Here is a 115,343-nt window from a genome sequence, read left to right on the forward strand (position 1 = left end):
GTTGAGGATATCCTCAGGAGGGCTGAGGAGATCGGCCTTGATGTGATCGCGATCACCGATCATGATACCGTTACCGGTGCCAGATATGCGCTTGAACTGAAGACGAATGTATTGATCATACCTGGAATTGAGGTCTCGACAAAAGAGGGGCATCTTCTCGTCCTCGGGGTGATGGATCCGATTCCTGCCGGATTATCTGTCAGGCAGACGATTGCGATCGCAGGGCAGATGGGCGGAGTGACGATCCTGCCCCATCCGTTCCATATGTGGCGGCATGGTGTCGGGCTGAAGCTGAAAGATGCTCTTGCCCTTGTTGATGCTGTGGAGGCATTCAACTCCCGGTATATCGTCGGTGCAGCAAACCAGAAAGCGGCACGGCTTGCCAAAAGGTTTGGGAAGCCCTGTATCGGGGGGAGTGATGCCCACCACTGGCGGTATGTCGGGTACGGCTCGACGCTTATTGAAGCAGAGCCAACAGTGGATTCGATCCTACACGCCATCTGCCAGGGGAAGACCATCGCCTCCTGCCGGATGACGCCGCTTCGCACCTATACCCACCAGTCCCTCAAAAGCACATGGAGGAGGTTGCAACGGCGGATACCGAACCTTCGCCGGTGAGAATCGCTCTTCGGATCAGCTATCCCGGGCGGCGATTCTCAGGTTCACAGCAGCAGCCTGATACCAGAACTGTTGAGGGGGTGCTCATCGACACCTGCCTCCGCCTCCACCTTTTTGAAGATTTCCGTTCTGCGGGATTTGTCTCTGCCGGGAGGACCGATGCGGGTGTCTCAGCACGGGGGCAGGTGGTCGCCTTCACAACACCTTATCCTGAGCGTATCGTCTCTTCTTTAAACCGGATGCTCCCCTATGACTGCCAGGCAACCGGCTGGGCGGAGGTTCCTGATGATTTCAATCCCCGGTACCAGGCAAAAAGCCGGACATACCGGTACCTCTTCACACACGAGGGTCTTGATCCACATCTGATGGAGGAGGCTGCATCCCGTTTTGTCGGGCTCCATGATTTCCGAAGAATTGCACGGGTGGAGGAGGGGCGGGATCCGATGCGGCGTATCCTCTCAGCACGGATCTTCAGAGAGGATGGCCTGATCGTCTTTGAGGTGACTGGAGAGAGTTTCCTCTGGAATATGGTCCGGGGGATGGCAACCCTTCTCCTTGCAGCGGGTGCAGGTGTAATCCCTTCGGAGCGGATCAGCACGCTTCTCACTGAAGAAGGGGATCGGATCCCGGCAGCCCCTCCTGATCCACTGATCCTCTGGGACGTGGACTCTGGCCTTCTGTTTTATCCTCTCACCAGATCAGAAAAGGCAGATCAGAAGCTCAGGAATGAGGCCGACCGGTTTAGGATCGGAGAAAAAATGGTTGGGTGGTTAGGCGGGGACCGCCTGGATATCCTTCGGAAGGAGGAGATTCACGATAAATTGCGGCACCTGTTCTGATGTCTTCACTGCAAGGAAGAAGTTTGCCGTTTCCTGGTCAGAGAGTCCGCGATAGGTGAGGTATATCTGGAAGTTCGTGTCGACGACGGTGATACCAAGCGTCTTCACAACCGCACGCCTCACAGATATCAGCTTATCCTCTCCCACATCCAGTTTTTCGGTCTGCCCGTCAACTGCGATCAACATCTCATCCTGGGTGGAGAGGGCGACCATATCGATCCCGCCGACATTCACGGTCTTTCCAAGCGGGAACCAGACATCATAGGTGGTGGTATAGGGGTATGTCTGCCCCTCCACCGGAGCATACATCGTCACGTTCAGCGTGGCGAAGACGGCGACCGCACCGATGAGGAGGATCAGGATGAGCACCCCGATGATCTTCAGTTTGCTGCTCTTCTTCTTCTCAGGTTTATCCATGTACCGGATCTCGTGGATCGTCTCCTTCTCATGGCTGACCGTTGGTTCCGGAGCGGGTTTTGGTTTTTCTTCCGGAGCGGGTGCCGGGGTGCTGGCCGGAGCAGTCAGGGGATCCTGTGTCACCTTCGGTTCTTCTTTCTTCATTTCATCATCTGTCATAGTGTATCACACACATGTGAAAAGATGCGATCAAAATATTTAAGTTCTATGTGTTGGAGGCAGGTATCCTCTCACAAATGGGACAAGTGCAAACACCAAATGTAAAATCGATCGTACCCTGATTCGTATCCTGATCTTCGCCGACCATCCTGCATATGCAAAATCCGGGGTAACATTGAGGTGAATCCGGGTTGTCCGGAGTGCTCCCCGGAGGGCAGCAGCCCAACCATAGAGCTTCCCTGTCTCACCGGCATCGCCGGTTCCGAACCTGCCGCTGATTGTAACCGAGTCGATTGATATTGGAAGCTTCAACAGGGCAGAGAGGGGAAAACCGGTCTCTTCCTCTGCCTTCTTCAGAATGTCACTGCCTTCATCTTCTTCCTCATCTACTGCACGTTCCTCCTCTTCCGGGATGATATACGTGTACACGAGCCTCTCAAAGAGCCAAAGCTCAAGAGTCCGTTTTGGGAGAAGGAGGAGGGTGATTGGGCCGAGACCCCCCCCGGCAGACCATCCTTTGGGGCTTATAGATCCGATCAGGGTGAGACAGAACGATACCAGGACGACTGTTGCTCCCCCCCCAAGGCATGCGAATGCGAGGAGTATGGGGTAGAAATCCATTCACTCTTTCTTGGATCCCCGGATCGCCTCGATCACCGAGGGGAGGGATTCTGCGGCAGTCGAGATCGCCTGTGCGACCTCACCCTTCTTTCCCAGAGTAAAGATCTGGATCCCCTCGGGTCCCGGAATGTTCTGGTGAATGACCATCACCGCAACCGGGGTGACACCCGCTCCGGCACCACCGCCGGTACCTGCACCATCTGCGGCTTTTCCCTCCCCTCCGCCAAATCCAAATCCAACTGAAGAGATGGTGAAGATCGATCTATCTCCTGATACAATCGGATTTGAGACCAGGATATCTGAAGAGACCATTGTCCTGAGGTGCTCCAGAATTCCGTCAAAGACATTTCTCTCTGTCATGGTAGTGAAGTATAACCAGGTGATTATTAAGATGTGTGTCAGTCTATTGGACAAATATGATCAACAATGTATAAATATATACAGAACTTACCAGAGTATATGCAAACAGAAGTACACAAAACGGTGATGCCATCGGACTGGCACCCGCCGCACCCGGATTATTCCTCCCGATAAAGGGAGCAGATCCGGTTGCGGTCTACCGGGCGCTTGCTGAAGGCCCCGGTTATATTCTCGAATTCCCCGGCCTTCCGGTAATGGTCGGGATTGGATCTGAAGTACTGGATTGTCCGGGTGATCCTTATGATGCTCTCAGGGCACTGGCAGCCGATCCCCCCTTCTCCCCTGCCGGATATCTCAGGTACGAAGGCGGGGGCAGGTTCCTCTCATGCCGTGATGCCGTCTCCATCGATCGAAACGGGATCACGCTCTTCTCACGTGAGATGGATGAAGAGGCAAAAAGCCGGATCCAGATGATGGCCGCAGTCCTCCTATCGCGTGATCTCTCACTTTCTCCACCACCAACAGGTGATCTACCAACAGATTCGAGCACCACGATGGAGCGCCCACTCTTTACTGATGGCGTCAGGCAGCTCAAATCCCATATCGTTGATGGCGACTGCTATCAGGCAGTCCTCTCCAGGAAGATACAGCTCCCGTTCACCGGCGATCCCCTCAGGATCTATTCCGCTCTCCGGTCACAGAACCCCACCTGTTATGGATATTTCCTCGATTTCGGTGACGAACAGGTGGCAGGAGAGAGCCCGGAGATGCTGGTTGCAGCCAGTGGGAGCACCCTTACCACCGTCCCGATTGCAGGCACACGGCCGCGGGGCTGCAACCCGGATGAGGATGAAGCGCTCGCAGCAGATCTGCTTGCCGATAAAAAAGAGCGGTCAGAACACCTGATGCTTGTTGACCTTGCACGGAACGATATCGGGAGGGTCGCAGCGTTTGGATCTGTCTCGGTTCCCCGGTATGCGGAGGTGGCGAAGTACCCAAAAGTCCAGCATATCGTATCAACGGTGACGGCAGAGGCAGCTTTCGGAGCTGATGGCTATGATGCGCTCCGATCCTGTTTTCCCGCAGGCACTGTAACGGGAGCCCCGAAGAAGCGTGCAATGGAGCTGATCGCAGAACTGGAGCAGGAACCCCGTGGGATCTATGCCGGTGCAGTCGGGTATGCCGGGAGATCGGCATTCGCATTTGCAATTGCAATCAGGACCGTTGTTGTCAGGGATGGTGTTGCATCGGTGCAGGCGGGGGCCGGGATCGTCGCGGGATCAGATCCTGACCGCGAATTCGATGAGACCGCCATTAAGGCGGAAGCCTGTCTCCGTGCCATCGACTCAGCCGGGAAGGAATCAGCATGAAGGTCGTAATCGTGGACTGTTTTGACAGCTTCAGCTATAACCTCCTCCAGCTTGTGGGGAGCCTCGGAGCCGATCCGGTGGTGATCCCCGCAGACCGCTCATGTGAGGCTGTGGAGAAGGAGGAGCCTGATCGGATCATCCTCTCACCGGGACCCGGAAAACCCGGGGATATGGCACTCCCGATGGAAATCCTTGCCACCCTCTCAAAGACGGTCCCGACACTCGGCGTCTGCCTCGGGCACCAGGCGATCTGCTCTGCTACCGGCGGGCGGATCATCCATGCCCCACGCCCGGTGCATGGGGAGGTCTCGGAGATCTCCCATAATGGCTCCGGGATCTACTCCGGTCTTCAGAATCCGTTTCCGGCTGTCCGGTACCATTCTCTTGTTCTTGATGAAGGTTCTCTCCCGGAGGATCTGATGATCACCGCATACTCCCTTGACGACCACCTTCCGATGGGTGTCCGCCACCGCCGCTTTCCGATCGAAGGGGTGCAGTTCCATCCCGAGAGTCTCCTCACCGGGATGGGAAACCGCCTCATCGCCGCATTCCTTGATGGAGGGATCGCATGATCCAGGAAGTCTGCGTTGCGATGGCAGAGGATGCCCCCCTGCCGCAGGGAGGACTCGGCCTTGCCTTTGACGATCTCATATCGGGGTCAGCAACACCTGCACAGGCAGGAGCGTTCCTCTATGCACTGAGGAACCGCACCCTGACAGGAGAGGATCTCGCCACCTGTGCATCGGTGCTCCTCTCCCATGCAAGAACGATTGTGATCCCCGGATCAGATCGTGCGGTTGATACCTGCGGAACTGGCGGCGACCACTCGATGACGTTTAATATCAGCACCGCCGCCGCATTTGTCGCGGCTGGTGCAGGAATTCCTGTCATAAAGCACGGGAACCGTGCGCAGACAGGCAGGTCGGGTTCTGCGGATCTCCTCACCGCACTCGGTGTCTCTATCGATGCTTCTGAAGAACAGGTGATCCGATCCTTTCAGGAAGCAAATATTGCCTTTCTCTCTGCCCCGACGTACCATCCTGCCTTAAAGACCCTTTCGGGGTTGCGTTCAGAGCTTGGATTCAGGACGATCCTCAATATCTCAGGCCCCCTCTGCAATCCGGCAGGCCCGATCAACCGGATCATTGGTGTCGCCGATCCCGCCCTCCTCGGTCCGATGGCAGAGGCGCTCCAGGCACTCGGGGTTAAGAAGGCGCTGGTCGTCTCGGGGGATCAGCTGGATGAGCTCTCCCTTACAGGGGAGAACCGGATCTGCGAGCTCTCTTCAGGTCAGATCGATTATTATACGCTGAATGCAGCTGATCTCGGCCTTGCTGAAGCGCCACGCGAGCTGCTGGTTGCAGGAAGCCCGGAAGAGAGTGCTGCGATCATCAGCCGGGTGCTTCACGGCGGCGAGGGGCCTGCCCGTGATATCGTCCTCCTGAATGCTGCGGGGGCGATTCTCGCCGGGGAAGGATCAGCAACCTTCTCCTCTGCCCTGAAAATGGCAGAAGATGCAATCGATTCGGGAAGGGCTCTTGAATCACTCAGGCTTCTTGCGGAGATCAACGGGGGTGCCTGAATGATCCTGGATGCACTTATCGCGTCATCACATCAGCGGGCTGCCAAACTACCGGATACGTTTCCGCGGGATTTCTTCTCCGTCCGAAGCCTGAAGCGGGCGCTCCTCTCCCGGTCGCCTGCGGTGATCGGTGAGGTGAAGTACGCCTCGCCGGGGGGGCCGACCGGTGCAACCCTGCCTCCGGGACGGCTTGCGGCTGCAATGGCGGCGGGTGGTGCGGTTGCGATCTCGGTTCTGACCGAGCCGACGGTCTTTGCCGGCGATCCCTCCTTCATAGGAGAGGTGCGGAGGCATGTGAGCCTCCCCCTCCTCAGAAAGGATATCCTGGTACACCCGCGCCAGATCCGGGAGAGCCGGGCCCTTGGTGCGGATGCGGTTCTCCTGATCGCTTCTGTCCTCGGGGACGATCTCCCTGCATCTGTCGATTACGCGATCGAATGCGGTCTTGAGCCGCTTGTCGAGGTCTTCTCCGCCGGTGAAGCAGAAGATGCCATTGCCACACGGGCCTCACTCATCGGGATCAATAACCGCAATCTCAGGACACTTCAGATCGATCCCGGCACTTCTGCCCGGATCGCCCCGGCAATCAGGGCAGCAGGCAAAATCCCGATTGCGATGAGCGGGATCTCGACTCCGGCCGAGGTGGAGGAGGCGATGAAGACCTGTATGGGTGTATTAATCGGGACCTCGATCGCGTCAGCTGCGGATCCGAGGGAGGCGACGGAGGCGTTTGCATGTACGTGAAGATCTGCGGGATCACCTCTCCCGCCGATGCCAGGCTTGCGGTATCTGCCGGAGCAGATGCGATCGGCATCATCCTCTATACCGATTCACAACGATCAGTTACCACGCGGAGGGCTGAGGCAATTCTTAAGGCGATTGCCGGAAGGGTGGAGACGGTCTGCGTCACCACCACAAGGTCACCTGCCTATCTGCGGGAGATCTGCCGCCTCTCACCGGATGCGATCCAGACCTATCATCCGCTGAATGTACCGGACCGGTTCATCTCTGTCTCGGGCTGGGATGGGATCAGCCTGCCTCCAGAAGATGCCGACCGCCTCCTCCTTGATCTCTCGCATGGCAGGGGAGTTATGCTTGACACTGTGGTGGCAGAAGCTGCGATTGAAGAAGCAACGGTTCCTGTGTTGGTATCAGGCGGGCTCACGCATTCATCTGTTGCGGGCGTGATCCAATCGCTCCATCCAGCCGGTGTCGATGTCTCAAGCGGCGTTGAATCATCTCCGGGCGTGAAGGATATGCACCGGGTGCAGGCTTTTGTTGCTGCCTGTCGGGGGTGCTTGCTATGAGGTTTGGGGAGTACGGGGGGAGGTATGCTCCTGAGATTTTGATCGAACCTCTCAGGGAGCTTGCTGAATCATATGCCATCTTCAGGGAGGATTCCGATGCACAGGCAGAGCTTACAGCACTCCTCACCCGCTATGCCGGGAGAGAGACACCGCTCTACCTCTGCAGGAACCTCGGGAGAGAGACGGGGGTTGGAATCTGCCTGAAACGGGAGGATCTGCTTCATGGCGGTGCCCATAAGATCAACAACACACTTGGACAGGCGCTCCTTGCGAAGCGTTCCGGAAAAGAACGGCTGATCGCAGAGACCGGGGCAGGCCAGCACGGGGTGGCAACCGCCATGGCGGGAGCAGTCCTCGGCCTCCCGGTCGAGGTCTTCATGGGTGCAGTCGATATGGAGCGGCAGGCGCTGAATGTTGCACGGATGGAGCTTCTTGGTGCCACTGTCACCCCGGTATCAGGCGGATCTGCCACCCTCTCCGATGCCGTCGATTGCGCGCTCCGGGACTGGGCTGCCACCGCAGAGACCTCGCATTACCTGATCGGATCCTGTGTCGGGCCTGACCCGTTCCCGAGACTGGTGCGTGATTTCCAGTCTGTCATCGGCAGGGAGCTGTATCATCAGTCGCTTGCACTGGAAGGAAGGCTCCCTGATGCGGCTGTCGCCTGTGTCGGCGGGGGATCAAATGCGATCGGGACCTTCTTCCCGCTCCTTGATACCACGGTACGGTTGATCGGGGCAGAGGCGGGGGGGCGGAGCCTCAGCCCAGGCGATCATGGCGCCTCCCTCTCCTGTGGAACCCGGGGGGTGCTCCATGGAGCCTTCACCTCGGTCCTCCAGGATGCAGAAGGACGGATCTCCCCGACGCACAGCATCTCGGCCGGGCTCGATTATCCGGGCGTCGGGCCCGAACATGCCCATCTCCGTGATATCGGCAGGGCAGAATATGTGACGGTTACCGACAACGAAGCCCTCGCTGCATTCCGGCTCCTCTCAAGGAAAGAGGGGATCATCCCGGCACTTGAGTCTGCACACGCGGTTGCTGCGGCACTCCGACTTGCAGAAGAGATGGACCGGGGCAGCCTGATTGCAGTCACCCTCTCGGGCCGCGGGGACAAGGATCTTGGCACTGTCCCCGGAGGCGGGGCATGACCCGGATCGAAGAGGCGTTTCATCAGGGGAACTCTCCCCTCCTGATCGCCTGCACCGTGGCCGGTGATCCGACCCCGGAACTCTCGCTTGAGGTTATTCTGTCGATGATCGAATCCGGTGCCGATATGATCGAGCTGATCATTCCAAACACAAACCCGGTTGCCGACGGTCCCGTGATCTCGCGTGCCCATGAACGGGCTATCCGGGGTGGGATTGGCATCGAAGGTGTCTTCCAGCTCATTCGGGCGCTGAGGAGAGAGAGCGATATCCCGATCTGCCTGATGACCTATGCTAACCCGGCAATTGTCAGGGGTGAGGCAAAATTCCTCTCTGATGCCGCGGCTGCGGGAGCAGACGGGATACTGATTGTGGATATGCCGCCTGAGGAAGGAGGATTACTCCTCTCTCAGAAGAAGATCGATCCGATCTATATCATCGCCCCGAACACACCGCCGGAACGGAGAGCGATGATCGGGGGGGTCGGCCGGGGATTCCTCTATCTCGTCTCGGCACCCGGTGTCACCGGAACACGGCAGCATCTCCCGGATGATCTGGGGGATCGGGTCTTGGAGGTGAAGAAGAGTACTATGCTTCCGGTTGCAGTCGGGTTTGGGATCGGATCCGCCGACACAGCCTATGAAGCAGCAGCAGCCGGAGCAGATGCCGTGATTGCCGGATCGGTGATCTCCGGGGCGATCGAGAGGAACCCGGATGATCCTGCCCTCTTTGTGGGAGAGGCTGTGCGGGAGATCAGGTCCGGAATTGCCCGCCACCGATCCTCTCGATCCGCCGGGCAATGATGTTCGCAGCATCAATGACGGTATCGGGATGCGGTTTCAGAATAGCGACCGGAATATCGACGATCTTCTCGATGATGGAGGCGATGATCGGGGCACAGATGATCCCTGAGGCCCCATCCTTCTTCGCTTCGACCGCTGCCATCATGCACTCGTCGATCGAATTTGCGGCATATCCTTTCATGATCACCTCTTTTCCTCCGATTGATACCCGTGCTCCCTCGATCTCGTCGAGCAGGAACTTTGCCGCAACAACGGCGATGAATGTTCCTTCATGCGGCTCAAGGGCGGCAACGATCCGCCGGACAGTCGAGAGCCGGGGATCCCGTTCCCCTGAAGCGATCTTATAGAGTGTTGCGGGGGGAATACCGGTCTTCTCCGAGAGTTCACGGATCGTCATATCCCTCCTCTTCAGCTCCTCGTCAAGCGCTTCTGCAAAATCAGTCTCAAAGATCCGGCGTGAGAACATAACAAGTAGGATCTCTTCTCCGGGAGATAATAAGGATGCATCCTGACATTTTATGTGGAGAACCATCTCATCATGACGAGGCCGTCTTCGCCATCCTTGTAATAGCTGTCATAGCAGAAGATCTCCTGGTATCCGAGCCTTTTGTAGAAGGCGATCGCATTCTGGTTTGAGATCCTCACCTCGAGCTGGATGGCTGCGGCTCCTTTCTGGCGGAGGTCATCCTCGATCCAGCGGAGCAGTTCCCGGCCAACCCCCCTGTGGCGGTACTCGTCTGCCACGGCGAGGGTGCAGAGATGCCCATAGATCACATCCCCTGTATCCTCGATCCCGCCCCCGCAGAAGCCGATGATCGTCCCGTGAGCAACTGCCACAAAGAATGAGGAGAGGTACATCTCCATAGCTTCACGAATACCGCTCTCTCCCCAGGGATCAGTGAATGCCTTCACTTCAAGGGGGACGATCGCGGGGATGTCGCCTGGATTTGCCCTCCGGATCAGAAAGGTGATCCCATGTTCCGGATGAAAACCTGCAGTCACCATCTTTCAATAGAGTATAGCACCTACACCTACGTGGAGTTTTCCATGGTTTCCATCTATCCGTTCAGAGCCCTCCGTCCGGCAGCGGAGGAGTCTGCCGCTATTGCATCCGTTCCCTACGATGTTGTCAGTAGGGACGAGGCGGCGGCATGTATTTTTGAAAACAATAAGAGTTTTCTCCGGGTGATCCGATCCGATGCAGAACTCCCAGATCTCAATCCCTATGATGATGCGGTCTATGCCCGTGCCCGCGCGGTCTTTGATGAGATGCAGGCAGAGGGCCTCCTCAGGCAGGATTCTGCAGAGAGCTACTCGGTGTACCAGGTGGAGGATGAGGGCCGGGTTTTTACCGGCCTTGTTGCATGCATCGGGGTCTCCGAGTACCAGAATAAGGTCGTGAAACGGCATGAGCTTACCCGGTACGATAAGGAGGAGGATCGGACACGGCATATCGATACTGTCGGTGCGAATACGGGGCAGGTCTTCCTCCTCTACCGTGATACAAAAGGTATCCACGATCTCATCGCCTCGCAGGCAAACGGAGAGCCGGTCGCAGAGACGAGGACGAAGTCGGGTGCGGTGCACCGGATCTATCCGATCACCGATCCCGATCTGATCAAAAAGATCACCGGAACCTTTGCAGATGTGCCATCCCTCTATATTGCGGATGGCCATCACCGGGCAAAGAGTGCTGTCAATGTCTATGAGCGCCGGAGTGAACGCGGGGACGCTAATCCGGAAGCCAGCCGTTTCATGGGCATCCTCTTTGCCCATGATTCCGTCCTGATTCATGGGTATTCCCGACTCGTCCGTGATTTAGCCGGGATGACAGAGGATACTTTCCTCCAGAGGCTCGGGGAGATCTTTTCGATCCGGGAACTGGACTCTGTGGATACGCTGGCCTCTTCCATTCCTCCGGCTTTCGATTTGGCGGATCACCATATCATGCACCTCTTTATCGGGGGCCGGTTCTATGAGCTGACGAGACCATTTGATCCCTCGGCAGATGCGATTGCCCGGCTCGATGTCTCGATCCTCCAGGAGAAGGTCCTCTCCCCGATGCTTGGGATCACCGATCCACGAGGCGATGAGCGGCTTGCGTTTATGGGTGGCGCCCTTCCGATTGCTGATCTGATCAGTGGGGTTGATTCGGGCGAGTATGCGTTTGCGATCCTGATGCAGCCGATTGGCGTTGATTCGATCTGCGATATTGCAGACAATGATATGATTATGCCGCCCAAATCGACCTGGTTTGAACCAAAACTTCTCTCAGGTCTTGTTATTCATATGATTGACGAATAGGGAGCACGGGTGGTTCCCTTCATATTTTTTCCCAAAAGCTCTTACCATTTGAATGAGATGAATCTCTTGTGCTCCGGCTGTACCTTCTGACCCTTGCGATACTCCTGATCTCTGCCACCGGCTGTGTCATGGCTCCCGGAGGAGACGCTCCGTCTGATCAAATGGTTTATGAAGCGCCTCCCTCCTTCCAGATGCGGATCAGCCTTGACGAAGCCCTCACCTATGCAGAGCCGCCGATATACCTGATCATCGGCCGGGATCTCCTCCCCGATGGCATGGCCGCCTCCTGGATCATTCTTGCAACCGACCCCGAGGGAGGCTTCCTCTTCCTCTTTGTAACAGCGGACGGGGTACGTTCTTCGATATGGGAAGGGACGGTCCCCGGCGCCCCAATCAATCCGGAGGAGTTTCCGTTTCCGGATCAACCGGTGCCCCTTGTGATCTTTTCGGAGGGAGCGGAATGAAGGATGATGCGGTTGCAACCTTTGATTTTCTTATTGGTTTCACCATCTTCATCATCGCATTCATCTTTGTTGCAGCGATGATCCCCCATACACTCTTCTCGGTCCAGTCGAGCAGGATCGATTATGATGCGGTCGCCTACCGGACCGGGGTGATCCTGGTCGAAGATCCCGGAATGGCCGCCTCGCCTTCATCCCCTGTCTGGGAGCTGAAGGCAGATCCGGGTGATGTGATAAGGATGGGGCTCTCGGTTGAACCGGGGTCTGCCCATATCCTCTCGAAAGGAAAGGTGGAACGTTTTTTTAATAAGAGTTTTTTCACCTATCCGGATGATTATCGCCGTGCACTGCTCTTTGGTGATTATCCGTACTCGTTCAATATCACCCTGACGATGCGTGATGAAGATCAGATCTTCCGCCCTGAATACTCGATCGGCCTAAACCCTCCGGATCTCTACGGATCGGTGCGGAGGGTGGTGGTGGTGAAGGAGCCGTCCAGGCTGGTGGTTGATGGTTATTTCAATCAGACGTTTAATTATACCGGAAATGAAACCCCGCCCCAGCGGTTCTCGGTTGATCTACAGATGAATCAGCTCGTGGATCCATCGGTTGATCCGCTCTTCAGGATCGATCCGAGGACTGATCCAATCCAGATTGAGATCCTGAATTTTTCTAAATACGTAAATGGATCGGCCAAATCTGAATCGGACAAAGCAAACCTGAGTCGGGTCATCATCTTCCGTAATGATGTCCCGATCACCTTTCCGGCATATGATATCTGGCTTGATGGCTTCAAGACAACCCTCCCGGCCACTTTGAATACATCCCTCAATTTCACGCTCAATCCGGTTCCGGAAACGCCCTGGAGGCTGTCTGATACGATCACTATCACCTTCGACTTTGCTGATGATGTTAACCACCCGCCGACGCTGATCATGGGGACTCATGTCTATGATTACCGGAATGCAACATTCCCCGATCCAAAACAGGGTATTCTCGAGGTGGCGGTATGGTAGTGAATGATAATGGATCCCTCTATACCATTGAGGGGCTGGCAGCAGGGCTCCTGATGATTGCAACCGCAGCAATCGTGCTCCAGTCCGTCTCCGTCTATACGCCGGGGGATACCCACATCGATGATATGCTCCTTGAGCAGCTCGGTGCCGATGCACTGGCAGTGCTGGATATGCCGGTTGAGCCGGGTGGGGAGACACAGCTTGAGCTTCTGCTCAACAGCGGGGATGGCGGAGCGGGTTTCCATAATGCCTTCTATCCGCTTCTCAGGGAACGATCGTTTGCCCCGGATGATCCGGTGCAGTATAATGCGACCATCTCATACCGGGTTGTTGCTGATGATAGGGTGAAACAGCTGGCTTTTACCAGTTCTGCAGATCATACGGCTAGTGCCCCCTACACAGGCTATGATCCGGCAATCCGGGTGACTAGATGGGTGCATCTGGATTCCATGCATCCTTTTCACCCTCCGGTTCCTAAGAGAGAGCAGATGGTACTTCTGGAGGTGATCCTGTGGCGGGGATGAACGATGACGGGCAGTGGATCGTCCTTATGGGATTTCTGATCAGCATCGCCCTCCTCTTCCTGATGGTGATCATCAGCCAGGCGACACTGGTCGGGCAGACAACGGCAGAAGGGGTGCTTGAGTTCCCAAAACATGAGATCCGGGATCTCAGGGGAGAAGTGTTCCGATCAGCAGAGCTGGATGAAGGTGCCTGGGATCTTATTCGTGAAGATATACGACGTATATCATTGGAAAAGAATCATGCTATCGTTGATCTCTCGCGATCCCCGATCATGGTTGGTGTTCAGCCTGCCATGATGGTGACGATACGGTTCAATAATGGAGTATGTGAGTATGAAGAGACATTCCTCGTCTGATGCGGTTGCAAACCTGATCGGCTACATCATCATCACCGGCGTTTTGATGGTGCTGCTCGTCTCGGTGATGATCCTGGTAAACGATTCTCTGATGGTCAAGCCCGCCGAGCGGTTTACCTATCATAGTTATGTCGATATCGGGAACGGGATGTCTGTTCGGATCGTTGATATCTATACGATTGCACCGGTGAATGGATCAATTGTCTCGGATATTGATATCCCCTATGATGTCCTTGGAGAAGGGTATATCATCACGGTCCGGCGTCAGGGGGTGGATCAGGAGATTCTCGTGAAAGGCGATCGGACAGAGACGGTGATCTCGCTTGCCGGGATCGGGGCGACACGGGCTGTCCGGGGAACGACGACCGGCGGGGGGCTGAACCGGGTGATCTATGATTCAGGGGGTGTCTGATTGATGAAGAATGATGAGGGGGTCTCTGAGGCGATCGGATTCATCCTGATCTTCTCGATAGTTGTGCTTGGGATTGCAATTGTTGTCCTCTATGGCTTCCCACTTCTTGTTACCGGACAGGGGAGTGCTGATATGAGGAATATGGAGCAGACGATGATCGTGCTCCAGAACGATCTGAAATCGATCAGCTACAAGATGGTTCCTTACAAGGAGACGGCATTACAGGTGCAGGGAGGAGTGCTCTTTGTGACGGAGGCATCAGGCACATTTGAGGTGCTGATCGACGGCGATTCGAAGTATAACGGTCAAGTAGGGCAGATCCGGTATGTCTCGGATCTCGATCGTACCAGGATCACCATCGAGAACGGCGCCGTCCTCACCCGCCCCGAGCTTGGCAGCGGATCGGCGATGATCACCGAGCCACGCTGGTATTATGACAACTCATCAAATACCCTGATCCTCTCCTTTATCGAGATAGAAACAGAGAGGGAGCGAGCGCTTGCCGGTGTCGGGAGGATCGAGATGAAGGTTACTGATATCGAGACGACGGAAATCAAGTATCCCCCGGAGATTAATGTGACTGTCAATGTCCGGTACTCCCCCGATCCCGGAGATGACTACTCAGTTGCATGGGGTAACTACATGACCGGGAGGCTTGAGATGACTTCAGATGGAGCGGGCGGCTATCTCCGTTCGAATGTTAAGAGGCTCGTCATAAAGAGAACCGTTATTACCATAACAGGTTTTTAGGTTCAAAAAAGGAGTTCAGAGGTAGTTATGTGCCCTGAGCCAGTCTACCTGGGGTTTGGTGTAGCGATAGATGATGTCGGCCTTTTCATCCTGGAATGACCATGGGATGACGATTAGGATATCACCTTCGCGGATCCAGACACGCTTCTTGATCTTGCCTTTGATCCTGCCCATCCGGGTGACGCCATCGCCACACCTGACACGGATATGGTTTGACCCAAGCATCAGGTCTGCAATAGCAAACTGTTCTTTCAGGCGTCTGTTCGGAATTCGTACACGTACAACCCCTTCTGGTTCTCCGGTTCGTTTATTGTTATCAGTCAGAAAATCTACCTCTTTATCCCCCACGTTGGAATATCATAATGGTGGCCACCAGGCATCCGGCACGCGAGTATCTGCTAAAGTATGGAATCCAGATTTACTTAAAGTATTGCCTTAGTAGGGAGGGGGTGGGGGTTTTGATCTTTTGTTATCAGGAGAAGGATAACCGGTTTGGTATGTAGCATGGTAGCAGTTGATCCGGTACCTGACAGTGATGCAGGTGTCTGAACTCTTTGAAAGGTTGTCTTGGTTTTGCCATCAACCGCAGTTGTTTCCAGAATGGAAATAACTGAATCTTTATCCAATTCACCGGCGATCGGTGTTCGGAGAGAGTGACAATAGCCCAGGTTCGTTCAATCCAGCGCCTGGCGGTTGAAACAAAACTGTTCAAAACCACAAGTTTTCTAATCCCATCGAATTCGATGGGTTTGAAATCCGGGTTGTTGGAGTGCTCCCAGATGTCGAGGAATTCGAGAGTGTTCCGTTTCCGCGATCTCCGGGTGGTGCAGGCTTCCAAAAAAAAAACCCAAACCCTCCATCACCAGTAATCCTCAATGAACCTCTCCGGGTAGACCGGATCCCGGAACCTGACCTTCGCCGGATCGAACTCCTCGGGATCGAATGGCCCTCCCCACCATTCCTTGTAGGATTTGTGCTCTTTATGCCGGGGATTTGCCATGGCACGGAGAAACTCTGCATATCCGCTTACACCCCCGACATCCTCAGGCGGGCAATGGCACCTCCCGTCGATGCACCGGGGATACATACCGTCTCCCTGTCGTGGAAGCTCCTCCTCAAAGATGACCCTGTGATGCCAGTCATCTCCGAAATCATATTCATACAGGGCCGTCCTGCCGGGCTTCCGGAAATACCACCTGATCTTCTCCTTCCGTTCATCGTAACAGACCACCTGGCCTTCCGGCAATTCGTTTGTCATATCGGTGATCAGCTTTTCTTCTCCGCTATATGGATCCCTGATAAGGAAATCATGGAGGTGATAATCCTCCCATCCAAACGAATCGACGATGGCATAGTGGAGATCACGGAAACTGCTGGTTGAGGCGATCTGCACCCTCCGCCAGATGGATGGCTTGATCTCAAGGAGTTCGATTTTGAACTGGTAAACCGTTGAAAAGACTCTTCTCATGACGTACCCTCTCTCTGTTCTATGATTCTTCTTTGCGATGATGAATATGGCTGATTCGGTTATTGAATAGATAACTATTTGGCTTTTCTTCCTCAATCTCTCAATCAGAAAGATTGGGATTATTGATTCTAAGAGTTATTCCATCGGAATCGATTATTGTGAGTGGGGGATTTGATATGAGTGGACAATTACTTGATATTTTGAATGATCTCATGAATCTTCCCTCCGAAACCGAATGGGTTGAGTTCAAGGAAGCAAAAACAGATTACGACTCCGATAAGTTAGGTCGGTATTTCTCTGCATTGAGCAATGAGGCGAATCTCAATAATAAAGAGTCAGGCTGGCTTGTCTTTGGGATAACCGACTCCCTGCCACGAAGAGTTGTTGGAACGAACTATCGAAGTACCCCACCTGGTCTTGAGAGGCTGAAAACAGAAATTCAAAAGGGAACAAACCATCTGTTAACCTTTACCGCAATTCATGAACTGAATCACCCGGATGGTCGGGTGATCCTGTTTGAGATTCCACCGGCCCCCCGAGGTATTCCCACCATGTGGAGGGGTCGAACATTTGGTCGTACTCATGAATCCATTGACCTTCTTTCGATTGCTGAGATCGATAGGATTCGGAATAACAAACCCATTGACTGGTCTGCTGAGGTTATTGAGAATGCCACATTCGACGATCTTGATCAGGAGGCGATTGCATTTGCCCGTGATGAATACAGGAACAAGCACTCCCAATTATCTAATGAGATAGATCGATGGTCTGACAGGGAGTTCCTGAATCGAATCGGGCTTATTTTTAATGGAGGGATCACTAATGCAGCGATCATTCTCCTTGGCAGGAGTGAATCAACGCATCATCTCTCTCCTCTGGTTGCTCAGATCACCTGGATATTAAAGGATGCAGCCGGTATCGAGAAAGATTATGCCCATTTTGGTCCTCCGTTTATCCTCGCAGTTGATCAGGTCTTTGCCAGGATCCGAAACCTCACCTATCGGTATATGACCGATGAGACCCTTTTTCCCATCGAATTGTCGCAATATGATCCCTGGGTGATGAGGGAGACGCTCCATAATTGTATTGCACATCAGGATTATCTTCAGGCGGCACGGGTTTCAGTTGTTGAAGGTGAAGATTACCTGCTTTTTACCAATCGAGGCACGTTCATCCCCGGCTCTATTGAATCTCTCATCACAGGAGATAGACCACCCGACTATTATCGAAACCAGCTCCTCGTAGAAGCGATGGTGAAACTGAACATGATTGATACGGTCGGAAGTGGCATCAAACGGATGTTCCGGTCACAGAGAGAGCGCAACTTCCCGCTTCCTGACTACGATCTGACCGATCCCACAAGAGTCAGTGTGCGTATCACTGGTAAGGTAATTGATCCTAGATATACCCGGATGCTGATTCGGCATAAAGATCTTGATATGCTGGATGTCATTGCCCTTGATAAAGTTCAGAAGGGATATCGTCTCTCGGATTCAGAGGTAAAATCCCTTAGATCAAAGAAACTGATTGAAGGGCGACGCCCGAATCTTTATGTTTCAGAAAAGGTCGCTGTTGAAACTGATACAAAGGAGGATTACATCAGGAAACGCTCCTTTGATAAACAGTATTTCAAAGATATGGTTATTGAATATCTGAAAAAGTACGGAGAAGCGGATCGAAGAACAATTGAAAAACTATTGCTGGGTAAAGTATCGGATGCATTAACTGAAGAACAGAAGCGTCAGTATATCAAAGATCTCCTTAAGGATATGCGCAAAAGGGGGATTATAGAGACGATTGGAAAAACCCGTGGTTCACGTTGGATTCTCGCATCAGAATATCGATTATGATTATGGGGAATCCATTTCTCATTATCTTCTTATCATTGGGAGTATTGGGGGTTAATTGGGGAAATTTAAAACATATTTTGGGCTAATATCCAGAAAATAATCCGAATAAACCGCATTTTTTAACTATTCGCCCTAGTGTAATTGGGGAAATATACGATGATTGTGAAGTTATTTTGGTTCTCAATTTGCCACCCCGCTCCCCCAAAAGATCCCCCCCCTCCCCAAGTATCTTCTCTCATGAACGCCCCATCTTTTCCCATGGCAGTTAAGGTGTTTTTCGTCTCTTCCGAGGCGGGATGTTGTGGCGAGAGCCTCCAGGCAAAGTGCCTGCGGCTCCTTGATGAGGCAGGGTTGAATGAGAAAATCCCCGAGCAGGGGCTTGTTGCCGTGAAGACCCATTTTGGTGAAGAGGGGTGCGACAGCTTCGTCTCGCCCCTCTATATCAGGCAGGTTGTTTCGAAGGTGAAGGAGGCGGGCGGGGTGCCGTTTGTGACCGATACAAACACCCTCTACCGGGGGATGAGGCATGATGCTGTTTATCACCTGGCGCTTGCGATCAGGCACGGATTTGGGTCTGAGGTGATCGGCGCCCCGGTCTTCATCGCAGATGGCCTGCGGTCAAAGAACGATATCGTGGTGGAGATTCCTGGCGTGCACCTGAAGGAGACCCGGATTGCTGCTGGGATTGCTGATGCGGATGCTCTGATCGTCGTCTCGCATGTGAAAGGCCATGCGGTTGCCGGGTTTGGGGGGGCGATCAAGAACCTCGCGATGGGGTGCGCCTCAGCTGAAGGGAAACGGGAACAGCACCGTGCGATGCCCGCAATCGTCAGGGAAGATGACTGCGAGGGGTGCGGGGGCTGCGTCTCGTCCTGCCCCGAAAAGGCGATCGCCTTTGAAGGTGCCGCCAGAATTGATCCCGACAACTGTATCGGGTGCGGTATCTGCGTTGAGACCTGCCCTGAATCTGCAATCTACTTTGATTACGTCCGTGATGCCGCACATCTCTCGGAACGTCTTGCCGAATATGCCCTCGGTGCCGCCTCCCTCTTCCCGGAGAAGGTGCTGTACCTGAACTTCCTCCTCAGGATTACCCCCGACTGCGACTGTGCCCCCTTCAGCGACCGGCCGATCGTCCCGGATATCGGGATACTCGCCTCAGCCGATCCGGTGGCAATCGATGCCGCAAGCCTGGATTTAATCGACGGCCAACAGGGGTTTGCCGGAACCCGGCTTGCCACGCACCATGCTCCCGGCGAGGATAAGTTTGCAGGAGTCTGGCCTGAGATCCCGATCAGGACACAGATCCGGCATGGAGAGAAGATCGGCCTTGGTACATCAGAGTACGAACTGATCCGGATCTAATCGCTTCGGGAGAGATACTCCCGCATAATCTTTATAGCGCAGTAATCGCCGCACATCGAGCAGGGGCCGGAATCAGGAACCCGTGCACTGAGCCGCTCGGGATCGATCGCCTCTTCGATCTGGCCCTTCCAGTCGAGCTCTGCCCGGCATGCCGAGAGTGCTGCATCGAGATCATCTGATCCCAGCCTGACGGTATCGCCGATATGGGCGGCAATCTTAAAGGCGATCAGCCCCTCCTTCACCTCTTCCTCTGTCGGGAGGCCGATATGCTCAGCCGGGGTGATCGCACAGAGATAATCTGCACCCGCAGAGACTGCAACGGATGCCCCGATTGATCCTGCGATCTCATCGTGGCCGACTGCCCTGTCTGTGGCAAGGGGCCCTGCAACAAAGAGGGGATAGGGAGATGCATCCTTGTAGAGCCTGACACAGACGGGGATGCGGTCTATCCTGACATGGCCGCCACAGCCTTCCACGATCACCTGGACGCCATGCTGATGGCAGCGGTCTGCAATCCCGATATTCTGCTTCCGCTCAACTGCGGCGGCGGCATCCCCGCCATCCACGATACTCCCCCCCCGCATGGTATTTCCGAGTGAGATAATGATCTCATGCTTCCTGGCAATCTCCATCACCTCGTCAAAATATTCGAGGAACGGATTTTCACGCCCCGAATGAAGCATGTATGCGGCGGTCATGGATCCGCCTTTTGAGACAACACCGAGTACCCTCTGGCTCCTTCCGAGTGCTTCGAGGGTCTTTTTGTCAGTCATGTGGAGGACACAGGAACTCACCCCTTCTGCTGCATGGCTTCTGAATGTATCAAGAATGAAATCCCCATCCAGGCAGTCTATCCCCCCGGCATCCACGACTGCCTGGTAGATAGGAACAGTTGTCAGGGGGAGTGCCGTCTCCCTCAGGATCGCGGCCCGGATCTCCCTGATATCTCCCCCCATCGAGAGATCGGTTAAGGTGTCTGCTCCATATCGTTCGGCAATTGATGCCTTCGCGAGCTCGGCCGAAAGATCCGATCGAGCTGTTGAGGTGCCGATATTGACATTCACTTTTGCAGAGAATCCCCTGCCGATCCCAACAGCCCTCTTCCCGCCAACCATAACCGTGGCACTGCCATTCGCGATATGCTGTAGGAGAGGATCCAAATCGAGCCCTTCTCTCTCTGCTGCGGCTGTGACGGCTGGAGGTATCTTTCCTTCTGTTGCATCTTCAATAATAGTCCCCATCTGATGAAACTCCGGGCTTTGCTTGTACTATGTCTGAATCCAATCAACAATGAAGGTAGCCTATCAGGATGAGCTCTTCTCTACAGGAGGAGACCAGAACACCTGCTTAGTCTTGTATCCTGTATCGCCCTTCCGGCACCCGGATCTCAAAACGTGCCCCTTTACCTGGAATTCCGGTTTCATGGATGGTGATATTGGTGATTCCGAGGATCTCGCGGGAGAAGAAAAGCCCAAAACCGGTATTCTTGCCAAAACTATGGGCAAATATCTTCTCTTTATGAGCTTCCGGAATGCCTTCCCCGTCATCTTCCCAGAGTATGACGAGATCGCCTTCCTCTCTCCTGCAATGAATTTTGATCCCGGTTGCACCCTCTGAATGCCGGATCGTGTTGTCATAGAGGTTAGAGAAGACCTTCTCTGCCATGAGATCTGCATAGATCGATATCTCCTGGCAGTCACTCCTGATTGGAATGTCGCCTTGTGGAATCTTTCTTATCAGATCATGGAGTGAAAGCCATTGCGGCTCCTTCACGCCGAGCTCCTCGTACTGGTCGGTGAAGTCGATCTGCCGCCTGATGTTCTGGGATGCTCCCATAATCCTGTCGGTATAGTATCTCTCCTCTGGATCACCCCTCTCATCCACGCTACATTGTAGTATTCCAAGGTAGCCGATGATCATGGTGATCTCGTTTAAGATATCATGGCGGGTAATACTTGAGAGGATCTGGAGCTTCCGCTGTGCGAGAGAGAGGGCTTCGGCTGCTGCCTTCTCCTCTGTGATATCCATCCCGAAGATGATGGCTCCATCGGGATCTCCGAACTCATTATAGACCGGGCAGCCCTTCAGGTGGAAGATCCTCCCGTCCGGAAGCGTGACATCACCCTCCTCGATCCTGCCTGTTTCGAATGTTCTGAGCACCGGACAGTCCCCGCACCCAGAGTCATTCTCCCGCCATATCTCCTGGCAACGGGATCCGATGAAATCATTTGGCTTCTTTTGGGCAGAGGCTGCTGCCACCCTGTTTGCGTACCTGATGGTATAATCGGAATTGATGTAGGTGAGCATCACCGGCATCGCATCAAGAATGGTCGCCTTCTCCTCCTCAGACCGCCTGAGTTTCTTCTCCATGGCATGCTTGTACAATGCCATCTCGATGGTGGTCTTCAGCTCCTGTTCCCGGACCGGTTTCAGGATATACCCGTATGGCTCGGTCTTTTTTGCCTCTCTGATATAGTCGTCATTTGAGAAGGCAGTCAGGTAAATGACGGGGATTTCACTTCTGGCTTTGATCTCAACTGCCGCGTCAATGCCGGTTCTCCTGCCTGCGAGCCTGATATCCATCAGGATCAGATCAGGCATCTCTTCCATCGCCTTTTGGACTGCGAGCTCTGCATTTGGAGCGATCCCACAGACGGAATATCCAAGATTCGTCAGATGCTTTCTGATTGCCATCGCGGTGACGGCTTCATCCTCAACGATCAATATCCTGGCAGTACTCATCAGTCTCTTCTCTCCAATGAAAACCCCTAAATGAATTTACTATTTATGATGGATCTTTTTTTATAAAAGATCTTGTGATCAGAGATCGTTGCTGGTTTTTCCAACCGAATGGTGAATAGCATTATTCATGTAATGGCCCGGAATGATAAATTCACGATCATGCTGCTCTCTCAAAACGCCCTTTCCAGACCCTGATCTCAAACCTCGCCCCCTCGCCGGGTATGCCGTTCTCGGTGATGGTGGTTCCGGTGATCCCAAGGATCTCGCGGCTGAGGAAGAGCCCAAAACCGGTATTCTTCCCAAATCCCCGCTCAAATATCTTCTCTTTCATCTCCTCAGGAACACCCGGGCCGTCATCCTCCCAGATGATCAGAAGATCCCCGTCATCTGGCTTGCAGTGTATCAAAATCCCGGTTGCTCCTTCTGCATGCCGGAGGGTGTTGTCATAGAGGTTTTCAAAGACCTTCTCAATCATCGGGTCTGCAAAGATCCGGACTTCCTGACAGTCATTCTGGATTGGGAGTTGTTGCTGAGATACTGTGTTGATCAGGCTGGTGAGCTGAAGCCATCTGGGCTCATCGATCCCGAGGTTCTCGTACTCCCGTGTGAACTCGATTGCACGCTGGATGTTTTTGGATGCAGTCTTGATACGATCGAGGTAGTGAGCCTGTGTTTCATCGACACTCATCCCTTCCGCGAACTCAAGGAAACCGAGGACGGTGGTGATATGATTGAGGATATCATGGCGGGTGATGCTCGAAAGGATCTGGAGCTTTTCGCTGGTCAGCCTGAGTGCATCCTCTGCTTCCTTCTGCCTGGTGATATCCATCCCGAACTCGATGATCCCTTCGAAGTTCCCGTCATCATCATAGACCGGGCAGCCCTTCAGATGGAAGATTCGCCCGTCCGGGATCTGCACCTCCCCCTCCTCGATCCTATTGCTCGTCAGTGAGCTGATCACCGGGCATTTCTCGCAGGCGTCTGTCCGCCCATGCCATATCTCAAAGCAGTGACGTCCGATCAGATCCTGCTGGCTCATTCCGACAGATGCGGCCGATGCCAGGTTCGCATACCGGATGGTCAGGTCGGGGTTTAAGTATGCGAGCATCACCGGCATTGAATTGAGGACGGTGGATTTCTCCTCTTCCATCTGTCTGAGCGCCTCTTCTGCGGCTTTCCGTTCGCTGATATCACGGACCACCGAGAGGATGAGGGTTTCATCCGGATGCCTGATGACGCGTGAGCTGACCTCAACCGGGAACGTTGAGCCATCTTTTCTCTTATGATCGGACTCGAATATGGAATGCCCCTGCTCCAGGAGCTCCTGCATTCTATCCGGTGCCTCGCGGATCGCCTTCTCCCCGGCGATATCGATGACGGTGAGCCCGAGCAGCTCTTCCCGTGTATAGCCGAGGCTCTCGCATGCCCGTCCGTTCACCTCGTTGAATTTTCCGGGCATGCCGTCTGCATCGATCTCATGGAGGAAGATCGCATCGCCTGCCGCCTCAAAGAGTGTGAGGTATCGGTCCTTTGTGTCAGTGATGATCTGCTGCGCTGAATACAGCTCATCGACATGGGATCTGATCTCCTCTTCAGATGCCAGCAGCTCTTCGTTTGTTGCCGTCAGCTCGTCATTTGACAGGCTGAGCTGCGTGGCAAGCTCGGCTCTCTGCATCGAGAGGTAGGTGATCACGCCTGCGATCAGGATGAATAAGAGCACCCTGATGGCCGCCCCCTGCAGAAGGGCGGGATCGGCGGTTGTTGCGGCAAAGAGGATGAAATAGAGTCCGGCAAGCAGGATGGAGAAGAGAAGCCCGCGTTTGTAATAGTAGACACACGCGATGATGATCGGGATATAGAAGAGGTTCTGGTGGATGATGAACCAGCCGATTGAGAGGGAATAGAGGGTGATGATGATACAGATCGCTGTCGTTATAGTGAGGGCGATAAAGGGTATGCTCTTTGACTGATTGCTCACCATGATACTCCGTATTTCTTATAAAACAGGGTAGGGAGCGTGTCGGCTTAATACTACGCCTGATTGCCTCGCTGCTGTGTTCATTCGTTCTGATGAGTGCACACCACACACTTTGTTAAAATTCAAAAATATTTATCACCCCTCATTCTATTCAAGACCAAATAGGTGTGTTTAAGTAAGCGTATCTCGTATCCTCATACGATGTGGTGTTATGAATAGCCGTATTCTTATTATTCTCTGTGGGGCGGTGCTTCTTTCCCTCCTTGCAGTTGCCGGATGTACGACAGATGCCCCGGCTGCCGGCTCTTCCGAATCGGAGATCACCGTCACCGATGGATTCGGGAGATCTGTTCCTGTACCATACCCGGTTGAGAGTATCCTCTGTTCGGGATCAGGCGGTCTCCGGTATGCCGTGTACCTGGAGAGCACTGACAGGATCATCGGTGTAGACAGCCAGGATAAGAATTATCGGGAGTTAGAGGGGAGGCCCTATGCTCTCATTCATCGCGATTATCTGATGACCCTCCCCCTCTTTGGGGAGCTGCGTGGAAAGGATGATCCCGAGAAGATCATTGCACTCAACCCTGATCTCGTCTTCAAGACCGGCTCAACCGGATCCTCCTATGCCACAAGCGGTCCCGAAGCAGATACGCTCCAGCAGAAGACCGGGCTGCCGGTCGTTGCGTTCCCCTATGGCTCCCTCAGAAACGATGCCGAGAAGGAAGAGATGGTAACTGCCCTCCGCCTGATGGGAACGGTTCTTGGCAGAGAGGATCGGGCTGAAGCGGTGATCGCCTATATCGAAGATACGATGGCGGATCTCGAATCACGCACCGGCGATATCCCGGTAACAGAACAGAAGCGGGTTTATATTGGCGGTGTCAGCAGTGCCGGAAACCAGGGCATCATCTCAACCGAGCCTGCATATCCCCCATTCCTCTGGGTGCATGCGGATAATGTCGCGGGTGGCCTTGGGATTGGACATGCCGATGTTGCAAAGGAGGCCCTTGTGGACTGGGATCCCGAGTATCTTTTCATCGATGTGAATACCATGACCTTGGATGATGAAGGTGCAATCGGGCAGCTGAAGCATGATCCCGCACTGAAAGGGCTCACTGCGGTGAAGGAAGGCAGGGTCTATGGAGTCCTCCCGTACAACTTTTATAATGTGAATCACGGAACTGTGCTTGCAAATGCATATTTTGTCGGGAAGGTTCTCTATCCCGACCGGTTTGAGGATATCGATCCGGCAGAAAAAGCAGATGAGATCTATTCCTTCCTGCTGGGAGAGCCGGTCTTTGAGCTCATAAACAGCCAGTATGGAAACCTCGGGTTCTCACAGATACAGATCTGATCCCCTCTCTTCTTTTTCCACTCAGGACTCTGGTCTCTCTCAGATCCGCCTGCTTATGGTTCGTGCATGAAGCCTGATCGCAACAGCGGTGAAGAGTACGGAGAACACCGCCAGTGCCGCGAAGTTGACGAACAGCGGAAAAGTCTCTGTTCCCATGATGCAGTAGCGGGCGATATCAGTGAAATAGGTGAGGGGTGAGCATACCGCAAGTACCTGCCCTGCGAATGGCAGCTGCTCCACCGGGATGAAGACGCCGCTGATGAAGATGAGCGGGAACTTCAGGAGGGAGGAGAGCATCATGATGTTTGATGGCACATTCGTCGCCGGTGTCGAGAGGAGGAGTCCGAGCGCCGAGAAGCAGATCGAGGCGAGGATGATCCCGGCTGCGAGTATGAAGGGGTGGAGAGGGATGATCCCGAAGATCACCCCGATTCCAATCGGGACTACGGTGATTCCAATCCCGAAGATAACAGAAGCAAACATATCCCCTGCGATCAGGGTCTTCATTGTCACCGGGCAGGCGATCAGCCGCTCTAAGGTCCGTGCCTGGGCTTCCCAGGGCTGGATCACAGGCGAGACAGCGGTTGCCGTGAAGAAGATCGTCATCGCTAAAAGCCCCGAGATGAGAAAAGGCATCGACAATCCCCGGTTTCCGGCTGCAAATGCCAGGAAGAGGAAGAGCGGCATGAAGAGTCCGAAGATGACAACCGGCCCTTTCGCATAGTAGATCCGGATATCCTTCTTCGCAATCGCAAAGGCCCGTTTTGCCTGTTCGGTGATGTTCTCCGGATTCATGTGGAATCAGCTCCCGTGAGCCTGAGGAAGGCTTCATCCAGTGTTGGTGCCAGCGTCCTGAGCATCTGAATCGTAACTCCCTTTTCTGCTCCGTATGTGGAAATAGCGTGGATGGTGGAATCGACATCCCCTGTCATGATCACCCATTTATCCCCCTCCCGGCGGGCGGACTCGATCCCCGGGAGAGTAGCGAGATCCTCAGCCGATCCGGCCGGATCGAAACTGACCTCGATGGTATGCAGCCGTTCTATCGCCATCTTCAGCCGCTCGGGCGAGTCGATGGCAGCTATCTGCCCCCTCCGCATGATCGCGATCCGGTTGCAGAGCTGGTTTGCTTCTCCCATGTTATGGGTCGTGAGGAAGATGGTGGTGCCGCCATCATTCAGCTCCCTGAGCATGTGTGTGATCAGGTGGGTGCTCTGGACATCAAGTCCGGAGGTCGGCTCGTCAAGGAAGAGGAGATCCGGTTCATGGAGGAGTGCCATGGCAAGGATCAGCCGCTGTTTCATCCCTTTTGAAAAGCCCTGCACCTTCTGATCGCGCCGTTCAAGCAGGCCGAGGTTTTGAAGGAGTGTTTCTGCCCGCTCCTCCGCATACCGCCGCGGGACGCCATAGAGCTCTCCCATCAGCATCAGGTTCTGCCAGGCAGAGATGTCGGTATAGGCATTTGCGGTTTCAGGCACCACCCCGCATCGCTGTTTTGCCCGGATCGGGGAAGATACGATATCGTGGCCGAAGATCACAGCAGATCCGCCGTCCGGCTGCATCACCCCGGTGAGCATCCTGACAGTCGTCGTCTTCCCTGCACCATTTTGGCCGAGGAATCCGAATATCTCTCCTCGTGCAACCGAGAACGAGATCGAGTCAACTGCGACGATATCGGAGAAGGTCTTCCTGAGATCTGTTGCGATGATCGCGTCTTCCTGATGATCTGTATCTGGCATTCGTCTCTCCACCGTATCTGCCCTTACTGTATTTCTTTTAGTGGGTGCTTGCTGATTATAGTTTTTTTCAAAATTATTTTACAATATTCAATTAATGTAACACAAAACACTATAAAATTACAAATAGGTATGTTAAAATAATCCCTATTACAATTTTCTTGTGATGTGATGTTATGAAAAATCGCATGTTTTGTATCATATCTGGAGTGCTTCTCATTGCACTCCTCGCAGTTGCGGGATGCGTCGGTGAAGCCGGCCCCTCCGCTGATCAAACGGCTGAGCAAAAAGAGATGACCCTGACCGACGGTTTCGGCCGGATCGTGACGATCCCGCAACCCGTAGAGAGCGTCCTCTGTTCAGGCTCAGGCACGCTCCGGTACCTTGTGTACCTCCAGGGTGAGGATCTGGTTGCCGGTGTCGACAGCATCGAGAAGCAGGGAAGGGAAGTTGAAGGGCGTCCCTATGCACTGGTGCACAGTAGCTGGCTGAAGGATCTCCCGCTCTTTGGTGAGTACCGTGGAAAGGATGATCCCGAGAAGATCATCGCCATCGGCCCTGATCTCGTCTTCAAAGGAGGATCAAGCGGGACTGCATATGGCACAAGTATTGCTGAAATAGATGATCTCGAGAGTAAAACCGGTGTTCCGGTGGTCGGGTTTGCCTATGGTTCGCTGAGAAACGAAGCCGAAAAAACCGAGATGTACACCGCCCTCCGGGTGATGGGCAAAACGATCGGACACGATGCCCGTGCCGAAGAGGTGATCGCATACATTGAGGCGACGATAGCTGATCTTGAGGCGCGTACCGGTGATATCTCTCCTGAAGAACGGAAGCGGGTCTATGTCGGGGGAGTAAGCTATGCAGGGGCTCAGGGTATTATCTCCACAGAACCGGCATATTCCCCATTCCTCTGGGTGCATGCAGATAATGTCGCATCCGGCCTCGGGACAGCACATGCCGATGTTGCAAAAGAGGCGATCGTGGACTGGGATCCCGACTATATCTTCATTGATGCGGGTACAACCCGGATGGATAATGAAGGCGCTGTCGGGCAGCTGAGGGATGATCCGGCTCTCAAGGGGCTCTCTGCCGTGAAAGAGGGACGGGTGTATGGAGTGCTTCCGTACAATTTCTATAACACCAACTATGAAACTGTCCTTTCAAATGCCTACTATATTGGCAAGGTGCTCTATCCCGACAGGTTTGAGGATATCGATCCTGTAGAGAAGGGTGAGGAGATCATGGCCTTCTTCGTCGGAAAACCGGTCTTTTCCGAGCTGAACAGCCAGTTCAACAACTTCGGATTCCATCCTGTATCGATCTGAGAAAAGATCTCCCTATCTCCCCTCTTTTCGTGCAATGGTGTCTTCAGTGGTTCTCTTCTTCCTTCGGATCCGATTCATCAGGGAGCGTACTGCTGTAAAAAGTGCCGCGGGCGCCCCGGTATGACCTGATCTCTTCTGCCTTCTCAAGATCACGCAGAATCTTCGCCACCTCGCCGCCGGACATGCCGGTGAGTGTAATAATATCCTCAATTGTCGAGGGCCGGCGGGAGAGCATCGCGCTGATCATCTCTTTCTCCTCCCCCAGTACGCCCGCTGATCCCGAAACCGGCGGTGAAAGGTTGATGATCTGAGTGATCTCTTCTCCAAGGAGCAACCGTATCCTGTTGAGGTCGGTTTCAGATGCCGCCTTCACCCAGCTCTCCGGGGCGGGGCGGTCGAGCGTGTTCAGCTGTACGCGATCGGGATTGATCGTTTTGATTGCGTCACTGAGCAGGGCGAGCTCTTCATCTGTCGTATTAATCCCCGGAATGATGAAGACCTCAAGCCAGATCTCACCCCGGTACTCCCGCCTGAACTCTTCCATCCCTTTGATGATTGCGTCGATCGAGAGGGATGGATGGGGGCGGTGGATCGCTTCAAATGTCTCCTGTTTTGCCGAGGTGAGTGTGGGTATCACCCGGTCTGCTGCCATCAGCTCTCCCCTCACATCCGGGCGGGTGAGGAGGCTCCCGTTTGTGAGAACACTGATAGTGTATGCAGGAAACTCCTTTTTTACCATCGCAATCACGTTTCCAAGTGAGAGTGAGAGGGTCGGCTCACCTGATCCGGCAAAAGTGACCGAGTCGAGATCCGGGCTTGTGGAGAGGAGGCTCCTGAGTTCTTCCATCACCTCGTCTTCTGGGATGAATGCGGCCCGCTGAACCGTCTGCATGGTGGTCTCCCCGCATTCGCAATAGACGCAGTTGTATGAACAGGTCTTATACGGGATGAGATCGATCCCAAGCGATCTGCCGAGCCGGTGCGATGCTACCGGGCCAAAGATATGCCGATATTTCATCTGCTCCTCCTGCCTCTGGTGACTTGGGGTTCTCCTGAGATAACTGCTTCTTTTGCTGCATGGTATGTAACGGCCTTTCGCCATTTTTTCACCAAAATATGCTAATTATTGCTTATTTTCCAGTAAATGCCGTATGTTGGTTACAGAGACATACTCGATTCATAACAAATTCAAAAAGGATATTCTTATTTAGTCCTTTATCCTACATTGATCTGAGGGAGTATAATGAATATTAAAATTCGTATTAAATTACTCCATAACCAACCAGCCGGACTCCGGGGCATCTCCGGCACAATACAGGCAGAGATCAGGGGTGGATAATCCATTGCATTTCGCAGATGGCGAGCTCCCCGAAGATTACCAGAAATATACCCGCCGGAAGGTTCTCTGGATACTTGGTGGGATTCTCGCCCTCTTCTTCATGCTCATCCTCTCGATCTCGGTCGGGGCTGTACACATTCCTCCCTCTGAGGTCTTTCTCACACTGATCGGCCAGAACCTCACCGACAAGTGGGATCGGATCATCTGGAATATCCGGCTCCCCCAGGCGCTTGCGGCGATCATCTGCGGAGCGGGGCTTGCGGTTGCCGGGGTTGCGATGCAGTCGATACTGAGAAACCCGCTTGCCTCCCCTTTTACCCTTGGTATCTCAAATGCGGGTGCGTTTGGTGCGGCGGTTGCTATCATCTTCCTTGGCACCGGCAGGATGACCTCGACGACTGCGGGTGCGGTGATCATCAATAATCCCTATGTAACAACCATCTGTGCCTTCATCTTCTGCATGCTCGCAACCGTTGCGATCATCGCGATCGCAAAGATCAAGGCTTCATCGCCGGAGGTCGTGATCCTCGCCGGTGTCGCACTCTCCTCGCTCTTTACCGCAGGGGTGATGTTCCTCCAGTATTTCTCAGATGATGCACAGCTTGCCGCGGTTGTCCACTGGACATTCGGCGATGTCGGGCGTGCCGGATGGTCTGAAGTCTACCTGATGGGGGCGGTTGTGATCGTTGCCTGTATCTACTTCATCGCAAACCGGTGGAACTACAATGCGATGGATGCCGGTGACGAGACGGCAAAGGGGCTTGGGGTGAATGTCGAGCGGCTCAGGAATGTCGGCATGATCGTTGCTGCCCTTGTCACAGCTGTCCTCGTCTCGTTCCTCGGCGTGATCGGTTTTGTCGGGCTTGTCTGCCCGCATATGGTCAGGCGGATCATAGGCGACGAGCAGCGGTACCTGATTCCGGGTTCAATTGTGATGGGTGCCCTCCTCCTCCTCGTATCTGATACCGTTGCCCGGCTGATTGTCGCACCCTATGTCCTCCCGGTTGCCATCCTGACGGCGTTCATGGGTGCTCCGGTCTTCATCTACCTGCTGCTCCGGGGGTATCACCGATGATCCTCAATGTTGATGAACTGAAGTTTATGTACCGGAACAAGGGGATCCTCGACGAGATCGCCTTCTCCATCAACGAGGGCGAGATTGTTGCGATCCTCGGCCCAAACGGCGTCGGGAAAACGACCCTCCTCAAGTGCTTAAACCGGATCCTTGTCCCGAAGCAGGGTGCAGTCTCTGTCTGCGGCGATATGATTGATTCGCTTGAACTGATGGAGATAGCACGGCGGATCGGCTATGTTCCCCAGCGGGTGGAGACCGGCAGATTAACCGGCTTTGATGCCGTCCTCCTTGGCAGGAGGCCGCATATCGGGTGGAATGTTTCTGAGAAGGATCTCCGGATCGTCGAGGCGGCATTCCGGACATTTGGGATCGAGCGGCTCCGCCTCCACTACATCGATGAGATGAGCGGAGGCGAACTCCAGATGATCGCGATTGCACGGGCGTTTGTCCAGGAGCCGAAGATCCTTCTGCTGGACGAGCCGACGAGTGCGCTTGATCTGAAGAACCAGATCGAGATTTTGCATCGGATCACCCATATCGTCACAGAGCACAACATTGCTGTCGTGATGACGATGCATGACTTAAATACGGCCCTTCGGTATGCAGATCGGTTCATCCTCTTAAAGGATCAGTCCATCCACACCTGTGGCGATAAGAATGTTATCACAGCCGACGAGATAGAGGCGGTTTACGGCGTCCCGGTGATGATCGGGGAGCTTGAAGGGGTTCCTTGTGTCATCCCCCGATGCCTCTGCAACGGAAATGGGAATGGAAAGAAAACGAAGATACCAACAGAGAAAGAAGGTAGTACTTATGTGTGAAACTCATGATCACCAGATGATGTCGTCGGGAAAATACCCGGCATTTGAAGAGTGTGTGAAATTCCATGGCCACTCATGCCCCGGCCTTGCAACCGGATACCGTGCCGCCCTTGCCGCAATGCAGGCGCTTTCTGTTGCCCGCCCCTATGATGAGGAGCTTGTAACAGTTGCCGAGACCAATGCCTGCGGTGTTGACGCAATCCAGCTTGTCACCGGCTGCACTGCCGGGAAGGGAAACCTGATCATCCATGATTATGGCAAGCATGTCTTCACCTTCTATTCCCGTGAGAAGAACAGAGCGGTGAGGATCCTGATCAAGAACCGCGATGCGCCAGACAGGGAAGAGATGGATGCCCTGCGGAAGAAGGTCTTCTCCGGCACTGCGACTGAGCCTGAAGAGAAGCGGTTCTATGAGCTGATGGCAGAGGCAACCGACGCAGTGCTCGCCATCCCGCAGGACGAGATCCTCACCGTCACCGAGGTTTCGTTCAATCCGCCCGAAAAGGCCCGAATCTTTACAACTGTCATCTGCCCGGACTGCGGGGAGCCGGTGGCGGATGCAAAGATGCAGACGGTGAATGGGAAGACTGTCTGTGCCACCTGTGCTCTGCCGAAAACAGAATAAATCACTTTTCTTCTCCCAATTTTGCAGGCCGGAATTTTGTTCGTCCATATCAAAAATACTATATCCTCTCCTGCCCTCTCTCTCCTGTGGTATGATGTTTGAGAAAACATTCATGTATGTGGGGCTTGCTGCCCTTCTGGTAATCGCCTGTTTTATGGCCGGGTGCATGGGATCTGATGGTACCGGTAAAGAGGAGACGATTGTGATCGGCGGGAAGCCGTTCAATGAGCAGTATATCCTTGCCCATATGATTGCCCTTCTCCTTGAGGAAGAGGGATATCGGACAGATATCCGGTCAGGGATGAATGATGCGACCCTTTTTGAGGGGATCAAAAGGGGGCAGGTTGATGTCTATGTCGAATATACCGGTACTGCCTACTCACAGCTGTTGAAGCTTGAGCCGCCTGAGACGTGGGAGCCGGATTTCGTCTACCAGCAGGTGAAGGACGGCCTTGCAGCAGAAGGGATTGATGTCCTCTTCAGGCTTGGCTTCAGGAACGACTATGCCATCGCAGTCAAAGAGTCATATGCTGACGAGAAGAACCTCAGAACCATCAGCGACCTGGTGCCTCATGCTGAAACCCTCGTCTTTGGATCCGATCTCGTCTTCCATGAACGCGAAGATGGTCTTCCGGGGCTGAAGGAGGTCTATGGTCTCACATTTGCGGATGTCAGACCGATGTCGCCGACCCTGATGTACGAAGCGATCGCAAACGATCAGGTGCAGGCGATCCCGCCATATACCACCGATTCACGGGTCGATCTCTATTCCCTGAGGGTGCTTCAGGATGATAAGGCGGCACTGCCACCCTATGAGACGATGCTCCTTCTGAGATCTGATCTCGCATCAGATGAACGGCTTGTCTCTGCCCTCTCTCTGCTCGATAACCGGATTGATACTGATGAGATGAGGGCATTAAATGCCGAATTTGATAATGACAAGCGTGAAGCCAGGGATATCGCCCGTGACTATCTCAGGAGAGAGGGATTAATCTCCTCCTGATTTTTATTCTGCCATACTCATTCAGGGAGCTGGTGTAATTCTGAAACGGCCGTTTGATCGTATCGATACAATCAATATCCATGGGATAACGAAGAGGTTTGGCGAGACGGTTGCAGTTGATGGGATCAGCCTTGATATCAGGGGTGGCGAACTCCTCATCCTGATCGGGGGTTCAGGGTCAGGGAAGACGACCACCCTCAGGATGATCAACCGCTTAATCGATCCCGATGAGGGGACGATCAGAATCAACGGGATTGATACCCAGACGATCGATGGGATCGTGCTGCGGAAGAATATCGGATATGTGATCCAGCAGATCGGTCTCTTCCCCCACATGACGATCCGTGAGAATATCGGTCTTCTCCCGACAATTGAGGGATGGAGCAGGGGGGAGATCGAATCACGGGTTGCAGAACTCCTCACCCTCGTCCATCTCCCCCCCGATCAGTTCATGGACCGGTATCCAAAGGAGCTCTCAGGCGGTCAGCAGCAGCGGGTCGGCCTTGCCCGTGCCCTTGTAATGAACCCTCCCCTCCTGCTGATGGATGAGCCGTTTGGAGCGCTTGATCCGCTTCTCAGGCGGCAGCTCCAGGATGAGTTCATCGGGATCAAGGAGGATATCGGCAAGACGATCGTCTTTGTGACCCATGATATCAATGAGGCGTTCCGGCTCGGTGATCGGATCGCGATCATGCATGAAGGGCGGATCGTCCAGCTCGGTACTCCGCGGGATCTCATCCTGAATCCGGCAGACGCGATGGTCTCTGATCTCGTAGGATCTGATCGCCTCTTTGGGCATATCGCGTCACTCACCGTATCGGATATGATGGTTCCTGCTTCTCCAATTGTATCAGGAGAGATGCCGGTTCAGTCGGCAATCGAGGTGATGGTACAGAGCGGATCAAAGGTCGCCGTTGTGAGGGAGAGAGCCTCCTCCTTCTCTGTTCTGCAGCTCTCCACCCTTCTCCAGAGGAGGGATGAGGTGAAAACGGTTCTGGGAGCAACAGATCCGCCATTCTTCCTCTCCATGGATGCTTCTCTCCTCTCTGCCCTTGAAGAGATGAAGGCCGCCTCAGTCTCTCTGGGTCTTGTTATGGAGGATGGGGAGCCGGCAGGGCTGCTTCTGCCGGACGATCTGATCAGCCGGCTTGTCTGATAGGGGTTGTTCTGGTGATAGATGAGATCACGGCTGTCTGGATCACCTACCACCTCACCGAACGGACAATAGAGCATCTCTGGATCTTCTCTATTGCGCTTATCGCTGCGATCGCCGTGGGTGTGGCAATCGGACTCCTCCTCTACCGGCAAAGACGGTATGCCCCTCCCGTCTTCTCTTCCCTAAATGCCATTGAGACATTCCCCGATATCGCACTCCTCGTCCTGCTCATCCCGCTTGCCGGGATCGGCACCGTCCCGACGATCATCGCCTGTGTCCTCTACTCGATCCTCCCGATCGCACGGAACACCTATACCGGCCTCATCTCTGTGAGTCCTGATCTCCTTGAGGTAGGCCGGGCAATGGGCCTCTCCGAACGATTCATCCTCCTGAAGGTCAGGTTTCCGCTGGCATTCCCGATGATCGCCGGTGGGATCAGGATCGCGATCGTCTTCACGATGGGGATCGTGACACTCGGCGGTATCTTCGGGGCAGGGGGCCTTGGTGCCCCCCTCCAGACCGGGATCAACCTGATTAGGCCGGATATCATCTTTGTCGCCGGGATCTGGGTTGGGATCCTTGCGGTGATCCTGGATGGCATCGCCGGTGGAATTGAGGCTTCGCTGAAGAGGAGGTTTGGATCATGGTGAGCGATCTCCTGCTGACCCCGATCATCCAGCATATCGTTCTTGCCTATACCGCACTCTTTGTGAGTATCGCGCTTGGTATTCCGCTTGCTATTCTCGCCCTGTACAGCAGGAATCTCCAGAAGATCGTGATGACGCTGGCAAACCTGATGCAGGCGGTACCGACTTTGGCGGTTGTGGCGATAGTGGTTCCCCTGATCGGGATCGGGTTCTGGCCGGCAATTGTTGCGATCATCCTCCGGGCACTCCTCCCAATAATTAAGAATACCTGGATCGGCCTCTCATCTGTTGATCCGGCGCTGATAGCCTCGGCTGAGGGGATCGGCCTCTCGGCATGGGATATCATCCGGTATGTCCGGCTCCCCAACGCCTATCCCGCCATCTTTGCCGGGGTGAAGTTTGCGGCGATCCTGGCAAACAGTGTCGCTATACTGACCGCGATGATCGGGAGCGGCGGACTTGGCTCGCTCGTCTTTGAAGGGCTTGCCGGGGTGAATATGATGAAGATGCTCTCCGGTGCCCTGCCTGCGATCGGAATTGCCCTCTTCCTTGATGCATCGTTTTCGTGGATGGAGAGGCGGCTTCTGCCGCGAGCTGGGGAGAAAGATTTGGAATGAATCATTCTCTCCCGGCTTTCCTCCTTTTGATGAAACCGGGCTTCTCATTGATGCGAAAAAAGTTGAAGCTTACGATGAACTTTTCATCTTCACCGCCAGATCAGATCATATGAAGTTACTTCCAATACTTGCATGCCTCTTTCTGGCAGCGTGCCTCGCGGTTGCCGGATGTGTGGGGGATCAGCAGGGCTCCCCGGATGAACGGGTTGAGCTGGCCCTTCCCGGAACAGAATGGGAACTGACCGCGATTGCGATCACCTCGGTGAACCTTGTTGAGGGAACAACGATCACCCTCGTCTTTGATGAGGAGAGCCTCGGCGGCACTGCCGGGTGCAACCTCTATTTCGGCGGCTACACCCTTGATGGGGACAGAATAGCCATTGATGGGATCGGCTCCACCCTGATGTACTGCGGGGAGGCGGGTGTGATGGAGCAGGAGCATCTCTATCTCTCGCTCCTCGGGGAAGCGGCATCGGCCCGGATTGATGGCGATACCCTGACCCTCTCTGATGCAGACGGGGAACCGAGCCTGATCTTTGCGAAGGTTCCGGAGAAGGCGTCCATTGCTCCTGCCCTGCCGGGGACAGCATGGGAGCTTGGGACGATCAGATCGAAAGATGGAACCGCCTTCTCGGTTCTGAGCGGGACCACAATCTCCCTCACCTTCGAAGAAGAAACACTCAGCGGCTCTGCCGGATGCAACCGGTACTTCGGATCCTATGACGTTTCCGGAGACAAAATTGCAATCTCCGGAATCGGATCGACGAAGATGTACTGTGGTGAAGCAGGGGTGATGGAGCAGGAGCAGCAGTACCTTGCAACACTCGGCGAGATCTCATCATATGAGATTGGATCAGAAACCCTCACCTTCTTTGATGACGAGGGAAATGCCAGGCTGGTCTTCCATCCAAAACCCAATGAAATAACCCTTGAGAGCGGAAAATGGATGCTCGAATCGATCACTGAAGATGGATCGCAGACAACCGTCCTCCAAGACCGTGCAGTGACCGCCATCTTTGATAACGGTTCTGTCGGCGGCACCGGTGGATGCAACAGCTATTCGGCAGCATACGAGGTTTCAGAAGATGGAAGACTGAAGATTGGAACACCGATCCAGACACTGGTCTACTGTATGCCGGAAGAACTGATGGAGCAGGAGAGCAGGTACTTCTCGCTCCTCGCCGATGTGGCAATGTTTAGGATTGATGGCGATACCCTGACCCTCTTTGATACAGAGGGGATAGCAACCCTCGTATTCAGGAGAGCCGCGGAATACTAACTCCCCCCCCCTCTTTCTTTTTTGGCTCATGTACTTTCACCTCCCTCTGATCGCCAATTGAAACCCTCGGGAATACCGGGTAGAGGTTTTTGGAAGAAGAGATGTTGATACACTTTTTTTATACTATGTCATCGCAGATGAGGCTATGATGAACAGAATGACGATTAACGCCGATCCGAGAGTTGATACCATAACCATGCCGGAGAATGTGCGTATCGGGCTCATGCTCCGGGAGCAGCGAAAAAAGTGTTCATTGCATGGATGCAATGAAGAGTTCTTCGGATTTGCGTTCGGCCAGTCACCTTTTCCCATACCAGAGCCGATATCTGATGCCTTAATCGCCAATGCAACGCAGGGCCACTATGTCGATGCGGCCGGCACTCCGGAGGTTCGTGAAGCGATCTCCGGTTTTTATGCACGACACTTCGGTATTGAGGCTGATGCAGACAGGGTGATCGTCGGGAATGGTTCCAAGGAACTGATGTTTCTGATCTTCTCTATGGTGAGCGGTTCAGTCATTCTCCCGTCCCCGTCATGGATCGGATATGCTCCCCAGCTGCGGTTCCTTGGGAAGCCGTACCATATACTCTCCACACGCCCGGAGAACGGCTATAAGATCGATCCACATGATCTCGATAACCTGCTTGAGAATATTGTTGATGGTCAGCATATCCTTCTCCTCAACAATCCCAACAATCCGACCGGGGCGCTCTACAATCATCAGGAGCTGAAAGAGATCACAGATATCTGCCGGAGGAGAGGATGCCTCGTGCTTGCAGATGAGATCTATGCCCTCACAACCTATGAGATCGGGAACTTCGTCTCCATGGGAGTGGTCTATCCTGAAGGCTGCTTTGTGACCGGAGGGCTCTCCAAGGATCGCTCTTCAGCCGGATACCGGTTCGGAGCATGTATCCTTCCATCTTCATGTTCAGAGAAGATGGCCATGGATTTTGCAAAACTCGCTGCAACGCTCTATACGAATATCACCACACCGGTCCAGTATGCAGCAGTGACTGCATACTCCCCAAATCCGGCTATTGAACGATATTTCAAGATGACCCGGGATATTCACCGGATGATGGGTGAATATTTTGCAGCAGCATTCTCCAACATTCCCGGAATAACCACCACCCGGCCGGAGGGTGCATTTTACTTCCTCATGGATATGAATGAGCTGAAACCAGCCCTGCAGAAGAAGGGAATCCAAACTGCCAACGATCTCCAGCATGCTCTCCTCTCGCATCCCTATCATGTGGCGACGGTGAGCGGGGATGCGATCATGATGCCGCAGGATAACTTCTCCTCCCGGATTGCATTCGTTGATTACGATGGTGCACGGGCACTGGATCTGTACCAGCAATCAAAGCCAGGGACGCAGGAGGAATGTTCACAGTTTGTCCGGAATGCAGCTCCACGAATGATCAACGGTGTTGATATGATCCGGAGGTTTGTGGAAGATCTGCATGAATAAAACAATGGAAAGGCTGCATGACCGATTATATTAAATATGCCCTTTGATACAGTGCAGACAGAGTAACACAGGGGGAGAGATGATGGACGAGACGATTCTCAATAAGCAACAGATAAAAGAGTGTGAAGAGAGCAGATGGGACTTTTCTGATCTGAAGGCGTTGTTTATCAACTGCACATTGAAGAAAACGCCGGATCTCTCTCATACAGAGGGGTTGATCAGGATATCAAAGGCGATTTTAGAGAAGAACCGTGTTGAGGTCGAGGTGATCAGGGCGGTTGATTACGATATCGCCTATGGGGTTTATCCTGATATGAAGGAGCATGGATGGGAGAAGGATGACTGGCCCGTTCTGTTCAGGAAGGTGATGGATGCGGATATCCTTCTCCTCTGTTCCCCCATTTGGCTTGGCGAAAAGAGCTCGGTCTGCCAGAAAGTGATCGAGAGGCTGTATGGCCAGTCCGGTGAGCTGAATGAGCATGGACAGTATGCATACTACGGGCGGACCGGAGGCTGTCTGATCACCGGCAATGAAGACGGAGCAAAGCATTGCGGGATGGGGATCCTCTATTCTCTCCAGCATCTTGGCTTTGTTATCCCGCCACAGGCCGATGCCGGATGGCTTGGTGAGATCGGTCCGGGGCCGTCGTACCTTGATCCCGGATCCGGCGGGCCGGAGAACGACTTTACAAACCGCAACACCACATTTATGACATGGAACCTGATGCATATGGCACGGATGCTGAAGGATATGGGGGGCATTCCGCCCCACGGCAACCAGAGGAGTGCCTGGGCGGCCGGATGCAGGTTCGATCATCCAAACCCGGAGTACAGATAGGGTGGCAGTAGCCGGATTATTTTTCAGCTACTAAAAACCCCCTCTCCTTTCTCCATGGGAGGAAAATCCTCATTATATTTCTTTTTATATCAAAAGATTCAGGGATAGATCGTCATTTTGTATCTTTTCTGCCCCCAGTCCCGGGATATATCCTCCCTTTCCGCTTTTGCTCTGTGAGTTATGATGGCATCTTCTCAGGTGCGGCTATCCTTTTCCGCGATCACCCCGCCGCATCTGAACTTTTTTCTGCATTTTATGGTATTTCCAAAGAGTGCAATCTGCCGTAATTACTCGTATTGATCGTTGAATGAAGGTGCCATCCAACGCGCAGTACCTGTTTGGTTTATATGCTGTCAAAACATGGCTTATAAGGTTTATTATTATCTTTAAATAGACCTCTAAAAAGCGATACCTCCGCGAAATGGTCTCCTCCCGATCTGATCTGCTCCCGGATGGAAAGTGCCCCTCTCCTTACGTCGCCTCTCCTGCTACTTTTGTCACATCCAGTAAAAGAGGTTAATTATGTTTAGTAAACCCGAAAATCTCCTTTAAAATTGCCTGAATGGTAAACCAACAACTTTAAGCTCTGAATCTGTCACCTCTCACATATCCGAGGTAAAACCTATGGAAATGAAGTATGTACCAACGACCTGCCCGTATTGCGGGACAGGCTGCAGCATGAACCTCGTCGTCGTTGACGGCAAGGTAACAGGCGTTGCCCCCTACCACCGCTCCCCTGTCAATGAAGGGAAGCTCTGTCCAAAGGGTGTGTATGCCCATGAATTCATCAACAGTGAAGACCGTCTGACCACCCCGCTGATCAAAAAGGACGGGAAGTTCGTCGAAGCGAGCTGGGACGAGGCATATGAGCTCATCGCCCAGAAACTGAAGACGTACAAGCCCGATGAGATGGCCGCTCTTGCCTCCGCGAGAACCTCGAACGAGGACAACTATGCGATCATGAAGTTCGCCCGCGGTGTCTTAAAGACCCGTCACATCGACCACTGCGCCCGTCTCTGCCACGCCTCGACCGTTGCCGGTCTTGCCGCTACATTCGGCTCCGGTGCGATGACCAACTCGATCGGTGACATCGCCCAGTCTAAATGCGTCTTCATCATCGGGAGCAACACCTTCGAACAGCACCCGCTGATCGGCCGGAGAGTCATGCAGGCAAAGAAGAACGGCGCGAAGATCATCTATGCCGATCCCCGTCTGACCCCTACCGGCAAACAGGCTGACCTGTACCTGCAGTTTAGATCCGGCAGCGATGTCGCTATTCTGAACGGTCTGATGCAGGAGATCATCCGAAACGGCTGGGAAGACAAGGACTTCATCACCACCCGTACAAAAGACTTTGAAGCGATGAAAGAAGTCGTGATGAAGCCCGACTACAGCCTCGAGAACGTCTCGAAGATCTCCGGCATCCCGGTCGACCAGCTGAAGACTGCCGCCGAGTGGATCGCGACATCCGGTGCCACAGCAATCCTGTATTCTATGGGTATCACGCAGCACACCACCGGTGTGGACAACGTCAAATCCGTTGCCAACATCCAGATGCTCTGCGGCAACCTCGGGAAACCTGGTGCCGGCGTGAACGCGCTCCGTGGCCAGAACAACGTGCAGGGCGCCTGTGACATGGGAGCACTCCCGGTCGTCTTCACCGGTTACCAGAAGGTGATCGATGAAGCCGCCCACAAGAAGTTCTCCGACGCCTGGGGCTTCCCTGACGGTATCTGTGAACCAAAGAACGGGTATGAAGTCACCACCATGATGGATGTCTTAACCGAGAAACCCGGTGAACTGAAAGCGATGTATATCATGGGCGAGAACCCGATGCTCTCCGACCCCGACCTGACGCATGTCGAACATGCAATCAAGAACCTCGAGTTCCTTGTCGTGCAGGATATCTTCCTGACCGAGACCGCCCAGCTTGCCGATGTCGTGCTTCCGGCGACCTGTTACGCCGAGAAGGACGGCACCCAGACCTCGACCGAACGGCGTGTCCAGCGGTTCCGGAAAGCCCAGGACCCGCCGGGCCAGGCAAAACTCGACTGGCAGATCTTTGCCGAACTCGCGGCGAAGATGGGATATGCAGCACAGTTCCCCTGGCAGAGTGCCGAAGATGTCTTCACCGAGATCGCTCAGGTCACCCCGTCCTATGCGGGTATGAACTACGAGCGTCTGAACAAGCCCGAAGCGCTCCACTGGCCCTGCCCGGCAGAAGATCACCCTGGGACCCCGATCCTGCATATCGGCAAGTTCTCGCACCCCGATGGTCTGGGTGTCTTCTCCCCGATCGAGTTCAGGTACCCGGCCGAAGTTCCGGATGCCGAATACCCCTATGTCTTCACAACCGGCAGGAACCTGTTCCACTGGCATACTGGTGGCATGACCCGCCGTTCAATCTCGCTTGAGAGTGAGGTTCCAACCGGCTGGATCGAGATCAATTCTGAAGATGCAAAAGATCTCGGTGTTGTCGACGGCGAGATGGTAATTGCCAAAACCCGCCGTGGTGAGATCAGGGTGCCTGCCCGCGTGACAAAGGAGATCATGAAGGGTGTGATGTTCATGCCGTTCCACTTCGCAGAATGTGCGGCAAACATCCTGACCAACAATGCACTTGACCCGATCGCAAAGATTCCGGAGTTCAAGGCCTGTGCAATAAAAATTGAGAAGATACAGGAGGCCTGAAGATGGTAGCAAAAGGCGATATGCTCTATGCATGGGCATCAACAGAAGAGTGTGTCCAGAAAGGCGAATGCGGCGGAGCAGTATCCACGCTCCTGAAGTATGCACTTGAGAGCAGGATGGTCGATGGCGTCCTTGTGGTAAAGAAGGGATCTGACATCTATGATGCAACGGTTGAGATCGTGACCGATCCCGCCGAGGTTGAGAAGGCAGCCGGCTCGCTCCACTGCGGAACACTCCTCCTCTCAAAGATCCTGACAAAATATCTTGAGGGAGCAAATGGCATGAAACTCGCCCTGCCGGTGAAAGGGTGCGATACGATGGGTATCCTTGAACTCGCAAAGCGGGAGAAGATCAATCTCGACAATCTCTATCTGATCGGACTCAACTGCGGAGGCTCGGTCTCCCCGGTCGATGCGACGAAGATGATCAGAGAGAAGTTCGGGACAAATCCCGCCGATGTCGTGAAAGAGGAGATCGACAAGGGTCAGTTCATCATCATCAAAAAAGACGGCTCCCACCAGGGTATCTCCATTGATGAGCTGGAAGATGAGGGATATGGCCGGAGGACAAACTGCCGGCGCTGCCTCTACAAAGTCCCCCGCCAGGCAGATCTTGCCTGTGGTAACTGGGGGGTTATTGGTGAGAAGGCCGGAAAGGCAACCTTTGTTGAGGTCTGCTCCGAGAAGGGTGCAAACCTTGTTGAAGAAGCAACTGCCTCGGGCGCACTTGCAACCGCTCCGGCTGATCCGAAGGGGATTGCGATCCGTGGCAAGGTCGAAGGCGCAATGCTGAAGCTCGGTGAGAAGTGGAGGAAGAAGGATTTCTCGGCACTCTCAGGGGATCTCTGGGACTCGATCAAGGAGGAGACCTCCCGCTGCATCAAATGCTACTCCTGCATCGAAAACTGCCCGGTCTGCCTTCCAAATGAAGCTGAACTGAAGAAGGCAACCACGATGGTCCCAACCGGTCAGATTCCGCCGAATCCGATGTTCCACATGCGGAGGTTTGCCCATATCTCGGATTCCTGTATCAACTGCGGCCAGTGCGAGGAATTATGCCCGATGGATATCCCGCTTGCGCTCTTCTCCCATGCAGTCAGGGTGGAATGCGATGCGACATACAATCCGAAACTGGGGTCTGCCCCCTATAAAAACTAATATTTTCTGTGCGGAAAACAATGGCACGATCCGGGGAGGTTTATCATCTCCTCTCTCTGGTTTTTTTGTTCTACTCCCATTAGTGAATGGGATAAAACGTATGGAGATGGGAGATGAGTGATCTTAGGAACCGCTCTCCTGAATATGAGCCTGTCTCATAGTTGTCTCCTCTTAAAATAGATGGGATTGTTGATATTTTTGGTTAAAACGTTCAATCTGCATCGAGTGATACTCCTCTTCGATCTCAATGCTGATACTGTTCCGCCCCCATCGTGCTGCTGCCAGGGCAGTTGTGCCGGTGCCACCAAAGGGATCGAGAATGGTATCGCCGACAAAGGAGAACATTCTGATGAGCCGCTCTGCCAGTTCCAATGGGTATGGTGCCGGATGATTGCGGGTGGATGCTCCTTTCAGATCCCAAATCTGCCTGAACCATATCTTCTGGTTCTCTTCAGAGATGATTGAGAGTAGCCGGGCTGTGTGGGTAGTCTTTCGGTATCCCCCCGGCTTTCTCTGGAAGAGGATGTACTCGATATCATTCTTGACTATGGCGTTAGGCTCATAGGGTTTTCCCAGGAACGATCCCGGAGATTGCGACTCAAAGGAGGCATTGGCGATCTTATACCAGATGATCGGTGCAAGATTATCAAACCCGATCAACCGGCAGTGCTCCTGTATTGAAGCATGGAGTGGCATTACACTATGCCGCCCGGTACTTCTGCGTGGGAGGCAGACATCGCCGACGACGATGACCAGCCGCCCCCCCGGAACAAGGATCCGATGGATATGCTGCCAGACGCGATCGAGTTCTTCAAGGAACTTATCATAATCTCCGATCTGCCCAAGCTGCGATTCTTTTTCAGGGTACGTTTTCAGTATCCAGTATGGTGGTGAGGTAACGACCAGATGAACGCTCTCGTCAGGTATGTATCCAAGGTTTCGGCAGTCTGTATTGATAAAACGGTGAGCTGTCGGGATGCTTGCAGAGAGTGCTTCGATCTCTTTCATCAGGATTTGATCTTTGGCAATGAATGGTATTGCACGTTGCCCCATCTCCCCGGCAACTGCCGCAATTTCCGGATGAATAAATGATTCCAGTTGCCTGTCTATATTTGATTGATTGGCATAGAGTGTCTTTTCAGGAAGATTGTGTTCGGGAGTTCCGGATTGGGCGGCGTGAGAGATCATGTACCTGAGTAGTAGTTGATGCACATGTTATGATAAATGTCCCGATCGCAATGTGAAAGTGAAGGTTTGATGACAGGCCAGCCAATTGGGCGTGAAGTAGCTGGCTTTTTAGGGGTGCTTCCAACCTCCGCCAGACTGTCGTTCCTCGCTTCTGCTGAAACTAAAAACACTCACGCCCCGCACACTCCGCTCAGCCCCATTGCCCCTGTCTCTGACATATGATGTGCCGGAGCAGGAGTGGGGCGGGCTGCCTTCTTATGCAGAACCCCCCCTGCCCGGCAGGAGCCACCACAATGGCAGTAGATTTCGAACAGATACGGAGCAACAAGACCGCGGTCCGGGACCTTCCGGCACCGCTTGTTGATACCGCGGCCCTTGAGGCTGTGGTTGCGCATGTACTTGAGAACAACCCCTTCGGCTGTGTGCCGTACGAGTCCGGCGGCGAGACGATCCCGGGCGTGGTCCGTGGCCGCGAGCAGTATACCGCCCGGATCGTGTACCTTGATGATGGCAAAAAGGTCGGTGCAGCAGCCGTCACCGCCGGAACAACCGCCGGGATGAATGCGGCAGCGGATGCCGTCCTCGCAGATGCAGCACTCACGGCAGCCGTCGGTGGGACACCGGAGCGTGACCAGAACAGGGATTCATACTCCTGCCAGCTGAAGTGCCGCGATCCAAATGGCGAGAACTATACCCTCACGTTTGGGAGAAAGGCCGTCCGGCTGACCGGCTATGATGACGAGGCAATCCTTGCAGCAGTCGAGGACTGGGCAGACACAATAGCAGCCCTGAGCTGAGCGAAAAAGGCGAGGGGATCTCCTCCTTTTCCCTTTTATGAGTTTTTATTCTTTCTTTTGGCGATTTTTTTGGGCAGCATCTCCTCATGTGTGCCCTTCTGCTGGTGGAGGGTGGGGAGTTTTATTCCGACGGATCTGGGGAATTTTATCCCGATGAAACATGGGAAAAGTAAACTGACATTGGCCCATTTCCTCGTATCTGCTGGCGACTCCCGGATGATATTACTCATAATTCCCGAGGATATTCCGGGCAATCCATACCCGGAAGACAGAGTCGAGTATGCCATACCTCCCCTCGCCGGGCTTGTCGATGGTCATGGTATTGGTGAGATCTCTCATCGAGGCGGTGAGCGAGGATGACTGCGTCTCCATATCTGCCGCTATCTCTTTCAGCCTGCGGGTCCTTGCGGCAGAGAGGTACTTCAGGATATCCTGCTGCTGCCTGCTGAACTTGCATGAGTATCGTGATTCAAACTCGCTGTCGAACTCATCAAGCATGGAGGAGAATGCGAGCTCTGTGTCATCTGAGGTGACCGTATCCCTCCCTTCAAGGATGGCATGCTGGTACAGTAAGAATCCCATCTTCTGGAAATAGAATGGGAATCCGTCAGTGTAGCTGTAGAGGGTGTGAAGGGCATCGCCAGTGATTGTGATCTTCTGCATTAATAGCCGGGAGCGGATGTACCTGCTGACTGCCTCCTCTCCGATCGGCTCGAGCCGGACTTTTGCTGCCATCAGGTAGAGGGGCGAGTCCGGTTTCAGGAAGACCTTGTTCAGGAGTGCAACTGAAGATCCCGAGAAGATGTACCGCACATCCGGCCGGCTGTCCATATGGGTCTTGAAGAGGCTGAAGATCGCGGGATTGAATCTGCTCAGCTCCTGGAACTCGTCAAAGGCGATGACGATCTGCTCTCTGCTCTCGTCTGCCAGGTCTCCGATGAATGCAAAGGTCTCTTCGATGAGCTCGGGCTCGCTCACCTCGTTCTCCCGGAAACGGAGGTATATCTCTCCGATATGCTCGATACTCCCTCCAATCTCTGCAATTGATCGGGTGGCACGGGTGATTGTTGCCTTGAAGATATCAGAGAACTTCCGTGCAAGCCCCTTTGCCCGGTGCTTCTCCTCATAGGCTTCGACCATTGCCCGTGAGGTGATCCTGAAGAAGTCGGCCGGGTGGGTGATCATCCGGCAGTTCACCTGGACGAAGAGGACCTCGCCCCCGATGCTCGTCCTGAGATTTTTCAGGAGCGAGGTCTTCCCGATCCGGCGTGGGCCGATGATGACGTTATGCTGTGCCCGGGAGAGGAGATCGAGCCTGATCCGGCTCACCTCCTCATCCCTGCCGATGAAGTAGGGGGGCTCGACCTCGCCCCCGACGATGAATATCTGTTCGGCCATGTGATCTGATCCTTTGGTTTTGGTGGGTGGGTTGGTGTGGGTGTCTGGTGATGGTTTTCGCCGGTGATTTGCTGGCGGTTGGTGTATCTGGTTTTCACGATAGTGGTTTTTGGCGATTGAGGGATTTGGGGGGTAACTTGTGGGGTGCATGTGGGGTAGCTTGTTGAGTACTTGTGGGGTGTTCCTCCCCTTTGGCGGTGATCCGAGGGGAGTGAATGTGATTTCAATCGTCCCCATGGTATCAGGGGAATAGGAGAGGGAGGGGAATTTAGCGGATCAGCTTACGGGGTACCTGCGGGGTACCTGCGGGGTACCTGCGGGGTATTTGTGGGGTACTTGTGCGGTACTTGTGGGGTGTTCATCCTGTCTGGTAGTGATGAAATGGCGGTTTAGGTGAGCTCAATTCTCTCTAAACTGTCGCAATAATTGGAGAAGGGGGGATACTCTTACCGGCTCAGCTTGCATGGTACTTGCACGCTACTTGCATGGTGCTTGCGCTATAATTATCGTGTAATTTGTGGTTTTTCCCTCCTGTTAGGTGGTGGTAAAGGAGCGTTAATCCGGGTTCAATTGGCTTTAAGAAGCTTTAAAATTGGAATATGGGGGATTCTTTTACCGGCTCAGCCTGCGCGGTACCTGCGCGGTACTTGCATGCTACTTGCATGGTGCTTTCGCTAAAATTATCGTGTAATTTGTGGTTTTCCCTCCTGTTAGGTGGTGATGAAAGTGGCGTGAATATGGGTTAATTTGGCTTTAGGGGGCTTTAAAATTGGAATATGGAGGTTTCTTTTACCGTCTCAGCTTGCGCGGTACTTGCGCGGTGCTTGCACGGTGCTTGCACGGTGCTTGCATGCTACTTGCATGGTGCTTTCGCTAAAATTATAGTGTAGTTTGTGGTTTTCCCTCCTGTTAGGTGGTGATGAAAGGAGCGTTTATCCTGGCTCAATTGGCTTTAAGTGGCTTTAAAATTGGAATATGGTGGACTCTTTTACCGGCTCAGCCTGCGCGGTACTTGCACGGTGCTTGCATGGTGGTGTTGGGCTGGGTTGCAGGGCGTTTGTCCAGCTGGTTGGGATGGGGGAGAGGATGGTTTGAACACACTCTTTATGCAGTTGCTCCTTCCTCATATGTCAGCCCAAAGATCGTATCTGTCAGCCATCGCTTGAATGCTTCATTGTCCATGAACTGCTTGAAGAGTTCAGTATCATCTTTCAGGACTGCTGTCATCACCCGTGCAAGTGCCTTATCATGCTCAATTCTTGCATTCTGCTTATCTGAATTCTTTTTCGCGTTCTGATAGGCTGGATCGGCGGCGACTCTGGCAGGTATTTCCTCTGTGATCATTTTCTCCACCCGATCAGCGTCAGTCCAGGGATAGTTCCCAAACTGATCATTGAATGTCCGGATGATATTTGAGAGGCGATCTATCTCAGGTTCGATCTTTCTGCCACCGCCAGATGCCGGTACAGGCTCGATCTCGGCATCACTATCGGGGAGCTGGATCCTGACGACCGCCTGCTTTTCTGAGCGGTAACTGTCCATGTCTATTGCTTCGAGGATACCTTTTGAGAGATCCTCCTCTCTTGGTGCTGGCAGTTTAGGTATCAGAAAATTTAGAAATATCGAGAGCTTCTCCCATTCCGCATTGGTATATGGCAGAATCGATGCGAGGAAACCATATGTCCGGGCAAATGCCTTGGCTTTACTTTTAAAATCTATCTGTCCATCTTCATCAAGTTCTTCCCGATATATGGCGACACTTGCATCAAGGATCGGATCAAGCCTGTCACGATCTGCTCCTCTCAGGTAGAGGGCTACAAGCTCATCTATCTCAGAAGTGGAATAGACCTGAAATGAGTCAAGATCATTTTTTAGATCGTGAAGCTTGTTTGGATCTGTCTCCTCGCTCAGTATAGTTGTGCGGTAATAGTCTGAGAAGGCATCCCGGATCGTATCAATATCATTCATGAAGTCAAGGACAAAGACATCATGCTTCTTCGGATGTGCACGGTTTAGGCGTGAAAGCGTCTGTACTGCCTTGATGCCGGAGAGCATTTTATCAACATACATGGTATGCATCAGGGGCTCGTCATATCCGGTCTGGAATTTATCGGCACAGATCAGGAATCTGTAGGGTTCATTCTGGATCTCTTCTGCGATCTTGTTTGATGGAAACCCATTGAGGGATGCCTCTGTTACCGGTAAGCCGCCATAGTCGTGCTCCCCGGAAAATGCAACGATAGCTTTGTACGGGCTCTTCCTCTCTTCAAGGTACTGTTTAATCGCATGGAAATACTGGATGGCACGCTCTACGCCACTGGTGACGACCATTGCCCGTGCCATTCCGTCGATCTTCCTGAGTGAAATGACCTGCTCATGGAAGTGATCGACCATGATCTCAGCTTTGAGCCGGATAGCGTAGTCATGACTCTCAACATACCGCCTGAGTTTTTTTCGTGCTTTCTTAATGTCGTATTCCGGATCACCCTCCACTGTTTTAATCAGGCGATAGTAGCTGTTCACCGGTGTATAATATTTGAGAACATCCAGAATGAAGCCCTCCTGGATTGCCTGTTTCATGGTGTAGCTGTGGAAAGGTATGTGTTTCACTATTGCATCCGGCTGTGGCACCGGTTCGCCAAAGATCTCAAGCGTTTTATTTTTGGGTGTCGCTGTGAAGGCAAAATAACTGGCATTGGGGAGGAGTTTTCTTGCCTCCATCATGCGGTTGATAGTATCTTCAATTGTCTCCTCTTCCTCCTCGGCTCCATTGGCCGAGAGTGCACGGGAGATTGCAGCTGAAGTTTTCCCCCCCTGGCTGGAATGGGCTTCATCAATAATGATAGCAAAGTTTCTGCTCCGCTGGGTAGAACCGATCTCATCAAGTATAAAGGGAAACTTCTGGATGGTCGTGATTATAATCTTCTTGCCGCTCTCTATGAACTGGCGCAGGTCGCTTGAATGTTCTGCATGGCCAACTGTTGCCTTCACCTGTGCGAACTGCCTGATGGTTGCCTGGATCTGCTGGTCAAGGATTCGGCGATCTGTCACAACGAGGATTGAGTCGAAGATCGGTTTTTCGTCCTTCTCACGCCTGATAAGCTGATGAGCAAGCCAGGCGATGGAGTTTGATTTCCCACTGCCGGCCGAATGCTGAATCAGGTATCGCTTCCCCACCCCATGTTTTTCAGCATCTGCAAGGAGTTTGCGCACAACATCAAGCTGATGGAACCGGGGCCATATCTGCACCCTCTTTTTCTTTCCGGTCTTATCATCTTTGATCTCGGTGATCTGTGCATAATTTTCAAGGATGTTCGTAAGACCCCGTCGTGTGAGGACCTGTTTCCAGAGATAATCGGTCTTGAGCCCGTTTGGATTGGGTGGATTGCCTGCCCCGTCATTCCATCCCTTGTTGAAGGGCAAAAACCACGAGGATTTACCCTGAAGATGGGTGCAGAAACGGACTTCGTGTTCATCAAGTGCAAAGTGAACCACACAGCGACCAAACTCAAAGAGCTTCTCTCGGGGGTCACGATCCCGGCGGTACTGCTGGATGGCATCTTCGACAGTCTGCTTTGTGAGGCTGTTTTTGAGTTCAAACGTAGCAATCGGAAGGCCGTTGATGAAGAGTCCAAGATCTAGGGCGTGTTGCGTATTATCCCGGCTATACCTGAGCTGCCTTGTGACAGAGAAGCAGTTTGCATCGAAACGCTCCTTTGCAGCAGCATTGCCGGGAGAGGGGGTGCCATAGAAGAGGTCGATATGGTATGGCCCGTCCTTAATCCCGTGCCTGAGGACGTCGATTGTTCCCCTTTTGCTTATCTCACCCTGCAAGCGCGAAAGAAACTTTCTCCTGGTATTTCCGTCAGTATCCAGAGCGAGGGTCTCAGCCACGTTTGGCTGCGTCTTGTTCAGGAAGGTGCGGAGCTGGGTGATATCGACACAGTATTCACGATCATAATCCGACGGATCGCCACAGATCCACCCAGCTCCATATGCTGCCGGTCGTTCAACAACAACTCCTCCGCTATTGCAGGGGGCTCCGGTGAGTGCGGTGCAGATCAGCTCTTCGAGCCCCCTTTCTGTTGTGTTTGTAAACATTCCCCTCCCCTATCTCCAGTTAGCGAGAGCAGGCTTTATATTTACGGTTTTATTGAGAGAGTAGTGTGCTTACCCTGTGATTTGGATGCCGTGAAATAAAACACATTCAACAAGTAGTAGAATAGAGGGATAAATATGCATGAAGTTTTTTTCTGCAACAAGGATTTCGTCTCTTTTTTGAAACAGAATAAGAATCATCGAAATAGATTCAGATGTGGAACTGCCGTGCAACTAAAAAGTGTTTGAATTCCGGCCTTCAAAAAGAGCCCTTAAACCTCCCTTTACAAATCCCTGCAACAAGGATTTCGTCTCTTTTTTAAAACAGAATAAGAATCGTCGAAATAGATTCAGATGTGGAACTACCGTGCAACTAAAAAGTGTTTCAATTCCGGCCTTCAAAAAGAGCCCTTAAAACCCACTTTACAAATCCCTGCAACAAGGATTTCGTCTCTTTTTTAAAACAGAATAAGAATCATCGAAATAGATTCAGATGTGGAACTACCGTGCAACTAAAAAGTGTTTCAATTCCGGCCTTCAAAAAGAGCCCTTAAAACCCACTTTACAAATCCCTGCAACAAGGATTTCGTCTCTTTTTTGAAACAGAATAAGAATCATCGAAATAGATTCAGATGTGGAACTACCGTGCAACTAAAAAGTGTTTCAATTCCGGCCTTCAAAAAGAGCCCTTAAAACCCACTTTACAAATCCCTGCAACAAGGATTTCGTCTCTTTTTTGAAACAGAATAAGAATCATCGAAATAGATTCAGATGTGGAACTACCGTGCAACTAAAAAGTGTTTCAATTCCGGCCTTCAAAAAGAGCCCTTAAACCTCCCTTTACAAATCCCTGCAACAAGGATTTCGTCTCTTTTTTAAAACAGAATAAGAATCGTCGAAATAGATTCAGATGTGGAACTACCGTGCAACTAAAAAGTGTTTCAATTCCGGCCTTCAAAAAAACCCTTAAAACCCACTTTACAAATCCCTGCAACAAGGATTTCGTCTCTTTTTTGAAACAGAATAAGAATCATCGAAATAGATTCAGATGTGGAACTACCGTGCAACTAAAAAATGTTTCAATTCCGGCCTTCAAAAAAACCCTTAAAACCCACTTTACAAATCCCTGCAACAAGGATTTCGTCTCTTTTTTGAAACAGAATAAGAATCATCGAAATAGATTCAGATGTGGAACTACCGTGCAACTAAAAAGTGTTTCAATTCCGGCCTTCAAAAAAACCCTTAAAACCCACTTTACAAATCCCTGCAACAAGGATTTCGTCTCTTTTTTAAAACAGAATAAGAATCATCGAAATAGATTCAGATGTGGAACTGCCGTGCAACTAAGGTAGTACATCAAAAAATTGGGGTCTGTTGGAACATTTATGTTATACCCAGTATGGAACATATTCTTTTTGTCTGTGAGATGCTTCTGGATTGACTAACTTAATCATACCTGCATCCAGAGCTTCTTTTATATATCGTGAGGCTGAAGATTTACTTTTCTTTTCAAGCCCAAAGCGTCCTCTAACGGAGGAATTTACCAGAGTTTCATGATTCATATATCTGAGGCAGGCATGTTGATAGACTGCTCGTATTCGATCATCCCTGTTCATTTCAGAGAGAGGCCGCGGAGCAAAGAGTAATGCTCTGGTAAATCCCGGAGGGACCTCAAACAATGGTGCTGGAAGCTGGTAGAGCTCGACTTGAAATAGGACTTTGTCGATACCACTGCCACGTTCTTCACAGAGATTGAACCTCCGCATCATTGATGCCAACTGCTCATTTCGTGAGGTTGGTGGCGCATCTACAAAACGCCGGGTGTCCACCAGAGGTTCTCCTGGATTTGTGATCTCAATCCGGTTTGAGAAGATTTCAATCATCGGGTTGGTTCCGGTAGCATAAAAATCCTGATGTATCAGGGCATTTGCGACAAGCTCACGAACTGCAATCTCTGGATACATCAGAACAGTCTTACGCAGAGCCTCTCCAATTATCTCATTTGATGGCAGCAGGCTCTTGATCTGTGTAGTAATCTCAGAGAAGCCATTTCCATAACCCTTGTCTATCTCAATCTCTCGCTCTGCCTCGGTCCTTCCGGTTCCATGATACCTGATAATCCTGAGTATTTTTCGGTTAAGTTTACGAAATTCGGAGAGTTTTTTGGCGAGCAATATCGCTCCGAGGTTTGTAACGTCATATCCCCCGGCATCAGAGGGGCGGATCAGGTTGTCTTTTGCCAGAGCTTCAAGTATTCCATCCCGATTTGATGGAAGCGGTATGTCGAGAAGATCAAAGTATGCTGAATAATCGAGAAGCCGGAGCACATCAGCACCCTCCACTCGTTCAGCTGTTATCCTCTCTTCGAATGGGATCTGGTCTAAGGCACGCCAGAGGTTACGCTCCCTATCCGGTGCATCTTTGAGGAGTTTCTTCACAGATCCAACCCTGATAAAACCTTTGCTCTTGAAGCGCAAGGGATGACGGAAGGCACGTTCAATCACCAGGAGGACAAGATGTTTCCCATCAATCTCTGCCTCATAGAAGCCAAAATCGATCTTTGGGTTAAGATTGTGCAAAAGCCAGTTTTCCAGCGGTTCATTACCCCTCTTCTCCAAGGAAGGATAAAAGTCCGTCCCGACGATTGCATGGCTCTTATCCTCAATACCCCAGATCAGATAGCCATGGGTCTTGCCATTCAGGGCGGCGGCATTGGAGAGTGCGGAGATATACTCCCCGATCTCCTCCGGGTTATGGTTATTGACCTTGAACTCGGCCCACTCCGGCTCATGGGCATACCGGATGAGCTCCCGGATGATCCCCTGATAGTATTTCTCATCCCTGTGGGCGATCATGCTTCTGCCTCATCGGATTCACACTCACACTCCATCTCTTCAGGAGAGGTTTCATCATCGATCATGCTATTCAGTTCATCAAGGGGTTCGCTCATATCGCTCTCCCCGCTCTCCTCAGGCAGATGTGCCGCCGCCTCCCGGACATCCAGCTTCCCGGTGACGACATCGGCAATGAGGCGGGTGCGGTATTCCTGGAGGAGGGTGATCTGGCGGTGAGTACGGGTGATTGTTTCATCGATAATATCTGTTTCTTTATCAAGATAGTAAACGATGGCGACCTGTTCAGGGAGCGGAGGGATGCAAACAATCATTCCACCAACAAAATGCCAATTTGCCCGGGGCATTTTTGCACCGTAGGTTGTATTGTTTATCGCATCAATTATTGGTTTAGATCGAAGGAGTCTCTCCATGAAAGATACATTAATACCGGCATTATACGGACGAAGAACAAAAAATTCTCCTACACAGACTCCATTGCTATCTGGTTGAGTGACTTTTGCAAGGTATGGACGCAATTTCCCAAAAAGAACATCTCCCTTTTGAAATCTTTTAACCGTACTATCAAATACTATTTCATTATTAAGATTTTTTAAGCGTCCGGTCCAGCTTTCTACATTCTCAAGAGCAATATAAGGATCATCACTATAGGCTTCAGATGTTTGCTCAACTACATTCTTCATAACTGATTTAAAGCGGAGCAATTCCCAATGCTCCGGCACATCTCCAAGCCACTCCACCCCTGAGGGCTTGAGCCGGACATCCGGATCAAGGCCACGGGTGACGGCGTTATGGATGATTGCCTGCTTCTCTTCTTCAAGGAGCGCAATCAGCTTCTTTTTGGCGTTGATATAGCGCCGGATGCGGCGATCCATGTAGTCAAGGTAGCGGACGATGGCGGTTTGTTCGGAGAGGGGAGGTATAGCTAGAGAAAGGTTTTTAATCATATTGGAGTTTAGACCATGCATGATTGAACCTTTTCCTGCGATAAAAATTTGCTGCTTCAAATAAGGTGCTTCATCAATTATAAAAGCAAGAAACCGAAGGTCAAGATCATTATTAAACCTTAATCTAAGTAGGTGTGAATCCATTACTCCAATTGGAGCGTCTTTTGGTACGAGGGCACAACGTCCACTTGTTCCCATCATCGTAACAACAATATCGTTTGATTTTATTTCACAAGCATTAAGCTCATCATATTTTTGTTTGGTGATGAATTTTGTACCATAATTAAAATTTTTTGTGATAACATTAGCTTGTGTGTATACTTTATATCCATTCGTTGACATTTCTTCAAGTTTCAGTTGGCTACCAAATGGTCCAATCTTGATCCCATCATATGGCTTGAGTTTTCGTCTGAGAGAGTTGATACTCCAATGCCTCGGCACATCCCCAAGCCACTCCACCCCAGAGTCTTTGTAGGAAGGATAGGGGTGAAGATCAGCGATCATGATTCATCTCCTTGATTCGTAGTATTAGGTCGACCTTGCCACTCATCAGCGATGGGTTTCCAATTGATATTGCATGTAACCGGTTTACCTTCCACATCCTTTCCTGTCCATGCCCCCCAGAAATCTGAATCATCAGATTGTGGTTGATGGTGTTTGGGCAAGTCATTCATTTTGACTATGACGGGTAATTCAGTAGCCCATCCAAGGAGAATTGCACTCTGGGAAGGTAATAATGGTAGATCGCGGAGAAGCCCCCTGAGGTTATCGGGAACGAGTTTATGAACCAACTCCTGATCACGATCATTGGTTATTCTATGTAGCAGAAAGGTATTACATTGTGAAAGAACAGTTGGTGATAGTTCTGAGGGTCGTTGAGATGAGAGAACCAGTCCTAATCCGAATTTCCGACCCTCACGTGCAATTCTTTCGAACACTTCACAGCAGACTGTGGAGGCATCTTGATTATCAGGATCGGATTTGTATCGTTTGATAAAAGTGTGTGCTTCCTCCATAACAAGCACGGTAGGAAGTGCAGCGCCATTGGCTTTCGTATGTCGTTGAAGTGCCTCGAAGACGATACGGGCAATCACTGCGGTTACAACATGAACAACCTCTGTTGGTACTAGAGATAGATCGATAATTGATACGCAACCATTTTCAGCTTTGTCTAGACCTATAATATTTGATAGCCAATCTTCGAAAACAACTTCATTTTCACATCCAATTATGTCATTCATTCTAGAGTCTGAAAGTAAAATACGGATTCTTGTAATCAGAAAATCCAGATATTGACTGGCATTTTCCTGAATTGCCAAAATTTCAAGGTGATCCGCTAAATCCGAACCCTTAAAAAACAGAGGTATATCCTCATCAGGTCCCTCTTGATAAATTATTCCTCCAAGCGTCTCTAATGATTTTTTTATATTTATAATAATTGCTTCAATCTGTTCTTCAGTAAAAGGTCGATAATTCTTGACTAATTCACCCGTTTTTTGATCAGGAAATGGATTGAAAGTTGCTTGTAAGGCAATGTCCATAGAAATAGTTATTTCATGTAGATAGTGGTTTTGAAATAAAACCTTTTTATTATCTATATCTTTCTTGTAAGCATCTAAAATGTGGCCAAATTTATGAGATCCTGTCTTAATTTCCCCTGATCGAAGATTGCGTTGCAATGTGATTAATGTTGATGATAAATATTTCCGTAATGATAGCTTTTGCTCCTCTTCAGTGGATTCTTCAATTTCAACTCTACCTGCCTTAACTTCACGTAAAGCTCGTACTAAAAGGGGTTTTTGTGTCTTTGAAGTTGCCTGAGTGAATGTACACCACTCAGTACTATTCCAAAACCAACATGGAACGGTAAGTTGGATTTCTTCACTATCTTTTTTTGGATTAATTTTGAATATACGAGCCTTGATATCATTACAATCACAAAAAGCACGGGAATACTCCCCATTTGGATCAAGGATAATAAATCTGGAGTTGGGAATTTTAGATTCGATTTCTTCATCACTTTCTCTAGCTTTCTGAGCTGCTTCAAGGCTCCATCTAATCAATCCAGCAATGGAACATGATTTTCCACTCCCTGTATTGCCAAGAACAGCAAGATGTCGCCCAAATAATTGATTAGGATCTACTTTTACCTCTGCATCTCCTGCAAGGGGGCTTGTACCTATTTTAATTCGCCCTCCCTCACCAGATTCGACAATTGACCGGAGTTGCGTCTCTGTTGGAAGAAGAACATTTTCACCAACTGATGGCAACGCATCAGCCCCTCTTCGAAATACATACCGATCCGGGTCTCCAGCTTTCTTTGCTGTTTTTTTACGTAATGTACCCAACGGGTTAAGACTTAGTTTCCGTAAGGGATATGGTAGATCAACAAGGCCGAAGTCTTGCATCCCTTGCCTTTTTGGAAATGCCGAACGCTCAACAGTCAGCCATCCAATTTGGCCGACAAGAAAAGCATCGTCAACAGGAATCAATACGTAGCTGTTGACACGTGGAAATGATCGAGGCCCACCAGCATTTAATGCCATTGAGTCTGGTGTTTCAATATCGAGGGCGACTTTTATTTCACTTGGAGATACGAAATCAACAATTCCAATTCGAAGACAGTCGGAATGTTCATATGGGGAAAGGCTCATGGCATCTGCTCTCCTTGTTCATCAGGTTTATTTATGGTGACATTTCCTGTTTCTGACCCATACCTGTTTTGAAGTAATTTGGCCATCCTGAAGGTTGTCTTGTCTATAGCTGGTTTTGGGAGATAATGATCGACAAGGGTTTGTAAATCCCCGAGATGATCCCCAATTAAAAGTGTGATTTGAGCGGATCTACCTAATTCCTCATATAATTTTTTTATTCGGGAAAGTGAGTCCCCACGTGCTATTACGACTAAATGGGCTGATGGAATAGTCAGCATATCTTTGATCACGCGATTGATGTGTTCATCACCGAAGCTATAGCCATAACATACTAATGTACTGTTTGGCCGACATGTTGCTGCGGCAAAATCACGGAACAATTCAACATATGGATATAAAGCAGTCTCTTGATCTTTGGAGGAATTTGGATACACCATGAGCTGCATCGATCCAATTCCCTTTAATCCTGGTGCATTTAGGTATGGATCAATGCTCTCCGCCCCAAAAGGAAGTCCAATTCGTTGAATGGTTTGATTACAATCAACCCAGTCGATAGAGCCGTGCAGTTTCGTAAAACGAGCTATACCTTCAAGATATCTTGGTTCTCCTCTGATTCCCGGAGGATTATAGTGCATATCGACATCAAGTCTCGAAGAACGGAATATAGGGTTTAATGTTCCAATAAAACGGTCAATAAGACGTAATCCTGCAATATCTGCACCTGCTTCAATACAACGATCATAATTCGTCGTGAAGATATGCAACCGATCTCGCGTTCCTGTCCTGCTGGCAAAACTCATCAAAAAACTTACAAGATAATTAAAGGCAACCTCTCGACATTTCTCATCAGCTGAAACGATACCGTTCTCCCCTGCGAGAATGGAAGCAGTAAAATCATCAAGAACACGATTTAAACTGGTACGTAATTTTTTATAATGTAGATGTACAGGTAAATCCTCTGGTTTTGTTGATGCAAATATTTCAAGACCACGAAGACATTCATTGGCTACACGAATCTGATCCTCAATGTTACCACCTTTTCGTCCAGAAGTAGACGCCGTCCGCTTTGCTTCCTTTTGAATTTCTTCGTTAAAAATATCAAAAGAGACAGTATTCATTCCAGGCAACGTCTCATTGGTTGCCATTTGATGGATAGCATGGGTCAATCCGGATCCAATCAGTAGTGAAAGGTGCTCAGATTGAAAAAGAGAGGTTAGCCATGGTTCAATACGCGACCGTAATGTATCCTGATTAAAAGTATTATCTGCAGTTGTCCATGAGCAGCTGGATCCCTCAACTAAAATAAACTCATTTTTAATTGAGCCCGTCTCATGAATTTTTTTAAAATAAACTGGCTGAATATCGTCGCGACATTTGATAATCTGCTCATCCTTTTTTACTTCTGAAGTCATTACATCCCCTCGCTTGACCCAACAATCTCCTCAAGCAGCCCTTCCGTCTCCTTCTCCAGTGCCAGGATATCGGCCCGGATCTCCTCCAGTGTCCTCATCGGCTTTGGCTTGTAGAAGTGGCGGGTGAAGCTGATCTCATAGCCAATCCTTACGCTCCCCTCCTGATACCAGGCATCCGGGGCATAGGGCAGGACTTCCCGCTTCAGGAACGCCTCGATGCCCCCTTCTTCAAGGAGCGGTATCTGCTCGGTGTCCCGGAGATCGCTATCGGGTTCGTACTCCACAACAGCGGGCTTTCCATTGATCGTTGTTGGGAAGAGCCCCCGGAGGGGGTCGGGTTCTGTGCCCTTCTTGTGGATCTTCTTAATCACTGCCGGAGCATCATCGGCCTTCTCGCAGCTCTCTTTCAGCTTCTTGATCTCTGCTGCCTTATATGCCTGTCCGGGATCAATTCCCTTCAGCCGGAGGGGCCGCTCCACCGTCACCTTCCAGTACCCGAAGGCTGCATTTGGGAATATCTTACTCTGCTCTGTCTCCTCAAATGCAAGGAATGTATCGAGGATCTTTCCGCAGTCCTCTTCAGAGAGGTAGCAGTTCTTCTTCCCAAGGTTCTTCCGAAGTGGCTTATACCATTGTGTGGCATCGATCAGCTGAATCTTTCCCTTCCGGTGTTCCGGCTTCCGGTTCGTCAGCACCCAGATATAGGTGGCAATACCGGTGTTATAGAACATATTCAGGGGCAGGGCAACAATTGCTTCGAGCCAGTCATTCTCGATGATCCAACGCCTGATATTGCTCTCTCCCTGACCTGCATCGCCGGTGAAGAGCGAACTGCCATTATGGACTTCCGCAATCCGGCTTCCAAGGGGTGTGTCATGCTTCATCTTGGAGAGCATGTTTACAAGGAAGAGGAGCTGACCATCAGATGATCTGGTGATCAGGGAATATTCCGGCTCTCCCGCATGCCTGATGATGAACCTTGGATCTTTGATGCCGGTTTTTCCACCCATCCGTTCGAGATCGCTCTTCCAGCTTTTTCCATAAGGGGGATTACTGAGCATGAAATCAAAATGGAATGAGGGGAACGCATCATTTGCGAGTGTTGAGAATTCCGGTCCGCCGATGATATTATCTGCCGCTTCACCCTCTCCCTTCAGGAGCAGATCCGCTTTTGCTATTGCATAGGTCTCGGCATTGATCTCCTGTCCATAGAGATGTGTTGAGACCTTTATTCCCTGCGAACCAGCAAGCTCCTTCAAAGTCTCTTCTGCAATCGTGAGCATACCGCCGGTTCCGCAGGCGCCATCATAGAGGAGGTAGGTTCCATCCCCGATCCGGTCGACCACCGGGAGGAAGATAAGACGGGCCATCAGCTTGACGGCATCACGGGGTGTCCAGTGTTCGCCTGCTTCTTCATTATTCTCCTCATTGAAACGCCGGACAAGCTCTTCAAAGACCGTACCCATCGCATGGTTGTCAAGGCCCGGTTGTTTGACGGTTCCGTCTCCGTTAACAACAGGATTTGGGCTCAGGTTCACATCAGGAGAGAGGAACTTCTCAATAAGGGTGCCAATAGCATCAGCCCTTGTGAGGCGGGGGATCTGGTTTCTAAATTCAAATTTTTCGAGAATATCCTGAACATTTGGTGAGAAACCATCGAGATATGCCTCAAAATCAGCCTTCAGCTGTTGCTGGCTGGCACGGCTTCTCAGATCTTTCAGGGTAAACGGGGAGGTATTATAGAATGCCTGACCGGCAGCCTGCCTGAGTGCAGCATCCTGATGCACTATACCCGCAGTATCAAGCTGTTCTTTCATTTTAAGAACCGCCTGCTTGGTCGGTTCAAGTACCGCATCCAGACGGCGGAGAACCGTCATCGGCAGGATCACATCACGGTACTTGCCCCGGACATAGAGGTCACGCAGGACATCATCTGCAATACCCCAGATGAAGTTGGCAATCCAGTTGAGTTGATTTGATTCCATCTGACTCTCCCTCAGGGGATTATCCGAAATTATTAATCAGAAGATCTGTCACAATCCGAATCTGCTGTCTTCCTTTTTATCCTGTTATGATTGTCTTTAAGAAGGAAATCCCGTTGAATACTATCACTCTCTCTTCGCATGCCTTAAAGACTATTATTTCAATTCGGAATCAAAATATTGGATGAAAAAATGACGCTCTATTAATGGAAAATGCTCATTTACACATTCATGCTGCGTTCTTGATCTTTGAATAGAAGGTATCATCCACATATTGGAATGATTGAGGGGGTATAAACTCCGGATCGCAGACCTTCGGATCAACCGGTCTTTCAAGGGGATCTGTCTTTCCAATCTCAATGGCATATCCTCTCTTCCTCCCTTCAAAATATGAGAAGAAATCTTCCTCACCTATCCCGGCTGCCTCCTTGCAATGTTCCCAGAGGGCGAGAGGATCATGTTCGACCACAGATCGGATAGTACATGTACCGACAATCTTCTTCACCGGGCTGCTTGAATAGATGACAATCTCATGGACATCAGGATGTCTGAAGATTACCTTTCGGAACTCGAATTTTTTTGATCCTGCCATGATCCTATCTGCAAATTTTGGTTTAATGGAAAGTAAAACTCTCATCTATATCACCCTGATTAATTATCCATTCATATGCGGCTTGATTGATCTGCATTGGAGCTTGTGGTGCCCCCTTAAGAATTCTAGCTTGCAGCATGTTTTTAAGCTGAATACTGTTTTTAAAATGAAAATGATGTCTGAATAGAATGATGGATTGGTTTTTTGTTAATCTCCCAATATCATCCTTGGAATAGACACTTCTTTTGCCAATAATTCGCATTATCTCTTCAGGAGAGATATTTGGATGAAACTGGTCAACGACTCCAATTGAAGTAATGGAATGCATGTCACGTGATCGATAGAAAAGAAGAATATCTCCTGGATTAATTTTCTGAATTCGACTCTGGGTTAAATATGCTTTTTTTATGGTGTTACCTTCTGTTACAAACTCTCCATTGTGTTCAAAAAGGAGACTTTGCCTGCCGCGTTCAAAATCTGTAAACAGCTTGTTGTGGAAAGCTGGTTGGATTGGTATAATAATTTTATTCACCAGAGCCCCATCATAATAGCTTGGGTAATATTTCTTTGAGATTTCAGAAGGTTCTAAGAGAGATAATGTTGCTTCGGTTGGTTTAAGATGTTTGATGAATACCGGCTCACTTCGTTCTTTTTTAAGAACTCCGGCTTGATAAAAACCAAAATCTCCAATTAATTCAACAAGACGATCTTCCTCCTCAATATAGTGTGTTAAATAAACCTCGTCCAAATCATGTTTAAGAGCGATATCAACTGCTGTTTTTATAAGTAATTCACCAATTTTGTACCCGACATGAGTTACTTTCAATGTAGCAATTTTGAGCCGCTTCTTTTGTGGTAAAGGTGGATCTGTTGGAATCTCTTCGTCTTCAATTTTATAAATAAGAAGTGCGCCGATACTACCATCAGATCGTCGGTTAACATAACAACTCCTCCCTTCACGGGATATTTTAGCAAACCAATCTTGAAATTCTGGGTAATCCTTAATCAAAGAGTGAAAAATTGGATCTTGAATATCAAGATTATAGACTTGTTCTTGTGTAAGAGCCGGTGGAGTAGAGACTTGGATTTTTGGTGGGAGAATGGTTTTTATAAAATCAAGAGCTTCGGTGACAAGAAAAACACGGTCTTCAATTTCAAGTAACTGGGCTTTTTTGTGTATCTCTCGATCTTCTGTTAAAAGGAAATCGACCGCATTTCGATATACACAGAAGAGAAGAGCATTATCAACCCTGTCGTGATCACTTTTTGAAGATCCAATAACGGTACTAAAACAATCCTCTTCCTTTGGAAATGGAGGTTTCTCAAGAGTCGAATATGCTCGTATTTTAGATAGGTTTACATCCCGCCGTTTTGTATCTTTATCATTTTTCAATTCAGAAATAGATAAAGGATGGATAAGAATCTCTGCTTTGAGCTCAGTGAGGTGACGTTGGAGATCCGCAAGGTCGGTAGAAAGTACTTGATCTTCTTCTCGTAAAATGAAGATATTTGTATCAAAAAGCACTCTCATCATAATTACTATCGATTTAAAAGGTGATTATTTAAGAATTACGGTAGCACCGCGAAAATATTCGTTTATTATTCCTCCCTCCCTCACACCACCTCCCCGATCCCCGGCAGGTGCCGGTACACCGCCTCCCTGACCTCGGCCGCCGGACGGCCGGTGCGGGTGGCGATGGCGGCAATCCGGTGGTTGATGATGCTGATCGGATCAGATCCCTCAAGGAGGAGGCCCCGGGCCCAGGCACGGTAGCGGGCGGCCGCCTGCTTTCTTTTCTCTGGATCTGCACCTAATTCGCCTGCTGCACCTACACTCGCACCACCCCATTCGCCCGTGATGTCGGCAAACTCGCGGCTGATCTCTTCCCTGAGCAGGGTTTCCTGCTGGTCTCTCCGGGCGTTCCTGTGCTCGGCTGCCGCCTGGAAGGTGGTGTTCGCCTGGTTCAGCTCCTGCTCGATGGCTTCAATCTCGGCCCTGACGCGATTTAGATCCTGCTGTATCAGGGCGTACCGGATGCCGGCCATCTTTCCGGCCATAGCTTTTTCTTCCTCTCCGGCAGCTCCATAGGGCCCGTTTGCCCCGCCGATACCGGCTGTTCCGGCACTTCCATACATCGCCGATGCCCCGGTGAAGTACTCGGTGAAGAGCCGGGAGGCGAGTGCCGAGATGGATCGGCCTTCTGCATGGTAGGATTCGAGATAGGGATGGAGATGATCGGCAAGGGAGAGGGATTTCGTGAAGGCCATCAGCAGATCCCCCCGATAACGTTCTCTCCCGCAGATGGCTCATCTCCCGCAACCGGTCTCCCTTTCAGATGGCGTTCTTCCCAAAGGATGGCTTCTATGCCCGGAATATCATTTTGAAATCCTGAGCACTTCTCTTTCACATCTGTTCTCTGCATACAATCCTGTTTGCAGAGATCGATAAAAGGCGTTAGCCGTGCGGGGTGTGAGTGTTTTTTCCAGGATCAAAAAAACGGGTCAGGGGGGCGGGCATCCACCGGACAACAACTGCTATCGTGTTATTCGTGTTGGCTATTCTTTGGTTTTCAGAGCGTCCACTCCTTCTGATGGAAAACGCTCTTCTGCTCAGCCCGTTTCTGCTCCCTTCAGGGTCGCCCTCCCCGGTATATAGAGCCTCACCGTGCATGGTGTGAGTGTTTGTGCGGCTTCCCGGGCAGAAAAAAGCAAAGGAAAAAGATCGTGTTATTGTTGTGAGCAGTACTAGTACAAGAGATAGGTAACCCCCCCTGTCATTTTTTTTTTGCAATCAGGAGTCATCCCCGGTCAGCACGATTTTCATCCTCACTCACCTCCATCCCCTCTTTAGAAATCCCGCAAATGACGAAAAGAGAGTTCCTGCTGTCGATTCAAGGTCTGCGAAAATCTGGGTAAGTCTGTGAATGTATGTACGGGGAAGCAATGGAAGCATACGGGGGATATCTTCCCAATGATCAACAGATAAATACTTGAAAAGCCGTATTCCAGACTATGGCACTTGCCGGGATACTCACCCCGGTTTCTATCGCCATCCAGTTGATTATCGTCATCATCGGATGCTATGTGGGGTACAGACTGAAGATAGAGGCAGGATACCTCTTTGCCCTTGCATTCCTGCTCTTTGCAGTCTACGATATCACCTCGATGATGGGATCTGGAGATGACACGCTCTCAATCATCAATATCCTCGCCTCACTCTCAGCCCTGGGGGGCATCTACCTGCTCGTGAAGCAGGCATAATTCTCTCTCTTCTTTCTGCCAGCTCCTTTGTTCTTTGATCTTCCGGGTTTTCTACTGCTCCGCCCCCTCAAGAAAAGCCGAGAGCACCGCCATATACTCCTCTTCCGCCTCAAGGAAATGCATATGTGAGGCCCCGGCAAAGACCTTCATCACCGCTCCCTCTGTCATATCCGCAAAATCCCGGACCGTTTGGGGTGTTGCCTCATCAAACTCGCCGCAGGTAAAAAGCACCGGCAACCGGAGCTCTGGCAGGATATTCGTCAGATTCTTCTCCCGCAGGCTCCCCCGGACCGTGAACTCGGACGGCCCCCACATTGCAAGATAGATCGGGGCTGCCATATATTCGAACATCCGCATCAGGCAGTCCGGCCAGGGATCCATCCGGCAGAGGTGGCGGCGGTAGTACGCCATCATCGCCTCCTGGTATGCGGGCGAATCATAGACCTCGCATGACTCGTGCATCTCGATCACCGCCCGTGTATCCGGCGGCATCCCGGCGAGCAGCCGCCGCTGGTCTGCCTCCCAGCGAGGTGACGAGATCAGGGGCCCGGCGAGTGTCAGTGAGGCGATATCCTCCTGCCCATACTTTTCGATATACGCAAGCAGGACCATCGCCCCGAATGAATGGCCGAGGATATGGACTCTTCCCGATGTAAGCGCCGTTCTGACCACATGCAGCTCATCTGCGAACCGCTCAGGCGACAGAAGCGAATCATCAACAGGTGCGGGTGAGCGGTATGAACCGAGCTGGTCATAGCAGATCACCGGCCGGGATTGTGCCAGAGAAAGGAACGGCTCAAATGCATCATAACTCCCCCCCGGCCCTCCGTGCACCAGGAGGAGCGGGATGCCGGGCGTATCACCGCTTGCAATACTGTATCCGACCTCGCCGCCGGGGACGGAAACCTTTCCTTCTCTTCGGGTATGCATACGGGTTGATTGTGGTATTGTGGTATAAATCAGTTGAGTACACTCAACCATCCGCTCTCCCTCTTGCTCTCCGGACAGTATCCCTTTTCATGCTGTGCGATCAACAGGAAGTACAAGACAATGGAAGCCCACCGGATCGCCACACTCATCATCATCGCCGCATCACTCCTCATAGCAGTCCTCATCTATCCGGCAGCCCCGGAGCAGATCCCAACCCACTGGAATATCGGGGGCGAACCTGACGCATGGTCAGATGCGGCATTTGGGCTCGCCATCATCCCTGCAATCCTCCTCGCAACCGCCCTCATCCTCGGAGCCTTGCTCAGGCACCTCGGCTCAGGAGACACAAAGACACGGAGGGCAACCGGCTGGTTCATCGCCCTCGTCCTCGCCCTCCTCCTTGCAATCCAGATCTTCCAGAGCCTGACCATCCTCGGCTACCCCGTCGATCCGGCATTCTTCTTCCCGATCCTCTTCGCCCTCTTCTCTCTCGGTATCTCGATCATCCTCCCCCGGATAATGAAAAGGAATAAAATGATGGGGATTCGGACCCCCTGGACGATGAAGAGCGACGAGGTCTGGGTCCGGACACACCAGAGGAGCGCAAATATCTTCCGTATCGCAGCAGGTCTCACCCTTTTTGGCGTATTCTATCCCGATCATATCTTCCTCTTCATTCTTGTCCCTGCCATCATCGCTCTCCTCTGGTGTGTACTCATCAGCTATATTGAGTACAAAAACCTCAGGGAGATGCCATGAAGGCAGAGACCTCCTGCCAGAAGACCCTTGAAGCATTCTTTGGCCACACCACATTCCGGCCCAACCAGGAGAGGATCGTAGAAGACCTCCTTGCAGGCAGGGACGTCCTCGCCGTCATGGCAACCGGCGGCGGCAAATCCCTCTGTTACCAGCTCCCCGCCGTCCTCCTCGGCGGCACCACCGTCGTCGTCTCCCCACTTATAGCCCTGATGAAAGACCAGGTCGATGACATGAACCGGCAGGGAATCAGTGCTGCTCTCCTCACCTCGAACCAGACCTATGACCAGAGAAAGGCGGTCGAAGCCGAACTGACAGACGGATCGATCACGATCCTCTATGTCTCACCCGAACGACTCAGCCTGCCGGCATTCCAGGAACTCCTTAGGAGAATCAACCCGAAACTCTTTGCAATCGACGAGGCGCACTGCATCTCCCAGTGGGGCCATCAGTTCAGGAAAGATTACCGTTCCCTCTCCCTCATCCGCGATCTCTTCCCGAAAACCCCGATCATCGCCCTCACCGCAACCGCCACAGAAGAGGTGCGGGATGATATCATCACCCAGCTGCATCTCAGATCTCCCAAACGGTATGTCGGCGGCTTTGACCGCGAAAATATCCGGTATACCGTGATTATGGAGAAGAGCGAAGATGAGCGGTTCCGCCGCCTTGCCCTCTTCATCGGAAACCATCCGAAGCAGCCGGGGATCATCTACTGCCGGTCAAGGAATGCCGCAGACGAGATCGCAGCAAAACTCAGGAGACGGCATATCCTGGCGCAGTCCTACCACGCCGGTCTCTCCGGCAATGAACGTTCACGGGTGCAGGATGCTTTTCTGAAGAACCAGGTGCCGGTGATCGCGGCAACTGTCGCCTTTGGAATGGGGATCGACAAGCCTGATGTCCGGTTCGTCGTCCATTTCCATCCTCCAAAGGATATCGAGTCCTTCTACCAGGAGAGCGGAAGAGCGGGGAGAGACGGAAAGCCAGCCGAATCCCTCCTCTTCTACTCAAAACAGGACTTCGCCATCTCAAAAAAACTGATAGAAAAGGAGTACACAAGCCACACCGATCTCTCGATTAGAATCAACAAACTCAGCACCATGCAGGCATGGTGCGAGAGCACCACCTGCCGCCGCCGGAGTCTCCTCAATGTCTTTGGTGAAGACTATCCGGAGATGAGCTGTGGAAACTGCGATATCTGTGTATCTGGAAAACTGAACCTGGAAGGCCGGATCAGGAGAGGTATCGCATCCATCTCGGGAAGATTTGGTATTGATACCGCAGCAGCCATTCTCACCGGCTCGTCAAAAAAACCGGCTCACGCCCAACTTCCGGCATTTGGTATCGCATCGGACTGGGACGGTGATGAGGTAAAAGAGGCGATAAAGACTCTCATCTGGGATAAAAAGCTCATTCTGTCAGGAAATGGACGGGTAAAGACACAACTGAAGAAGAAGAGACTGGGCTGATCAGAGATACCTTTATTGCTCTGATGTACATATTCATACATCACAGAACAATGATGTATTTAATTGGAGGAATATGATGCAGACCAAGATCTACCTCGACGAGGAGAGCCTTCCAAAAGCCTGGTACAATATCCAGGCGGATCTCCCCTCTCCCCTTGAACCGCCGCTCCACCCGGGAACCGGAAAGCCGGCAGGTCCTGAAGACTTAGCCCCCATCTTCCCGATGGAGCTGATCGGCCAGGAGATGAGCCGGCAGAAGAATATCCAGATCCCCGATGAGGTCCGGGAGATTCTCCAGATCTGGAGGCCATCCCCCTTGATCCGGGCTCACCGGCTTGAGAAGTTCTTGAAGACGCCTGCAAAGATCTACTACAAGTGGGAAGGTGTCAGCCCCGCAGGCAGCCACAAGCCAAACACCGCTGTTCCACAGGCATACTACAATATGAAGGAAGGGATCGAGCGGATCGCCACCGAGACCGGCGCCGGGCAGTGGGGTTCCGCTTTAGCCTTTGCAACGAGCCTCTTTGATCTCGAATGCACGGTCTATATGGTCAGTTCGAGCTACTATCAGAAGCCCTACCGGAAATCAATGATGGAGGTCTGGGGCGCAGAATGTATACCAAGCCCAAGCCCGAAGACCGCGTCAGGACGGGCAATCCTTGAGAAAGATCCCAATACCTCGGGATCGCTTGGGATCGCTATCTCAGAAGCAGTCGAAGACGCAGCCACCCATGCAAACACCCACTACTCGCTCGGATCAGTCTTAAACCACGTCTGTCTCCACCAGACGATCATGGGTCTCGAAGCACGTGAACAGCTTGCAATGGAGGAGCTGTACCCGGATTATGTCATCGGCAGCGTCGGCGGCGGATCAAACTTCGCCGGGATAAGCTTCCCCTTCGCAGGGGATATCCTCACAGGAAAGGCAAAAGATACCGAGATCATCGGTGTCGAGCCGGCTGCCTGCCCGACCCTTACACGGGGGCTCTATGAATACGATTACGGCGATGTTGCGGGACTCACCCCGATGCTGAAGATGTACACCCTCGGCCATGATTTCATCCCCCCGGCACTCCATGCAGGGGGGCTCCGGTACCATGGCGACTCCCCGATCGTCTCCCGCCTCGTCCATGACGGTATCATCACGCCGCGATCGTACCTCCAGAACGAGGTCTTTGAAGCAGCCATCACCTTTGCCCGGACAGAAGGGATCATCATCGCCCCAGAGGCAGCCCATGCGGTGAAAGGGGCAATCGATGCCGCCCTTGAATGCAGGAAGACAGGGGATCCGAAGACGATTCTCTTCTGCAACTCCGGCCACGGCCACTTCGATATGTCCGCATATGATGCCTACCTTGCAGGCGGGATCATCGATTACGACTGCCCCGACGACCTGATCAAAGAATCGCTCGCAAACCTCCCGAAACAGAGAGGATGACACCGACAATCGGGCTTCTGATCAACCCGATCGCCGGGATGGGGGGCACCGTCGGGCTGAAAGGAACCGACGGACTCTCAGGAGAGGCACGTGCACGGGGGGCAACCCCCTGTTCTGCCATCCGTACAAAGGAGACCCTATCCCTGCTCCAAAACGACACACTCTCCTTCCTCACCGCCTCAGGTGCAATGGGCGAGGATGCACTCAGGGAATGCGGGATCAAAGCGTTTACCGTCCTCCACGAATCCGGTGACCCGACCACGGCAGAGGATACGCGCCGTGCCGCAGCTGCATTCAAAGAAGCAGGAGCAGACATAATCGTCTTTGCAGGCGGCGACGGCACCGCCCGTGATATCCTCGGGGCTGTCGGAAGAACGATTTCGATCCTCGGGATACCAACTGGGGTGAAGATGTACTCCGCCGTCTTTGCAAATGATCCTATCGCAGCCGCCGCCCTGATCCGGGAGGCCGGATCACTCCCGCTCCGTGATGCCGAGGTGCTGGATGTCGATGAGGAGGCATACCGGGACGGCCGCCTCAGCACCCGGCTCTATGGGATCGCAAGGACACCGTACCGGGCAGGTTATGTCCAGCATGCAAAAGAGACGGTCTTCACAACCGAAAACGATGATGAGGATCGGCAGGAGATTGCCAACTTCATGGCAGGCGTCCTCGCCTCCCCCCGACCTTTCATCCTCGGTCCCGGATCGACGACAGAAGCGATTGCAGATGCAATGGATCTGGAATGCACCCTCCTCGGCTTCGATGCCTATTCGGAAGGCAGCCTCATCCTCCGTGACGGCGATGCAAACTCCATCCTTGAATTTCTCCGGGATCACCCGGATACACGCCTCATCATCAGCCCGATCGGCTCCCAGGGCTTCATCATCGGGAGGGGCACCCAGGTGATCACACCTGAGATCCTCGGGAAAATCGGAGATAAGAACCTCATCGTCGTCGCAACACCCGGCAAGCTGAGGGCAACGCCCAGGCTCCATATCGATTCAGGGGATCGGAATCTCGATGCATCGTTCCCGGATTCGATCCGCGTGATCTGCGGGTTCGGGCTTGCGGAACGGCGAAAACTCCACCGATCAGCCTGATCAGAACCTCTTCTTTTATATCTGAATTGTACAAATATATACATTATACTACAATAATGGAGAATTTTACGTGCCAAACATCACCGCATTTCTTGATATCGGGGCGGCCCGATCAGAAAAACCCGCCCTGATCGTCCCCACACGGGGCGAGTCCTATTCAATGCGGGATCTCCTGGATGCCACCTCTTCTCTCGCCTCGCTCTTCACCTCGCTTGGTGTTTTGAAGGGCGACCGGATCGTCATCTACCTGGAGAGCTCCGCCGAGTACCTGATCGGGTACTTCGCGGCATGGCGGATCGGGGCAGTCGCTGTCCCGACCGGCCGGGTCTATACGCGGGATGAGCTCGCCTATGCGGTGGCAAACTCCGGTGCACGTGTTGTTATCACCGATCCGGAAGGGGTGAAGGTGGCAGAAGCGATCCCCGAAATCACCATCATCTCGACTCACGATGCACCTGAGGGCACGGTTCCCTGGCCTGTACTGCGGGAGGCAGTACCAGTAATCTCCCCCGTGAACTGCTCGCCCACTGATCTCTGCCAGATCCAGTATACCTCCGGAACAACCGGAAGGCCGAAGGGAGCGATGCTCACCCATGGCGGATGGATGGCGGCCCTCGATGCCGAGGCAGAGGCACTTGCCCTCACACCGGATGATGTCTATCTCGGCATCTACCCGATGGGCCATGTCGGCATATCATGGGGAATAGCAGCACTGAAGGCGGGGGCAACCTTTGTTGTGATGGAACGCTTCGATCTCGAAGCCTACCTCACGCTGACAGAAGAATACGGAGTCACCGTCCTTGCAGGGATGCCGCCGGTGATCCATTCCCTCCTCACTTCACCACCCGGAACAGAAGAGCGACTCAGATCAGCCAGAGAGATCATCTCAGGCGGCGGCCCCCTCCATCCCGAGGTCTGGAAGCCGTTCCATGAGCGGTTCGATATTCCGATCATCAATGCGTACGGCCTCTCGGAGACGATCGTGATCGGGACCGGCACAGCCATCCGGGCAGCAGACTATTCGTTTGCAGACCGGTTCCTCTCAGTCGGCCACCCGGTCGGCTATTCTGAGGTACAAATCGTCGATTCCGATGATCCCACAAAAATCCTCCCGGTCGGAGAAGAGGGGGAAGTGGCCCTCCGTGGCCCCGCAGTCGCCCTTGGGTACTATGGGATGAAAGAGGAGACCGAAGAGGCCTTCCTCGAATCAGGCTGGTTTTTGACCGGCGACATCGGGTTCATCGATACAGAAGGCCGCCTCTCCATAACAGATCGCAAAAAGGATATGATCATCATGTCGGGCTGGAAGATCTACCCGACCGAGGTGGAGGATATCCTCCTCAGGCACCCGTCTGTTGCAGATGCCGCCATCTTCGGGGTTCCGGATCCGCGAAGGGGCGAGATCCCGGTTGCAGCAGTCGTCCCAAAGGAGGGGGAAACGATCACACGAGATGATATCATCGAATACTGCCGCTCCCATCTTGCAGGATACAAGGTGCCGAGGGAAGTTTTCGTGACCGATTCCCTCCCAAGGAAGAACGGGTGGAAACTGATGCGGAAAACACTCAGAGAAGAATATACCAGAGAGAGATTATCATGAAATCAAGAGATATAGCACTTGTCGGCATCCTGCTTGCAGCAGGAGCCATTGTACGGTACATGTCGCTCGTCATACCGGGCCCGATCGTCGCGAACCTTGTGATCGCGTTTTACTCGCTTGCGATCATACTGGTCGTCCCAAAGATCAGTGAAGCTCTCGGGATAGGTGTCATCGCCGGCCTGATATCGGCTTTGATCAGCCATTCGATCTTCCCGCCTGCAAACCTCATATCAGAACCAATCGGGGCGGTCGTCTGTATACTCGTCTTCATGGCACTGAAAGACAGGATGAAGCTCGCAGCACCCGGAATCACCACCCTCGTTGCGACCCTTGCCTCAGGCCTCTCCTTTGTCGGGGTCGTCGTCATCCTGCTCCTCGCAGCGCCGGGAATGCTCGCACAGGCAGTGACCCTTACCGGCTTTGTGATGGCAGTTGTTCCGATCGTCGTCATCACCGCGGTGGTGAACGGGATCATCGTCTCGATGCTCTACCCCGCCGCCTCACGGGTCCTTGAGAGGTAACTGATGATCAGGATAGACCATTTCAGCTACACCTATCGGAACAGGGAGCACCCGGTACTCCGGGATATCTCCCTCTCTCTTCCGGAGGGTTCGATGACGCTTGTCACCGGCCCATCGGGTGCGGGCAAGACCACCCTCTGCCGGGCCATGTCGGGTATCCTCTCGCATATCTATACCGGCACCTCCACCGGATCGATTGTGATTGCGGGCCGGGATATGATGGAGTATGATGGGATTGAAGAGCTCTCCCATACCGTCTCGATGGTCTTTGATGATGCCGACGCACAGCTGATCTTCACCACTGTCGGGGAAGAGGTGATGACGAGCCTCGAGAACAGCGGCCTCTCAAAACAGGAGGCAGAATCCGAACTCGTCAGGATCCTCGATCTCCTGGAGATCTCCCATCTCGCTGACCGTGCCCCCTATACCCTCTCGGGCGGGCAGAAGCAGAAAGCGGCGCTTGCCGCAACCCTTGCCCTCGGAACAAATGTCCTCATCCTGGATGAGGCGACCTCTGAACTGGATGAGGAGGCACGCACCCTGATCTTCTCCATCCTGCGGAAGCTTGCAGATGATGGGAAGACGATTGTCCTTGTCGAGCATATGATCGATGAGGCGGCAGAGTATGCAGATACCTGCGTGCTGGTGGAGGATGGGGCGATCACCGCATCAGGCACCCCGGAAGAAGTCTCCCGGATCATCCGGGATGCTCTTCCCCCGATCACCAAACGGCCCCGGAAGACAGGTGGTGCACCCCTCATCGAGGCAGAAAGGCTGGTTCACTGCTATGATGATCTCCGTGCAGTTGACGGTGTTGACTTCACGCTCCATAAAGGCGAGATCATCGCGATTGTGGGGGAGAACGGGTCTGGCAAGACCACCCTCGTGAAGCATTTCAATGGTCTTCTGAAGCCGACAGAAGGAACCCTCACAATCGCCGGGACCCCCTGCAACGGCCACTCCATCTCTGTCCTCTCCCGGCATACCGGACTCGTCTTCCAGAACCCCGATACGATGCTCTTTGAGGATACTGTCAGAAAGGAGATCGCGTTTGGGCTGAAGAATATCGGGAAAGACCAGAGCTCCATCGCTGATGTCCTCAATGAAGTCGGGCTTGCCGGAAAAGAGGATACCAATCCCCGCCACCTCTCACGGGGCGAGCGGCAGCGGCTTGCCCTCGCCTGCGTCGTTGCGATGGGACAGGAGGTCTTTGTCCTTGACGAGCCGACAACCGGACTGGATCTTGCAGAATCACTCCAGATCATGGAAATTTTGATGCGGCTCTCTGATGAGGGGCATGGGATTGTGATGATCACGCATAATCCGAATCTTGCAACGACATTTGCAGACCGGGTACTGAAGATGAGTGATGGAAAAATCATCTCTACCACGGAGGCATAAAAATATGCAGGAAATTATGCAGTATATCCCCGGAAACGGGGTATTCCACCGGGTACATCCGATCACAAAACTCCTCTTCACGGTGATCCTCGTCATCCTCGCCGTCATGACAAGCGATCCTCTGCTGCTTGGATTCCTTCTGGTCGTCGTCTTTTTGGCTGCATGGGCAGGAGGGCTTGGGCGTGGGCTCACTGAACAGATCCCACTCCTCCTCGTTCTTGGGATAATGCTTGTCTTCTTCACGGTGCTGACGATGCCGGCGGGGGAGGTGTTCTTCCCGCTGATCCCGCCAGCAGTGCCGATCATCGGAGGCGCCCTGCCGGTGACTGCCGGAGCCCTCCTCTTTGGCACCATCCTATCGCTCCGGTTTGCGGTGATGCTTTTTGCATTCCAGCTCCTCGTCGTCTCTACAAAACCAGCAGAGCTCGTCACCACGCTCCGGCAGCTGAAGATGCCGATCGACTATACCCTGATGTTTTTGATAGCGCTTAGGTTCATCCCGACCCTCCAGAGGGAAGGCATCCGTATCAGTGAGGCGCAGCTTGCCCGCGGGTATGCACCCGGCGACGGGCTGATGGGAAAAGTCCGTGGGCTGAAGCCGGTGATTCTTCCCCTCATCTTAAATTCTCTTGGAAAGGCTGATACCCTCGGGCTGACCATCGATATGCGTGGATACCGCCGTGGGAAAGCCGAGACCGGAGCAATATCGGTCGGCGCCCTTGACGGGCTTGTCCTCTCTGCCGCTCTTGTTCTTGCGGCTGGTGTGGCGGCGATCCAGATCATCGGACTATAACTAGAATGGAGGAATGGGTGATTTGAGAGCAAGCGGCGTTCCCGGACTTGATCCGGTCATCGGTGGCGGGTACATGGCCGGGAGCCGGATCATCATGTACGGATCCCCCCTCTCCGGGATGGATGGCCTCGCAGCCCAGTTTGCCAGAGCCAATGCCGGGGTGTACCTCATGCTTGATGAGGAGGTGAGCGATGGGATCATCCCGGCAGCCGGCCTCTCTATTGAGGATCTCGCCCATGATATCCGGGGGGATGCCGCGGTTGTCGATTCACTCTCGACCCTCATCCTTGACCGGGGCATTGCCCAGGCACTCCGGCTCCTCACGACCGCAACCGCTGCCTTCAGGAAGGATGGCGGCTGCCTCCTCTGCACACTGTATGAAGGCCTCCATACCCCCTATGAAGAGGCGCTCATCTTCAGGCAGGCAGATATTGTGATCCGGCTGACAGCCGAGATCCACCAGTCCCAGATCGAACGCAGGCTCCAGATCATGAAGTACCGGGGCATGCGGATCCCTGACCGGACGGTTCCCTTTGTGATCACCGGGGAAGGGATCGAGCTCTCGACGACGTCAAGGGTGGTGTGATGAGAAACACCTCCTGATTCAGATGGAATAAAAGAATACCACTCTTTTCCCCTTCCTTGAGATCTTGTCTTGCATTCCACTTTCTTCTCCCAATCGTTGATATTATATGCACATACATACACATACACAGATATGGGAACTAAAACAATAAGCATCAGTGATGATGCCTATGAGCGTCTCTCCAGGTTGAAAGGTGGGACGGGAATGAGTTTCTCAGAAGTAATCCTCAGATTTACTCCCCCCAGGAAAAAGCTCTCTGAAATACTCAAAGAGCTTGGTCCAAATCAGGAGCTTGCAGATTCGATTGAAGAGGCCTCCCGGGAGATGAGAAAAGCCAGGATGCGAGAGGTCGACTTTGATGCCGGTACTTGACACCTCATTCATCATTGATCTGATCCGACACAAACCCGAGGCGCTCAGGGTATTGGAAACAATTGAGAAGGAAGGACTGACTCCTGCAACAACATCGATCACCATTCTCGAATTGTATAGAGGTGCTTATTTTTCATCATCCCCGGAAAAAAACCTGGAAGAGGTGGAAGCGATCACACAGCATCTCATTACCGAGAACATTAATAACGAGACATATAGGATCTTTGGAGCTCTCTCTGCAAGATTGAGGAAGGAAGGTAAACCTGTTGGAGATTTTGATGAGCTGATCGCCTCAATAGCACTTGGATATGATAGTGAGATTGTGACGCGGGATCATCATTTTGAAGGTATTCCTGCGTTAAAGCTCAGGAGATACTAAAGGGTTGTATATACCTGATAGCCGGATGATGGGTCGCATCTATAAAAACCAATCAGATTCACGAAGAGCCGGATTTCGAGTCCGACGTTTGAGAACAGAGTGACATTTATGTATGAATAAAGAATGTTTATAGTACCGAATAAATCAGGGATCTCATGATTATGTCCTCTGAAGATTACGAAGACGAAAATGATGCTATCAAATCATATAACAAAAACCTTCTTGCCGAATTCAGGGAGTATCTCACAAAAAAGGAACTTACTCCAAGAACCATTGAAAAGCATCTTCAAAATGTCGATTTTTACATAAATGTGTTTCTGCTGTACTATGAAGACCTTGATGCCCGGGATGGTGTCAATGAGATTAGCATGTATCTGGGATTCTGGTTTATCAAAAAAGGTCCCTGGAGTGGTATTTCGGCAATAAATGAGAATGCTTCAAGCCTGAAGAAGTTCTATCAGTTTATGTTTGAGAAAGGTGAGATTACCAAAGAGGAGTTCACTGAACTGAAAGAAACAATAAAAGAGGAGAAGCCGGAATGGATTGCAACTATGGAGAGATATCTTGATGAAGATATTGAGGATATGGATGAAGTGTGGGGCTTTTAGCACCAGAGTGTCATCAATGACGTGTCTGAAAGCAGGAAGAATTCAGTAATTATCAAACCGGGCTATGACAGAACCGAAGAAAATGGCATGGAGCGATGTAAAGAACGTTCTTTCAGAGAAAGAGAAGAAGGAACTGATAAAACTGATAGGTGATCTATACAGGCTGAATAAGGATAATAAAACGTTTCTCCACTCCCGTTACCCGACAGGAGAGGCGTCTCTTGAGCCTTACTGTAAAAAAATCTCAGATGCACTGTATCCGCCCATAACAGGGCGAAGGAGTGTGAATTTCTCTGCCGGAAAAAGGGTTATATCCAGTTATTTTAAGGCAACAAACGATATGGTCGGGAAATTAGAACTCATGACCCATTATGTTGAGATGGGCACAAAGTACACGGTCGCGTATGGTGATATGTGGGAAAACTTCTATCTCAGCCTTGAAAGAATGTTTGAGAAGATTACAGAAGAGCTTGACTCACAGCCTGATGGTATAGTCGACCATTTTCTACCCAAACTTGAAAAAATTGTTGATATGGCATCAGGCATGGGGTGGGGCTATTATGACACCCTGGTTGAGTTACTGTATGATTTTTGTGATAGGAATGGGAGAGAACTGTCCTTCTTCGAGGACTGAACAGTCTGCTCCGGATCCTGAAATCTCCTTCAAGCCTGCTTTTTTACACCCCCACCCTACAGATACTCTCCCCGCACCAGTTGTGCCGCCTCGCACATCCGGGAGAGCTTGGCAAATGCCCCCTCCGGCGTATGCATCCGAAGCCCGCAGTCCGGGTCGATCAGGATTGTATCATGCGAGAATATCTCGATGCATCTCTCGATGCGTTGCCGGATCAGGTCGACCGGCTCAACCTCATGGTCAGAGGAGGCGACACACCCGCAGCCGACCATCTTTCCTTTAAGGTCTTTATCAGTGAAGATCTCAAGATTCTCCGGCTGGGTCGCGGCCTCGATATCCAGGATCGCAACCGGCAGCCTGAGGAGGTGATCGATGATCTCCTCAAGCGGCCCGCAGACATGCAGGCAGACCGGGAGATCCACCTTTTCTGCGATGATTCCAATCGCCTCTGCCCCGGTTGCGATATCGGCAGCTCCTGTTGAGAGGATCGGCTCATCGATCTGGATGATACAGGCCCCTTCCCGTGCGAGCGCCTCTCCTTCTGCGGCGAGGGCATGCGCAATATCGATCACAAGCTCCTCCCGGTTCCGGTATGTTGGCGTCTGGATTCGGAGTGCATGGGCAATTGACGAGGGGCCGGTGAGGATGCCTTTGACCTTCCGGGTCTGTGTGAGTGCATACCGGGTATCTGAGACGGTGATCCCGGTTGGCGCTGCCTGCACAGACGAGATGACGGAGTCATCCCGTATACCGGGCAGCTTTCCCGTGAATGCCTGGATCATCCCCTCCCGGACCTGCCCATCGGAGATGATATCAATCCCGGCCCGGATCTGCTCGGAAACAGCAAACCGTACAGCATGTTTATAGGGGTCGAGGACGGCGGAGAGCCCTCTTCCCTTCACTGCGGGGAAGCTCCCGACAACGGTTGTCGGGAGGATCATGCCGGGATCGAAGAGAGGCGAAGACATGGCTTATGGGGTGACCCGGTGGCGATCGCGTGGGAAGAGGACCGCTTCACGGATATTCTGGAGATTACAGATCGTCATGACGAGCCGCTCGGCACCAAGACCCCAGCCGGCATGCGGCGGCATCCCGTACTGGAAGGGCTTCAAATAGAACTCGAACCCTTCGGGGGAGAGCCCTTTGGACTTGATCTGCGCAACCAGCTGGTCATAGACATGGCACCGTTGTGCACCGGATGAGAGCTCCATCTTCGGGTGCATCAGGTCGAATGCATTGCAGATCGAAGGATCGGCAGCAGACGGCATCGCATAGTACGGCCGGATGGCGGTCGGCCACTCGGTGATGAAGTAGTGGGTGCCCATCTCCTCGCCGATCGCCCGCTCGGATGCGGTTCCGAGATCGTCGCCGTATGCGATCGGCTCTTCCATCTTTCTGGCGGCAATCTCGATTGCTTCTGCATAGGGGAGGCGGGGAAGCGACTTCCCAGGCACCTGGAGATCAGGGATTCCGAGGAGTTCAAGCTCGGTAGTGCAGTTCTCTGCAACCGAAGAATAGATCTCGTGCATGAGCTTTTCAAGGAGCACCATCACATCGGTATGATCGGCAAACGAAACCTCGACATCGATCGAGGTTGCCTCGTTTAAGTGCCTGTTTGTGTTATGCTCTTCAGCCCTGAAGATCGGGCCGATCTCAAAGACCTTCTCGCAGCCTGCTGCCATCATCATCTGCTTGTAGAGCTGCGGGCTCTGGCTCAGGAATGCCTCCTTCTCAAAATATGCGATCGGGAAGAGTTCGGTGCCCCCTTCGGTTGCAGCTGCCACCACCTTCGGGGTAGTGATCTGGAGGAACTCCTCCCTGAAGAGGAAGCTGTGGGTTGCCTCCATCACGCGGGAGCGGATCGAGAAGATTGCAGCAATCCTCGGCCGCCTGACATCGAGGAACCGGGCATCGAGCCGGGTATCGATCTCGGCAGGCACCTTCTCGGCGACATCAAGGGGGAGCGGGGAGGCCGCCTTTGCCAGGATCTCAAATTGATCAGGAACAAGCTCCCGCCCGCCGGGCGCCTTTTCGGTTGCCTTGATGATCCCGGAGACCCGGACCACAGACTCCCGTGATACCTCTTTTATTGCAATCAGGACATCTTCAGGGACTTTCTTCTTTGGAACCGTCACCTGCATGATACCGCTTCGATCCCGGATCAGGAAGAAGGCAAGACCCCCAAGGTCCCGCTCTTCATGAACCCATCCGGCGATTGTTGCCCGCTCAAGTGTGGGTGTTACGTCTCGTATTGGTATGCGCATAAAATCCAGTACTGGTACTTCGTATAAGGTGAAGAGGTTTGTGTCCTCAGGGATGCAACCCGGCAATTACCAGTATCTCCGAAAGGGATCCATGACTTCCACTTGAACTAACACATCTTCTTTTCGAACCTCTGTAACAGGTCGGTCGCCAGCAAGATTTAAATATTATGGATATCCATTGTATATCCAATGAAGAAAGTTGAGCTAAATCCTGCTACCCGGATCGAGATCGAGAATATTCAGGGATTTCTCATTCGAAAAGTAACTAAATTCGGGAATAGCGCAAAAGTGGACTGCCCCAAGGAATACCTGGACAGAATGGTCTACCTGGTAATACTATGAAACTCAGTGATGCACGATTGTTCAGGACGCTTAAAACACTCGATACATTCGTCGATAGGGCACTGCAACTCCCGTTTAAAGGACCGACACTCTCCGGATTCCAGTATAACCGGGACCTCCTCAAAGCAGCGGTTGCAAATACCTATATCGAAACCGTCGGCAACAGGGCAGATTCACTCCATCTCGCCATCAAGAATGTCACGACATCACACATTGTCTGGCAGTATCGGATGACGGTCGAGCGACTGGGTACACGATTTGATCTTGCCAATAAAAACGTTGTTTTAGCCTTTGATTATACCGAAGAAGATTTTTATGGTGATGTTCAGGGGTTCTGGATACATGGATATACTGGTGAACATGGGGTTACCGGGAAGTTTAAGTTCCTCTCATGCGCCATCATCAATTCTGATATTCCCCAGAAGATTCCGCTTTTATCAGTTCCTGTGCATCTTGGCCATAATATGGCAACAACGGTGACCTGGTGTCTTGCTCTGGTTGAACCACTGGTGAATTCCGTTGAACTCACGGTATTTGACCGGGGATTCTTTAGCAAAGATCTGATGCTGACTCTGACACATGCCGAGGTGCCGTATCTGATTTTCGCTCCAAAAAACGAGAAAATCAAAAAAGAGATAGAATTGCTGGATATTGGAGAGAAGAAAAAGATCCGATATGAACTCGAGGTCAATAAAGACAAGACGATGTTTCGAGGGGAGACAACACTCGCACTTCTCAAGCAGATATTCGATAAAAAGTCTGAAAAGTCATATGATTGGGCATTTGCTACGAATCAGGAGTCTATTGATCTGGAATATGTTATTCCAACCTACAAGAAACGATGGAGAATCGAAACCGGTTTCCGGGTGCAGGATGAAGCGAGAATCTCCTCGAAATCAAAGGATCCACGAATCCGGTTCTTTTACTTCGCGTATGAACAGGTGCTCCAGCTGCTCTGGATCGTGCTGTACAAAGATGAGGTGAGTTTTAAACAGTTCTTACTGGAGATGTACGAACTCTGCGCTGCTCGATATAAAGAGCCACGATAGGTGCTCGGTTGCCATCTCCATGTCACAGTTGCATGGGGGTGTTGGTCGGTGGATCATCAGGGAGCCATCGATAGGTCTTAACTGACTGCCATTGTGCCGCGAATCGAGGGCACTGTGCCGCTCACTTATTTTCGATCGGAGATACTGATTACAGGGTTAAATATATCTACCTCTCTCCCAATCATCGATCGATATATGATGACTGCCGATCTTGCCCTCTTTCACCAGACGATCATCGAACGGATGAATGCTCTGGTTACCTTCCTCGCCCCGGATGGAACGATCCTCTTCTGGAATGTTGCTGCCGAACAGATCACCGGCTATCCTGCCCGGGAGGTTATAGGAGAGAATAAAGTCTGGAAGCGGCTGTATCCGGATCCCGGGTACCGGAAAGAGATCACGAAGCTGATCAGAGATGTGATCGAGGAAGAGGCATATCTGCGGAACTTTGAGACCAGGATCATCACAGAGGATGGCAGAGAGAAGCATATCTCATGGAACACAAGCGAAGTCAGATCACCCGGCAGCACCATCACCGGGTATGTGGCTGTCGGGGTGGATATCACCGATAAGGTTCAAAACAAACGGCAGCTCCGTGAACGAGAGGAGCTCTTCCACGGGATCACATCAGCAGCATATAACGGGATCATCCTTCTGGACGAAGACGGAATCATTACGTACTGGAATCCGGCGGCAGAGCGGATATTTCTGTATCAGAAGCAGGAGGCAAGAGGCAGCACGGTCATCGATCTCGTTTCGCCGGAGACTGACCGCAACAGATGGCAGTCGGTGCTTGCAAAGACCGGCTCCTATGAGCTTGATGCCAGAAGAAAGGATGGCAGTCTGATCCCGGCCGAACTCAACATCTCAACGGTAACGATCAAAAACCGTCCCCATACCATCATTGTGATCCGTGACATGACCGAACAGAAGCGATCTGAGTCGCAGATGCGGCTCCTCTCGACGATCGTGCAGACTTCACAGGAGGCGATCATCAGCGTCTCCGTCTCCGGCACCATACTCTCATGGAACAAAGCAGCAGAAGAGATGACCGGCATTCCGGAGAAGGATGCCCTTGATGCGCCGATTCTGGATCTGATCAATCTGAAGGAGGGTGAAGATCGGATCGCAGAGGCGCTCTCACAATCTGATCATGCGGTCATCTCCGCTGTCCTGAGGGATCGCCGGGGAATGGAGCATGACGTGATCATCTCTGTAACGCCGCTCTTTGGTGGTGAAGGCTTCTCGCTTCTGGTCCGGGATGTCACAGAGGTGAAGAAGGCGCAACGGACGATGATCGAATATATCAGGGAAGCGACAGCCCGACTGAAGATGCCTGTTGAGGTTGTGCGGGAGAATATCGAGGATATACTCGGAATGTTCGAAGATAATACCCTCAATTGTGATAGTGCCGCTCTCCGGCTGAGGGTGCAGATGACCCACCTGGCACAGATTGCAGAGACGATCCGGGAACTCAATGCCGCTCTCACGGGAGAGGGCGGAGATATTCCTGAAGCATACCGGGCATTCCTCCTGGAGTAACCATGTCTGATGCAACAGCTCCTCATCTGATCGAAGAGGGGGAGATCTATCTCCTCCTTGCAGAGCCAAAAGATATGAAGAAGGCCTCGATCCAGCTGGTGGGTGAGATCATCGATGGAGGATATGACGCAATCGTCATCACCACCAACCAGCCTTCGCCGATTTTGAGAATGCTCTACGAAAAAGCCGGAATCGATCCAGAATCAGTCTGGTATATCGATGCGATCACCCGGTACTCCCTTGGAAAGGAGCCTGATTCCGATCCGATGACGACCTATATCAACCACCCCTCAAACCTGACTGATATGGGAATTGCCGTCACCACCATCCTGAAGAAGATGGAAGGGAAAAAAGCCTGCATCATCCTTGACTCGGTATCGACGATGCTGATCTACCTCCCCACCCAGAACATCTCAAAATTCATGCATTTCGTAACAAACCGCCTCCGCCTCGCCGGAGTGGCGGGGGTCTTCCTCGCAGCAGAAAAAGGGCTTGATCCCGATCTCCTGATGCAGCTCTCCACCTTTGTGGATACTGTCCTTGAAGAATGAGTTTTGATCCGGATTCTTGATGGAAGGGAAGGTCTCTCCTCATTTCAGGGAATGCCTAAAACCCTGCACCATTCCTCTTCCTGTGCGATCAGTTCATCCATCTCTTTGATATCCTCAATCCACCCTTCACAGGAATCACCTGCTGGTGTAACACACTGGGCATTGATCCCCTCATAGATCTGGCGGAGCACCCTGAGGCGGCGGCGGTGCAGGGCGATTCTCTGCCGCTCCTCCGGAGATGCCGTCCCTTTCATCTCTTCAGCAACCTTCTCATCCTCGGAAAGCTCGGTAAAAATCTGCTGTATGGCCTTTGTGAAGGGTTCCATCCTGATCGGCTTTTTAATCCAGCCGCAGATATGGGGTCCATAGGCGAGCATCTCTCTGGGGAGGAACATCTTGCCGGTCATGAGAACAATAGGTATCGTCTGGTATTCGGGGATTGAGCGGATCTCCCTGAGAATATCCCACCCATCCATCGGTTCCATCATGATATCGAGGAGGATCATATCCGGCCTGATATCGGCGAGGGTATCGAGGCAGGCTCTCCCCCCGTCTGCGGTGATGACAGTATACCCGCACCGTCCCTCCAGCACCTCGGTTATGATCCTCCTGAGCACCTCGTTATCATCGACAAAGAGGATCAGGGGATGTCCGTTCTTTCTCCTGGATGGCATGCTCCCGGATTCGGTTGCCATGACGATTCTTTCTCCTTTCTTCTTTAATAAAGGATTGCTTATGATCCGATCCCGGCGATCCGTTCAATGAGCGGCATCAACCGGTTGACAAAGAGTGTTCCATGATCGATGAGTTCCAGGACGAGATTGAGAATGCCATCAATGGTGATCCCATCAGGGAAGATCTCGCCTTTTGGAGGTGGTGGGAGCGGGGTCATCTCCGGTATCGGCAGGGGTGTCGGGCTCTCTGTTCCTGGTTGTGTGGTGGCCGGGGTGACTGTTGGCACCTGGGTGGGCAGATCGGTTGGTGCCGGAGTCTCTGTCGGGATGATCGCGGCAACCCCTGCGGGATGAGTGAAGATCGCACCCTCCCTCACATAGCCGTCAGGCCCGCACTGGGTGATCCCGAGGAGCGGCGCAGTTGTCCCGGCGGGCACTACTCCGGTGACAGCAACAGAGAGCCCGAGGCTCTCTCGTGCCGGATAGGAGAGCTCAAAACCGGGGATGGTATAGAAATAGCCGCTCCGGGGGTTTCGTACGAGTTCTGCTCCCCCCTTGTGGATGCTGACCGCCCATGTCGCATTTATTAACCTGGTCTCTAGCCGGAGCGTATCACTTGTTGGAAACGTGGTGTGCGGGATTCTGTCGAAGTAGAGGTATGTCCTGAGCGTTGTCGTCTCTCCGGGATTAAGGAGTCCGGCCGGGGTGGTTGATCGCCCTGACGCCGTGAACGCCGAGAGATCCGGCGGGGATGGGGCGGCGACCACCGGATCAGGCGGGGTGCCTGAGGGGACGCTTCCAGCAGGATATGCCGTCTGTGCGATCAGGTACTCGTTCTCCCCGCGGAGCGTATAGGAGCCGTCAAGCTGGCGTACTGAAAGAATAGTGACGCTCCCCGGCTCAGCCAGCAGGGGAACGGTACCTGATACACGGATAGTCAGGGCGATATCATCGCCGGCCGGATACGAGAGCTCCCAGCCCGGGATCCTCTCCCTGCTCTTACTACTCTGCCTCAGGGTGCTCACGCCACCCGATCGGTGCATATCAACCGTCCAGCGGGGATTTGTGAGATCTGTTTTGAGCTCAAGCGTGTCTTGAGAGGGGAATGAGAGAGTATCAAGTCCCGGGAAGGTGATATGTATCTCAAGATCCATCTCCTCACCATAGACGGGATACCCTTCCGGCACTCCCTCAGCACTCTCCACAAAGAAGGCTCCGGCAGAGGAGACCAGAAGGAGCAGCAGGGTAATGCAGAAAGCTCCTCGTCTGAACATATTCATTTCATCGCCCCCGGTATGAAAGAGGCTTTCGTCTGAAAGAGCACAACGTGTGTATATGAAGTTGACCGTGATCATCGAGAACACCACCTTGATTGACCGGTACTTCCGGAGTGAACCCGGGCTTTCATTGTATATTGAGGATGGCGATGCCCGCCTCCTCTTTGACTGCGGGTATTCGGGTCTTTTCCTTGAGAATTCCGCTGCAATGGGTATCGATCTCCTTGATCTTGATGCAGTCGTCCTCTCACACGGGCATATCGATCATACCGGCGGCCTCCCCTCACTTGCCGCCCACCATATCAGGGCAGGAATCGAGGGAAGACCAGCCAAAGAGCCTCTCTTCATCACCCATCCGGCGACCTTCGGGAGGAAGAAGGCAAAAGAAGGAGGAGATGTCGGCTGCCCGGTCTCGCCTGAGTATCTCTCAATGTTTGGGGAGGTGAAGACCTCCGTCTCTCCGCAGAACGTCTCCGATCGGATCACCTTCCTCGGTGAGATCCCAAGGACCGATCCAAAACGGACTGCACAGAGCAGTGCCGCTATCCAGACCAGAAACGGGTGGGTACCCGATCCCGTCATCGAGGATTCCTGCCTCGTCTATCATGGGGATGACGGCCTTGTGCTCATCTGTGGCTGCACTCATGCCGGGATCGAGCATACGGTTGCATATGCGCGGAGTGTCTGCGGAGATGAACGGGTTGCAGCAATCATCGGGGGCTTTCACCTCTATTCTGCAACCCCGGCCAGGATAGATGAAGTCTCCCGATGGTGTGCAGAGTTGGATATCGGAGTTATCTATCCCTGTCATTGTACCGGGCTTCCCGCAACCATTGCACTCTCCCACCACCACGCAATCACACCCGTTGGGGTGGGATCACACCTCGTATGGGATGAATAATGCGGTTTTCACCGGACAAAGTTTAAACTCTCATCAGTTCGAATGATGCATATGGTTGTTCCCTCAAAGGTATTCTTTACAAAAGGGGTTGGTGTCCATAAAGACAAACTCGCCTCATTTGAGCTTGCACTCAGGAAGGCAGGGATCGAGAAGTATAATCTCGTCTATGTCTCGAGTATCTTCCCTCCAAACGCAACGATCGTCTCCCCCGAAGATGGTCTCAAAGAACTCAATGCTGGCGAGATCGTCTACTGTGTGATGGCACGGAATGAGACGAACGAGCCAAACCGCCTGTTATCTGCTGCAATCGGACTGGCACTCCCAAAAGATGCAAACGAGTACGGGTACCTCTCAGAACACCATGCGTATGGTGAGACTGCATTTGTCTCAGGAGAATATGCTGAGGATCTCGCCGCAACGATGCTTGCAACAACACTCGGAATCGAGTTTGATCCCGATAAGGCATGGCAGGAACGGGAACAGATCTATAAGGCGAGTGGAAAGATCATCAAGACGACCCATATCTGCCAGTCTGCAGAAGGTGATGCGGACGGCAGATGGGTGACCGTCATTGCAGCCGCTGTCTTTGTCCTCTGATTTTGGATAATCAGCATCCAACTTTTTTCAGGGAGGTCAGAATATGGAGATCATCGGTATTCCTTTTACAGATCTCTATACCTGGGTTCTCATCCCCCTCTTCATCGTCATCGCACGTATCGTCGATGTCAGCATGGGAACCCTCCGGATCATCTTTGTTGCCCGGGGGTACCGGTTCCTTGCACCAGCACTTGGGTTCTTTGAGGTGATCATCTGGCTCCTTGCCATCGGGGAGATCATGAAGAACCTGAATAACCCGGCCGCTTATATTGCGTACGGGCTTGGGTTTGCGCTCGGCAATTATCTGGGTATCATCCTTGAAGATCGCCTCTCTATCGGGCAGGTGATTGTACGGGTGATCACAAACCGTGATGCAACCCAGCTGGTCGAGGCATTAAAACAGAAGAACTTCGGTATCACCTCGATCAATGCCGAAGGTGCGACCGGGGCGGTCAAACTGATCTTCTGTGTCATCAACAGGTCCCGCATGACCGAAGTGATCGACCTGATCAAACATTTCAACCCAAATGCTTTCTACTCTGTTGAGGATGTCCGTTCTGTAAAAGAGGGGGTATTTCCCCTTGAAAGTCCGGGTTTTCTCAGTTCACAGATCAATGCGATGAAGGTCCGGAGAAAACAGAAGTAGCCTCACCTTCTTTTTATCTGTTCGATCGCCTCGAATGCCTCACGGCGGACAGAAGGATCGCTGTCATGGAGGAGATCGGTGAGGGGCTCGTGTGCTTCAAAGCTCCCGATCTCACCAAGGATCACTGCCGCACGCTTTTTGACGGATGGATCTTCGCTCTTCAGGTACACAACCAGTGATGGAATCGCAGGCTCGCCCATACCTGCAAGGATCTCCATTGCACCTTCCCGGACACGGAGATCGGCATTCTCGAACGCAGCGGTGATCTCGGGGAGTGCCGACTTCCCAAAGCCAGAGAGTGCGGCAATAGCAGCGTTCCTCACCTCGGGATCGGAGTCTGCAAGTGCACCGACAAGGTGTGAGACCGTATTTAAATCCCTGATCCCGCCGAGGATACGAACACCGGACTGGCGCATCCCCGGGTTCTCGTGATGCAACAGCTCGATTACCTCTGTCCTCCCGGCAGATCCGATCCCAATCAGTGCCTCTTCGGCATAGATTCTGATCTCAGGTCCGGATCCCTCAAGGGTTCTGATCAGCGGGGCAACAGCAGGTTTCCCTATCTGGATACAGGCTTTTATCGCAGCATTTCGGACTTTCTCGACGGGATCGGCAAGGAGCCTGAGCAGAACCGGGATCCCCTGCTCGTCAGGAAGATGGCCGAAGGCTTCGGCTGCTGCCGCCCGGACTGACTGTTCGGAATCGCTGAGAGCTTTGGTGAGTGCTTCCCCACGCTCTGGTGCATTTATCCGGGCGATTGCGCCGACTGCGCCGGATCGGATATCGGCAGACGGGTTGTCGAGTGCTGCTACAAGTGCGGGAAACGCCGGGTTGCCGATGAGGGTAAGTGCCCGTATGATCTCTCTCTTTACATCCGTCCTCGCCCCATCGAGGGCCAGGATCATCGGCTCGACCGCCGGCAGCCCGATCCCGGCAAGACCAGTACCGGCAGCTCTCCGCACCCTCCAGCTCTCATCACTGAGCGTGTTGATCAGCAGCGGGATTGCCGGAGCGCCGATACCGGTAATCGAATGAACCGCAGTGATCCGAACCTCGGGATCAGGGTTTCCGAGCGAATCATCAAGTGAAAGACGCGGAAGATGTGATTCTTCGGCAGCTTCTGTACTCTCCACGGCTTTCTTTCCGTCCCTTGATCTGAACCATCCAAATAGACCCATAAACTACCTCTCTGTGAAGTAATCGTCTGATGGTGGGTATATAATTACCTCTTTGGCTGCTCTGCTGCAATCTTCTATCTCTGCCCCCGGATGATCGAAAGCAGATCCCAGGCAAGGGATTCGCTCTGTTTCTGCGATGTCATCATTGTATTCAGCCGGAGGCTCCCCTCGCACTCGATCCCATCATCAATATCCTGTACAAAGAGATCGACGATATCCCCGTATGCCTCACGTGTTCCCCGTGAATCGGGAGTCTTTCCCCAGGCTTTCATCAGGGCCGCAGCCGGGCCGGATATGGGACGGCTCCCGATGAACGGGCTGATTGCAATGACAAATACTTCGCTGAGTGCATCCCTGACTCCTTCACACTCAAGGATCGGCCCGATGCTTGTCACCGGGTTTGATGGGCCGATGATCACGGAATCACTCTTCTGAATGGTTTCGATGACGGCATCGGTTGCAACCGGAGGTCTCTCAAAATCACGGATGATCCCCGAGATCTCGACATTGCCCCGATGGGCTACCCAGTACTCCTGGAAATGCATCGGACCCTTCTCTGTTGCCACATGGGTTGCAACAGGTGTGTCACACATCGGGAGAACAGTTGCTTCGACACCAAGGGCAGCAGCGATTTCAGCTGTTGCTTCGGTGAGTGTCTTTCCCTCCCGAAGGAGGTTGCCGCGTGCGATATGGATGCCCCGGTCCCGGTCGCCGATTGTGATTGATTCGGGCATCCCGATCCGCTCCAGGTACCGGTTCGTCTCAAGGCTATCGCCCCGGATCCCCCACCATGTCTCTGTGTTCAGGATGCCTGCAAAGAGGTATAGCACGGTATCGATATCGGGGGAGAGGTGGTTTCCGGAGATCCAGACATCCTCGGCGGTGTTGACGATGACAGAGAGTTCGGAGTCATGGAGCACCTGCCGCATGCCCCGGATCAGCTTCGGGGTTCCGGTGCCCCCCGAGAGGAGAGTAATCATACAGATGATCTCTTCTTCAGAAGTGAAGAGCCTTTGCGGGTGATCCAATATAGGCAGGTTTTTCGTATCATATGACCATCATCCATGATAGAACTCCAGCAATTATGGATGTATATCACGCTCCTTATCTTACGTTCTTTGCCGAAAAAACCGATGATCTCGTCTATCGGCTTCGGGTGCCGCGCAGAGGCCACCCCGAGGTACTCTTTATCTCGAGATCTGTTCGCACTATACTCGGCTACACCCCTGACGAGTTTGCCGATGATCGCTCATTGTTCATCCGGATCCTTCCAGAGGATGATTGCAGTCTCTTCAGGGATTTAGCCCCGGAAGATGGGGAGTGTACATACACCTTTCACCTCAGGGCAAAGGATGGATCGATCCGGGTGATCGAGACGAAGAATGCCATAATCACCTATCCGGAGACCGGAGATCTGATCATCGAGGGTATCGGACGGGATATAACTGAAACGATTGAGCATGAGAAGGAGATTGCATCACGCGATCGCATCCTTGAAGCGGTCGGGTATGCAGCATCCTGTTTCCTTTCACAAGGAGACTGGGAGAGCCGGATAGATGCCGTGATCAGGAGGCTCGGGGAGGCGTCGGATGCATCGAGGGCATACCTCTATATGATTGACTGGAGAGGTCATCTCCCAAGTGCCTGGCTGAAAGGCGAGTGGGCCGTTCCGGGTATCTCTGCAGGTAAACCGGATCATCTGGATGGCACAATCTATGGGCAGGTCCTCCCTCTCTTCCTCCGTGGAGAGACGATCGCAGGGTCGCTGAACGATCTCGGATCCTTTGGTGAACTGGTCCGGATTGCATCTCCGGATACGCAATCGATTATTATCGTCCCGATCTTCGTTTCCGGAAATCTTTCCGGTTTCATCGGTTTTGATGAATGCCGTCATGCACGGGTCTGGAGCCAGATGGAGATCCAGGCGCTTGAGATCGCAGCCCGGATCATCGCAGCTGCAATAAAGCGTGATTCTGATCACCGGGCGCTTGCTGAAAGCGAAGCCCGGTTTCGGGGTATCTTTGAGCACGGGCCTGTGGGCATTGTCCTCGCAGGTCCAGATTACATGATCATCGAAGCAAACCCTGCCTTCTCCCGGATGATCGGGTATTCGAGGGACGAGCTCTTATTCTTCTCTTTCAGGGATATCACTCACCCCGATGACGTTCCCGGAAACGAACGCGGACTTTTGGATATGATGCAGGGGAAGCTGCCGATCTACCGGGTGGAGAAACGCTACGTCAGGAAGGGTGGCAGCGTCTTCTGGGCGGATCTGACGGTTGCACCCGTTGCCACACCGGAGGGGAAGGGCTATATCGCCATGATCCGGGATATCTCACTGCGGAAGGAAGCAGAACGGAAGCTTGCCGAGAGCGAGGAGATGCACCGCTCGTTCCTCCAGCATTTTCATCTAAAAGGGCGAGGAGACCCCGGCATTCATGCCGGGGAGGAATCGCCCATAATTGAACCATAACCCATATCCTGTAGTACAACCCATATGCATCAAATGGTAATTCGAACGGTGTCAAACTATCTGCGACTGTCACAACGACAGTATCATATTATTGACACACTCGCATACCATTCAAAGAATTTGTACAATGTTGCATTGTACAATACCCGGCAACATTACCAGGAGTATTGTGAAAACGCTGCGATCTTTCGAACGGTTCGACCGGATATTGCATCCAGCATCACTATCTGTATCGGTTCCTTTCTCCCCTATACCCGGAAGAAAGACTTTCCCTACAAAGATGTTTCAAATTATGTCCAATCACGCCAGAATGAGAACTATCCGCTGCTCCATAGTGATGTTGCTCAACAGACGATCAGGAGTGTTGAAGAAGCGTACACCTCGTATTTTGCACTCATACGGATGTACCACTGTGGCGAACTCAGCAGCCAACCACGACCTCCACGCTATCTGGAGAAGGATGGACGGTACAAACTGGCATTTCCTGCATCGCATATCACGATGCGGAATGGGTATGTCACTCTCGGCATGTCACGGATGTTTAAAAAACGGCATGGATTAACCGGGAAAGAACTTACATTCAAAATCCCTCCACACATTCAACCAAACCAGATCCGTGAAGTGACTATTGTTCCACACCATAACGGGAAGGTATACACGATCGAATTTGCGTATACGGTTCCCCTTCAACCAACACGTCTTAATCCTGACCATTATCTTGCGATTGATCTCGGCGTTACCAATTTTGCAACAATCGTTGACACTGCTACCGGGACTGCCTCAATTATCGATGGTACGTATCTAAAATCAATCAACCGGTGGTACAACAAAGAAAACGCCCGATTACAATCGATTAAAGATAAACAGGGATTAACCGAGGAGTTTACGCACCGCCAGTCACGCCTCCTCATCAGACGAAATAACAAAATCGACGAAGCAATGAACCGGTTCGTCGCATATCTTATCAAATTTGCATGTGATCACGAAATCGGTACCATTATTGTGCCACGATGGTATGGGATCAAACAAGAGATCAATCATGGTGCGAGAAACAACCAGAATTTCGTCCAGATCCCCTATGCGAAATTTCGACGAAAATTACAGTCAAAATGCGAGCTGTTCGGGATACACTTTGACGATTCCCATGATGAACGGTACACATCTCAGGTTGATGCTCTGGCACTCGATCCGATCCAGAAACCATGGTATGGAAGATGCCGTCGTATCAGCCGGGGACTGTACCAGAGTAGTTCCGGTATCGTGATCAATGCGGATGTCAATGGTGCGTTAAACCATTTGAGAAATGTAGCTGGTGATTCGGTTATGACGCCGATAATCAGTAGCGGTCGCGTCAACCGGCCGGTACGAATAAGGCTCAACTACGAGCAACCTTCGTGCAGATTAAATTGCAATGTCTGTGGTAACACCGCTATTGCAAGCCCCGCTCTTTAGGGCGGGGTAGTTGACGGTATCGTCTACCGGTTTGTTGAAGGAGAACCCGTCTTCCTCCATGGTGCCGTCACCGGGATCACCGGATACCAGCCTGATGAGATCGGCAAAGGCAACCCCTCATGGTCATCGCTGATCCATCCTGACGATGCAACAGGTATCATTGAACGCTATAATACCCTCTACGATACTCCCGGTGACCGTTTCAGTGCAGATTACCGGATCATTCATCGGGATGGCAGTATCCGATGGGTGCATGAGGTGATCAAACACAGGATCGGAGAGACCGGCTGCTCCATCATCGAGGCATCGATCTATGATATCACCCGCAGGCGGGAGATGGAAGAGGAGCTCTCCCGTTCAAATGAGAAACTCAACCTCCTCCAGAGCGTAACACGCCATGATATCTTCAACCAGCTCAACATCCTCTCGGCATACACGGAACTGATGAAGGATCAGATCCCCGATCTGGAGGCAGCCGGGTACTGTGCAGGCCTTGAGGCAACCATCGAGCGGATCCACAGGATCTCTGCATTCACCCAGGATTACCAGAGGGTCGGGGTGCATGGCCCCATCTGGCAGGATCTCAGGGAGGTGATCAACCGGGGTTTTGATGCCAGGAACCCTGATGGGATCACGCTTGAGAACGAGGTATCGGGATATGAGATCTATTGTGATCCTCTCCTTGAGAAGGTGGTATACAACCTTGTTGATAACTCCGGCAAGTATGGCGGGGACTTGGTGTCCCGGTTCCGGGCCACATGCCGTGAGGCAGAAGGTGAGCTCTGTATCTGTCTCGAAGATGACGGGGATGGGATCGATTCATCACTACAATCCCATCTCTTCGAGTATGGGGCGGGGAAGGGTACCGGTCTTGGCCTCTTCCTGATCAGTGAGATCCTCTCGATCACCGGGATCTCGATCAAAGCTGTCTCTGGCACTCTTGGGGGTGCTGCCTTTGAAATCCGGGTTCCGCATGGCAGCTGGCGGGGAGGGGTATATAATACCTCTCGTGCCTCATAGATCTCACTATGCATACACAAGGGGCACCGGCTCCAGGATCCATGCGATCCAAGATGATCAAGGATCCGGTCCATGGGGATATCGAGGTGGATGATCCGATCCGTCTCCTCCTTGACACCCCCGCCCTCCAGCGGCTCAGGATGATCCGGCAGCTCGGCTTCTCATTCCTCGTCTATCCGGGTGCAAACCATACCCGGTTCGAACATGCACTCGGGACGATGCACCTGGCGACACGCCTCTGTAACCATCTCTCTCTTGATCAGGATGATTCACTCCTTCTCCGGGCATCCGCTCTCCTGCATGATATCGGTCACGGGCCGTTCTCACATGCGATCGAGCCGTTGATGGAGTCGATCTGCGGCTATGGCCATGATGTTGTCAATGATCTGCTCAAAGAGCCCTCTGCTTCATCAGCACTTGCGGCAACCGGCCTTGATCCCGGTGAGGTTGCCGCCGTGATCGGGGGTAATCACCGGCTCTCAGGAGCGATCCACGGGGAACTGGATGTCGACCGGATGGATTACCTGCACCGGGATGCCCACTACACAGGGGTTCCCTATGGTGCGGTCGATTCCCACCGGATCATCAGGAGCACGGTCCTGACGCCATCAGGCCTTATTCTGGATGATTCCGGCGTTCAGGCGGCAGAATCGCTCCTGGTTGCACGAACCCTCATGCGGCCTGCCGTCTATTTTCATCATGTATCCCGGATAGCTGAACGGATGTTCCTCATTGCCGCACATGAACATTGCGTAAGTGGCGGTGACCCGGACCTGCTGGTGGCAATGGATGATTCCGAATGTATCCAGGCGTTTCGGGAGTCCGAAAGCGGGATTGCACAAGAGATGATCCATCGTCTCCTGACCCGGAATCTCTACAAGCGGGCCGTGTATGTGGGGGTTGGGTCAATCAACCGTGCCCGTATCCCCCAGCCGGATCTAAGCGCCTCTTTTACGCTGGCAGAAGAGATCGCCTCACATGCCGGTGTCGCATCACATGAGGTCTGTGTGGATATACCCGGGTTTCCCACCGACATGGTGATAGGGGTGCTGGTGCGGAACCGGCATGACGTCGTCTCGCTGGATGAGATATCGCCTCTGATCCGGGGAATGAATGAGATCCGGCGATCACAGTGGCGGCTTGGCATCTACTGCCCACAGGAGCACCGTGAAGCGGTCGCTCTTGCAGCAGCAGAGGTGCTCTCGATCCGTCCGGCAACAAAACAAGATAAGCTTCCAATAGAAACAGAAGATGAGAGGGGAGAGGTACCATGAAGGAACTGGTTGTCGGGGTGACCGGCGCAAGCGGCATGATCTATGCAGAACGGCTTTTAATGGAACTTGAGAAAGAGTGCCGGGTGCACCTGGTGGTGAGCGGAACCGCGGAGACGATTGCAGACCTTGAAGGGATCTCGTTTTCGAATGTCAGGGTTATCGTTGAGGAAAATTCGGATCTGGCAGCGGCGATCGCAAGCGGATCATTCCGGTTCGACGGGATGGTGGTTGTGCCCTGCTCGATGAAGTCGCTTGCCGGAATCGCACATGGGATCTCAGATACCCTGATCGGAAGAGCTGCCGATGTCTGCCTGAAGGAACGGCGCCCGCTGATCCTGGTGCCGCGTGAGACGCCGTACTCGCGGGTGCATCTCCAGAATATGCTTGCTGCCCATGATGCCGGTGCGACAATCCTCCCCGCATCGCCACCATTCTACCAGAAACCGGAGACGATCGAGGATCTGGCGGATATGATCGTCTCACGGATTCTTGATCACCTTGGAATCGAGCATTCGATTGGATCCCGATGGGGTGGATTCCATGCGTGAATTTATCGAGAGCCTGCGGGAAGCGGGTCTCCTGAAAGAGATAGATGAAGAGGTGCAGACGACCTTTGAAGCGGCACAGATGGCATATCAGACAGACGAGCCGCTCCTCTTCCATCATCTCAGTGGAGGGCATCGTGGTGTGATGAACCTCACTGCAAACCGGGAGACCCTGGCGCTTGCCCTCGGAATGGATCCAAAGGGTATGGTTCCGCAACTTGCCGGGTGCCGGTATGACGGTAGAGTGATCGATGAGGGTTCTCTTGCGACATCCGCACCCGATCTCAGCGAGATCCCGGTGATGACCCATTTCCCAAAGGATGCGGGTGCCTATATCACCGCGGGAATTGTCTTCTCCTCCTTCGGCGGGGTGGAGAATGCCGCCATCCACCGGATGCTTGTTGCCGGAGGGGATCGGCTGGTTGCCAGGATCGTTGAGGGGCGGCATACCTACCAGCTGATGAAGGCAGCCCATGCAGCAGGCAGAAAGCTTCCCATCGGAATTGTAATCGGTGTTCATCCGGCAGTGACATTCGCCTCATGCACCCGTGTTCCTACCGGAAAAGAGCTTGCATATGCCTCGGAACTGCTTGGCGGTGAGATCGGCGTGAAGACACTTTCAAACGGCGTCCGCGTGCCTGATGCCGAGTATGTTTTGGAAGGATACCTGACAGCAGAAACTGCCGCAGAAGGGCCTTTTGTCGATATCACCGGCACCTACGACCCTATCCGGAACCAGCCGGTGATCGAGATCACCGGGGTTGCAACAAAAAGTGATCCGATCTACCACGGGATTCTCCCGGCAGGTGCCGAACACCGCCTCCTGATGGGCGCCCCCTATGAGCCGCGGATCTACCAGGCTGTTGCCGGGGTGACAAAAGTGAAGGATGTCCTCCTGACACGTGGGGGAGCGGGTTACCTCCATGCTGTGGTGCAGATCGAGAAGCAGACGGAAGGAGACGGGAAGAATGCTATCATGGCGGCGTTTGCCGCACATACCTCGCTGAAACATGTGGTCATCGTTGATCCCGACATTGCGATCCATGATCCGGAGGATGTCGAGTTTGCGATAGCAACCCGTGTCCGGGGCGATTGCGACATCATGGTGATCTCAGGTGTCCGGGGTTCATCACTTGATCCGTCCCGGATTGCAGACGGCCTGAATGTGAAGGTCGGGGTGGATGCAACAATGCCTGTTGGACAGGAAGATGAGTATATCAGAGCAGGATGGGATGCATAATGGAGCTTGACAGATCAGATGAAGAGATCCTTTCAGGGGAGTTTGGAGAGACACGGAGGGTGATGCTTGAGATCTTAATCGCCCTTGGAAAGATATATGATGCAGAGCGGCTGATCCCGGTATCGAGCGTCCAGGTGAGCGGGGCATCATACAAGACGATCGGTGATGCGGGCCTTGAATGGCTGGAGGGGCTTGATGCCCGTGCGGTTGTTCCGGCATTCCTAAACCCAATCGGGATGCCGAGGGATGACTGGAGGGATATGGGGATCGAGGATCACTTCGCAAAGAAACAGGAGGAGATCCTGAATGCCTATAAACGGCTTGGGATCCGTCTCACCTGCACCTGCACACCTTACTATCACCAGATCGTGCAGTATGGCGACCATCTCGCCTGGTCCGAGTCGTCTGCGGTTGCCTATGCAAACTCGGTGCTTGGTGCCCGGACGAACCGGGAAGGGGGACCCTCGGCTCTTGCGTCCGCATTGATCGGGAAGACCCCCGAATATGGACTGCATATCATGAAGAACCGCCTGCCGGATCTGATCATCACCCTTGATGATCCGGCGGCGGCAAAGGACTGGGGTCCGGCAGAGTACGGGGCGCTTGGGTTTGTTGCAGGAAAGGAAGTGGGAAACCGGGTTCCGTATCTCCGGGGGCTGCGGCCAAACCGCGACCGCTTAAAGGCGCTTGGAGCGGCAATGGCGGCAACAGGGGCAGTCGCCCTCTTCCATGTTGAGGATATCACCCCCGAGGCACGGGTGCCGTTCTTTAAGAAGTCGTTTTCGGTGGATGAGAAGGAGACGATCGAGATCGCCGTCTCAGATGTACTCTCTGTCTTCTCGGATATCGAGGTGAATGCGGTTGCAGTCGGCTGCCCCCATCTCTCAGAGGATGAACTGCGAACTGTCGCAGATCTCCTCGCCGGGAAGAAGGTTAAAAAGCCGTTCTTCGTCTTCGTTTCAGAAGAGATGATGAATGATCACCGGGATCTCGTCACCATAATCGATCGTTCAGGCGCCCATGTCTATGCAGATACCTGCATGGTCGTCTCCCCGGCAACCGATAAGCTCGGCTCTGTGATGACGAATTCAGGGAAAGCCTTCTCCTATCTCCCGGCGATGTGCGGGGTTGTTCCGCGGCTTGGGACGATTCAAGACTGTGTCCGGGTCGCCACTGAATAATCCCTCCAGATACCTATTTTCTCATCTTTTGGGTCACCCTTGAAGGGAGGGTGGAGCAGGATTCTGTCTGATCTCTCCTTTTAGAACCCGATTGCCTGGAGGAGGTACAGGATTCCCACGATCAACACTGCGACAACCGGAACAATAAACCGTGCCCTGATTCCGAGGAGTTCCGGTATTGTTTCTGCCGGGAAGACTCCTTTGTTTAGGACTGTCCTGTCAAGCCGGGGATAGAGCCTGGCGAAGATACCTGCGCCTATTACTATTCCGATCATCCCGACGAGTGCATCAAATGCACCGGAGCCAACAGCGGCTGCTGCGGTACCGGGGCAGTACCCGAGGATGGCGAAACCGGCACCAAAGATCAGGCCGCCTATGATGGTGGCTCCCACTGACCCCAGTTTTGTGTGGAGATGGACAAGTCCTGCTGCCTTCATCGCGTACACTCCGATCATCCCAACCAGAATCGCGGTCATCATCACCTTCACAACCGTGAAGTCGGTAAGAAGGAGCTGGCCGAGGATCACATCATAGCTGGCAACCCCTCCCTTCTGGAGGAGGAAGCCGAAGATGATCCCGAAGATAAGTCCGAGAAGAATCTGGGCTTTTGTATTGGATCTCAGTTCATCAAATGCCATATCTGCCACCTCAGAGGAATGCGAACCCATAGATCATCCCGGCAACAAGGATGCCGCCGATGAAGAAGAAGATCACCGCCACCCAGCTGGCAAGAGCGAGCTGGAGTGTGCCGGATATGCCGTGCCCCGAGGTGCAGCCGCCTGCCCACCGGGCGCCAAGCCCCATCAGGATGCCACCGAGGAGGGCAACTCCCGCCCTGAGCAGGGCATCTGTTCCGAATGCCCCTGCAAAGAGCGGCGGCACCGTCAGCAGGGAGAAGGTGCCGGAGATGTATGCGGAGATGAATCCCCCGATCACAATCCCGATCACAATAATCCACTGCCAGTCAATGGTTGGAGTGATCTTCTGGTAATATGCCATAGATTCGGCCTTCTCCCGTGAGATTGCCGTCTCCACCATACCGGCGGTCTTTGCATAGGCAGTCGATGCCCCGAGGGGCCGGTCTGAGAGGAGGAAGGTGAGCCATATAAGGATACCAATTCCTGCTCCGACGATATAGGGCGACCATGTCGCCGCTGTAAACCATTCTATCATTTTCATCACCTTTTCATTTCACCTTTAACGGAAACGGTGCAAACCCGGCCCGGCTGTATGCGGTATAGCCTCCGCCGAGGTTCATGACATGGCTGATATCATGCATCTTCAGGATGCTTGCGGCAATGCTCGCCCGCTGCCCGCCCCGGCACATGACGATGTACTGCTGGTCCTCCTTCAGCTCTGTAGAGCGGGTCCTGAGATCATGCCAGGGGATATGAATCGACTTTTCTGCATGTGCGAGATCCCATTCCTCCTGTGACCTTACATCGATTAAGGTCGCCTTGCCGCTTTGTACGAGCATATTCGCCTCTTCAGGCGAAATCACCGGCACCCGTGAGATCGGGAATGCCGCAGTTCCCCAGGCAAGCATCCCGCCTTCAAGGAATCCGCTGATGGTGTCAAACCCGACACGCCTCAGCTGGAGGGCGGCTTCCTCTGCCTGCTGCTTCCCCTCGATGACCAGAACAATCTCCTGATCCGGTGGGAGCACCCAGCCCGCCTGCGTGGCAAAGCTGCCGGAGAGATCGATATGCCAGGCGTTTGGGATATGCATACCAGAGAATGCGGGATAGCTCCGGACATCCAGCAGCAGTGCACCACCTTTGATCTTTTCGGAGAAATCTTTCGGTTCAATGGGGACAGGCTGCCTGAGTTTTCGCATCAATTCCGGCCCCTTCCTGTTGATCGCAGAACAGCGGGCGAAATGGTCCGGTGCTGCGGGCATGTCTGAAGTGAGTGCATTGATAAACTCCTCTTTTGTCTTAATCAGAAGGGCGTAATTGTACTTCTTCTCGTACCCGATCGTGCTCGTCCGCTTTGCCGCCATCGCCCGCCCGCAGAGAGACCCCATGCCGTGTGCGGGATAGACTTCAACCTCACCCGGAAGGGTCATGATCTTGGTATGCAGGTTTTCATAGAGGGAAGATGCGAGTTCCTCTGCCCGACCGGGGAAGAGATCCGGCCTCCCGACATCCCCGACAAAGAGGGTGTCGCCCGGGAAGAGGGCAACCGGTGTCTCGCCACGGGCGAGATCGGTGGCGATATAGGAGATATGCTCAGGGGTGTGGCCTGCGGTATCGATCACCGCAAACCTGATATCTTCAAGATCGATTCTATCGCCTTCGGCAACAGGGGTGTGTGGGAAGGCACAATTCCCTGATTTTGGTGCATAGATTGGAGCACCGGTCAGATCAGCGAGATCGAGATGGCCCGAGACAAAATCCGCATGCAGGTGCGTCTCGAGGATATGGGTGATCTTCAGGTTGTTCCGGGATGCATATTCGATGTAGCGTCCGATATCCCGTGACGGGTCGATGACGGCACATGCCTTGTTCCCGGCAACAATATAGGAGCTGTGGGCGATGCCGGGAGTAAAAAAATGCTGGATGATCATAGACGCTTCAACTCCTCTATGCGACGAAGAGGTAAATGAGTGTTGTGGCGATTACAATGAAGATTACTGTCATCACACTGCCGGCTTTGAGATAGTCCCTTGTATTGTATCCCCCCGGACCCATCAGGAGGGCGTTTACCTGGTGGGTCGGGAGGATGAAGGAGTTTGAGGCACAGACTGCCACGAGGAGTGCAAGGGCGGTCGGCTCGATCCCGGTCCCGGAACCGGTGAGCATCACGAGCGGCACCAGCAGGACGGTTGCGGCGACATTTGAAATGATCAGTGAGAGCACCGTCGCAAGCACAGCAACCGCTGCGAGGATCACAATCGGGTGGGTGCCGATGAGCGCTTCTGTAAGAGATCCGGCGATGAGAGCGGCTGCTCCGGACTTCTCCATCGCGATCCCAAGCGGAATCAGCCCTGCGATCAGAACGACCGTCTTCCATTCGATGGCCCGGTATGCCTCATCGATCGAGAGGACTCCAGTGATCACCATTCCCGCGGCACCGGTGAGGAGTGCGAGCGAGAGGGGGACCCCTGTCATGGTGAGGGCAAGCGCTCCGGCGAAGATAAAAACTGCGAGTGTGCCCTTGCTATGCCGCATCTCCTCGCCTTCGGGATGAGTGAGCAGGATCAGATCGCGGTTTCCGGCAAGAACGCGGAGTGTATCCCATGAGCCGAAGGCAACGATGGTGTCGCCGGCTGCAAACGGGATATCCGAGAAGTCGGCCCGGTTCTCAGTCTCCCCGCAGACATGGAGGATCGGCTCGATCGAGAACTGCTGCCGGAACCTGATCTCACGCGGGGTCTTCCCGATGATGGACGCCTTTGGCCGGACCGTCAGCTCCGCAAATCCATATCCTTCACCATCCAGTATCTCTTTCAGCCTGCTGTCGTCGATGGTGGGGATACAGCCTGAATCCTCGATAAACCTCTGGAAGTTCTCAGCAGATCCGAGGAATGCCAGCTCCTGAGAAGGCTCGAGACGGGTTGAGCGTGACGGGGCGACTGTGATATCCTTGTAGGTTCTGACCGCGAGGAGGTCGAGCCCGTACCTGATCTTGAAGAATGCCTCTTCACGGGTCTTCCCTACAAAGGGGGATTTTGGGGGGAGTGTGCAGGTCAGCACCGGGTGATCGATCCCCCAGATCTCTGCCACAGTCGGGCCGGCCGGACTCTCCTCTTTCTTCGGGAGGAGGGTGTTCCCAAAGAAGGCAAAGACTGCAACCCCGGCGATTAAAAGGGCAAGACCGATCGGGGTGACGGCGAAGAGGCCGAAGGGTTCTGCACCTGACTGCCTGAGAAGGTCGTTTAAGACGATCAGGGGGCCGGAGCCGATCATCGTGATGCTCCCACCGAGGATGGCGGCAAACCCCATCGGCATCATCAGCCGGGATACCGGGATCTTTGTCTGTCTGCTGATCCTTCTCATCGCCGGGAGGAAGAGGGCGGCTGCCCCGATATTCTGCATCACCGAGGAGAGGAGGCCGACTGTGATCCCGATCGTTGAGCTGACACGCCGCTCTTCTCTTCCGGCATACCGGACGATCGAGCGGGCCAGTCTGGAGGTGATACCGGTCCTCTCGATCCCATAGCCGAGGATCATCACCCCTGCCATCGCCATCACCGCATTTGAGGCAAAGCCTGATACCGCCTCCATTGGTGTGATGAGGCCGAGCCACGCAAGGGCAATTGCAGCGCCGATTGCGACGAGATCGATCCTGACACGGTCACTCACAAAGAGGATGATCGTGACAAGAAGGACAATCCCAACAAGCAGGATGCCGGTATCCATTGAGAACAACTGCTGATATGGTGGATAGAATAAAAAAGGTTGCCTCAGGAACGGGAGAGCCGGGCTGCGGTCAGGTGGCGTTTTAAGGTTTCTGCTGCTTCTTTATCTGAACCGAAACAGTCGAGGAGGGAACGGATCTGCTGGATCGTCTCGGGATGCAGTTCGTGCTCCATGAAACAGGCATCCTTCTCGGCAACAGATTCCGGCACTTTCAGGAGGAGAAGAAACTCCTTGAGGGTCTCATGGCGGAGATGAACCGATCTCCCGATCGCCTCGCCTTCCGGCAGGAGGACAACCCCTTCGTATCTCCGGTACTCGATTAAGCCGAAGGAGTGGAGTTTTCGGAACATCTCAACAACGGTTGAAGGCCTGACTCCGAGTTCATGGGCGACATCTTTTGTCCGGGCATATCCCTTGGTGCTTGTTACCCGATAGATTGCTTCGAGATAGTCTTCTGCCTTTCGTGAGAGGTTCTTCACACTACTTCCTCTGTTTCTGGGATGTATAGAATGTTCGCCTCCCTGGTGCCGGTGCTGCATATACAATAATCTCCTGAACTGATGATATATCTGGTATTTGGTTGATAAGTATGTCGCCCGAAAAGTATTCGGATTAAGCGTAAGAACCGGGATATAAACTCAAAAGGGAGAACGGAGAAGAGTGCCCGGTGGCTGGTGCATTCAGCATATCATATCGGGGCACCTGGATGAGGTTTTGGTAACCATTGGCTGAAGTGATGGTATTCCATTGAATAGCCCGGACAGCAGGGCCTCCGCAAGCCTTCGTCCGGGATGGTAAGATCTTCTTCTTTTCTTCACCTCCTGTCTGTTCTGTCCTGCGAACCCCCCTCAAATCCCCACTACTTCCCCATTTGCCGGGGACTGCGGGTCGCTATTCTAATCTCTGTAGTTTGGGAGAGATGAGGTGATCCCAAACATGATTGGTTTTTTCCCAAATCTCCGAATGATCAGTTGGTGAAACGCCTGCTCCCGAACGGGTGACCCATGCTTTCCTGAATCATCGTTTTGTGGCCCTTTCGATGGACATATATCCCACAATGCATGATAGAAAGGTATGGATCAGCCCGGAGACCGGAATCTCCAGATCGCCATTGTCCTCCTTGCCCTCCTCCTTGCCTCAGCAGCAGAGCTGATCTTTCATTCCGGATATGGCATTGTTTCGACCTATACTCATCTCTACTATATCATCATCATCGTATCTGCCTTCTTTTTCAGGTACTATGGGGTTCTCGCCGGGGGGTATCTTGCAGTTGTGCATCTCTACGCGGAGTTTGTGCTTACGGGAACGGTGACGACGGATGCAATTCTCCGTGCAGGTTCGTTCATCACTACCGGGATTCTCTCAGGGTATCTCTTCTCTGCATTTATCAGGGAAGAGCAGGTGAAGGAGGCACTTGAGGAGAGGATGTACCGGGTGCGGGCGATGATGGTGAGCGAGGACGATATCGTGAAGATGAGGAAGAGGGGCGATCTCCCTGCTCTTCTGAATGTCCTTGCACATGGCGAGCTGGATCAGCGCTATCTGGCAATCGATGCCCTCGGCCTCCTCCGCGATCCCCGTGCGATCGAACTCCTTGTTGAATCCCTGCAGAGCGATGCCTATTCGGGGCTTCGGTGGAAGGCGGCAGAAGCGCTTGCCCGGATAGGTACGCCTGCCGTAGGACCCCTGATCACGCTCCTTGATGATCCTGACGATGATGTCCGGTGGAAGGTCGCCATTGCCCTCGGCGAGATCGGGGATCCGCGGGCTGTTGCCCCACTGATCGCACGCCTCTCTGATCCCGATGCCTATGTCCGGAGCCGGGTTGCACTGGCACTCGGATCGATTGGGGATCCGGCGATCACCGGCCTTACCGAGTCTCTTTCATCCCCTGATCCGGCGATCAGGGCTGCTGTTGTTGTCGCTCTTGGGGAGATCGGATCAGATCAGGTGATCCCGCCTCTCATCGATGCTCTCTTTGATCCTGTCGATATGATCAGCCTCGAAGCTGCGATGTCGCTTGCAAAGATTGGATCTCCGGCCATCCCCCCGCTCCTGGAGACCCTCACATCTGCTTCTCCTGAGGATCGGCGTGCTCTTCTGCTTGAGCGGGGCCTTGCTGAAGCCATCACCGGGATCTTTGCGGATGCAGATTCCAACCAGCGTATGCAGCTTGCATCTTCTCTTGAAGAACTCGCAGATCCATCACTTCTTCCCTTCATCGAAGAGTTAGGGATGGTGGAATCGGAATAAATGGATTATACGTCCTTTTTTTGTTAAATATCCCTGATACTGGGTAACCTTTATTGGCTGGGGAATACCAGATCACTCCTGTGTACGGGAAATATGGGTACGAATTTTGCATCGAGAAGGATGACCTGAAAGTCTGTTTTTCAAAAGAGGACGATTGTCTCCGGTATCACCGCAACCTTGGGGGAACGGTTGTGGAGCGGATCATCGCCTCCGAATCCGGAACGGTGATCATAAACCCCGTTGAGCCTTTGAACCTGCCGGATGAGGTGACCCGTTTCCTTGAGATCCGGTTCGAGCCGATCGATATCGAGCCTGAGGCAACACGCAGGATTTATGTCACCTTTCCGATCGAGATCGCGGTCTTCCTCATGAAGAACGATGCGTACCGGTGCATCGATATCTTCTCAAGGATTCCGCAGAAGTACTCTCTCTATGGACCGACCGATTCCGGCGTGATCACCCGGTATCACTGGAGCGAGGTCTTACTCAGGCGCCCTGAACCGGATCCAAGCCTGTATGGAGTTGTTGAGCTGGATCTGATGAATTCGACAAAGAACTGGGTAGAGGTATCCCGGGTCGTCTTTGAGAACTATGGGATGAAGATCTACTATGATAACGATCTCGTCTCGATGAGTGCCGGAATGAAGATTGTCAAGCCGATGCTTGCCTATACCGCATTTGAGGATAAGCCAATCCGGACCGGTATGCAGAAGTCGATCGAGCTCTATTACTCGCGGAAGCTCGCAGGTGTTGATACACTGGCGTACTATGCGATGGATGAGGGGCTGGTATAGATGAGTAATGCCACTGATCTGGTAGAAAGTACCGATATTTCGGCTTTTAATATTCTTTCGAAACCTGTTCTGGGGGAGATCACCCTGTTCGACATCATCTGGGTCGCGATCATCGCCATTGCTGGTGTTATTATTGTGCGGATCGTCAGGATATGGCTGAAACGGAGTTTCGGTGAGAGGGTTTCAAAACCTGATCTCGATCTGATGATCACCCTCGTCTCATACTGTATCTATATTGTGGTGCTCCTCAGTATCCTCCCCTATCTCCACTTTGATCTCTCCGGCCTCTTTGTTGCAGGAGGTATCATCGCAGTCGCTGTTGCGTTTGCCACCCAGAATATCGTTGCAAACCTGGTATCTGGAATTTTCCTCCTCTTTGAGCGGCCGATCAAGATCGGGGACAATATCTCTATCGGATCGCTGACCGCGACAGTCCAGAAGATCCAGATCATGTCGACGATTGTCCGGACATATGATGGTATCTATGTCCGGGTTCCAAACTCCAAGATCTTCACAAGCGATATCACGAATCTGGTGATCCACCCGGCACGCCGGTTTGATTACACAATCGGTATACGGTATCAGGATGATGCGAAGAAGGCGATCGCAATCATCAAAGCGATGATCGAGAAAGAGCCGTATGCACTGAAAAGCCCCGGCCCGTCGGTCTATGTGGATAATCTCGATGATTCGAGTGTCAATATCGTGATAAAGATCTGGGCCCCCTCCCTCTACTGGTGGGGGCTCCGGACAGAGCTCCTCTGGAAGATCAAGGTTGAGCTTGAGAAGAACGGGATCCAGATACCCTTCCCGCAGCGGGAGCTCTGGTTTAATAATATCCTCAAGACCGATATGAAAGCAGTAAGAGGCTCCCCCCCGATAAAGGAGATTCCCTTCCAGGAGGTAGAGCCGGATACGAAGGTCGGCAAGCCGAAGCCCGGGGATACCTATGACTGGTAGGATGGCGATCCTTGCCCTGAAGAAGGCGGTCAGCGAGCCCGATCTTGCTGCCCGGCGATCAGCAGAGGAGGCACTTGCCGCTCTTGGCCCTGATGTGGTACCGGAGATCGTCTCTGCACTCGGGGAGGCGCCGCAGACGATGCGGTGGTACCTTGCACGTGCCATTGCCCGGATGGGTCTTCCTGCATTTGAGCCGGTGATCAAAGCGATCAGGAGTTCTGACGATCCCGAGGTACGGCGGTATCTGACCGCATCAATTGCTGCTATGGGTGAAGCGGCAATACCGCTCCTTGTTGGGCTGCTCGTAGATGACGAAGTCACAGTCCGGGGGGCAGCGGCACTGGCACTCTGCCGGATCGGTGAGCCTGCCATGCCTGCACTGAAAGAGGCATCTGAGGGGGACGATCCCTTCCTTCGGAACTCAGCCGGGCTCGTCCTCTTCAGGATGGGTGAAGAAGGGATACTAACACTTCTTTCAGAAGAAGAGCGGTAAAAAGAGCTATGGAGCTCCCGGCGATGTCACAAGCGATGGAAGCCTATCTTGCTTCCCTGAACCGTCAGCTTGAGGAGGCCCTCTCGATAGCTAAGGAGGCACGATCACAGGGTGTTGATCCGACAATAACCCCTGAGATCCCAATCGCAAGCGATCTCGCCGATCGGGTTGAAGCGCTCCTTGAGATCCCCGGTGTGGCGGCACGGATCCGTGAACTGGAATCGGGGATGTCCCGTGAGGAAGCAGCGCTTAAGATCGGGGATGATTTTGTTGCCCGGAAGTTTGGGGAGACATCGCGTGAGGAGGTGGTTGATCACGCGATCCGGTGTTCGATGGCTCTTTTAACAGAAGGTGTCGTCTCTGCCCCAAAGGAAGGGATTGCGAAGGTGGGGTTTGGCAAAAACGATGACGGTTCCGAGTACCTCAGGATCTATTATGCCGGACCGATCAGGTCAGCCGGTGGTACCGCACAGGCACTCTCGGTCCTTGTCGGCGATTATGTACGGCAGGCGCTTGGGATCAACCGGTATATCCCGCGCCAGAATGAGATCGAGCGATATATCGAGGAGATCAGGCAATACAATAATATCCTGAGCCTCCAGTATGCACCGACTGACGCAGAGCTTCGGCTGATCATCGGGAACTGCCCGGTCTGTATCGATGGCGAGCCGACCGAAAAAGAGGAGGTATCGGGGTACCGGAACCTTGAGCGGGTGGAGACGAATGCCGTCCGCGGCGGGATGGCGCTTGTTATTGCAGAAGGGCTCGCCCTGAAGGCCCCGAAAGTCCAGAAGAATGTCAGAAAGATGAAGATGAAGGGGTGGGAGTGGCTCGATCAGCTCGTCTCCGGCGCAAAATCAGGTGATGATGAGGTGGTGCAGGGGATCAAGCCCAAAGACAAGTTCATACAGGATACCATCGCCGGGAGGCCTGTCTTTGCCTACCCGATGCGGAAAGGAGGGTTCCGGCTCCGGCTTGGCCGTGCGAGAAATACCGGGCTTGCCGCGGGCGGACTTCATCCTGCAACGATGTACATCCTCGGAGAGTATCTCTCCCCCGGCACCCAGATGAAGGTGGAGCGTCCCGGAAAGGCGGCCGGGATCGTGCCGGTCGATTCGATCGAAGGGCCGACGGTCCGGCTCAGATCAGGAGAGGTTCGGCGGATCGATTCCGAGAAGGAGGCAAAGGCGGTTGCAAACGAGATCGAGTATATCCTTGATGTCGGTGAGATCTTAATCAGTTACGGGGAGTTTCTTGAGAATAACCATCCGCTGATCCCTCCCTCATACTGCGAGGAGTGGTGGCTCCAGGAGGGCGGCCCCCGGCATCCCGCAGATGAGATGGAGGCGATCAGTTTTGCACTGAATGGTGCATATCTTCATCCCGACTATACCTGGTATTTTGATGATCTCACTCATGAGCAGTTCTGCCGGCTCGCTGATCTGGTGGTGGAGCGTGGACGGATGGAAGATGGCGTACTGAGGGTCCGGTATGATCCCGAGGTAAAAGGGCTGATCGAGGAGACGCTTGTTCCACACATCGTGGAAGGGGATGAGATCGTTCTTCGTACCTGCTACTCATTCCTCGCCTGCCTCGGACTCGGCCTCGATCTCTCGCGCCGCCCCGGATGGGAGAGCCTGCCTGATTGCACAAACGGCCTTCCCTGTGCAGCTCACCTGAGCGGGTTCAAGCTCCGTTCAAAGGCAGGAACCCGGATCGGCGGCAGGATGGGCCGGCCCGGAAAATCCGCCCCAAGGAAGATGAAGACGGCACCGCATGCCCTCTTCCCGATCGGAAACGATGGCGGTGCCCGGCGTTCTTTCCAGGGTGCGGGCGCAAAGCGGCGGCAGGAGACGATGGGGGATGGGGATCTCTATATCGATATCGAGACGCAGGGGCAGATCTCAATCGAGGTGGGTGAGCGGCGGTGCACCGTCTGTGGCGAAAAAACCTTCTGGAACCAATGTCCCTGCGGCGGACATACATTGCCGGTCTTCCGTTGTGTTCACTGCAACAAGGAGGTGACAGATGGTGACCGCTGTCCCCGGTGCGATGCCCCCCTCACCTGCAACTTTGAGGTTGAGGTGAATATCAAAAAGGAGTATGAATCGGCGCTTACCACTCTCGGGATGGTTCAATCAGACCTGAAGCTCCTGAAGGGCGTAAAAGGGTTGATATCACGGGATCGTTCGGTTGAGCCGATCGAGAAGGGGATCCTCCGGGCGGTCCGGGATCTCTTCGTCTTCAAGGACGGAACCGTCCGCTACGATATGATCGATCTCCCCCTCACCCATTTCCGGCCCTCCGAGATCGGGGTGTCGCCTGAGAGGCTCCGTGAGCTTGGATACCTGAAGGATTATGAGGGGAGGGATCTGGTGGATAGCGAGCAGATCTGTGAGCTGAGACCGCAGGATATCCTCGTCTCAGAGGATTGCGGCGAGTATCTCCTGAAGGTGGCAGGGTTTATGGATGATCTCCTTGAGAAGGTGTACGGACTGCCCCGGTTCTATAATGCAGAGAAGCCTCAGGATCTCGTCGGCCAGCTCTTAATCGGGCTTGCTCCGCATACGAGTGCGGGTGTGCTTGCCCGGCTGATCGGATACTCGAAGGCACTTGTCGGGTATGCACACCCCTTCTTCCATGCGGCAAAACGGCGGAACTGTTTCCACGGCGATACCGAGATCGAGGTGTACGGGCAGTCCGGCTGGAAGAAGATGCCGATCCGGGAGTTTGTCATTGAGAACTTCGACATCTCGCAGCCGGGATGCGACCGGCTCGGGACCTTCTATTCAGATCCGGCATCCCCCCACATGTTGATCGCAGTGGATACAAACGGAAACCAGAAGATGCGGAAGGTCACCTCGGTCTCGGTACACCGTGCCCCGGCACATCTCATCCTCTTTGAGACAGAACGGGGGAAAAAGCTCGCGGTAACGCCTGATCATGCGATGGTGGTCTGGGATTGTGCATATCTCAAAAAGATACGGGCACTTGAGGTGAAGCCGGGGGCACGGGTGCCGGTGCTGGAAGGGGGAATGGTGATTGCTGATACGATCAAATCTGCTGATCCTGTCCCCTGCCTTGATGACCGGGTGTACTGTCTGACGGTGGCAGATGATCACACCCTCCATGCAAACGGGATCTTCTGCGGCCAGTGCGATGGTGATGAGGACTGCGTGATGCTGCTTCTGGATGGCTTAATCAACTTCTCGCGGTCGTTTCTGCCGGAGACACGGGGCGGCTCGATGGATGCACCGCTTGTGCTGACGAGCCGGATCGATCCAAGCGAGGTTGATAAGGAGACGCTGAACGTGGATCTGATGAGCCGCTACCCGCTCTCTGTGTACGAGGCCTGCCTCACCTACACGGCACCAAAGGAGCTTGAGGGCGTGGTGGATCACGTGGAGAACCGGATCGGCACCCCCGGCCAGTATGAAGGGTTCTCGTTCACCCATGATACGACCGATATCTCGGCAGGGCCCGCCACAACGATGTATACGCGGCTTGGGTCGATGGTAGATAAGCTGGATGCGGAACTTCTCCTTGCGAGAATGATCCGGGCCGTGGATGAGGATGATCTCGCAGAGCGTGTCCTGACGACGCATTTTATCCGCGATATGATCGGGAACTTAAATGCCTTCTCAAAACAGGGGTTCCGGTGCGCCCGGTGTGGGTCGAAGTTCCGGCGGATGCCGCTTGCCGGGAAATGCCGGTGCGGGAACAAGATCATCGCCACCGTCTCGGAAGGATCGGTGAAGAAATACCTGGCGGCATCGCTCTCGATCTGCGAGCAGTTTAAGGTCTCCGAGTACACAAAGCAGCGGATTGCCGTGATCGACGCCTCGATCAACTCGACATTCGGGGAAGAGCAGAAGCTCCAGCTGGGGCTTGCGGATTTTATGTAGTTGCTAGCGGTTTTTATGTAGATCGAGGAATGTTTTTTGCATTGGAGCGCAAATATATCTCCTTCAGTGCGAGTGTTACCGAGAGGCCAAAGGTGATCGACTCAAGATCGATTCCCGTAGGGGTTCGCAGGTTCGACTCCTGCCACTCGCATCAGGATATCAGGCTCGATTCTTATCAAGTAGCAGTATCTGCTTGTAGACTTCCCACCTTCTTACTTTGAGAGGGTTATTCTCTTATAGAATTAATAAATAGCACGATTTCATCGACATTAGTATATGGGTTTGTCCGGGTGGAGAAGAGGTTCGACTCGTTACCCTGATGATATTGCCTGAGCTTTAGAGCGTTTTCCAATGCCCGATGTTCATTCCTGATTAAATTATCAAATATCTCTCCGACATTGGGTTTTGTGTATTCCTTTTCAAACTCACGGAGTTTGGTTATTGCCTCTTGTGATCCGAGTTTACCCTGAAGATATCGATAGTGGAGCAGGAGCCATACTTCAAAATCGGGATTTGAATGGACAAACTGCATATGGGATCTCAGTGTCTTATGTAACTCCAGCTGCTTTTGAGCCTTCTCTATCTCCGAATCTGAAAGGGTATCTACATCAAACACACAGAATATCCTGTCCTGGCCATTTAGAGGGGGTAAATGTGTTTGAATGTAACCCTCGGCATATTTGATGTATTGGGATGGGGATTTGATGTTTGGTTGTACCGTTACGATTCTGATATTCCGATTTCCATGAATCTCTCTCTTCTTCAATTCGAAATAATTGAGTTCTGTCTCTCCGTCAGAGAAGATGATGAGCAAGGTTCTTAATGGTCGCAGCTGGGATCGTCGCGTACGTACCACATTACAACCCCCTTTCCATGATATCCGGCAATCCCCCGTACCTTCCTGAAAAGTAGTTCTTCTCTATTGACCGATCCAGCCTCTTTTCGTAATCAAAAAGGGAATACAGATCGGTGTTTCTGGTTTGTTTCTTCTTTTCAGTAAACCAGATCTGTTCCCTTCGGAAGATATCGGCTGATAAAAGCCGCGTATTATGGGTAGTTACAATCAACTGTGAATTCATCCTGTTGATCTTATTGCTATGGAAGAGACGGAAGATGTACGTGATTAAATCCGGGTGGAGCCGTGTATCAAACTCGTCAATAATAAGGACTCGCTGATGATTCTCAAATGCATCCAGGAATAATCCAAGCAGGTTAAAGAAGATCTGGGTTCCAGCAGATTCAAATTCGGAGAATGTATTTGTGATCTGATGGCCGTCATCCCGGGTATGTACGCTCTTTAATTCTGATGTCATTATAGCTCCATCAGGAAGAGGTTTTTTCGTATCTTTTTCAATGAATTGAATGATGATATCGGGAATATCTGTTCTCTTCAGGGTTTTTATAGTGCCTGATACATCATGAATATCAAAATCGGCAAAATTTAGCAGATTAATTATTTTATCCTTATTCTCCTGTGATCTGTTCATGTAGTTAATCGTGTATCGGTCACCAATATCCATGATGGAATCCAGATAATTTAAATTTTCATTAAACCACTTAAATACCGGTCCAAAGGGTTTGTATTCATTATTTGCTTTTGAGAGGAAGAGGACATTATTTCCTGTGTGGCGAAAAAGCCCCTGTTGCTCATCATCATCCTGGTATGTCTGGAGATTGTTTTGATCCCGGATAAAGATCGTCTTTTCGCTTTTTCCTTTGAAATACACGAGTTCTTCGGATATTATTTCATCTGCATTATAGGAGAATGAATAGCGGTATTCAGTTTCATCGATGATGAAGTTAAGTGAGAAAGTTGTTGGTTTCTCTGCATACTCAGAATTCAGGATGAATGGAAAATATGGGATTTTATCTCCTTTATTGAAATTTCGGGACATACGAACAATAAATTGCATCAGGTTAAGAGCGCGGATCTGGTTTGTCTTTCCTGATGCATTCGCTCCAAAAATGACAGCGCTTTTTAGTAACTTGGTAACCCCCGGAACTCCATCAACCCGGATTAAGTTCTCCGCCTTCTTCCTCTCTTTCGAAGGTACCATGCTGAATGTTGTCTTTTCAGAGATGGAACGGAAGTTTTCCACACTATATTCTATCAGCATATACTATACTCAGATCTCCTGAGAGATAATGGTATTGGTAGATTATACGATTTTTTCGTAGAATCTCTCAATGTTGTAGTGTCCATGAAAAACCATGCATTTGCCATCATATTGTATTATCTATTCAAAATACACTCCCCTCGCCATAATCTGTGAAGTGAAGAGGGTTCCATTTGATCCATCTTTTTTCACATCTGCTCCAGCATCTCCAAAAGCTCCATACAGTAAAACCCCTCGTTCCGAAACTCTGCGACATCTTCAATCTCCCGGGCAACAACGCCAAGCGTTACCTGGTAGGAGAGCCCCTTCACTGCGGGTAGTTTTGCTTTTAATGACGTGAGAATGGAATATGCCTCGGAGCGGGTGAGTGCCGTGTTCTTGATCTCAATTGCAAGATCTGCCTCCTCGGATATTGCGAGGAGATCGATCTCGTCGCCCCGGCGGTTCCACCATGAGCCGACTGCATCATATTCCGTGATGAGACGTTCCCTGAGAAGGGTTCGCACCATCTCTTCAAATGCAAACCCGGAGAAGCCCTTCCACTCATCTTTGATCAGGTTCAGCAGCTTCTCATAGCGGCCGGACTGGTAGAGGCTTCTGTTCCTGTAGATGTAGCGGGCATAGAGCCGGAAGAAGTTATCTGATAGGATGTACCTGCCCATCTTCGAGCGCCTGCCCTTCTCGGTGACGGGGGTGCGATACTCGATGATTCCGAGGAGATTGACAAGATCCCGGAGATAGGTGGGAAGTGATGTAGGGGCGATATGGATGGCATCCGCTATCTCTTTATGCGATTGTTTCCCTGAGGCGATTGCAGAGAGTATCTCATAATAGGTTGTATGTTCGCGGCCGAACTCCTCGACAACGATATCCCTCATCTCCTGTGCAAGCGGAGCAAAGTTATTAAGAAGCAGACGATTGAGTGCACTCTCCATATCCGTGCACCCGAACTTCTCAAGATATGTATAGTAATAGATGGTACCACCAAAGAGGAGGTAGAGATCGAGGCGATCATCTGGTTCCAACACCCCGATATCGCTGAGGATAGCGAGGCAGTCCTGCGGTCCGAATGGCTTGAGGGTAAGGATAGTGTCTGCCCGCTTGAAGAGGGGGGCGCCGCCTGAGAGGAAGATCTCACGGATCATGCCGACCGATGATCCCGATACAATGATGAAGAGTCCGGAGTTTCGCCTTGAGGTATCCCAGCACCGCTGGAGCTGTGAGATGAAGGAGGGATCAATCTTCTGGAACCGCTGGAACTCATCGAAGACGACAACAAGCGGCTCCCTGTACGCGAAGAGGAATTCAAGGAAGGCTTCCGGGGTCTCGAACCTGATGTAGCCGGGGAGATTCAGGGTCTCCCTCATCAGCCGGGAGAATTCATCCAGCAGGCTCCCGATGCTCTTGTTTGCATCCACATAGAAGTAGATGGCAGGCTTCTCTTTGCAGAACTCAAGGATCAGCTCTGTCTTTCCAACCCGCCGCCTGCCGGTGACGACGAGGAAAGATGGGCTCTGTGCATAGAGGTGCTCCATCAGCTTGAGCTCCTCTGTCCTGCCATAGAATTTCATAATGATTATGGTTGTAATTATTATAGATATAATTATTGTTGGGGTTCGGAGCATGAACTTATAGTATACTATAATAAAAAGCCTGAAAAACTTTCAGTATACTATAAGTTTTATCATCCCCCCGGCACAATAGTATCGTAGAGGTGCATGATGCAGGGGCTGTCAAAACTCGCGATCCTTGAGATCCTCGGGGAATGGAACTACTGGAATCGGGACTTTGAAACATATGTGCAACGACCGGCATATCGTTCCATCCTTGAGCGGTACAGGAGATCGAAAGAGATCGTCGTCCTGACAGGAATACGGAGGAGCGGAAAATCAACGCTTTTGAAACAGGAGATGGAAGCACTTGCAGAGAGCCGTGATAAGAAAGAGCTTTTGTATATCAATTTTGAAGATCCCAGGCTCTCTGAAGATGCAGATCCTGATACCCTCGATCTTCTTCTTGAGACATACAGGGAAGCGATCAACCCTGACGGCGAGGTCTTCCTCTTCCTTGACGAGGTGCAGAATGTTGACCGATGGGAGAAGTGGGTCAGGAAAGCCCATGATCTGAAGAAGGCGACGATCTATATCACCGGTTCTTCATCAAAGCTCCTCTCCGGCGAGGTGGCATCATCGATCAGCGGGAGATATCTTCAGATTGCCGTCTATCCTCTCAGATTTTGGGAATTTCTCTCTTTCAATGGCATTGAATGCCGGACTATCGCTGATTACTCAACGAAAAGGAGAGAGATTAATCAGCTTTTTGATAATTACCTGAGATATGGTGGTTTTCCAAAGGTCGTCCTTGTTGATGAGGATCTGAAGAAGGAAGAGCTTCTGTCGTATTTTAACACGATCCTTTTGCATGATATTCTGGCACGCTATGGTCTGAAAAACTATGATATGCTGAAGAAACTCGTTGAATACATCCTGACAAATGATACGAAACAGAACAGTGTGAACAGTATCAGTAAGGCGCTTTCGTACAACTATGCCACCGTATCCGATTATGTCGATTACCTCAAAGCAACCTACATGATAGCGGAGCTTCGAAATTATGATCACTCCCTGAAGAAACAGCTGAGAAGTGATGTGAAATATTATTGCATCGATACCGGTTTTGTCAATGCAGTTTCTTTCCTCTTCTCCGAGAATATCGGCCGTTTATACGAGAATATCGTCTTCAATGAGTTCGTCCGCCGGGGGCAGGGGACAGGTCTCTTCTTTCTGAATGAAGGGGGGTATGAATGCGATTTTATCACGCAGGAGAAGGGCAGGATCACCGGTGCATACCAGGTCTGCTATGAGCTGCATGACAAGAATATGGAACG

Annotated in this window: 107 protein-coding genes and 1 tRNA gene (2 of these 108 running past the window's edge); 68 read left to right on the forward strand and 40 right to left on the reverse strand. The window is 52.5% G+C overall.

Features of this window, described 5'->3' with window-relative positions; translation table 11 throughout:
- On the forward strand, nt 1-618 hold the 3' portion of the coding sequence (locus ACZ44I_RS00605; protein ID WP_464551676.1) for a CehA/McbA family metallohydrolase. 57 nt of this gene lie to the left of the window's left edge; 618 of the gene's 675 nt are visible here — the last part of the coding sequence; the start codon falls outside the window, past its left edge; its stop codon occupies nt 616-618.
- Nucleotides 576-1,457 carry a tRNA pseudouridine(38-40) synthase TruA gene (gene truA, locus ACZ44I_RS00610; protein WP_464549675.1) on the forward strand — a complete coding sequence of 294 codons (882 nt, stop codon included), beginning with the start codon at nt 576-578 and terminating at the stop codon, nt 1,455-1,457. Before ACZ44I_RS00605 ends, truA begins: the two co-directional genes overlap by 43 nt.
- Here truA and ACZ44I_RS00615 read toward each other — a convergent pair.
- From ACZ44I_RS00615 to ACZ44I_RS00625, 3 genes are read right to left on the reverse strand one after another with little or no spacing between them, the layout of a single operon-like run.
- Complete coding sequence (locus tag ACZ44I_RS00615; RefSeq protein ID WP_464549674.1) at nt 1,389-2,033, reverse strand: hypothetical protein; 645 nt, start codon at nt 2,031-2,033, stop codon at nt 1,389-1,391. The genes truA and ACZ44I_RS00615 overlap by 69 nt on opposite strands.
- A 39-nt stretch (nt 2,034-2,072) precedes the next feature.
- Nucleotides 2,073-2,654: a DUF2953 domain-containing protein gene (locus ACZ44I_RS00620; RefSeq protein ID WP_464549672.1), complete on the reverse strand. Its 582-nt coding sequence runs from the start codon at nt 2,652-2,654 to the stop codon at nt 2,073-2,075.
- Nucleotides 2,655-3,014, reverse strand: coding sequence for a spore germination protein GerW family protein (locus tag ACZ44I_RS00625; RefSeq protein WP_464549670.1), 360 nt, complete (start codon nt 3,012-3,014; stop codon nt 2,655-2,657). It abuts the gene before it with no gap.
- A gap of 254 nt (nt 3,015-3,268) precedes the next feature.
- Here ACZ44I_RS00625 and ACZ44I_RS00630 point away from each other — a divergent pair, with 254 nt between their 5' ends.
- From ACZ44I_RS00630 to trpA, 7 genes are read left to right on the forward strand one after another with little or no spacing between them, the layout of a single operon-like run.
- On the forward strand, nt 3,269-4,384 hold the full coding sequence (locus ACZ44I_RS00630) for an anthranilate synthase component I family protein (protein ID WP_464549668.1): 1,116 nt from the start codon (nt 3,269-3,271) through the stop codon (nt 4,382-4,384).
- Entirely contained in the window at nt 4,381-4,956 is a 576-nt protein-coding gene (locus ACZ44I_RS00635) for an anthranilate synthase component II (RefSeq protein ID WP_464549666.1), read from the forward strand. Before ACZ44I_RS00630 ends, ACZ44I_RS00635 begins: the two co-directional genes overlap by 4 nt.
- Entirely contained in the window at nt 4,953-5,966 is a 1,014-nt protein-coding gene (trpD, locus tag ACZ44I_RS00640) for an anthranilate phosphoribosyltransferase (protein ID WP_464549665.1), read from the forward strand. The genes ACZ44I_RS00635 and trpD overlap by 4 nt, the downstream gene beginning before the upstream one ends.
- Nucleotides 5,967-6,710: an indole-3-glycerol-phosphate synthase gene (locus ACZ44I_RS00645; RefSeq protein ID WP_464549663.1), complete on the forward strand. Its 744-nt coding sequence runs from the start codon at nt 5,967-5,969 to the stop codon at nt 6,708-6,710. It abuts the gene before it with no gap.
- Entirely contained in the window at nt 6,701-7,273 is a 573-nt protein-coding gene (locus ACZ44I_RS00650) for a phosphoribosylanthranilate isomerase (RefSeq protein WP_464549661.1), read from the forward strand. Before ACZ44I_RS00645 ends, ACZ44I_RS00650 begins: the two co-directional genes overlap by 10 nt.
- Nucleotides 7,270-8,424 carry a tryptophan synthase subunit beta gene (trpB, locus tag ACZ44I_RS00655; RefSeq protein WP_464549659.1) on the forward strand — a complete coding sequence of 385 codons (1,155 nt, stop codon included), beginning with the start codon at nt 7,270-7,272 and terminating at the stop codon, nt 8,422-8,424. Before ACZ44I_RS00650 ends, trpB begins: the two co-directional genes overlap by 4 nt.
- Nucleotides 8,421-9,224 (forward strand): tryptophan synthase subunit alpha, encoded by an 804-nt coding sequence (gene trpA, locus ACZ44I_RS00660; protein WP_464549657.1) that lies wholly within the window; start codon nt 8,421-8,423, stop codon nt 9,222-9,224. The genes trpB and trpA overlap by 4 nt, the downstream gene beginning before the upstream one ends.
- Here trpA and ACZ44I_RS00665 read toward each other — a convergent pair.
- Together ACZ44I_RS00665 and rimI are read right to left on the reverse strand one after the other, a co-directional pair.
- Entirely contained in the window at nt 9,175-9,690 is a 516-nt protein-coding gene (locus tag ACZ44I_RS00665) for a helix-turn-helix domain-containing protein (protein WP_464549655.1), read from the reverse strand. The genes trpA and ACZ44I_RS00665 overlap by 50 nt on opposite strands.
- Before the next feature lie 50 nt (nt 9,691-9,740).
- A complete protein-coding gene (gene rimI / locus ACZ44I_RS00670) occupies nt 9,741-10,229 on the reverse strand; it encodes a ribosomal protein S18-alanine N-acetyltransferase (protein WP_464549653.1) in 489 nt (162 codons plus the stop codon).
- Between the two features lie 42 nt (nt 10,230-10,271).
- On the opposite strand from rimI, the gene ACZ44I_RS00675 reads away from it, so the two are divergent.
- From ACZ44I_RS00675 to ACZ44I_RS00705, 7 genes are all read left to right on the forward strand, one after another.
- Nucleotides 10,272-11,528 carry a DUF1015 domain-containing protein gene (locus tag ACZ44I_RS00675; protein WP_464549651.1) on the forward strand — a complete coding sequence of 419 codons (1,257 nt, stop codon included), beginning with the start codon at nt 10,272-10,274 and terminating at the stop codon, nt 11,526-11,528.
- Between the two features lie 68 nt (nt 11,529-11,596).
- A complete protein-coding gene (locus ACZ44I_RS00680; RefSeq protein ID WP_464549649.1) occupies nt 11,597-11,992 on the forward strand; it encodes a hypothetical protein in 396 nt (131 codons plus the stop codon).
- Complete coding sequence (locus ACZ44I_RS00685; RefSeq protein ID WP_464549647.1) at nt 11,989-13,005, forward strand: hypothetical protein; 1,017 nt, start codon at nt 11,989-11,991, stop codon at nt 13,003-13,005. The genes ACZ44I_RS00680 and ACZ44I_RS00685 overlap by 4 nt, the downstream gene beginning before the upstream one ends.
- Nucleotides 12,999-13,529 carry a DUF7288 family protein gene (locus ACZ44I_RS00690; protein ID WP_464549645.1) on the forward strand — a complete coding sequence of 177 codons (531 nt, stop codon included), beginning with the start codon at nt 12,999-13,001 and terminating at the stop codon, nt 13,527-13,529. The genes ACZ44I_RS00685 and ACZ44I_RS00690 overlap by 7 nt, the downstream gene beginning before the upstream one ends.
- Nucleotides 13,526-13,885, forward strand: a complete 360-nt coding sequence (locus tag ACZ44I_RS00695) for a hypothetical protein (RefSeq protein ID WP_464551675.1) — start codon at nt 13,526-13,528, stop codon at nt 13,883-13,885. Before ACZ44I_RS00690 ends, ACZ44I_RS00695 begins: the two co-directional genes overlap by 4 nt.
- Nucleotides 13,863-14,297, forward strand: a complete 435-nt coding sequence (locus tag ACZ44I_RS00700; protein ID WP_464549643.1) for a hypothetical protein — start codon at nt 13,863-13,865, stop codon at nt 14,295-14,297. Before ACZ44I_RS00695 ends, ACZ44I_RS00700 begins: the two co-directional genes overlap by 23 nt.
- A gap of 3 nt (nt 14,298-14,300) precedes the next feature.
- The gene (locus ACZ44I_RS00705) at nt 14,301-15,047 is read left to right on the forward strand and encodes a DUF7289 family protein (RefSeq protein ID WP_464549641.1); all 747 of its coding nucleotides are present in this window, start codon (nt 14,301-14,303) and stop codon (nt 15,045-15,047) included.
- Between the two features lie 15 nt (nt 15,048-15,062).
- Here the strand turns inward: ACZ44I_RS00705 and eif1A are convergent, their stop codons facing one another.
- The gene (eif1A, locus tag ACZ44I_RS00710) at nt 15,063-15,317 is read right to left on the reverse strand and encodes a translation initiation factor eIF-1A (protein ID WP_464576629.1); all 255 of its coding nucleotides are present in this window, start codon (nt 15,315-15,317) and stop codon (nt 15,063-15,065) included.
- Nucleotides 15,318-15,906: 589 nt separating this feature from the next.
- Complete coding sequence (locus tag ACZ44I_RS00715) at nt 15,907-16,515, reverse strand: plasmid pRiA4b ORF-3 family protein (protein WP_464549637.1); 609 nt, start codon at nt 16,513-16,515, stop codon at nt 15,907-15,909.
- A 176-nt stretch (nt 16,516-16,691) separates the two neighbouring features.
- Between ACZ44I_RS00715 and ACZ44I_RS00720 the strand changes: the two genes are divergently transcribed.
- Together ACZ44I_RS00720 and ACZ44I_RS00725 are read left to right on the forward strand one after the other, a co-directional pair.
- A complete protein-coding gene (locus ACZ44I_RS00720; RefSeq protein WP_464549635.1) occupies nt 16,692-18,365 on the forward strand; it encodes an RNA-binding domain-containing protein in 1,674 nt (557 codons plus the stop codon).
- 258 nt (nt 18,366-18,623) lie between these two features.
- Nucleotides 18,624-19,730, forward strand: a complete 1,107-nt coding sequence (locus tag ACZ44I_RS00725; protein WP_464549633.1) for a DUF362 domain-containing protein — start codon at nt 18,624-18,626, stop codon at nt 19,728-19,730.
- Here ACZ44I_RS00725 and thiC read toward each other — a convergent pair.
- From thiC to ACZ44I_RS00740, 3 genes are all read right to left on the reverse strand, one after another.
- Entirely contained in the window at nt 19,727-20,971 is a 1,245-nt protein-coding gene (gene thiC, locus ACZ44I_RS00730; RefSeq protein ID WP_464549631.1) for a phosphomethylpyrimidine synthase ThiC, read from the reverse strand. The two genes, ACZ44I_RS00725 and thiC, sit on opposite strands and share 4 nt — an antisense overlap.
- A gap of 106 nt (nt 20,972-21,077) precedes the next feature.
- Nucleotides 21,078-22,472: a response regulator gene (locus tag ACZ44I_RS00735; protein WP_464549629.1), complete on the reverse strand. Its 1,395-nt coding sequence runs from the start codon at nt 22,470-22,472 to the stop codon at nt 21,078-21,080.
- A 157-nt stretch (nt 22,473-22,629) separates the two neighbouring features.
- A complete protein-coding gene (locus ACZ44I_RS00740; RefSeq protein WP_464549627.1) occupies nt 22,630-24,453 on the reverse strand; it encodes a PAS domain S-box protein in 1,824 nt (607 codons plus the stop codon).
- 208 nt (nt 24,454-24,661) lie between these two features.
- Between ACZ44I_RS00740 and ACZ44I_RS00745 the strand changes: the two genes are divergently transcribed.
- Nucleotides 24,662-25,804: an iron ABC transporter substrate-binding protein gene (locus tag ACZ44I_RS00745; RefSeq protein WP_464549625.1), complete on the forward strand. Its 1,143-nt coding sequence runs from the start codon at nt 24,662-24,664 to the stop codon at nt 25,802-25,804.
- A gap of 39 nt (nt 25,805-25,843) precedes the next feature.
- Here ACZ44I_RS00745 and ACZ44I_RS00750 read toward each other — a convergent pair whose 3' ends face one another.
- The gene (locus tag ACZ44I_RS00750) at nt 25,844-26,599 is read right to left on the reverse strand and encodes an ABC transporter permease (protein ID WP_464549623.1); all 756 of its coding nucleotides are present in this window, start codon (nt 26,597-26,599) and stop codon (nt 25,844-25,846) included.
- The gene (locus ACZ44I_RS00755; protein WP_464549621.1) at nt 26,596-27,543 is read right to left on the reverse strand and encodes an ATP-binding cassette domain-containing protein; all 948 of its coding nucleotides are present in this window, start codon (nt 27,541-27,543) and stop codon (nt 26,596-26,598) included. The genes ACZ44I_RS00750 and ACZ44I_RS00755 overlap by 4 nt, the downstream gene beginning before the upstream one ends.
- Nucleotides 27,544-27,716: 173 nt before the next feature.
- On the opposite strand from ACZ44I_RS00755, the gene ACZ44I_RS00760 reads away from it, so the two are divergent.
- Nucleotides 27,717-28,868, forward strand: coding sequence for an iron ABC transporter substrate-binding protein (locus ACZ44I_RS00760; RefSeq protein WP_464549619.1), 1,152 nt, complete (start codon nt 27,717-27,719; stop codon nt 28,866-28,868).
- A 43-nt stretch (nt 28,869-28,911) separates the two neighbouring features.
- On the opposite strand, the gene ACZ44I_RS00765 is transcribed toward ACZ44I_RS00760, so the two are convergent.
- Entirely contained in the window at nt 28,912-29,886 is a 975-nt protein-coding gene (locus tag ACZ44I_RS00765) for a radical SAM protein (RefSeq protein WP_464549617.1), read from the reverse strand.
- A gap of 325 nt (nt 29,887-30,211) precedes the next feature.
- Here ACZ44I_RS00765 and ACZ44I_RS00770 point away from each other — a divergent pair, with 325 nt between their 5' ends.
- The 12 genes from ACZ44I_RS00770 to ACZ44I_RS00825 all read left to right on the forward strand — a co-directional run bounded on the left by ACZ44I_RS00770 (nt 30,212) and on the right by ACZ44I_RS00825 (nt 43,590).
- Nucleotides 30,212-31,282 (forward strand): FecCD family ABC transporter permease, encoded by a 1,071-nt coding sequence (locus tag ACZ44I_RS00770; RefSeq protein ID WP_464551674.1) that lies wholly within the window; start codon nt 30,212-30,214, stop codon nt 31,280-31,282.
- Complete coding sequence (locus tag ACZ44I_RS00775; protein WP_464549615.1) at nt 31,279-32,103, forward strand: ABC transporter ATP-binding protein; 825 nt, start codon at nt 31,279-31,281, stop codon at nt 32,101-32,103. The genes ACZ44I_RS00770 and ACZ44I_RS00775 overlap by 4 nt, the downstream gene beginning before the upstream one ends.
- A complete protein-coding gene (locus ACZ44I_RS00780) occupies nt 32,096-32,728 on the forward strand; it encodes an FmdE family protein (RefSeq protein WP_464549613.1) in 633 nt (210 codons plus the stop codon). Before ACZ44I_RS00775 ends, ACZ44I_RS00780 begins: the two co-directional genes overlap by 8 nt.
- A 91-nt stretch (nt 32,729-32,819) precedes the next feature.
- On the forward strand, nt 32,820-33,731 hold the full coding sequence (locus ACZ44I_RS00785) for a glycine betaine ABC transporter substrate-binding protein (protein ID WP_464549611.1): 912 nt from the start codon (nt 32,820-32,822) through the stop codon (nt 33,729-33,731).
- A gap of 85 nt (nt 33,732-33,816) precedes the next feature.
- Complete coding sequence (locus ACZ44I_RS00790) at nt 33,817-34,887, forward strand: ABC transporter ATP-binding protein (protein WP_464576631.1); 1,071 nt, start codon at nt 33,817-33,819, stop codon at nt 34,885-34,887.
- A 14-nt stretch (nt 34,888-34,901) separates the two neighbouring features.
- Nucleotides 34,902-35,537: an ABC transporter permease gene (locus ACZ44I_RS00795; RefSeq protein WP_464549609.1), complete on the forward strand. Its 636-nt coding sequence runs from the start codon at nt 34,902-34,904 to the stop codon at nt 35,535-35,537.
- Complete coding sequence (locus ACZ44I_RS00800) at nt 35,531-36,151, forward strand: ABC transporter permease (RefSeq protein WP_464549607.1); 621 nt, start codon at nt 35,531-35,533, stop codon at nt 36,149-36,151. Before ACZ44I_RS00795 ends, ACZ44I_RS00800 begins: the two co-directional genes overlap by 7 nt.
- Nucleotides 36,152-36,260: 109 nt before the next feature.
- Nucleotides 36,261-37,430, forward strand: a complete 1,170-nt coding sequence (locus ACZ44I_RS00805; RefSeq protein ID WP_464549605.1) for an META domain-containing protein — start codon at nt 36,261-36,263, stop codon at nt 37,428-37,430.
- 145 nt (nt 37,431-37,575) lie between these two features.
- A complete protein-coding gene (locus ACZ44I_RS00810) occupies nt 37,576-38,904 on the forward strand; it encodes a pyridoxal phosphate-dependent aminotransferase (RefSeq protein WP_464549603.1) in 1,329 nt (442 codons plus the stop codon).
- A gap of 79 nt (nt 38,905-38,983) precedes the next feature.
- Nucleotides 38,984-39,742 carry a flavodoxin family protein gene (locus tag ACZ44I_RS00815; protein WP_464549601.1) on the forward strand — a complete coding sequence of 253 codons (759 nt, stop codon included), beginning with the start codon at nt 38,984-38,986 and terminating at the stop codon, nt 39,740-39,742.
- A gap of 624 nt (nt 39,743-40,366) precedes the next feature.
- A complete protein-coding gene (fdhF, locus tag ACZ44I_RS00820) occupies nt 40,367-42,433 on the forward strand; it encodes a formate dehydrogenase subunit alpha (RefSeq protein WP_464549599.1) in 2,067 nt (688 codons plus the stop codon).
- Between the two features lie 2 nt (nt 42,434-42,435).
- Entirely contained in the window at nt 42,436-43,590 is a 1,155-nt protein-coding gene (locus ACZ44I_RS00825) for a Coenzyme F420 hydrogenase/dehydrogenase, beta subunit C-terminal domain (RefSeq protein ID WP_464549597.1), read from the forward strand.
- Between the two features lie 171 nt (nt 43,591-43,761).
- On the opposite strand, the gene ACZ44I_RS00830 is transcribed toward ACZ44I_RS00825, so the two are convergent.
- A complete protein-coding gene (locus tag ACZ44I_RS00830) occupies nt 43,762-44,802 on the reverse strand; it encodes a DNA-methyltransferase (protein ID WP_464576555.1) in 1,041 nt (346 codons plus the stop codon).
- Between the two features lie 269 nt (nt 44,803-45,071).
- Here ACZ44I_RS00830 and ACZ44I_RS00835 point away from each other — a divergent pair, with 269 nt between their 5' ends.
- Nucleotides 45,072-45,575 carry a hypothetical protein gene (locus ACZ44I_RS00835; protein WP_464549593.1) on the forward strand — a complete coding sequence of 168 codons (504 nt, stop codon included), beginning with the start codon at nt 45,072-45,074 and terminating at the stop codon, nt 45,573-45,575.
- A 222-nt stretch (nt 45,576-45,797) separates the two neighbouring features.
- On the opposite strand, the gene ACZ44I_RS00840 is transcribed toward ACZ44I_RS00835, so the two are convergent.
- The 11 genes from ACZ44I_RS00840 to ACZ44I_RS00890 form a co-directional block, all read right to left on the reverse strand.
- Nucleotides 45,798-46,973: an AAA family ATPase gene (locus ACZ44I_RS00840; protein WP_464549591.1), complete on the reverse strand. Its 1,176-nt coding sequence runs from the start codon at nt 46,971-46,973 to the stop codon at nt 45,798-45,800.
- Nucleotides 46,974-48,077: 1,104 nt separating this feature from the next.
- Nucleotides 48,078-51,074 (reverse strand): type I restriction endonuclease subunit R, encoded by a 2,997-nt coding sequence (locus tag ACZ44I_RS00845; RefSeq protein ID WP_464549589.1) that lies wholly within the window; start codon nt 51,072-51,074, stop codon nt 48,078-48,080.
- Between the two features lie 1,385 nt (nt 51,075-52,459).
- On the reverse strand, nt 52,460-53,926 hold the full coding sequence (locus ACZ44I_RS00850; protein WP_464549587.1) for an ATP-binding protein: 1,467 nt from the start codon (nt 53,924-53,926) through the stop codon (nt 52,460-52,462).
- Nucleotides 53,923-55,374 carry a restriction endonuclease subunit S gene (locus tag ACZ44I_RS00855; RefSeq protein WP_464549585.1) on the reverse strand — a complete coding sequence of 484 codons (1,452 nt, stop codon included), beginning with the start codon at nt 55,372-55,374 and terminating at the stop codon, nt 53,923-53,925. The genes ACZ44I_RS00850 and ACZ44I_RS00855 overlap by 4 nt, the downstream gene beginning before the upstream one ends.
- Complete coding sequence (locus ACZ44I_RS00860; protein WP_464549583.1) at nt 55,371-57,524, reverse strand: ATP-binding protein; 2,154 nt, start codon at nt 57,522-57,524, stop codon at nt 55,371-55,373. Before ACZ44I_RS00860 ends, ACZ44I_RS00855 begins: the two co-directional genes overlap by 4 nt.
- On the reverse strand, nt 57,521-58,936 hold the full coding sequence (locus ACZ44I_RS00865; protein WP_464549581.1) for an SIR2 family protein: 1,416 nt from the start codon (nt 58,934-58,936) through the stop codon (nt 57,521-57,523). Before ACZ44I_RS00865 ends, ACZ44I_RS00860 begins: the two co-directional genes overlap by 4 nt.
- The gene (locus tag ACZ44I_RS00870) at nt 58,936-60,921 is read right to left on the reverse strand and encodes a type I restriction-modification system subunit M (RefSeq protein WP_464549579.1); all 1,986 of its coding nucleotides are present in this window, start codon (nt 60,919-60,921) and stop codon (nt 58,936-58,938) included. Before ACZ44I_RS00870 ends, ACZ44I_RS00865 begins: the two co-directional genes overlap by 1 nt.
- Before the next feature lie 226 nt (nt 60,922-61,147).
- On the reverse strand, nt 61,148-61,510 hold the full coding sequence (locus ACZ44I_RS00875) for an ASCH domain-containing protein (protein WP_464549577.1): 363 nt from the start codon (nt 61,508-61,510) through the stop codon (nt 61,148-61,150).
- A 22-nt stretch (nt 61,511-61,532) separates the two neighbouring features.
- The gene (locus ACZ44I_RS00880) at nt 61,533-63,044 is read right to left on the reverse strand and encodes a PIN domain-containing protein (protein ID WP_464549575.1); all 1,512 of its coding nucleotides are present in this window, start codon (nt 63,042-63,044) and stop codon (nt 61,533-61,535) included.
- 80 nt (nt 63,045-63,124) lie between these two features.
- On the reverse strand, nt 63,125-63,778 hold the full coding sequence (locus ACZ44I_RS00885) for a hypothetical protein (protein ID WP_464549573.1): 654 nt from the start codon (nt 63,776-63,778) through the stop codon (nt 63,125-63,127).
- Entirely contained in the window at nt 63,778-63,933 is a 156-nt protein-coding gene (locus ACZ44I_RS00890) for a hypothetical protein (RefSeq protein WP_464549571.1), read from the reverse strand. Before ACZ44I_RS00890 ends, ACZ44I_RS00885 begins: the two co-directional genes overlap by 1 nt.
- A 589-nt stretch (nt 63,934-64,522) precedes the next feature.
- On the opposite strand from ACZ44I_RS00890, the gene ACZ44I_RS00895 reads away from it, so the two are divergent.
- The gene (locus tag ACZ44I_RS00895) at nt 64,523-64,771 is read left to right on the forward strand and encodes a hypothetical protein (protein WP_464549569.1); all 249 of its coding nucleotides are present in this window, start codon (nt 64,523-64,525) and stop codon (nt 64,769-64,771) included.
- 51 nt (nt 64,772-64,822) lie between these two features.
- Here ACZ44I_RS00895 and ACZ44I_RS00900 read toward each other — a convergent pair whose 3' ends face one another.
- Nucleotides 64,823-65,701: a proline iminopeptidase-family hydrolase gene (locus ACZ44I_RS00900; protein ID WP_464549567.1), complete on the reverse strand. Its 879-nt coding sequence runs from the start codon at nt 65,699-65,701 to the stop codon at nt 64,823-64,825.
- A 33-nt stretch (nt 65,702-65,734) separates the two neighbouring features.
- Between ACZ44I_RS00900 and ACZ44I_RS00905 the strand changes: the two genes are divergently transcribed.
- From ACZ44I_RS00905 to ACZ44I_RS00965, 13 genes are all read left to right on the forward strand, one after another.
- Entirely contained in the window at nt 65,735-66,460 is a 726-nt protein-coding gene (locus ACZ44I_RS00905; protein ID WP_464549565.1) for an SdpI family protein, read from the forward strand.
- Complete coding sequence (locus ACZ44I_RS00910) at nt 66,457-67,929, forward strand: RecQ family ATP-dependent DNA helicase (protein ID WP_464549563.1); 1,473 nt, start codon at nt 66,457-66,459, stop codon at nt 67,927-67,929. The genes ACZ44I_RS00905 and ACZ44I_RS00910 overlap by 4 nt, the downstream gene beginning before the upstream one ends.
- Before the next feature lie 76 nt (nt 67,930-68,005).
- Nucleotides 68,006-69,367 (forward strand): TrpB-like pyridoxal phosphate-dependent enzyme, encoded by a 1,362-nt coding sequence (locus ACZ44I_RS00915; protein WP_464551672.1) that lies wholly within the window; start codon nt 68,006-68,008, stop codon nt 69,365-69,367.
- Nucleotides 69,364-70,470, forward strand: coding sequence for an ATP-NAD kinase family protein (locus tag ACZ44I_RS00920; RefSeq protein ID WP_464549561.1), 1,107 nt, complete (start codon nt 69,364-69,366; stop codon nt 70,468-70,470). The genes ACZ44I_RS00915 and ACZ44I_RS00920 overlap by 4 nt, the downstream gene beginning before the upstream one ends.
- Nucleotides 70,471-70,540: 70 nt before the next feature.
- A complete protein-coding gene (locus tag ACZ44I_RS00925; protein ID WP_464549559.1) occupies nt 70,541-72,070 on the forward strand; it encodes a class I adenylate-forming enzyme family protein in 1,530 nt (509 codons plus the stop codon).
- Entirely contained in the window at nt 72,067-72,591 is a 525-nt protein-coding gene (locus ACZ44I_RS00930; RefSeq protein ID WP_464549557.1) for a hypothetical protein, read from the forward strand. The genes ACZ44I_RS00925 and ACZ44I_RS00930 overlap by 4 nt, the downstream gene beginning before the upstream one ends.
- Nucleotides 72,592-72,594: 3 nt before the next feature.
- Nucleotides 72,595-73,992, forward strand: a complete 1,398-nt coding sequence (locus ACZ44I_RS00935) for an ABC transporter ATP-binding protein (RefSeq protein WP_464549555.1) — start codon at nt 72,595-72,597, stop codon at nt 73,990-73,992.
- A gap of 4 nt (nt 73,993-73,996) precedes the next feature.
- Nucleotides 73,997-74,785, forward strand: coding sequence for an energy-coupling factor transporter transmembrane component T family protein (locus ACZ44I_RS00940; RefSeq protein ID WP_464549553.1), 789 nt, complete (start codon nt 73,997-73,999; stop codon nt 74,783-74,785).
- A gap of 13 nt (nt 74,786-74,798) precedes the next feature.
- On the forward strand, nt 74,799-75,371 hold the full coding sequence (locus tag ACZ44I_RS00945; protein ID WP_464549551.1) for an RAD55 family ATPase: 573 nt from the start codon (nt 74,799-74,801) through the stop codon (nt 75,369-75,371).
- A gap of 132 nt (nt 75,372-75,503) precedes the next feature.
- Nucleotides 75,504-75,743, forward strand: coding sequence for an antitoxin VapB family protein (locus tag ACZ44I_RS00950; protein ID WP_464549549.1), 240 nt, complete (start codon nt 75,504-75,506; stop codon nt 75,741-75,743).
- Entirely contained in the window at nt 75,730-76,122 is a 393-nt protein-coding gene (locus ACZ44I_RS00955; protein WP_464549547.1) for a type II toxin-antitoxin system VapC family toxin, read from the forward strand. The genes ACZ44I_RS00950 and ACZ44I_RS00955 overlap by 14 nt, the downstream gene beginning before the upstream one ends.
- A 161-nt stretch (nt 76,123-76,283) precedes the next feature.
- Nucleotides 76,284-76,730 (forward strand): hypothetical protein, encoded by a 447-nt coding sequence (locus tag ACZ44I_RS00960; protein ID WP_464549545.1) that lies wholly within the window; start codon nt 76,284-76,286, stop codon nt 76,728-76,730.
- 64 nt (nt 76,731-76,794) lie between these two features.
- A complete protein-coding gene (locus tag ACZ44I_RS00965; protein ID WP_464549543.1) occupies nt 76,795-77,364 on the forward strand; it encodes a DUF6155 family protein in 570 nt (189 codons plus the stop codon).
- A gap of 56 nt (nt 77,365-77,420) precedes the next feature.
- Here ACZ44I_RS00965 and ACZ44I_RS00970 read toward each other — a convergent pair whose 3' ends face one another.
- Together ACZ44I_RS00970 and aspS are read right to left on the reverse strand one after the other, a co-directional pair.
- On the reverse strand, nt 77,421-78,332 hold the full coding sequence (locus ACZ44I_RS00970) for a methionine synthase (protein WP_464549541.1): 912 nt from the start codon (nt 78,330-78,332) through the stop codon (nt 77,421-77,423).
- Nucleotides 78,333-78,335: 3 nt separating this feature from the next.
- Nucleotides 78,336-79,628, reverse strand: a complete 1,293-nt coding sequence (aspS, locus tag ACZ44I_RS00975; protein WP_464549539.1) for an aspartate--tRNA(Asn) ligase — start codon at nt 79,626-79,628, stop codon at nt 78,336-78,338.
- A gap of 189 nt (nt 79,629-79,817) precedes the next feature.
- Here aspS and ACZ44I_RS00980 point away from each other — a divergent pair, with 189 nt between their 5' ends.
- From ACZ44I_RS00980 to ACZ44I_RS00995, 4 genes are all read left to right on the forward strand, one after another.
- On the forward strand, nt 79,818-79,970 hold the full coding sequence (locus tag ACZ44I_RS00980; RefSeq protein ID WP_464549537.1) for a DUF2080 family transposase-associated protein: 153 nt from the start codon (nt 79,818-79,820) through the stop codon (nt 79,968-79,970).
- Nucleotides 79,967-81,019, forward strand: coding sequence for a transposase (locus tag ACZ44I_RS00985; protein WP_464549535.1), 1,053 nt, complete (start codon nt 79,967-79,969; stop codon nt 81,017-81,019). Before ACZ44I_RS00980 ends, ACZ44I_RS00985 begins: the two co-directional genes overlap by 4 nt.
- Before the next feature lie 195 nt (nt 81,020-81,214).
- Complete coding sequence (locus ACZ44I_RS00990; protein ID WP_464549533.1) at nt 81,215-82,561, forward strand: PAS domain-containing protein; 1,347 nt, start codon at nt 81,215-81,217, stop codon at nt 82,559-82,561.
- Nucleotides 82,562-82,563: 2 nt separating this feature from the next.
- A complete protein-coding gene (locus ACZ44I_RS00995) occupies nt 82,564-83,112 on the forward strand; it encodes a DUF7504 family protein (RefSeq protein WP_464549531.1) in 549 nt (182 codons plus the stop codon).
- Nucleotides 83,113-83,156: 44 nt separating this feature from the next.
- Here the strand turns inward: ACZ44I_RS00995 and ACZ44I_RS01000 are convergent, their stop codons facing one another.
- The gene (locus ACZ44I_RS01000; RefSeq protein ID WP_464549529.1) at nt 83,157-83,807 is read right to left on the reverse strand and encodes a response regulator; all 651 of its coding nucleotides are present in this window, start codon (nt 83,805-83,807) and stop codon (nt 83,157-83,159) included.
- A gap of 38 nt (nt 83,808-83,845) precedes the next feature.
- A complete protein-coding gene (locus ACZ44I_RS01005) occupies nt 83,846-85,060 on the reverse strand; it encodes a hypothetical protein (protein WP_464549527.1) in 1,215 nt (404 codons plus the stop codon).
- A 61-nt stretch (nt 85,061-85,121) separates the two neighbouring features.
- Between ACZ44I_RS01005 and ACZ44I_RS01010 the strand changes: the two genes are divergently transcribed.
- From ACZ44I_RS01010 to ACZ44I_RS01020, 3 genes are read left to right on the forward strand one after another with little or no spacing between them, the layout of a single operon-like run.
- A complete protein-coding gene (locus ACZ44I_RS01010; protein ID WP_464549525.1) occupies nt 85,122-85,964 on the forward strand; it encodes an MBL fold metallo-hydrolase in 843 nt (280 codons plus the stop codon).
- Nucleotides 85,965-86,015: 51 nt separating this feature from the next.
- On the forward strand, nt 86,016-86,561 hold the full coding sequence (locus ACZ44I_RS01015) for a pyruvoyl-dependent arginine decarboxylase (RefSeq protein ID WP_464549523.1): 546 nt from the start codon (nt 86,016-86,018) through the stop codon (nt 86,559-86,561).
- A gap of 43 nt (nt 86,562-86,604) precedes the next feature.
- On the forward strand, nt 86,605-87,207 hold the full coding sequence (locus ACZ44I_RS01020; RefSeq protein ID WP_464549521.1) for a DUF2179 domain-containing protein: 603 nt from the start codon (nt 86,605-86,607) through the stop codon (nt 87,205-87,207).
- 2 nt (nt 87,208-87,209) lie between these two features.
- On the opposite strand, the gene ACZ44I_RS01025 is transcribed toward ACZ44I_RS01020, so the two are convergent.
- Complete coding sequence (locus ACZ44I_RS01025; protein ID WP_464549519.1) at nt 87,210-88,385, reverse strand: HEAT repeat domain-containing protein; 1,176 nt, start codon at nt 88,383-88,385, stop codon at nt 87,210-87,212.
- A gap of 74 nt (nt 88,386-88,459) precedes the next feature.
- Nucleotides 88,460-89,365: a 2-phospho-L-lactate transferase gene (cofD, locus tag ACZ44I_RS01030; protein WP_464549517.1), complete on the reverse strand. Its 906-nt coding sequence runs from the start codon at nt 89,363-89,365 to the stop codon at nt 88,460-88,462.
- Between the two features lie 104 nt (nt 89,366-89,469).
- Between cofD and ACZ44I_RS01035 the strand changes: the two genes are divergently transcribed.
- From ACZ44I_RS01035 to ACZ44I_RS01065, 7 genes are read left to right on the forward strand one after another with little or no spacing between them, the layout of a single operon-like run.
- Nucleotides 89,470-90,858, forward strand: a complete 1,389-nt coding sequence (locus ACZ44I_RS01035) for a PAS domain S-box protein (protein ID WP_464549515.1) — start codon at nt 89,470-89,472, stop codon at nt 90,856-90,858.
- 33 nt (nt 90,859-90,891) lie between these two features.
- Complete coding sequence (locus tag ACZ44I_RS01040; RefSeq protein ID WP_464549513.1) at nt 90,892-92,310, forward strand: RNA-guided endonuclease InsQ/TnpB family protein; 1,419 nt, start codon at nt 90,892-90,894, stop codon at nt 92,308-92,310.
- 18 nt (nt 92,311-92,328) lie between these two features.
- The gene (locus ACZ44I_RS01045; protein WP_464551671.1) at nt 92,329-93,330 is read left to right on the forward strand and encodes a PAS domain-containing sensor histidine kinase; all 1,002 of its coding nucleotides are present in this window, start codon (nt 92,329-92,331) and stop codon (nt 93,328-93,330) included.
- Between the two features lie 41 nt (nt 93,331-93,371).
- Nucleotides 93,372-94,604, forward strand: coding sequence for an HD domain-containing protein (locus tag ACZ44I_RS01050; RefSeq protein ID WP_464576558.1), 1,233 nt, complete (start codon nt 93,372-93,374; stop codon nt 94,602-94,604).
- Nucleotides 94,601-95,152 carry a UbiX family flavin prenyltransferase gene (locus tag ACZ44I_RS01055; protein WP_464549509.1) on the forward strand — a complete coding sequence of 184 codons (552 nt, stop codon included), beginning with the start codon at nt 94,601-94,603 and terminating at the stop codon, nt 95,150-95,152. The genes ACZ44I_RS01050 and ACZ44I_RS01055 overlap by 4 nt, the downstream gene beginning before the upstream one ends.
- A complete protein-coding gene (locus tag ACZ44I_RS01060) occupies nt 95,145-96,389 on the forward strand; it encodes a UbiD family decarboxylase (protein WP_464549507.1) in 1,245 nt (414 codons plus the stop codon). Before ACZ44I_RS01055 ends, ACZ44I_RS01060 begins: the two co-directional genes overlap by 8 nt.
- On the forward strand, nt 96,389-97,570 hold the full coding sequence (locus tag ACZ44I_RS01065) for an aconitase X (RefSeq protein ID WP_464549505.1): 1,182 nt from the start codon (nt 96,389-96,391) through the stop codon (nt 97,568-97,570). Before ACZ44I_RS01060 ends, ACZ44I_RS01065 begins: the two co-directional genes overlap by 1 nt.
- A gap of 80 nt (nt 97,571-97,650) precedes the next feature.
- Here ACZ44I_RS01065 and ACZ44I_RS01070 read toward each other — a convergent pair whose 3' ends face one another.
- The 5 genes from ACZ44I_RS01070 to ACZ44I_RS01090 are packed head-to-tail and all read right to left on the reverse strand — an operon-like array spanning nt 97,651 to nt 102,413.
- Nucleotides 97,651-98,238, reverse strand: a complete 588-nt coding sequence (locus ACZ44I_RS01070; protein ID WP_464549503.1) for a DUF6691 family protein — start codon at nt 98,236-98,238, stop codon at nt 97,651-97,653.
- The gene (locus tag ACZ44I_RS01075; RefSeq protein WP_464549501.1) at nt 98,219-98,743 is read right to left on the reverse strand and encodes a YeeE/YedE thiosulfate transporter family protein; all 525 of its coding nucleotides are present in this window, start codon (nt 98,741-98,743) and stop codon (nt 98,219-98,221) included. The genes ACZ44I_RS01070 and ACZ44I_RS01075 overlap by 20 nt, the downstream gene beginning before the upstream one ends.
- Nucleotides 98,744-98,756: 13 nt before the next feature.
- Entirely contained in the window at nt 98,757-100,139 is a 1,383-nt protein-coding gene (locus ACZ44I_RS01080; RefSeq protein ID WP_464549499.1) for an MBL fold metallo-hydrolase, read from the reverse strand.
- Between the two features lie 16 nt (nt 100,140-100,155).
- A complete protein-coding gene (locus tag ACZ44I_RS01085) occupies nt 100,156-101,934 on the reverse strand; it encodes an SLC13 family permease (RefSeq protein ID WP_464549497.1) in 1,779 nt (592 codons plus the stop codon).
- 44 nt (nt 101,935-101,978) lie between these two features.
- Complete coding sequence (locus ACZ44I_RS01090) at nt 101,979-102,413, reverse strand: metal-dependent transcriptional regulator (protein ID WP_464549495.1); 435 nt, start codon at nt 102,411-102,413, stop codon at nt 101,979-101,981.
- A 595-nt stretch (nt 102,414-103,008) separates the two neighbouring features.
- On the opposite strand from ACZ44I_RS01090, the gene ACZ44I_RS01095 reads away from it, so the two are divergent.
- The 6 genes from ACZ44I_RS01095 (at nt 103,009) to ACZ44I_RS01120 (ending at nt 110,490) form a co-directional block, all read left to right on the forward strand.
- Entirely contained in the window at nt 103,009-104,187 is a 1,179-nt protein-coding gene (locus ACZ44I_RS01095; RefSeq protein ID WP_464549493.1) for a HEAT repeat domain-containing protein, read from the forward strand.
- Between the two features lie 80 nt (nt 104,188-104,267).
- A complete protein-coding gene (locus ACZ44I_RS01100; RefSeq protein ID WP_464549491.1) occupies nt 104,268-104,981 on the forward strand; it encodes a DUF432 domain-containing protein in 714 nt (237 codons plus the stop codon).
- Nucleotides 104,982-105,941: a mechanosensitive ion channel family protein gene (locus ACZ44I_RS01105; RefSeq protein WP_464549489.1), complete on the forward strand. Its 960-nt coding sequence runs from the start codon at nt 104,982-104,984 to the stop codon at nt 105,939-105,941. It begins immediately after the preceding gene.
- Nucleotides 105,931-106,434, forward strand: a complete 504-nt coding sequence (locus tag ACZ44I_RS01110) for a HEAT repeat domain-containing protein (RefSeq protein WP_464549487.1) — start codon at nt 105,931-105,933, stop codon at nt 106,432-106,434. The genes ACZ44I_RS01105 and ACZ44I_RS01110 overlap by 11 nt, the downstream gene beginning before the upstream one ends.
- A 23-nt stretch (nt 106,435-106,457) precedes the next feature.
- Entirely contained in the window at nt 106,458-110,339 is a 3,882-nt protein-coding gene (locus ACZ44I_RS01115) for a DNA-directed DNA polymerase II large subunit (RefSeq protein WP_464549485.1), read from the forward strand.
- 68 nt (nt 110,340-110,407) lie between these two features.
- Nucleotides 110,408-110,490, forward strand: a tRNA-Leu gene (locus ACZ44I_RS01120).
- 75 nt (nt 110,491-110,565) lie between these two features.
- Here the strand turns inward: ACZ44I_RS01120 and ACZ44I_RS01125 are convergent.
- From ACZ44I_RS01125 to ACZ44I_RS01135, 3 genes are all read right to left on the reverse strand, one after another.
- The gene (locus ACZ44I_RS01125; RefSeq protein WP_464549483.1) at nt 110,566-111,195 is read right to left on the reverse strand and encodes an RloB family protein; all 630 of its coding nucleotides are present in this window, start codon (nt 111,193-111,195) and stop codon (nt 110,566-110,568) included.
- Nucleotide 111,196: 1 nt separating this feature from the next.
- Nucleotides 111,197-112,456 (reverse strand): AAA family ATPase, encoded by a 1,260-nt coding sequence (locus ACZ44I_RS01130; RefSeq protein WP_464549481.1) that lies wholly within the window; start codon nt 112,454-112,456, stop codon nt 111,197-111,199.
- Nucleotides 112,457-112,644: 188 nt separating this feature from the next.
- Nucleotides 112,645-114,027 carry an ATP-binding protein gene (locus ACZ44I_RS01135; RefSeq protein WP_464549479.1) on the reverse strand — a complete coding sequence of 461 codons (1,383 nt, stop codon included), beginning with the start codon at nt 114,025-114,027 and terminating at the stop codon, nt 112,645-112,647.
- A 147-nt stretch (nt 114,028-114,174) separates the two neighbouring features.
- Between ACZ44I_RS01135 and ACZ44I_RS01140 the strand changes: the two genes are divergently transcribed.
- A protein-coding gene (locus ACZ44I_RS01140; RefSeq protein ID WP_464549478.1) for an ATP-binding protein crosses the window boundary here: on the forward strand, nt 114,175-115,343 show its 5' portion. The gene runs 148 nt beyond the window's last position; only the first 1,169 of its 1,317 coding nucleotides appear in the window; the start codon lies at nt 114,175-114,177; its stop codon lies off the right edge, out of view.

The sequence above is a fragment of the Methanocalculus pumilus genome (assembly GCF_055382585.1).

Excerpts from the sequence above, each read along its gene's own strand:
- ACZ44I_RS00935 (WP_464549555.1), top strand. The coding sequence starts at position 72,595 with ATGATCAGGATAGACCATTTCAGCTACACCTATCGGAACAGGGAGCAC.
- ACZ44I_RS00870 (WP_464549579.1), bottom strand. The coding sequence starts at position 60,921 with ATGGAATCAAATCAACTCAACTGGATTGCCAACTTCATCTGGGGTATT.
- ACZ44I_RS00695 (WP_464551675.1), top strand. The coding sequence starts at position 13,526 with ATGAACGATGACGGGCAGTGGATCGTCCTTATGGGATTTCTGATCAGC.
- ACZ44I_RS00805 (WP_464549605.1), top strand. The coding sequence starts at position 36,261 with ATGAAGTTACTTCCAATACTTGCATGCCTCTTTCTGGCAGCGTGCCTC.
- ACZ44I_RS00810 (WP_464549603.1), top strand. The coding sequence starts at position 37,576 with ATGATGAACAGAATGACGATTAACGCCGATCCGAGAGTTGATACCATA.
- ACZ44I_RS00930 (WP_464549557.1), top strand. The coding sequence starts at position 72,067 with ATGAAATCAAGAGATATAGCACTTGTCGGCATCCTGCTTGCAGCAGGA.
- ACZ44I_RS00815 (WP_464549601.1), top strand. The coding sequence starts at position 38,984 with ATGATGGACGAGACGATTCTCAATAAGCAACAGATAAAAGAGTGTGAA.
- ACZ44I_RS01040 (WP_464549513.1), top strand. The coding sequence starts at position 90,892 with ATGGTAATTCGAACGGTGTCAAACTATCTGCGACTGTCACAACGACAG.
- rimI (WP_464549653.1), bottom strand. The coding sequence starts at position 10,229 with ATGGTGACTGCAGGTTTTCATCCGGAACATGGGATCACCTTTCTGATC.
- ACZ44I_RS01115 (WP_464549485.1), top strand. The coding sequence starts at position 106,458 with ATGTCACAAGCGATGGAAGCCTATCTTGCTTCCCTGAACCGTCAGCTT.
- ACZ44I_RS01035 (WP_464549515.1), top strand. The coding sequence starts at position 89,470 with ATGGATGTATATCACGCTCCTTATCTTACGTTCTTTGCCGAAAAAACC.
- ACZ44I_RS01130 (WP_464549481.1), bottom strand. The coding sequence starts at position 112,456 with ATGCTGATAGAATATAGTGTGGAAAACTTCCGTTCCATCTCTGAAAAG.
- ACZ44I_RS00760 (WP_464549619.1), top strand. The coding sequence starts at position 27,717 with ATGAAAAATCGCATGTTTTGTATCATATCTGGAGTGCTTCTCATTGCA.
- ACZ44I_RS00665 (WP_464549655.1), bottom strand. The coding sequence starts at position 9,690 with ATGTTCTCACGCCGGATCTTTGAGACTGATTTTGCAGAAGCGCTTGAC.
- thiC (WP_464549631.1), bottom strand. The coding sequence starts at position 20,971 with ATGGGGACTATTATTGAAGATGCAACAGAAGGAAAGATACCTCCAGCC.
- ACZ44I_RS00705 (WP_464549641.1), top strand. The coding sequence starts at position 14,301 with ATGAAGAATGATGAGGGGGTCTCTGAGGCGATCGGATTCATCCTGATC.
- trpA (WP_464549657.1), top strand. The coding sequence starts at position 8,421 with ATGACCCGGATCGAAGAGGCGTTTCATCAGGGGAACTCTCCCCTCCTG.
- ACZ44I_RS00755 (WP_464549621.1), bottom strand. The coding sequence starts at position 27,543 with ATGCCAGATACAGATCATCAGGAAGACGCGATCATCGCAACAGATCTC.
- ACZ44I_RS00780 (WP_464549613.1), top strand. The coding sequence starts at position 32,096 with ATGTGTGAAACTCATGATCACCAGATGATGTCGTCGGGAAAATACCCG.
- ACZ44I_RS00875 (WP_464549577.1), bottom strand. The coding sequence starts at position 61,510 with ATGGCAGGATCAAAAAAATTCGAGTTCCGAAAGGTAATCTTCAGACAT.
- ACZ44I_RS00940 (WP_464549553.1), top strand. The coding sequence starts at position 73,997 with ATGCAGGAAATTATGCAGTATATCCCCGGAAACGGGGTATTCCACCGG.
- ACZ44I_RS00800 (WP_464549607.1), top strand. The coding sequence starts at position 35,531 with ATGGTGAGCGATCTCCTGCTGACCCCGATCATCCAGCATATCGTTCTT.
- ACZ44I_RS00750 (WP_464549623.1), bottom strand. The coding sequence starts at position 26,599 with ATGAATCCGGAGAACATCACCGAACAGGCAAAACGGGCCTTTGCGATT.
- ACZ44I_RS00920 (WP_464549561.1), top strand. The coding sequence starts at position 69,364 with ATGACACCGACAATCGGGCTTCTGATCAACCCGATCGCCGGGATGGGG.
- ACZ44I_RS00745 (WP_464549625.1), top strand. The coding sequence starts at position 24,662 with ATGAATAGCCGTATTCTTATTATTCTCTGTGGGGCGGTGCTTCTTTCC.
- ACZ44I_RS00980 (WP_464549537.1), top strand. The coding sequence starts at position 79,818 with ATGAAGAAAGTTGAGCTAAATCCTGCTACCCGGATCGAGATCGAGAAT.
- ACZ44I_RS00955 (WP_464549547.1), top strand. The coding sequence starts at position 75,730 with ATGCCGGTACTTGACACCTCATTCATCATTGATCTGATCCGACACAAA.
- ACZ44I_RS01060 (WP_464549507.1), top strand. The coding sequence starts at position 95,145 with ATGCGTGAATTTATCGAGAGCCTGCGGGAAGCGGGTCTCCTGAAAGAG.
- ACZ44I_RS00965 (WP_464549543.1), top strand. The coding sequence starts at position 76,795 with ATGACAGAACCGAAGAAAATGGCATGGAGCGATGTAAAGAACGTTCTT.
- ACZ44I_RS01110 (WP_464549487.1), top strand. The coding sequence starts at position 105,931 with ATGACTGGTAGGATGGCGATCCTTGCCCTGAAGAAGGCGGTCAGCGAG.
- ACZ44I_RS00645 (WP_464549663.1), top strand. The coding sequence starts at position 5,967 with ATGATCCTGGATGCACTTATCGCGTCATCACATCAGCGGGCTGCCAAA.
- ACZ44I_RS00990 (WP_464549533.1), top strand. The coding sequence starts at position 81,215 with ATGATGACTGCCGATCTTGCCCTCTTTCACCAGACGATCATCGAACGG.
- ACZ44I_RS00725 (WP_464549633.1), top strand. The coding sequence starts at position 18,624 with ATGGCAGTTAAGGTGTTTTTCGTCTCTTCCGAGGCGGGATGTTGTGGC.
- ACZ44I_RS00785 (WP_464549611.1), top strand. The coding sequence starts at position 32,820 with ATGATGTTTGAGAAAACATTCATGTATGTGGGGCTTGCTGCCCTTCTG.
- ACZ44I_RS00675 (WP_464549651.1), top strand. The coding sequence starts at position 10,272 with ATGGTTTCCATCTATCCGTTCAGAGCCCTCCGTCCGGCAGCGGAGGAG.
- ACZ44I_RS01085 (WP_464549497.1), bottom strand. The coding sequence starts at position 101,934 with ATGGATACCGGCATCCTGCTTGTTGGGATTGTCCTTCTTGTCACGATC.
- trpD (WP_464549665.1), top strand. The coding sequence starts at position 4,953 with ATGATCCAGGAAGTCTGCGTTGCGATGGCAGAGGATGCCCCCCTGCCG.
- ACZ44I_RS00735 (WP_464549629.1), bottom strand. The coding sequence starts at position 22,472 with ATGAGTACTGCCAGGATATTGATCGTTGAGGATGAAGCCGTCACCGCG.
- ACZ44I_RS00625 (WP_464549670.1), bottom strand. The coding sequence starts at position 3,014 with ATGACAGAGAGAAATGTCTTTGACGGAATTCTGGAGCACCTCAGGACA.
- ACZ44I_RS00825 (WP_464549597.1), top strand. The coding sequence starts at position 42,436 with ATGGTAGCAAAAGGCGATATGCTCTATGCATGGGCATCAACAGAAGAG.
- ACZ44I_RS01005 (WP_464549527.1), bottom strand. The coding sequence starts at position 85,060 with ATGTTCAGACGAGGAGCTTTCTGCATTACCCTGCTGCTCCTTCTGGTC.
- ACZ44I_RS00860 (WP_464549583.1), bottom strand. The coding sequence starts at position 57,524 with ATGAGCCTTTCCCCATATGAACATTCCGACTGTCTTCGAATTGGAATT.
- ACZ44I_RS00900 (WP_464549567.1), bottom strand. The coding sequence starts at position 65,701 with ATGCATACCCGAAGAGAAGGAAAGGTTTCCGTCCCCGGCGGCGAGGTC.
- ACZ44I_RS01000 (WP_464549529.1), bottom strand. The coding sequence starts at position 83,807 with ATGGCAACCGAATCCGGGAGCATGCCATCCAGGAGAAAGAACGGACAT.
- ACZ44I_RS00880 (WP_464549575.1), bottom strand. The coding sequence starts at position 63,044 with ATGATGAGAGTGCTTTTTGATACAAATATCTTCATTTTACGAGAAGAA.
- ACZ44I_RS00895 (WP_464549569.1), top strand. The coding sequence starts at position 64,523 with ATGGCACTTGCCGGGATACTCACCCCGGTTTCTATCGCCATCCAGTTG.
- ACZ44I_RS00690 (WP_464549645.1), top strand. The coding sequence starts at position 12,999 with ATGGTAGTGAATGATAATGGATCCCTCTATACCATTGAGGGGCTGGCA.
- ACZ44I_RS00845 (WP_464549589.1), bottom strand. The coding sequence starts at position 51,074 with ATGTTTACAAACACAACAGAAAGGGGGCTCGAAGAGCTGATCTGCACC.
- ACZ44I_RS00775 (WP_464549615.1), top strand. The coding sequence starts at position 31,279 with ATGATCCTCAATGTTGATGAACTGAAGTTTATGTACCGGAACAAGGGG.
- ACZ44I_RS01015 (WP_464549523.1), top strand. The coding sequence starts at position 86,016 with ATGGTTGTTCCCTCAAAGGTATTCTTTACAAAAGGGGTTGGTGTCCAT.
- ACZ44I_RS01050 (WP_464576558.1), top strand. The coding sequence starts at position 93,372 with ATGCGATCCAAGATGATCAAGGATCCGGTCCATGGGGATATCGAGGTG.
- ACZ44I_RS00615 (WP_464549674.1), bottom strand. The coding sequence starts at position 2,033 with ATGACAGATGATGAAATGAAGAAAGAAGAACCGAAGGTGACACAGGAT.
- ACZ44I_RS01010 (WP_464549525.1), top strand. The coding sequence starts at position 85,122 with ATGAAGTTGACCGTGATCATCGAGAACACCACCTTGATTGACCGGTAC.
- ACZ44I_RS00915 (WP_464551672.1), top strand. The coding sequence starts at position 68,006 with ATGCAGACCAAGATCTACCTCGACGAGGAGAGCCTTCCAAAAGCCTGG.
- ACZ44I_RS00720 (WP_464549635.1), top strand. The coding sequence starts at position 16,692 with ATGAGTGGACAATTACTTGATATTTTGAATGATCTCATGAATCTTCCC.
- ACZ44I_RS01065 (WP_464549505.1), top strand. The coding sequence starts at position 96,389 with ATGGAGCTTGACAGATCAGATGAAGAGATCCTTTCAGGGGAGTTTGGA.
- ACZ44I_RS01020 (WP_464549521.1), top strand. The coding sequence starts at position 86,605 with ATGGAGATCATCGGTATTCCTTTTACAGATCTCTATACCTGGGTTCTC.
- ACZ44I_RS00885 (WP_464549573.1), bottom strand. The coding sequence starts at position 63,778 with ATGGCCTTCACGAAATCCCTCTCCCTTGCCGATCATCTCCATCCCTAT.
- ACZ44I_RS01075 (WP_464549501.1), bottom strand. The coding sequence starts at position 98,743 with ATGATAGAATGGTTTACAGCGGCGACATGGTCGCCCTATATCGTCGGA.
- ACZ44I_RS00630 (WP_464549668.1), top strand. The coding sequence starts at position 3,269 with ATGGTCGGGATTGGATCTGAAGTACTGGATTGTCCGGGTGATCCTTAT.
- ACZ44I_RS01070 (WP_464549503.1), bottom strand. The coding sequence starts at position 98,238 with ATGGGTTCGCATTCCTCTGAGGTGGCAGATATGGCATTTGATGAACTG.
- ACZ44I_RS00890 (WP_464549571.1), bottom strand. The coding sequence starts at position 63,933 with ATGCAGAGAACAGATGTGAAAGAGAAGTGCTCAGGATTTCAAAATGAT.
- ACZ44I_RS00840 (WP_464549591.1), bottom strand. The coding sequence starts at position 46,973 with ATGGCCGAACAGATATTCATCGTCGGGGGCGAGGTCGAGCCCCCCTAC.
- ACZ44I_RS00765 (WP_464549617.1), bottom strand. The coding sequence starts at position 29,886 with ATGAAATATCGGCATATCTTTGGCCCGGTAGCATCGCACCGGCTCGGC.
- ACZ44I_RS00685 (WP_464549647.1), top strand. The coding sequence starts at position 11,989 with ATGAAGGATGATGCGGTTGCAACCTTTGATTTTCTTATTGGTTTCACC.
- ACZ44I_RS00620 (WP_464549672.1), bottom strand. The coding sequence starts at position 2,654 with ATGGATTTCTACCCCATACTCCTCGCATTCGCATGCCTTGGGGGGGGA.
- ACZ44I_RS00995 (WP_464549531.1), top strand. The coding sequence starts at position 82,564 with ATGTCTGATGCAACAGCTCCTCATCTGATCGAAGAGGGGGAGATCTAT.
- ACZ44I_RS00970 (WP_464549541.1), bottom strand. The coding sequence starts at position 78,332 with ATGTCTTCGCCTCTCTTCGATCCCGGCATGATCCTCCCGACAACCGTT.
- trpB (WP_464549659.1), top strand. The coding sequence starts at position 7,270 with ATGAGGTTTGGGGAGTACGGGGGGAGGTATGCTCCTGAGATTTTGATC.
- ACZ44I_RS00635 (WP_464549666.1), top strand. The coding sequence starts at position 4,381 with ATGAAGGTCGTAATCGTGGACTGTTTTGACAGCTTCAGCTATAACCTC.
- ACZ44I_RS01025 (WP_464549519.1), bottom strand. The coding sequence starts at position 88,385 with ATGGGTCTATTTGGATGGTTCAGATCAAGGGACGGAAAGAAAGCCGTG.
- ACZ44I_RS00835 (WP_464549593.1), top strand. The coding sequence starts at position 45,072 with ATGGCAGTAGATTTCGAACAGATACGGAGCAACAAGACCGCGGTCCGG.
- ACZ44I_RS00985 (WP_464549535.1), top strand. The coding sequence starts at position 79,967 with ATGAAACTCAGTGATGCACGATTGTTCAGGACGCTTAAAACACTCGAT.
- aspS (WP_464549539.1), bottom strand. The coding sequence starts at position 79,628 with ATGCGCATACCAATACGAGACGTAACACCCACACTTGAGCGGGCAACA.
- ACZ44I_RS00865 (WP_464549581.1), bottom strand. The coding sequence starts at position 58,936 with ATGACTTCAGAAGTAAAAAAGGATGAGCAGATTATCAAATGTCGCGAC.
- ACZ44I_RS00960 (WP_464549545.1), top strand. The coding sequence starts at position 76,284 with ATGTCCTCTGAAGATTACGAAGACGAAAATGATGCTATCAAATCATAT.
- ACZ44I_RS00945 (WP_464549551.1), top strand. The coding sequence starts at position 74,799 with ATGGGTGATTTGAGAGCAAGCGGCGTTCCCGGACTTGATCCGGTCATC.
- ACZ44I_RS00650 (WP_464549661.1), top strand. The coding sequence starts at position 6,701 with ATGTACGTGAAGATCTGCGGGATCACCTCTCCCGCCGATGCCAGGCTT.
- fdhF (WP_464549599.1), top strand. The coding sequence starts at position 40,367 with ATGGAAATGAAGTATGTACCAACGACCTGCCCGTATTGCGGGACAGGC.
- ACZ44I_RS01095 (WP_464549493.1), top strand. The coding sequence starts at position 103,009 with ATGGATCAGCCCGGAGACCGGAATCTCCAGATCGCCATTGTCCTCCTT.
- ACZ44I_RS00715 (WP_464549637.1), bottom strand. The coding sequence starts at position 16,515 with ATGAGAAGAGTCTTTTCAACGGTTTACCAGTTCAAAATCGAACTCCTT.
- ACZ44I_RS01105 (WP_464549489.1), top strand. The coding sequence starts at position 104,982 with ATGAGTAATGCCACTGATCTGGTAGAAAGTACCGATATTTCGGCTTTT.
- ACZ44I_RS00950 (WP_464549549.1), top strand. The coding sequence starts at position 75,504 with ATGGGAACTAAAACAATAAGCATCAGTGATGATGCCTATGAGCGTCTC.
- ACZ44I_RS00910 (WP_464549563.1), top strand. The coding sequence starts at position 66,457 with ATGAAGGCAGAGACCTCCTGCCAGAAGACCCTTGAAGCATTCTTTGGC.
- ACZ44I_RS01135 (WP_464549479.1), bottom strand. The coding sequence starts at position 114,027 with ATGAAATTCTATGGCAGGACAGAGGAGCTCAAGCTGATGGAGCACCTC.
- ACZ44I_RS00850 (WP_464549587.1), bottom strand. The coding sequence starts at position 53,926 with ATGATCGCCCACAGGGATGAGAAATACTATCAGGGGATCATCCGGGAG.
- ACZ44I_RS00855 (WP_464549585.1), bottom strand. The coding sequence starts at position 55,374 with ATGATCGCTGATCTTCACCCCTATCCTTCCTACAAAGACTCTGGGGTG.
- cofD (WP_464549517.1), bottom strand. The coding sequence starts at position 89,365 with ATGATTACTCTCCTCTCGGGGGGCACCGGAACCCCGAAGCTGATCCGG.
- truA (WP_464549675.1), top strand. The coding sequence starts at position 576 with ATGGAGGAGGTTGCAACGGCGGATACCGAACCTTCGCCGGTGAGAATC.
- ACZ44I_RS00740 (WP_464549627.1), bottom strand. The coding sequence starts at position 24,453 with ATGGTGAGCAATCAGTCAAAGAGCATACCCTTTATCGCCCTCACTATA.
- ACZ44I_RS01055 (WP_464549509.1), top strand. The coding sequence starts at position 94,601 with ATGAAGGAACTGGTTGTCGGGGTGACCGGCGCAAGCGGCATGATCTAT.
- ACZ44I_RS01080 (WP_464549499.1), bottom strand. The coding sequence starts at position 100,139 with ATGATCATCCAGCATTTTTTTACTCCCGGCATCGCCCACAGCTCCTAT.
- ACZ44I_RS00700 (WP_464549643.1), top strand. The coding sequence starts at position 13,863 with ATGAAGAGACATTCCTCGTCTGATGCGGTTGCAAACCTGATCGGCTAC.